The 115,343-nt window shown below is 39.8% G+C and carries 84 protein-coding genes (1 of these 84 only partly in view); 28 read left to right on the forward strand and 56 right to left on the reverse strand.

The window, feature by feature from the left end:
• Nucleotides 1-29 precede the first annotated feature (29 nt).
• Together IPJ16_12460 and IPJ16_12465 are read left to right on the forward strand one after the other, a co-directional pair.
• Entirely contained in the window at nucleotides 30-1,088 is a 1,059-nt protein-coding gene (locus IPJ16_12460; protein MBK7627982.1) for a LacI family DNA-binding transcriptional regulator, read from the forward strand.
• 16 nt (nucleotides 1,089-1,104) lie between these two features.
• Nucleotides 1,105-2,358 (forward strand): hypothetical protein, encoded by a 1,254-nt coding sequence (locus IPJ16_12465; protein MBK7627983.1) that lies wholly within the window; start codon nucleotides 1,105-1,107, stop codon nucleotides 2,356-2,358.
• A gap of 26 nt (nucleotides 2,359-2,384) precedes the next feature.
• Here IPJ16_12465 and IPJ16_12470 read toward each other — a convergent pair whose 3' ends face one another.
• The 6 genes from IPJ16_12470 to purB all read right to left on the reverse strand — a co-directional run bounded on the left by IPJ16_12470 (nucleotide 2,385) and on the right by purB (nucleotide 13,873).
• Nucleotides 2,385-3,749 (reverse strand): Gfo/Idh/MocA family oxidoreductase, encoded by a 1,365-nt coding sequence (locus IPJ16_12470; protein ID MBK7627984.1) that lies wholly within the window; start codon nucleotides 3,747-3,749, stop codon nucleotides 2,385-2,387.
• Between the two features lie 54 nt (nucleotides 3,750-3,803).
• Nucleotides 3,804-4,982: a glycoside hydrolase family 88 protein gene (locus tag IPJ16_12475; protein ID MBK7627985.1), complete on the reverse strand. Its 1,179-nt coding sequence runs from the start codon at nucleotides 4,980-4,982 to the stop codon at nucleotides 3,804-3,806.
• A gap of 90 nt (nucleotides 4,983-5,072) precedes the next feature.
• Nucleotides 5,073-6,917 (reverse strand): beta-galactosidase, encoded by a 1,845-nt coding sequence (locus IPJ16_12480; protein MBK7627986.1) that lies wholly within the window; start codon nucleotides 6,915-6,917, stop codon nucleotides 5,073-5,075.
• A gap of 363 nt (nucleotides 6,918-7,280) precedes the next feature.
• Nucleotides 7,281-10,691 carry a CotH kinase family protein gene (locus tag IPJ16_12485; GenBank protein MBK7627987.1) on the reverse strand — a complete coding sequence of 1,137 codons (3,411 nt, stop codon included), beginning with the start codon at nucleotides 10,689-10,691 and terminating at the stop codon, nucleotides 7,281-7,283.
• A 3-nt stretch (nucleotides 10,692-10,694) separates the two neighbouring features.
• Nucleotides 10,695-12,515 carry an ABC transporter ATP-binding protein gene (locus IPJ16_12490; GenBank protein MBK7627988.1) on the reverse strand — a complete coding sequence of 607 codons (1,821 nt, stop codon included), beginning with the start codon at nucleotides 12,513-12,515 and terminating at the stop codon, nucleotides 10,695-10,697.
• Nucleotides 12,516-12,529: 14 nt separating this feature from the next.
• Nucleotides 12,530-13,873 (reverse strand): adenylosuccinate lyase, encoded by a 1,344-nt coding sequence (purB, locus tag IPJ16_12495; protein ID MBK7627989.1) that lies wholly within the window; start codon nucleotides 13,871-13,873, stop codon nucleotides 12,530-12,532.
• A 76-nt stretch (nucleotides 13,874-13,949) separates the two neighbouring features.
• Between purB and IPJ16_12500 the strand changes: the two genes are divergently transcribed.
• The 12 genes from IPJ16_12500 to metA all read left to right on the forward strand — a co-directional run bounded on the left by IPJ16_12500 (nucleotide 13,950) and on the right by metA (nucleotide 25,183).
• A complete protein-coding gene (locus IPJ16_12500; protein MBK7627990.1) occupies nucleotides 13,950-14,705 on the forward strand; it encodes a menaquinone biosynthesis protein in 756 nt (251 codons plus the stop codon).
• An 88-nt stretch (nucleotides 14,706-14,793) separates the two neighbouring features.
• Complete coding sequence (locus IPJ16_12505) at nucleotides 14,794-15,039, forward strand: DNA-binding protein (GenBank protein ID MBK7627991.1); 246 nt, start codon at nucleotides 14,794-14,796, stop codon at nucleotides 15,037-15,039.
• A 63-nt stretch (nucleotides 15,040-15,102) separates the two neighbouring features.
• On the forward strand, nucleotides 15,103-15,942 hold the full coding sequence (locus IPJ16_12510) for an HD domain-containing protein (protein ID MBK7627992.1): 840 nt from the start codon (nucleotides 15,103-15,105) through the stop codon (nucleotides 15,940-15,942).
• 208 nt (nucleotides 15,943-16,150) lie between these two features.
• Nucleotides 16,151-17,605 (forward strand): aminotransferase class V-fold PLP-dependent enzyme, encoded by a 1,455-nt coding sequence (locus tag IPJ16_12515; protein MBK7627993.1) that lies wholly within the window; start codon nucleotides 16,151-16,153, stop codon nucleotides 17,603-17,605.
• Nucleotides 17,606-17,968: 363 nt separating this feature from the next.
• Nucleotides 17,969-18,307, forward strand: coding sequence for a DUF2061 domain-containing protein (locus IPJ16_12520; GenBank protein MBK7627994.1), 339 nt, complete (start codon nucleotides 17,969-17,971; stop codon nucleotides 18,305-18,307).
• On the forward strand, nucleotides 18,270-18,965 hold the full coding sequence (locus IPJ16_12525; GenBank protein ID MBK7627995.1) for a phosphoadenylyl-sulfate reductase: 696 nt from the start codon (nucleotides 18,270-18,272) through the stop codon (nucleotides 18,963-18,965). The genes IPJ16_12520 and IPJ16_12525 overlap by 38 nt, the downstream gene beginning before the upstream one ends.
• 6 nt (nucleotides 18,966-18,971) lie before the next feature.
• Nucleotides 18,972-19,886, forward strand: coding sequence for a sulfate adenylyltransferase subunit CysD (gene cysD / locus IPJ16_12530; protein MBK7627996.1), 915 nt, complete (start codon nucleotides 18,972-18,974; stop codon nucleotides 19,884-19,886).
• A gap of 129 nt (nucleotides 19,887-20,015) precedes the next feature.
• The gene (locus IPJ16_12535; GenBank protein MBK7627997.1) at nucleotides 20,016-21,284 is read left to right on the forward strand and encodes a GTP-binding protein; all 1,269 of its coding nucleotides are present in this window, start codon (nucleotides 20,016-20,018) and stop codon (nucleotides 21,282-21,284) included.
• A 98-nt stretch (nucleotides 21,285-21,382) separates the two neighbouring features.
• Complete coding sequence (locus IPJ16_12540) at nucleotides 21,383-22,522, forward strand: cystathionine gamma-synthase (GenBank protein ID MBK7627998.1); 1,140 nt, start codon at nucleotides 21,383-21,385, stop codon at nucleotides 22,520-22,522.
• Nucleotides 22,494-23,291: a serine acetyltransferase gene (locus tag IPJ16_12545; protein MBK7627999.1), complete on the forward strand. Its 798-nt coding sequence runs from the start codon at nucleotides 22,494-22,496 to the stop codon at nucleotides 23,289-23,291. Before IPJ16_12540 ends, IPJ16_12545 begins: the two co-directional genes overlap by 29 nt.
• Before the next feature lie 20 nt (nucleotides 23,292-23,311).
• Nucleotides 23,312-24,223 (forward strand): cysteine synthase A, encoded by a 912-nt coding sequence (gene cysK / locus IPJ16_12550; protein ID MBK7628000.1) that lies wholly within the window; start codon nucleotides 23,312-23,314, stop codon nucleotides 24,221-24,223.
• A 51-nt stretch (nucleotides 24,224-24,274) separates the two neighbouring features.
• Nucleotides 24,275-25,183, forward strand: coding sequence for a homoserine O-succinyltransferase (gene metA / locus IPJ16_12555; protein ID MBK7628001.1), 909 nt, complete (start codon nucleotides 24,275-24,277; stop codon nucleotides 25,181-25,183).
• On the opposite strand, the gene dinB is transcribed toward metA, so the two are convergent.
• Nucleotides 25,180-26,220: a DNA polymerase IV gene (gene dinB / locus IPJ16_12560; GenBank protein MBK7628002.1), complete on the reverse strand. Its 1,041-nt coding sequence runs from the start codon at nucleotides 26,218-26,220 to the stop codon at nucleotides 25,180-25,182. The genes metA and dinB overlap by 4 nt on opposite strands.
• Before the next feature lie 105 nt (nucleotides 26,221-26,325).
• On the opposite strand from dinB, the gene IPJ16_12565 reads away from it, so the two are divergent.
• Nucleotides 26,326-29,259, forward strand: a complete 2,934-nt coding sequence (locus tag IPJ16_12565) for a DEAD/DEAH box helicase (GenBank protein MBK7628003.1) — start codon at nucleotides 26,326-26,328, stop codon at nucleotides 29,257-29,259.
• 60 nt (nucleotides 29,260-29,319) lie between these two features.
• Nucleotides 29,320-29,892 carry a flavodoxin family protein gene (locus IPJ16_12570; GenBank protein MBK7628004.1) on the forward strand — a complete coding sequence of 191 codons (573 nt, stop codon included), beginning with the start codon at nucleotides 29,320-29,322 and terminating at the stop codon, nucleotides 29,890-29,892.
• Between the two features lie 253 nt (nucleotides 29,893-30,145).
• Here IPJ16_12570 and IPJ16_12575 read toward each other — a convergent pair whose 3' ends face one another.
• The 4 genes from IPJ16_12575 to IPJ16_12590 all read right to left on the reverse strand — a co-directional run bounded on the left by IPJ16_12575 (nucleotide 30,146) and on the right by IPJ16_12590 (nucleotide 35,239).
• Nucleotides 30,146-31,927: an iron hydrogenase small subunit gene (locus tag IPJ16_12575; GenBank protein ID MBK7628005.1), complete on the reverse strand. Its 1,782-nt coding sequence runs from the start codon at nucleotides 31,925-31,927 to the stop codon at nucleotides 30,146-30,148.
• Nucleotides 31,928-31,951: 24 nt separating this feature from the next.
• Nucleotides 31,952-33,112 (reverse strand): NADH-quinone oxidoreductase subunit E, encoded by a 1,161-nt coding sequence (locus IPJ16_12580; protein MBK7628006.1) that lies wholly within the window; start codon nucleotides 33,110-33,112, stop codon nucleotides 31,952-31,954.
• 15 nt (nucleotides 33,113-33,127) lie between these two features.
• A complete protein-coding gene (locus tag IPJ16_12585; GenBank protein MBK7628007.1) occupies nucleotides 33,128-33,592 on the reverse strand; it encodes an NAD(P)H-dependent oxidoreductase subunit E in 465 nt (154 codons plus the stop codon).
• Nucleotides 33,593-33,961: 369 nt separating this feature from the next.
• Entirely contained in the window at nucleotides 33,962-35,239 is a 1,278-nt protein-coding gene (locus IPJ16_12590; GenBank protein ID MBK7628008.1) for a hypothetical protein, read from the reverse strand.
• Between the two features lie 73 nt (nucleotides 35,240-35,312).
• Here IPJ16_12590 and IPJ16_12595 point away from each other — a divergent pair, with 73 nt between their 5' ends.
• A complete protein-coding gene (locus IPJ16_12595; protein MBK7628009.1) occupies nucleotides 35,313-36,041 on the forward strand; it encodes a hypothetical protein in 729 nt (242 codons plus the stop codon).
• A 2-nt stretch (nucleotides 36,042-36,043) separates the two neighbouring features.
• Nucleotides 36,044-36,919: an HAD hydrolase-like protein gene (locus IPJ16_12600; protein MBK7628010.1), complete on the forward strand. Its 876-nt coding sequence runs from the start codon at nucleotides 36,044-36,046 to the stop codon at nucleotides 36,917-36,919.
• A 9-nt stretch (nucleotides 36,920-36,928) separates the two neighbouring features.
• On the opposite strand, the gene IPJ16_12605 is transcribed toward IPJ16_12600, so the two are convergent.
• Complete coding sequence (locus IPJ16_12605; GenBank protein MBK7628011.1) at nucleotides 36,929-37,672, reverse strand: methyltransferase domain-containing protein; 744 nt, start codon at nucleotides 37,670-37,672, stop codon at nucleotides 36,929-36,931.
• Between the two features lie 259 nt (nucleotides 37,673-37,931).
• Between IPJ16_12605 and IPJ16_12610 the strand changes: the two genes are divergently transcribed.
• A complete protein-coding gene (locus IPJ16_12610) occupies nucleotides 37,932-38,345 on the forward strand; it encodes a hypothetical protein (protein MBK7628012.1) in 414 nt (137 codons plus the stop codon).
• Nucleotides 38,346-38,355: 10 nt separating this feature from the next.
• Here the strand turns inward: IPJ16_12610 and IPJ16_12615 are convergent, their stop codons facing one another.
• The 4 genes from IPJ16_12615 to IPJ16_12630 form a co-directional block, all read right to left on the reverse strand.
• Nucleotides 38,356-39,807 carry a histidine kinase gene (locus IPJ16_12615; protein MBK7628013.1) on the reverse strand — a complete coding sequence of 484 codons (1,452 nt, stop codon included), beginning with the start codon at nucleotides 39,805-39,807 and terminating at the stop codon, nucleotides 38,356-38,358.
• Nucleotides 39,808-39,848: 41 nt separating this feature from the next.
• Nucleotides 39,849-40,313: a hypothetical protein gene (locus IPJ16_12620; protein MBK7628014.1), complete on the reverse strand. Its 465-nt coding sequence runs from the start codon at nucleotides 40,311-40,313 to the stop codon at nucleotides 39,849-39,851.
• A gap of 144 nt (nucleotides 40,314-40,457) precedes the next feature.
• Entirely contained in the window at nucleotides 40,458-42,536 is a 2,079-nt protein-coding gene (locus IPJ16_12625; GenBank protein MBK7628015.1) for a histidine kinase, read from the reverse strand.
• Nucleotides 42,537-42,538: 2 nt separating this feature from the next.
• A complete protein-coding gene (locus IPJ16_12630; GenBank protein ID MBK7628016.1) occupies nucleotides 42,539-43,282 on the reverse strand; it encodes a response regulator transcription factor in 744 nt (247 codons plus the stop codon).
• A 156-nt stretch (nucleotides 43,283-43,438) separates the two neighbouring features.
• Here IPJ16_12630 and IPJ16_12635 point away from each other — a divergent pair, with 156 nt between their 5' ends.
• Nucleotides 43,439-45,475: a transketolase gene (locus tag IPJ16_12635; protein MBK7628017.1), complete on the forward strand. Its 2,037-nt coding sequence runs from the start codon at nucleotides 43,439-43,441 to the stop codon at nucleotides 45,473-45,475.
• A gap of 139 nt (nucleotides 45,476-45,614) precedes the next feature.
• Here IPJ16_12635 and IPJ16_12640 read toward each other — a convergent pair whose 3' ends face one another.
• Together IPJ16_12640 and IPJ16_12645 are read right to left on the reverse strand one after the other, a co-directional pair.
• Complete coding sequence (locus tag IPJ16_12640; GenBank protein ID MBK7628018.1) at nucleotides 45,615-49,868, reverse strand: PAS domain S-box protein; 4,254 nt, start codon at nucleotides 49,866-49,868, stop codon at nucleotides 45,615-45,617.
• A complete protein-coding gene (locus IPJ16_12645; GenBank protein ID MBK7628019.1) occupies nucleotides 49,865-51,943 on the reverse strand; it encodes a PAS domain S-box protein in 2,079 nt (692 codons plus the stop codon). Before IPJ16_12645 ends, IPJ16_12640 begins: the two co-directional genes overlap by 4 nt.
• Nucleotides 51,944-52,108: 165 nt before the next feature.
• Here IPJ16_12645 and IPJ16_12650 point away from each other — a divergent pair, with 165 nt between their 5' ends.
• Entirely contained in the window at nucleotides 52,109-52,708 is a 600-nt protein-coding gene (locus IPJ16_12650; GenBank protein MBK7628020.1) for an HAD-IA family hydrolase, read from the forward strand.
• 131 nt (nucleotides 52,709-52,839) lie between these two features.
• Here IPJ16_12650 and hemH read toward each other — a convergent pair whose 3' ends face one another.
• The 24 genes from hemH to IPJ16_12770 all read right to left on the reverse strand — a co-directional run bounded on the left by hemH (nucleotide 52,840) and on the right by IPJ16_12770 (nucleotide 85,938).
• Nucleotides 52,840-53,844 carry a ferrochelatase gene (gene hemH / locus IPJ16_12655; protein MBK7628021.1) on the reverse strand — a complete coding sequence of 335 codons (1,005 nt, stop codon included), beginning with the start codon at nucleotides 53,842-53,844 and terminating at the stop codon, nucleotides 52,840-52,842.
• Entirely contained in the window at nucleotides 53,834-55,216 is a 1,383-nt protein-coding gene (hemG, locus tag IPJ16_12660; GenBank protein ID MBK7628022.1) for a protoporphyrinogen oxidase, read from the reverse strand. The genes hemH and hemG overlap by 11 nt, the downstream gene beginning before the upstream one ends.
• A gap of 4 nt (nucleotides 55,217-55,220) precedes the next feature.
• Nucleotides 55,221-56,600, reverse strand: coding sequence for an oxygen-independent coproporphyrinogen III oxidase (gene hemN, locus IPJ16_12665; protein ID MBK7628023.1), 1,380 nt, complete (start codon nucleotides 56,598-56,600; stop codon nucleotides 55,221-55,223).
• Complete coding sequence (locus IPJ16_12670; GenBank protein MBK7628024.1) at nucleotides 56,587-57,801, reverse strand: MFS transporter; 1,215 nt, start codon at nucleotides 57,799-57,801, stop codon at nucleotides 56,587-56,589. Before IPJ16_12670 ends, hemN begins: the two co-directional genes overlap by 14 nt.
• Nucleotides 57,802-57,804: 3 nt before the next feature.
• On the reverse strand, nucleotides 57,805-59,898 hold the full coding sequence (locus IPJ16_12675; GenBank protein ID MBK7628025.1) for a TonB-dependent receptor: 2,094 nt from the start codon (nucleotides 59,896-59,898) through the stop codon (nucleotides 57,805-57,807).
• Nucleotides 59,899-60,020: 122 nt separating this feature from the next.
• Nucleotides 60,021-60,368, reverse strand: a complete 348-nt coding sequence (locus tag IPJ16_12680) for a hypothetical protein (protein MBK7628026.1) — start codon at nucleotides 60,366-60,368, stop codon at nucleotides 60,021-60,023.
• 146 nt (nucleotides 60,369-60,514) lie between these two features.
• Entirely contained in the window at nucleotides 60,515-61,243 is a 729-nt protein-coding gene (locus IPJ16_12685) for a hypothetical protein (protein MBK7628027.1), read from the reverse strand.
• 194 nt (nucleotides 61,244-61,437) lie between these two features.
• The gene (locus IPJ16_12690; GenBank protein MBK7628028.1) at nucleotides 61,438-62,064 is read right to left on the reverse strand and encodes a cation transporter; all 627 of its coding nucleotides are present in this window, start codon (nucleotides 62,062-62,064) and stop codon (nucleotides 61,438-61,440) included.
• A gap of 64 nt (nucleotides 62,065-62,128) precedes the next feature.
• Nucleotides 62,129-63,172: a serine hydrolase gene (locus IPJ16_12695; GenBank protein ID MBK7628029.1), complete on the reverse strand. Its 1,044-nt coding sequence runs from the start codon at nucleotides 63,170-63,172 to the stop codon at nucleotides 62,129-62,131.
• A 221-nt stretch (nucleotides 63,173-63,393) separates the two neighbouring features.
• A complete protein-coding gene (locus IPJ16_12700; GenBank protein MBK7628030.1) occupies nucleotides 63,394-64,926 on the reverse strand; it encodes an efflux RND transporter periplasmic adaptor subunit in 1,533 nt (510 codons plus the stop codon).
• Between the two features lie 59 nt (nucleotides 64,927-64,985).
• Nucleotides 64,986-66,527, reverse strand: a complete 1,542-nt coding sequence (locus IPJ16_12705; GenBank protein ID MBK7628031.1) for a TolC family protein — start codon at nucleotides 66,525-66,527, stop codon at nucleotides 64,986-64,988.
• 1 nt (nucleotide 66,528) lies between these two features.
• A complete protein-coding gene (locus IPJ16_12710) occupies nucleotides 66,529-70,254 on the reverse strand; it encodes an efflux RND transporter permease subunit (GenBank protein ID MBK7628032.1) in 3,726 nt (1,241 codons plus the stop codon).
• A gap of 102 nt (nucleotides 70,255-70,356) precedes the next feature.
• Nucleotides 70,357-70,713: a heavy-metal-associated domain-containing protein gene (locus IPJ16_12715; GenBank protein MBK7628033.1), complete on the reverse strand. Its 357-nt coding sequence runs from the start codon at nucleotides 70,711-70,713 to the stop codon at nucleotides 70,357-70,359.
• Between the two features lie 131 nt (nucleotides 70,714-70,844).
• Entirely contained in the window at nucleotides 70,845-71,264 is a 420-nt protein-coding gene (locus IPJ16_12720) for a hypothetical protein (GenBank protein ID MBK7628034.1), read from the reverse strand.
• A 230-nt stretch (nucleotides 71,265-71,494) separates the two neighbouring features.
• On the reverse strand, nucleotides 71,495-73,687 hold the full coding sequence (locus tag IPJ16_12725) for a PAS domain S-box protein (protein MBK7628035.1): 2,193 nt from the start codon (nucleotides 73,685-73,687) through the stop codon (nucleotides 71,495-71,497).
• A gap of 22 nt (nucleotides 73,688-73,709) precedes the next feature.
• Nucleotides 73,710-74,075: a response regulator gene (locus IPJ16_12730; GenBank protein ID MBK7628036.1), complete on the reverse strand. Its 366-nt coding sequence runs from the start codon at nucleotides 74,073-74,075 to the stop codon at nucleotides 73,710-73,712.
• Between the two features lie 12 nt (nucleotides 74,076-74,087).
• Nucleotides 74,088-76,052 carry a response regulator gene (locus tag IPJ16_12735; GenBank protein MBK7628037.1) on the reverse strand — a complete coding sequence of 655 codons (1,965 nt, stop codon included), beginning with the start codon at nucleotides 76,050-76,052 and terminating at the stop codon, nucleotides 74,088-74,090.
• Between the two features lie 28 nt (nucleotides 76,053-76,080).
• Entirely contained in the window at nucleotides 76,081-76,986 is a 906-nt protein-coding gene (locus IPJ16_12740; GenBank protein MBK7628038.1) for a class I SAM-dependent methyltransferase, read from the reverse strand.
• Between the two features lie 119 nt (nucleotides 76,987-77,105).
• Entirely contained in the window at nucleotides 77,106-77,705 is a 600-nt protein-coding gene (locus IPJ16_12745) for an aminotransferase class IV (GenBank protein ID MBK7628039.1), read from the reverse strand.
• Entirely contained in the window at nucleotides 77,689-78,630 is a 942-nt protein-coding gene (locus IPJ16_12750; GenBank protein MBK7628040.1) for an aminodeoxychorismate synthase component I, read from the reverse strand. The genes IPJ16_12745 and IPJ16_12750 overlap by 17 nt, the downstream gene beginning before the upstream one ends.
• A 147-nt stretch (nucleotides 78,631-78,777) precedes the next feature.
• Nucleotides 78,778-79,962 (reverse strand): efflux RND transporter periplasmic adaptor subunit, encoded by a 1,185-nt coding sequence (locus IPJ16_12755; GenBank protein ID MBK7628041.1) that lies wholly within the window; start codon nucleotides 79,960-79,962, stop codon nucleotides 78,778-78,780.
• Nucleotides 79,963-79,975: 13 nt separating this feature from the next.
• A complete protein-coding gene (locus IPJ16_12760; GenBank protein MBK7628042.1) occupies nucleotides 79,976-84,367 on the reverse strand; it encodes a CusA/CzcA family heavy metal efflux RND transporter in 4,392 nt (1,463 codons plus the stop codon).
• A gap of 128 nt (nucleotides 84,368-84,495) precedes the next feature.
• The gene (locus tag IPJ16_12765; protein ID MBK7628043.1) at nucleotides 84,496-84,885 is read right to left on the reverse strand and encodes a hypothetical protein; all 390 of its coding nucleotides are present in this window, start codon (nucleotides 84,883-84,885) and stop codon (nucleotides 84,496-84,498) included.
• 111 nt (nucleotides 84,886-84,996) lie between these two features.
• The gene (locus IPJ16_12770) at nucleotides 84,997-85,938 is read right to left on the reverse strand and encodes a sugar phosphate isomerase/epimerase (GenBank protein MBK7628044.1); all 942 of its coding nucleotides are present in this window, start codon (nucleotides 85,936-85,938) and stop codon (nucleotides 84,997-84,999) included.
• Nucleotides 85,939-86,149: 211 nt separating this feature from the next.
• Here IPJ16_12770 and mnmD point away from each other — a divergent pair, with 211 nt between their 5' ends.
• The 6 genes from mnmD (at nucleotide 86,150) to IPJ16_12800 (ending at nucleotide 93,231) form a co-directional block, all read left to right on the forward strand.
• Nucleotides 86,150-86,806 carry a tRNA (5-methylaminomethyl-2-thiouridine)(34)-methyltransferase MnmD gene (mnmD, locus tag IPJ16_12775; GenBank protein ID MBK7628045.1) on the forward strand — a complete coding sequence of 219 codons (657 nt, stop codon included), beginning with the start codon at nucleotides 86,150-86,152 and terminating at the stop codon, nucleotides 86,804-86,806.
• Nucleotides 86,807-86,885: 79 nt separating this feature from the next.
• Nucleotides 86,886-87,599, forward strand: a complete 714-nt coding sequence (locus IPJ16_12780; GenBank protein ID MBK7628046.1) for an FKBP-type peptidyl-prolyl cis-trans isomerase — start codon at nucleotides 86,886-86,888, stop codon at nucleotides 87,597-87,599.
• Nucleotide 87,600: 1 nt separating this feature from the next.
• Nucleotides 87,601-88,059: a peptidylprolyl isomerase gene (locus tag IPJ16_12785; protein MBK7628047.1), complete on the forward strand. Its 459-nt coding sequence runs from the start codon at nucleotides 87,601-87,603 to the stop codon at nucleotides 88,057-88,059.
• Nucleotides 88,060-88,065: 6 nt separating this feature from the next.
• Complete coding sequence (locus tag IPJ16_12790) at nucleotides 88,066-88,446, forward strand: DUF3127 domain-containing protein (GenBank protein MBK7628048.1); 381 nt, start codon at nucleotides 88,066-88,068, stop codon at nucleotides 88,444-88,446.
• Between the two features lie 120 nt (nucleotides 88,447-88,566).
• A complete protein-coding gene (locus IPJ16_12795) occupies nucleotides 88,567-91,179 on the forward strand; it encodes a bifunctional YncE family protein/alkaline phosphatase family protein (GenBank protein MBK7628049.1) in 2,613 nt (870 codons plus the stop codon).
• Between the two features lie 9 nt (nucleotides 91,180-91,188).
• Nucleotides 91,189-93,231, forward strand: a complete 2,043-nt coding sequence (locus IPJ16_12800) for a M3 family metallopeptidase (GenBank protein MBK7628050.1) — start codon at nucleotides 91,189-91,191, stop codon at nucleotides 93,229-93,231.
• A gap of 1 nt (nucleotide 93,232) precedes the next feature.
• Here IPJ16_12800 and IPJ16_12805 read toward each other — a convergent pair whose 3' ends face one another.
• Nucleotides 93,233-95,692, reverse strand: coding sequence for a fibrobacter succinogenes major paralogous domain-containing protein (locus IPJ16_12805; GenBank protein MBK7628051.1), 2,460 nt, complete (start codon nucleotides 95,690-95,692; stop codon nucleotides 93,233-93,235).
• 206 nt (nucleotides 95,693-95,898) lie between these two features.
• On the opposite strand from IPJ16_12805, the gene purL reads away from it, so the two are divergent.
• Complete coding sequence (gene purL / locus IPJ16_12810; GenBank protein MBK7628052.1) at nucleotides 95,899-99,591, forward strand: phosphoribosylformylglycinamidine synthase; 3,693 nt, start codon at nucleotides 95,899-95,901, stop codon at nucleotides 99,589-99,591.
• A gap of 5 nt (nucleotides 99,592-99,596) precedes the next feature.
• Here the strand turns inward: purL and IPJ16_12815 are convergent, their stop codons facing one another.
• From IPJ16_12815 to IPJ16_12875, 13 genes are all read right to left on the reverse strand, one after another.
• On the reverse strand, nucleotides 99,597-100,196 hold the full coding sequence (locus tag IPJ16_12815; protein ID MBK7628053.1) for a hypothetical protein: 600 nt from the start codon (nucleotides 100,194-100,196) through the stop codon (nucleotides 99,597-99,599).
• A 94-nt stretch (nucleotides 100,197-100,290) separates the two neighbouring features.
• On the reverse strand, nucleotides 100,291-102,192 hold the full coding sequence (locus IPJ16_12820) for a (Fe-S)-binding protein (GenBank protein MBK7628054.1): 1,902 nt from the start codon (nucleotides 102,190-102,192) through the stop codon (nucleotides 100,291-100,293).
• Complete coding sequence (locus IPJ16_12825; protein MBK7628055.1) at nucleotides 102,182-102,526, reverse strand: 4Fe-4S dicluster domain-containing protein; 345 nt, start codon at nucleotides 102,524-102,526, stop codon at nucleotides 102,182-102,184. Before IPJ16_12825 ends, IPJ16_12820 begins: the two co-directional genes overlap by 11 nt.
• A gap of 1 nt (nucleotide 102,527) precedes the next feature.
• Entirely contained in the window at nucleotides 102,528-103,556 is a 1,029-nt protein-coding gene (locus IPJ16_12830; GenBank protein ID MBK7628056.1) for a CoB--CoM heterodisulfide reductase iron-sulfur subunit A family protein, read from the reverse strand.
• A gap of 2 nt (nucleotides 103,557-103,558) precedes the next feature.
• The gene (locus IPJ16_12835; GenBank protein ID MBK7628057.1) at nucleotides 103,559-104,620 is read right to left on the reverse strand and encodes a heterodisulfide reductase subunit B; all 1,062 of its coding nucleotides are present in this window, start codon (nucleotides 104,618-104,620) and stop codon (nucleotides 103,559-103,561) included.
• Nucleotides 104,621-104,629: 9 nt separating this feature from the next.
• Nucleotides 104,630-105,349, reverse strand: coding sequence for a 4Fe-4S dicluster domain-containing protein (locus tag IPJ16_12840; protein MBK7628058.1), 720 nt, complete (start codon nucleotides 105,347-105,349; stop codon nucleotides 104,630-104,632).
• Between the two features lie 249 nt (nucleotides 105,350-105,598).
• Entirely contained in the window at nucleotides 105,599-106,246 is a 648-nt protein-coding gene (locus tag IPJ16_12845) for an ABC transporter ATP-binding protein (protein MBK7628059.1), read from the reverse strand.
• A 7-nt stretch (nucleotides 106,247-106,253) separates the two neighbouring features.
• Nucleotides 106,254-107,420, reverse strand: coding sequence for an FtsX-like permease family protein (locus IPJ16_12850; protein MBK7628060.1), 1,167 nt, complete (start codon nucleotides 107,418-107,420; stop codon nucleotides 106,254-106,256).
• The gene (locus IPJ16_12855) at nucleotides 107,417-107,635 is read right to left on the reverse strand and encodes a hypothetical protein (protein MBK7628061.1); all 219 of its coding nucleotides are present in this window, start codon (nucleotides 107,633-107,635) and stop codon (nucleotides 107,417-107,419) included. The genes IPJ16_12850 and IPJ16_12855 overlap by 4 nt, the downstream gene beginning before the upstream one ends.
• Nucleotides 107,636-108,418, reverse strand: coding sequence for a hypothetical protein (locus IPJ16_12860; protein ID MBK7628062.1), 783 nt, complete (start codon nucleotides 108,416-108,418; stop codon nucleotides 107,636-107,638). It abuts the gene before it with no gap.
• On the reverse strand, nucleotides 108,415-112,137 hold the full coding sequence (locus IPJ16_12865) for a PQQ-binding-like beta-propeller repeat protein (protein ID MBK7628063.1): 3,723 nt from the start codon (nucleotides 112,135-112,137) through the stop codon (nucleotides 108,415-108,417). The genes IPJ16_12860 and IPJ16_12865 overlap by 4 nt, the downstream gene beginning before the upstream one ends.
• A gap of 162 nt (nucleotides 112,138-112,299) precedes the next feature.
• Nucleotides 112,300-114,003 carry a RagB/SusD family nutrient uptake outer membrane protein gene (locus IPJ16_12870; GenBank protein MBK7628064.1) on the reverse strand — a complete coding sequence of 568 codons (1,704 nt, stop codon included), beginning with the start codon at nucleotides 114,001-114,003 and terminating at the stop codon, nucleotides 112,300-112,302.
• Nucleotides 114,004-114,023: 20 nt separating this feature from the next.
• Nucleotides 114,024-115,343, reverse strand: the final stretch of a protein-coding gene (locus tag IPJ16_12875; GenBank protein MBK7628065.1) for a TonB-dependent receptor. 1,917 nt of this gene lie beyond the right edge of the window; only the last 1,320 of its 3,237 coding nucleotides appear in the window; its start codon lies beyond the right edge, outside the window; the stop codon is at nucleotides 114,024-114,026.

Here is a 115,343-nt window from a genome sequence, read left to right on the forward strand (position 1 = left end):
GGTCTACTGACTCCTTTATAAATTTTTCCATGCCACCAAAAAAAGCCCGTATAAAAGACATTGCAAAGCTTGCAGGTGTCTCAATTGGCACTGTCGACAGAGTATTGCATGACAGAGGCGAAGTAGCAGAAGAAACCAGGCAGAAGGTTCAGAGGATCCTTAAGGAGACAAACTATTCTCCGAATGTTATGGCACAGGTTCTGAAATCAAGGAAAAGATTCCATCTGGTATCCCTCCTGCCGGAACCAACAGAAATTAACTCATATTGGCAAAAACACCCGGTAGGTATGGCTAGGGCTCTGGAGGAACTTAATCCGTTCCCTCTTGTCCTGTCTGTAATAAACTTTGATATGCAGAGTGAAGAGGATTTCCAGAAAAAGACTGCAACTGTGCTTGATCTGAAACCCGACGGAGTTCTTCTAGCTCCCATCTTCAAATCAGAATCAATAACATTCTGCAAAAAACTCTTCAATGATAAAATCCCATTCGTATTTATTGACGGATATATTGAAGACACTGATTTTCTTGCATATATCGGCGAGGATATATTTCAGAGCGGCAGGGTGGCAGGCCAGCTGATTGACATGGTAACTGCGACAAAAAAAGATATCCTTGTCGTAAACATAGCAAAAAACATTCAGAATGTCCATCACTTAAATAACCGTGCACTTGGCTTTCTGAGTTATTTTGACAAATCAGGATTAAATAAGGGTAATAAGATAAACATAAGTATTCCTGATCCATCAAATAAAACGCTTTATGCCGAGATGGATAGAATATTATCTCAAAATCCCGATGTAGGGTCAATCTTTATCACAGGATCAAAATCTTACCTGATTGCCAGGTATCTGGCAAAAAGAAAAATAAACACTATAAACCTTATAGGGTACGACCTTCTTGATGAAAATGTAAAATTTCTCAAAACAGGTGTTACTAAATTCCTGTTGGGACAAAGGCCTGAGGAACAAACTTATAAAGGTATAAAGAAACTATTTGAGTATCTCTCCGTGCACAAAGCTCCTGATAAAATTGAATACCTTCCTGTCGATATTGTAACATCAGAAAATGTGGATTTCTTTTTAATTTAAATGAAAAACGAACACAATGAAGAAACTAGGTAAATATTCGATTGGCTTGGGTGACAGGTTTGGTCACCAGGGTTCTGCTCAGCTAAAAGCCATTATTACAGCCTCAGCAAAAGGTATAGATATAACACCTGTCTGGAATAAATCGAACAGGGAGCATACTACAATCGGAACACAGCCTGGCGATGTGAGAATTGAAGCTGATGCTGTAACGAAAAGTGCCTCCTTTAAGAACCCGTACTTCGTTGATGCTGATCATATTAATATTGATACAGTAGAAAGATTTATTGAGAGTTCAGATTTTTTTACAATTGATGTGGCCTCATATATCGGGAAAAAAGCAGAACATCACGAAATTGATGAATTTGTAAAAAGTGTTGGGAAATATATCGGGGAACTTGAAATACCGGGGACTGATTTATTATTTAAAACGACAAAAGCACAGGTAACTAAAATTGCAGAAAAGTATCTTTTTGCGGCTATAAAAGCATTCGAGATCTACAGGAAGATAGAAAAGGGTAAGGGCAAAGGAAATTTTGTAACAGAAGTTTCGATGGATGAAGTACCTGATCCACAGACACCTGTTGAATTATTTTTCATACTTAAGATGCTTGCGTCTGAAAATATTCCGCTCCAGACAATTGCTCCCAAGTTTTCAGGAAGATTCAATAAAGGTGTTGATTATGTTGGTGATCCCGATAAGTTTGCGGAGGAGTTTGAGTCCGACCTGATGGTGATTGATTTTGCTATCAGGGAATTTGGACTCCCTGAGAACCTTAAAATGAGTATACATTCAGGCTCTGATAAGTTCGCAATATATCCATACATAGGTTCAATTATAAGGAAATACGATAAAGGTATTCACCTCAAAACTGCGGGTACAACATGGCTTGAAGAGGTTATCGGTCTGGCGGAATCCGGAGGGGAGTCACTCGATTTTGTAAAAGAGATTTATGCAAAATCGCTGGAAAAAATTGAAGAACTATGTGCACCCTATGCTGATGTTATTGACATAAAAATATCTTCACTCCCATCGAAAACAGATGTTTCAAAATGGAACAGCAAAAAATTTGCTGCATCACTCAGGCATGTTCCCGGTAATAAAGATTATAATGCAAATATGAGACAGCTGATTCATGTAGCTTATAAGCTTGCTGCCCTTCAGATGGACAAATATTACAAACTTCTTGAAGCAAATGAATCAACTGTCTCGCAATGTGTCTATGAGAACATGTATAACAGACATATCTGCAGGCTGTTCGACATAGACTAATACTATATTTTCAGATCACTGAATATTTAAACTACTTCAGGAAGGATATACGGAGCACGATATTCTCTCTTAAGCATTGCATTGGCTTCATTCTCCCCTTCGCCTATAAACCTTTCTGCAACCGGATCAAACTCAAGCTGACGGCCTAATCTGTAGGAGATATTGCCAAGATGAGCCAGAGCTGAAGCCAAATGGCCTGTCTGCACTGGTCCGTTCTGTATACTCATATCACGTGCACGGATAGCATCAAACCAGTTCTGGAAATGTAGTGTTAGTTCGCCGCTTTCTGAACGGGATGGTCCTTTTTCACGTTTTTCGCCAAGATATGATTCATATGTTCCGTATCCCTTAACAACCAGATACCCTTTATCACCGTAGAAAATATTACCTACACCTGCACCATCTTCAAGGTTAGTGCACCAGTTACGCACTTCGAACTGAATAATTTTCTTTTCTTTCGAATAGTGATATATAGAAGTCTGTATTTCAGGAACTTCCTTGCAATCATCCCATAGGAACTTTCCTCCCATAGAAGTTATGCGCTCAGGCAGTGAGTCAACTCCTAATCCCCACATGCAGAGATCAGTCTCATGTATACCCTGATTGCCAACGTCACCGTTTCCATAATTCCAGTGCCAGTGCCAGTTGTAATGAACAAGGTTTTTGGTAAACGGACGCATTGGAGCCGGTCCGCACCACAGATCATAATTGAGTCCGGCCGGTGTTGGAGAAATGCCTTTATCACCTATATCTGGCCTCCAGCGGTACACAAGGCCCCGTGACATATAAACTCGGCCAATCAGTCCATCCTCAAGATGTTTTACTGCTTCCCGTATTGCCACGGAACTGCGCAGCTGAACACCATGCTGAACGATTCTGTTGTATTTATATGCAGCCTCTATCATCTTTTTACCTTCATAGACATTATGGGTAGCAGGTTTTTCCACATAAACATCTTTTCCTGCCTGACATGCCCATATAACCTGAAGAGCGTGCCAGTGATTAGGTGTTGCGCAGGTAATTGCATGAATTGTCTTGTCTTCAAGAGTCCTTCTGAAATCCTGCTCAATCATCACTTTCTTTCCATATGTTTTCTCAAATTCAGCAGCGCGTGGCTGAAGGAGATTCATGTCAGGGTCGCATAACACAGCTACTTCAACATTCGCCTTTTGCGAGAGACCCATAATCTCTTCAATATGTGATTTTCCACGTCCGTTTATTCCTAAAACGGCAATGCGCAGACGGTCGTTGGCGCCTTTTGCCTGCTGAGGTATCACTTCAGGCATTCTTATTTCACCTCCAAGAACTGATGGTGCAACGGCAGCAACCATAGCTCCCTGTGCTGCAGTTTTAAGGAATCTTCTCCTTGAATTGGTCATTCTGTTTTCCATTGATGCTAAGGGTTAGATTGTTAATTTGTCCTCCAATATAATAATTTTTTTACACTATCTGTCCAATTCTATGGCAGCCAAAATAAAAGGAGCCACACCTTTGATATCATTATCAAAACGCTTTTCATTTACATAATACTCATATGATCCGTCCCTGTAAGGATTGCCGCCCAGGCCGCAGCCTCCACAGATATCGTGTATCGTGACTAATCCTTTTTCGTCGACAGTAACAAGTGTTTTGATTATGCCATCAAATGCACTGTTTGCAATATCCCTGTATTTTTTATCAAGATATCCGAGCCTTGCGCCTTTTGCATAGACATAAGTATACATTGCTGATCCTGAACCTTCCAAATAGTTTCCTTCTCTCCCACCCTGATTTAAAACCTGATACCAGATGCCAGATTTCTGATCACGTACTTTTAACAGTGCATCACAGGTCTTTTGAAGAATCGAAATCAGATCGTCTCTATCGGGATGATCAGCAGGCAGGTAATCAAGAATATCCAGAATAGCCATTGTATACCAGCCCATTGCCCTGCTCCATGGATAATGAGACTGGCCTGTTACCGGATCGCACCATTTCTGCGAACGGCTCTCATCCCATGCGTGCAAAAGCAAACCGGTTCCAGGATCGAGGGTCTTATCATATATCATTTTTGTTTGAGCTGTAGCTACATCAAACCACTGTGGCTGATTAAATTCCTTTGCATAGTTTGCCATATAGGTCGAAGCCATGAAAATCCCATCGAGCCACATCTGGGAGGGGTAAATGTTTTTGTGCCAGTATCCTCCCAGATTGGTTTTCGGATGTGTCTTTAACTGCTCAATAAAATTATCAAGTGCTATTTTGTACTTCTGCTCAGGATTCCTTTTATACAAAGTAATGACATTCCTCCCGGGAAATATCCTGTCAAGATTATACTCCTTCGGTCTGTAGTCGGTGACAGATCCATCCGGTTTCACAAACCATTTCACCCAATCCTCCATATATTTTGAGTATTTGGGATCTACACTTCCCAGTTTATCGATAGCCATACCGAGAAATGCAACGTCATAAGCCCATTTTGGCTTATTATCAACATAATAGATAAGGCTGTCGGATTTTGCCATTACGGTGTTAGCCATTCTTACAGACCACTTTGAATTATTTTCTTCCTGCTTTCCGGATGAATTTTGTCCGGAACAGGCAGATAACAGAACAAGTAATAAAAGTGAAGCTCTTATTCTCATATTCCTGAATATTTGTTGATGCTATTTAATTCCGTTAAGCCTTTGTACCTTTGTGCCGTTATGCCGCTAAGCCATTATGCCTTTTTCTTATTATTCCATAGTCATCATACCACCGACTGAAGCTCCGCTCATCTGATGAAGATCAAATATAATTATCTCATTAAGACCAAGTTTAAGCCATGATGCAGGACAGTAAAGCCTTTTCTGCGGACCAATATCCCAGAAGCGGCCAAGATTGTGGCCATTAACCCAAACAATCCCTTTTTTATAGTTAGAGACATCTATAAAAGTATCACCGGTTGAATTAAGCGGGAAGTTGCCTTTATAAAAGATTCCCGGTTTATTAACAGTTCTGGAAGAAGATCTCAGATCATAGATAAACTTTTTATCCATTGGAAGGTTATAAACCTGCCAGTTCATCAGTGTCATACCGTTGAGAGTCACCCTGTCTGTTATTCCTTTCCTGTCGATAAGGTGCTGGGCAAAATTTATGCGGCCCATTGCCTCAACCAAGATCTCAAGAACCGGTTTCTCAACATCTGAAGCCGGAAGATCAATTGTGTTTATGCCTGCCCTCCTGTCGAGACTTCCTATATAAGTGCCATTCAGAAAGACAGTTGCATAATCATGAAGATCCGTTACTGTAAGTTTTCCTTTTTTATGTCCGATAAGTTCAGTCTTATATAGGATGAATCCATAATCCTGCCCATATGATTCAAATGGTTTTGGCTGGACTGAATTAACAGCAGCCGGAAGATTGTCCCATACTGAAGTAAATGGTTTCAGAACAAACTGAGGGATCTCAATTGCAGGTATCCCATCAGGAATTGAAGGAAGCTTTTGACCTTTCGGAAGATAGGATCCTAAAAGATCTCTGAGAGCTTTATATTTCGGTGTTGCCTTGCCCTGTTCATTTATTGGTGCATCATAATCATAACTTGTGACATCCGGTTCATATCCTTTGCCACCTGAGTTTGCGCCGGCAGTATAACCAAAGTTAGTTCCACCGTGGATAACATAGAAATTAAATGATTTTTTATTATCCATAAGAAATCTTACCTCTTTAAGCAGATCAGCTGTATCAGGTCTCACCCATTTCTCTCCCCAGTGTGTAAGCCAGCCGGGGTAGGTTTCGCTGCTGAAAACAGGAACCCCGGGATTCATTTTATTTGCCAGATCCCAGTGCGCAGGTGAACTACCTGAATCAAGTCCGACTGCGCTGCCGGGAAGCGATCCGGCTTCAAGCATATATGTTGTGGGACCGTCGCCGGTAAAAGTTGGAATATCAATGCCATTCATTTTCCACACTTCCCTGAGTCTGAATAAGTAGTTTCTGTCATTTCCGAAACTACCGTACTCATTTTCAATCTGGAGAAGTAAAAGATTTCCTCCGTTTGTAATCATAAATGGTTTTATCTCTTCAGCTAGCTTGCCGATATAACGCTCGGCTGCTGTCATATATCTCGGATCCATACATCTTAGCTTAATGTCAGGGATGCGCAGCAGATAAGGCGGAATCCCGCCAAGTTCCCATTCTGCACACACATAAGGGCCTGGTCTGACTATCAGCCACATATCTTCTTCCTGAACAATCCTGAAAAACTCTTTAAGGTTATGATTGCCGGTTTCAAAATCATATACCCCCTCCTCCGACTCATGATAGTTCCAGAAGATGTAAACTGAAATAGTGTTACATCCCATTGCTTTGGCCATCTGTATCCTCTGTCGCCAGTATTCGGCAGGAATTCTGGCAGGATGCATCTCGCCTGCAATTATCTGATATGGCTGATCATCAAGTAAAAAGTCTGATGTACCCAGGGTAAATGTATGCTTTCCACCGGTTCTGGGATTCTGTTTTTGATTCTGCCTCTGGGCATTTGCGTTTACTGTTAATAATATAACAGTAAATAATAGGAGTATTAATCGTCTGTACATAGTATGAATTATAGCGTATAATCAGGTAATAACATGATCCAAATATACATTTTTTCTACTAATCCTTTTGGAGAATCTTTGGTTGTTTGGATTAACACAGGACTTGGGACTGGGATTGCGATTTTATGACAATTGGGAAAGATAAGGGTTAGTTGAATTCCTGCTCACGCTATGAGATCCCTCGCTGTCGCTCGGGATGACAAACGAATCTGTAGATGTGGGGGAAAGAAGTGGCGATTCGTTGAAGATTCATCATATGAAAATTACAATACGAATCGCCACTTCTTTCCCCTTTCTGATCCCCTAATGTCCTGTCATCCCGAGCAATAGCGAGGGATCCCCGGGATTCAGCAGGTACACTATTCAATTAACAAATACGATCCTAATCCAGCCTATCTGCTTTCCAGAGCTGACTTTCAAAGTATAAATTCCGGGTCTGACTCCTGTATTTTTCAGATCCAGGGAAGCCTGATTTCCGGCAACGACCTGATATACAACCCTTCCGGTAAGATCTGTCAGAACCATATCATATGCCCTTGTCTCCTCAGTTGCGACCACCGAAACATTAATAGTACCTCTGGTTGGATTTGGATATGCTTCTATATGAAGAAGGTTTTTATCTGAACCTGTATCCGGATCATCAATCATATTGTCAGCAAATGGATTTCCGCCTTTATCTGACGAGTTCCTCCAGTAAAAATAGTCATTTGGATTTCCATCAGGATTATTCTCAGCTGCGACCATCGAGTAACCGTCTCCGTCAGCAGATCCGGGCCATGGAGATGAATCTACGTATGTGAAATCAATTATAGGTTTCCCCTCAGAATCTTTTAATAATATGTACTCACCGGCATTAGACAGATTGCCCTGATAGTTGCCAGATGCTATTAATCCATAATACTCATAAAAAGCTGCGGGTTTTGATGTAATTACATAAAAATTTCCGGGAGGAAGAAGAGTATTGACAGGAAACCTGTAACGGACAGCACTGTCAAGTTCAAGGCCGGAGAGGTTAATTGAATGATCACCGGTATTTTTGAATTCAATAAACTCAAAGTCTTTACCTGAAAGAGTATCTGAACCTGTAATAATATCTTCAGGATGATAATGTACCTCTGTTACTTTCAGATCAGAATAATCATTTTCTTTCTTCAGGAATCTGATCTCTTCCGGGGCACTCCACCTTCCATTATCGAAAATCCGTGCGATCAAAACTGTTGACTCACTTATATTCAAAATAACTTTTGTGTTACTGAATATTGTACCGGTACTGAATCCGCCTCCGGTTTTCCTTGGATCGCTTCCGTTAAGCGTATAGTATATATTTCCTGATGGATTTGGATTTGTGATTTCGACCGGCAATGCAGAGGTGAGAGGTAGCTTTTCAACAATGATCTCTTCACCATATTTTGTGATAACCGGAGCCTCAATACCGGGATAAAGTCCGCTATTCTTAAGCTGTGCAATAACCATTGCAGACCTTGCCGGTACAAACTTTGTCCTCAACCTGTTTATTTCAGGAATCCACTGATCATTCCTTGTATAAGAACTTGCAGTGCCCCTTTTCGCATTACCCCAGCGTGCCGATTCGGCGATTACAGCTAAATCAACTTCTTCAACACGTCTATTTAGCCTGAAGAGCACACTATCAGGAGAAAATACTCCTTCCTTTTGAAAATGCTTGTAAGCCCTGTCGGCAAAACGCAGACGATACTCTGAATTGTCAGTGAGTTTAAAATGAAGCCATTGCGGGTTGAATCCGGAAAAATCCTTTATCTCCATTCTCAATTCGTCGGTTAGGGAGCCAATATTAACGCGGTTCTCGGTTATTCCTGTCCCCGGAGGATGAGGTTCATCAAAGAGTGTATGTTCATTATCGTGGGCATAAAAAGTGAATCCTTTTGACTTATCTTCCCTGTCGTCAATGGCATAGAAATTATTAGGCACCTTGTTCTTAAGAAATTTCGATATAGGGCCGTCAAAATTTCCGGAATAAAAAATTACAAGCATATAGTCAATAAGGTTATCAATATCTAACATAACCTCACCACCCTTAACCGGCTTTCCGTCCTGATCCTTACCCTCAAGTGCATAGTAGTTACTTCCTGAAGCAAATCCGGCATTTCCCATATTCCAGATTTTCTGCCATGAGTTAAGATTTCCGTCAGATGCTTCTATTTTGTACTGATAGTTTTCTCCATTTACCTTAATAACATCATAATCTTCATCGTCGCCTCCAAAATATGATTCTGCAAACCGCGCCTCTGAACGCTCCTGTGTCTGATACATTCCCCAGTACATGCCGTTAAGATACAGGTGATAGTATCTGCTTCTGGTATAAGGCTGCCCCATGTCGTGCTGGGTATCACGCGAAAAGACATCTCTCACAAAACTATTGTTTATGTTTCCGTTATTCCAGGCATAGTTCTGTTCCGATCTGAGATCTATCTTATCAAACTGACTGACTCCCTCATCTCCAAACAGCGGATAATTGAGTTTGTCGGTTCCGTATATCTCCCTGAAGAAAAGCCTGAATGCATGTTTCGGGAAATCGTCTCTCCTGCTGTAACCTCCCCTGATCCTCAATCCGGCATTTATCTTAAAACCCTCATTATCATCAGGATAAATCATTTCAACACTACACTCTTTTTCCCAGTTTAGTCCATGCCCTTCAGCATTGACATAAATTCCGGTAGCCGGATCAAAAAGGTTATCCAGGTCTGTAATCAGAGAAATAGTCGGAATATCCTTTAGCGAAGTATTAAACAAAGTGGAATAAGCCGGGTTTTTGACGACCAGAGTATCAATCTCCAGATCTATTAACTGTCCGTTGACACTTGCTGACGGCCACTCTCCTCCGGGGTATTTCTGTTTCTTGACTTTTTCTAAAAATATATATGTAGCGGAAACAGGTTTCGCAGGTTTGAATCCGGGATCAGCAACTGAAGCCCTCAGTACAACAGCAGGTGTTACCGGCCTGCCCGCGGAACTGGATGGGTTGATATTCACAAGGGCCGGAGAAGATGAAACAAAGCCTGTAACAGAAGTCTGCGGATTACTGCCGTCCAGTGTGTATACTATTTGTCTGCCCGGATCAGGAGACGAAAGTTCCAAAACAAATGGAGAATCATAAAAACCAGATCTCACACTAAAACTTACGCCGGTTGAATCAATTGTTTCCGGGATATCCTTCTCTGCACTGAAGGCAAGATCAAAATAGAAATCAGTGCTGTTCAGGCTTACATTGAAACACATTACAGATATGCTATTAACTCCTTCAAGCAGATTCATTGTTGCTGCATCAATTGTAATAGTCTCTCCTGTCCCCGACTCATGATTTGCCGGAGCCAGCGAATTAAAAGTCAGACTTGCCGGGGCATTTCTGGCAAGTGCCATAATACCGTTTATCCAGATCACAAAACCGTCATCATAATCAACTGTAAACTTCACCTGTTTAAGCAATGCAATATTTGAAGCCTGAAAGGAGGATTTAAGGTAAAGTGTTGAATACCCGTTCATCATATCGGTAAGTTCAACACCTGATGCACCATCACCATAACGAAAGGGGGCATTTCCTGCCGCCCAGCCTGAATAATCAAAGCCGGAAGTTATCCATGATGATGGTAGAGAAGCAGCATCCTTTCCTTTAAGATAGGAAAATGGCGAATGGTATGTAAAGTTTATCTGCGATTGTGCCCTGGAAGAGAGAGCCAGAATGGCAATAACAGTTATTACAACACGGAAATAAACTCTTAAACAGTTAGTTAGATTCATTTATCAGATTGCCTGAAAGCTATGCAGCTTACTATAAAATCCATCCCTTTTACTCATAAGTTCAGAGTGGGTTCCGGTTTCCACAATTCTGCCTTCATCAAGCACTACAATCATATCTGCATGCTGTATAGTTGAAAGTCTGTGAGCTATTACTATTGATGTTCTGTTCTTCATAAGTTTAAGCATGGCATCCTGAACAAGGCGCTCAGATTCAGTATCAAGTGCAGAAGTAGCTTCGTCAAGGATGAGAATAGGAGGATTAGCCATAATAGCCCTGGCAATGCTGATCCTTTGTCGCTGGCCACCGCTTAACTTATTTCCTGATTCACCCACAAGGTTCTCATATCCGGTTTCTGTCTCAAGAATGAAATCATGTGCATTAGCGATACGGGCCGCATTCTCAACAAGTTCCATCTCAGAAGTATCAACACCAAAAGCAATATTCTCTCTGAAAGAGGTATTAAACAAAATTGGCTGCTGACTTACTATCCCCATAAGATAACGCAGATCCTTGATCTTAAGATCGCGCACATCAACTCCATCGATCAGAATACTTCCCTTATCAGCATCTATGAATCTGGGAAGAAGATCGGCAAGTGTTGATTTGCCTGCCCCTGACTTACCAACAATAGCAACAGTCTGACCTTTTTTGATTTTAAGATTGATATCTTTAAGAACAGGCTCGCTGTTGTATGCATACCAGCATCCTCTGAACTCGATTGAATCATTAAATGAAGTAACAGGAATTGCATTCTCCTTTTCCGCTATCTTTTCCTCAGCATCAAGTATCTGGTCTATTCTGTCAATTGAACCCATCCCTTTCTGAATACTGAACCATGCTGTAGTAATATTCTTTGCCGGCTGGATTATTTGAGAAAATACAATCAGGAAAGTCATCAGTTTTTCAGGATTCATATTACCGGATCCGCTAAGAGCCAGATTTCCTCCGACATACATAAGGATCATTACTACGATTGTGGCAAGGAACTCACTCACCGGCGAAGCCAGGTAAGCCTTCCGGGTGACCCTCTTAAATACCTTTGCATATCTCTCGTTCGACTCTGCAAACTGCCGCTTCATCTTCTCCTCAGCATTAAATCCCTTTACGATTCTAAGACCAGTAAGTGTCTCTTCCACAACTGATAGAAGACGTCCCAGATGCTCCTGTCCCAGAAGTGAAGATGATCTGAGAGTACGACTTGTTCTTCCGATAAGCCAGCCGCTTATTGGAAGTAGTATTAAAGCAAACAGAGTCAGTTCAACACTGCTTATAAAAAGGAATGCCACAAATATCAGAATATACATTGGGTCTCTGAAAAGCATTGTGAGTGAAGACATTACAGAAACCTCTATCTCCTGCACATCATTTGAGATCCTGGTCATAACATCACCTTTTCTGGCATCTGTAAAAAAGGAAAGAGGAAGCCTGAGGACTTTATTATACATTTTTCTTCTCAGATCGCGCACAGTGCTTGCACGGATAAAGGCCATACTGTTATTAGCCATGAAAATAAATCCGTTTTTGAATAAACTGGCCACAATAACTATAATTACCACAAGCATCAGAGCACCAGCCTGACCGTGTTCCTGTATGAATGTTGAAAGATAATACTTACTGAATGCACCTATATAGTCTGTTGTAAACTGGAATGCTCCCGGATCGACAGGAGGAGGTATCCTGCTAAAAAGGATCTCGAGGAATGGCATAACCAGAGTATATGTGCCGAGTGCAAAAAAAGCACTCAGTATATTATACAGAATGCTGCGGAATGCCGACCATTTATAGGGAGTAAAATATTTGAGTAGTAACCTTACGTTTTTCATCTGTATTCTGATTATTAAAAGCCGGTATAATTAAAGGGGGTTATTGCCATCAGTTCGGCTTTTATTTCATCACTCAGATCAAGGTTTTCAATAAAGTTAGTTATTGATGCATGTGTTATTTTCTCATTTGTACGGGTAAGTTCCAGAAGAGCCTCATATGGTTTCGGATATCCTTCACGGCGCAGAATTGTCTGGATGGCTTCAGCAACAACCGCCCAGTTATTATCAAGATCAAACCTTATCTTTTCTTTATTCACAATAAGCTTATTGAGCCCTTTCTGCAGGGAATTCAAGGCAAGAACAGAGTGTCCGACAGGCACACCTATATTTCTGGAAACAGTTGAATCTGTTAAATCGCGTTGTAGCCTAGATATCGGCAATTTCATTGAAAGATGTTCAAAAATGGCATTTGCGTATCCGAAGTTCCCTTCAGCATTTTCAAAATCTATCGGATTAACCTTATGCGGCATTGCAGATGAACCGATCTCTCCTTTCTTTATTTTTTGGGTAAAGTAATCCATTGATATATAAGTCCATATATCACGGCACAGATCAATCATAATGACATTAATACGTCTCATATTGTCGAAGAGCGCGGCAAGATTATCGTAGTGCTCGATCTGGGTGGTAGGATGTGAACGGACTAATCCCAGTTCTTCATTAACAAAATTGTTGGCAAAAGAGATCCAGTCTACATCGGGATAAGCTGCCTTATGAGCATTGAAGTTGCCGGTTGCACCCCCGAATTTTGCTGAATACGGAATCTGTCCGAAATACTTTGTCTGACCGTCTATTCTTGCTATGAATACTTCGATCTCTTTTCCAAGTCTTGTCGGAGAAGCAGGTTGTCCGTGTGTACGTGCCAGCATCGGAATCTCTTTCCATTCATCAGCATAAGCGGCAAGTGTCTCCCTTAATTCATATAAAACCGGAAAATAAACATTTATAAGAGCGTCTTTGATAGAAAGCGGGATAGCAGTATTGTTTATATCCTGTGATGTCAGACCGAAATGTATAAATTCACTCCATTTTCCCCAACCCGATTGAAAAAACCTCTCTTTGAGGAAATACTCAATCGCTTTTATATCGTGATTAGTAATCTTCTCCCTTTCTTTTATCTTCTCAGCATCGCTAAGATCAAAGTCATCATATATAGACCGAAGCAATTTAAAATTCTCTTTTGGAAAGTCAGCCAGCTGTGGAAGAGGTATGTCGCAGAGAGCTATGAAATATTCAACTTCTACCATCAGTCGGTACCTGATAAGCCCGAATTCTGAAAAATACAGATCAAGTTCATCAACTTTTTGTCTGTATCTTCCATCAAGGGGAGATATGGCAGTAAGAAAATTTAATTCCATTATTAATCAGATTGAGTTTTCAGTTGTTATAACTATGTACACAAAAGTAGTAATTTAGACGTTGTAAAAAAAAGGTATGGATAAAATCAGAATATCGGCTGTAAAATATGCAAATACATATCCATTTATATATGGATTAACTGAAAGCGGTTTTGATAAGAAAGTAACGCTCGAAACAGATCATCCTGCTGAATGCGCGGCAAAACTTATTTCCCGAAAGGTCGATATCGGACTTATCCCTGTAGCCTCACTCCCGCTGCTAAAGGAATATCATATTATAAGTGAGTATTGTATTGGGGCAAACGGGAATGTTAGAACAGTAATGCTCCTAAGTAACTGCCCGTTTAATAATATTGATACGGTTTTTCTCGATTACCGGTCAAGGTCATCGGTCAACCTGACGAAAGTCCTTGCCAGAAACTTCTGGAATAGCGAGTTCCGGTGGATGAATACTTCAAAAGGATTCGACTTCAGGAATATTGGCCGGAATCAAGCAGTTGTACTTATCGGCGACCAGTGTTTCGAATATGAGAAAAGCTTCAGTCACAGAATCGATCTGGCTCTCGAGTGGAGGAACTTCACAGGGCTTCCTTTCGTATTTGCCTGCTGGACAGCCAATAAAATACTTGAAAAAGAGTTTATTGATGAATTCAATAAAGCCCTCTCCCTGGGAGTTAAAAACATCGATGCTGTAGTACAAAAATATGGCGATGCAGGAGTTATTTCAGGTAACGACCTGAGGGTGTATCTAAAGGAAAACATTGATTATGACTTAAATGATGATAAAAAGAAGGCGCTCAAATTATTCCTTGAATTAATGGGAGAACTTTAAAATCGTTTTGCCTTTCATGTTTCCTATTTATTGTTTAACTTTGGGTCTCATGTTGACTTATAATTATAAACGGATAAATTTAAATATCATGGCAAAGACAATCACCTTTAATGAACTCCGGAAGATTAAAGACCAGTTACCCTCCGGTAGTATGAGGAACATTGCAGATAAACTGGATCTTAATGAGGAAACAGTTAGAAACTACTTCGGAGGGAGAAATTTTGACAAGGGCCAAAGTGTTGGAATTCATTTTGAGCAGGGACCAGACGGAGGAATCGTCACTTTCGACGACACCACCATACTCGATCTGGCAAAGAAAATGATTAATTCTTAATTAGTTTTCAGACAGCCTGTTCAAAAGCAAAAGGCTCGGTCTTTTGCTTTTTTTTTCATCGTTATGAATCTTACCGGTCGCATTGAATCTGCAGAACTTCAGTTTAAACAGATCCTTGAAGATTTTTTTATGTCTGTCTACGATGATGAATCACTCCCTTCACACGGACTGGCTCATCACAGAAGGGTATGGAATTATGCCAAAGAGCTACTAGCCTCTATAGATCAACAGAATAGTATTACAGATACGGCATTACCCGAAAATCTAATAATTGCATGCTACCTGCATGATATAGGAATGTCGGTTGATCCGGGTATAAAGCACGGACACCATAGCAAAGATCTGTGCATAAAATTCCTGAAGAGTAATAATCTTGATGCCGGCAATTATCCTGATCTTCTTACAGCGATTGAAAACCACGACAACAAAGATTATAAAACTACATCCGGCAAATTTGATCTGCTGACAATTCTGTCTGTCGCGGATGATCTGGACGCATTCGGATTCGTTGGAATATACAGGTATACAGAAATATACCTCACCAGAGGAATTGGGCTGAAGGAGATTGGATCACTAATCTTAAAAAATGCAGAACAGCGTTTTGACAATTTCACCAGGACATTCGGAATAATAGAACCGGTTTTTCTTAAACAAAGTGAACGGTTTAAAATTCTCAAAGAGTTTTTTGAAAAGTACAATTCCGGGGTTAAAACATATAATTTTGAGGGCACTGATCCGTCCGGATATTGCGGAGTAATTGAAATGCTGTCAGAAATGATTAAGGAAAGAAAAGGTTTAGATGAGTTATTTCTGGATGTTGAACAATACTCTGAGGATAAGATAATAAATTGGTTCTTTACCAATCTAAAGTCAGAATCAAAATATAAGGAGATCCCTCGCTAGCGCTTCGGGATGACATCTGGTTTGTTGTTTGTATGGGGAAAGCAGTGGCGATTCGTCTAGAAAATACATAAAAAATGACTACTCCTCCCGAATCGCCACTGCTTTCCACCTATGACCCCAAAACTCCTGTCATTCCGAGCGATAGCGAGGAATCTCATTCAGTTAAAGCAGGATTAATTATGATACCAAAAACTCTTGAAATTAAAATATGAAAAATAGCAATTTGAATATACCCTCCCCCTTCGATCCTGAAGAATTCAGAAAGAACGGACACACATTGGTTGATACTCTGGCTGATTATCTGAAGGATGCCTTATCAGGAAAAGATATGCCTGTTTTGCCATGGAATGAACCGGATAAACTTGCCAGACTGTTTTCTTTTGATTCAGGAGGTGGTGAAAAAGAACCTTTTGATTCATTTATCAGGCGGATTATCAATCATTCAATACATATTCATCATCCTCATTACATTGGCCACCAGGTGACCTCCCCTCTGCCAGCCGCTGTCCTTGCCCAGTTCTGCACAACACTTCTCAACAACGGTGCCGCGATATATGAAATGGGACCTGTTAATATGGCAATGGAGAGGAATGTAATTGACAGGTTCGGTGCCATGATTGGCTATCCGGCAGGGTTTGACGGCATTTTTACACATGGTGGAACGGCAGGCAACCTGACAGCAATGCTGGCAGCCCGGCAGGCAAAAACGGATTATAACATCTGGGAGGAAGGTGTGAAAAGCGAATTCAGACCTGGTTATATGATGTCGGAACAATCGCACTACAGCCTTGGCAGGAATGTTAAGATAATGGGACTTGGTGAAGAGTCTATTGTTAAAGTTCCGTTCGACTCAGGATACAGAATGAGAACTGATCTCCTTGAAGAGTATAAGAAAAGAGCCGAGGATAAAGGAATAAAAATAATATCAGTAGCTGCCAACTCATGCTCTACTGCAACAGGTACATATGACAACCTTAATGCAATCGCCGATTTTTGTGAAAAACATGGGTTGTGGCTGCATGTTGATGGTGCTCACGGAATGGGAGCTCTTTTTTCAGAAAAATACAGAAACAGGGTGAGTGGAATTGAAAGAGCCGATTCAGTAGTGATCGACTTTCATAAGATGTTACTGGTGCCTGCTCTCAATACCCTGGTGATGTTCAGAAACGGGGAAAGATCTTTTGAAACATTTGCTCAGAAAGCCTCTTATCTTTTTCAGAAATCACAGAATAATGTATGGTACAACAGCGCAACCCGCACAATTGAATGCACAAAAAGTGCTCTTGGCATAATTGCCTACACAGCAATGAAATATTATGGAGAAAGATATTACCAGGAGTATATCGACAGCAGGTATGATCTGGCAGTCGGATTCGCAGCAAAAATAAATGAAGATCCTGAACTGGAGCTGGCTATAATGCCCGATTGTAATATTGTATGTTTCAGATATGCCCCAGAGGGTGTCAGTGATGATTCCCTTAACAGGATTAATGCTTCAATCAGGGATAAAATAATTAAAAACGGGTCATTTTATGTAGTACAGGCTGAGCTTGGCGGAAAGGTCTGGATAAGACTCACAATTATAAATCCGGTTACTTCATACACTGATCTGAAAGAATTGACTGAATTAATCAAAACTATGGGTGCAGATGAATCTGTTTGACAATTTAACGTTCTTTTGTTAAATATTTCACAGATACTGTTACAAGAATAACAATAAAAGCGATACTTATTTATTCCGTTAATTCAATCATAAGGGTAATTGTATACAAATAAAATTTTCTGACATATACGCTAAAGTCTTCTGCTGATGGATGATTTAGCACAACTAAATTTCCTTCTCAGGTTAGCATCTGCGGCTTTTTAATGCAGAAACCAATGCTGAAAACCACTTAAATTACCCCTAATATGGGGCTATTTGCACATATGGCGATGTGTATTTATACCAATATGAATATCGCATAATTGCCATTGAATCATCCGGTTCCATTAAATATATTTGATCAAAACTTATAAAGGGGAATTTATGCTCGATGTTTTGATAAACAAGTCGGATGAGAAAGCTGAATCTTCGAAGGCTCTGAGAGTAAGCGACAGAGCAGATAAGCCTATAAAAAGTCTCATGAAATCTGTCTCATGGCGCATAGTGGGAACTCTTGATACCATGATCATCAGTTACTTTATCACAGGGAAAATTACTCTTGCTCTGTCTATCGGAAGTGTTGAGGTTCTTACGAAGACGATACTTTACTACTTCCATGAAAGAATATGGGCGCATATTCATAAAATCAGACTTATCAAATTAATAAAATCAAACAGGAAAAAATATGAAGTTAAACGATCTGAGGCAGCAGTTGTCAGGTAAATCTATTGAAGAACGCCTCGAAATAATCGTAAATTCATTTCCGGGAAAAACAATTTTCACAACAAGTTTCGGAATTGAGGATCAGGTAATTACACAGAAAATATTCACAAATAACCTGCCCATTAAAGTCGCTACACTCGACACTGGCAGGTTATTCCCCGAGACTTATGAAGTATTCTCCCAGACAGTTATCAGGTATAATAAGAATATCGATGTCTATTTTCCCGATTATCAGGCAGTTGAAACAATGGTATCACAAAAGGGACCATTAAGTTTTTATAAGTCTGTTGAAAACAGGAAAGAGTGCTGTACAATCAGAAAGGTGATACCGCTTAACAGAGCCCTTTCAGGTATGGAGTGCTGGATATCGGGGATAAGGGCAAGCCAGTCTGATAACAGGAGCAATATGAGTGACCTGGAATTTGATGAGGACAAAAAACTATTCAAGTTTCACCCACTCTTCGACTGGTCATTCGAGGATGTTGAAAAGTATATAAAAGAAAATTATATACCATACAACTCACTGCACGACAAAGGATATCTCAGCATAGGCTGCGAACCTTGTACAAGGGCAATTAAACCGGGAGAAGATTTTCGTGCTGGCAGATGGTGGTGGGAAAATGAAGGACCAAAAGAATGCGGGTGTCATGTAAAATAAATCTAAATGAAAAATCATATACAAATCAGCGATGAACATCTGAAGGAACTCGAGAATGAAGCCATTTTCGTTATGAGGGAGGTCGCTGCACAATTCGAGAACAAAGTGCTTCTTTTCTCAGGCGGAAAAGACTCGATCGTACTTGTTCATCTGGCAAGGAAAGCTTTCTGGCCTGCAAAAATTCCATTCAGTCTGATGCATATCGATACAGGTCATAATTTTGAGGAAACATTAAAATTCCGCGATGACCTTGCAGCTGAGTTCGGCGCTGAACTCATTGTTAAGAAAGTTCAGGATTCCATTGATAATGGCAGAGTTACTGAAGAACAGGGCATAAATGCAAGCCGTAATAAAGCACAATCAGTTACTCTGCTTGATGCTATTGAAGAGCTTAAAATCGACGTTGCAATTGGCGGAGGCCGTCGTGATGAAGAAAAAGCAAGGGCAAAAGAACGTTTCTTTTCACACAGAAACGAGTTTGGCCAGTGGGACCCGAAAAATCAGCGTCCCGAATTATGGAATATCTTCAACGGAAGAAAACATATGGGAGAACACTTCAGGGTGTTCCCTATAAGCAACTGGACAGAACTTGACGTATGGCAATATATTCTGAATGAGAACATTAAACTTCCTGAACTTTACTACACTCATAAACGCAAGATCTTCGAACGCAACGGGACATATCTTGCCTGGGCGCCTTTTATGCAGCTCAAACCAAACGAAAAAGTCTTTGAGACAGATGTAAGGTGCCGTACTATCGGTGACATAACCTGTACTGGCGTAACTCTTTCTAAAGCAGACACTCTTGAAGAGATCATTGCGGAGATAGCTGCCACCAGGGTAACAGAAAGAGGCGGCAGATATGACGATAAAAGGTCGGAGGCTGCTATGGAGGATAGGAAGAAGGAAGGGTACTTTTAAAAACGGCAAACGACAAACGACACACGACAAACGGTACAAGCCATTTCAATGTCAAACATTTTTCCATGCGTCGTTAGTCGTGAGTCGTGCGTCCTAAGTAATTTTAAATAAATAGTAAGATTTTTGATTATGACAATCAACGGTAAAAGCAAATATAAAAGTCTTCTGAGGTTTACAACTGCAGGCAGCGTGGATGACGGGAAGAGTACACTCATTGGAAGATTACTCTACGACAGCAAATCGATATTTGAAGATCAGATGGAGCACATTGTTGCTTCGGGAAAGAGACTTGGCAGGGAAGAGCTTGATTTGTCGCTGCTAACCGACGGACTAAGGGCTGAACGTGAACAGGGCATAACAATAGATGTAGCCTACAGATATTTTGCAACACCTGTCAGAAAGTTCATTATTGCCGATACTCCGGGTCACATTCAGTATACACGTAACATGGTAACCGGGGCAAGTACTGCAGATCTTGCGGTCCTTTTGATTGATGCCAGAAAGGGTGTTCTTGAACAGACTATCAGACATTCATACATTGCCTCTCTGCTTGATATCAGGCACATAATTTTCTGTATCAACAAGATGGACATGGTAAACTGGTCAGAGGAAGTTTTTTCCGGCATACAGAAAGAACTATCACATCTTGTCAGAAAACTAAACATCCACGACGCACATTATATTCCGATAAGTGCAAAATATGGCGATAATGTTGTTGACAGATCAGAAAACCTTACTTGGTACAAGGGAAAGACTTTTCTCAATCTGATAGAAACAATCGAAATAGAAAAAGACAAGAACTCTGATACCCCAAGATTCCCTGTGCAGACTATAATTCGTCCGCATACAGCTGAATTTCATGACTACAGAGGTTATGCAGGACGTGTTGCAGGCGGAGTATTCAGACCTGGAGATGAAGTAACAGTATTACCATCGATGCATAAATCAAAAATAAAAAGTATTGATGTGCTCGGGAAAACACTCTCCGAGAGTATTGCCGGCGATTCAATTGCGATTTCACTCGAAGATCAGATCGATATCAGTCGTGGCGACATGCTCGTTTCAAATAATGATATACCAGTGATCAGTCAGGATATTAATCTGATGATATGCTGGTTTAATGAGCGTCCGATGAAAGTCGGAGGCAAATACCTCGTACGGATCAACAGCAACGAGGCCGGATGTATTATTAAATCCGTCAGCTACAGAATGAATATTAATACACTTGAGCAGGATATCGAAAACCGATGTGTCAACATGAACGATATTGCACAGATTACAATAAGAACTTCAAAACCACTCTTTTTTGACAGTTACCGTAAAAACAATATCACCGGCAGTATGATATTTGTTGATGAAGGAACAAATGAAACTGTTGCCGCAGGTATGATTGTCTGAATATTCTTAAGCTTATCTCAGGTTATTGTTAAAAATTGAACAATTAGTGTAATACAAATGTTTAAATTTGTGTTACACTAATCAATATTATTTAACAGATGAAATTTGAGACTAAAGCTATCTGGATCGGACAGGAAGCTGATGAAGCTACAGGGGCAACAATAGTTCCTATCTATCAGACATCAACTTTTACACAGGAGGAGGTAAACAAGCACAAAGGATATGAGTATTCACGGGTTGCAAATCCGACCCGGTCTGCCCTCGATAAGTGCATTGCAGCACTTGAGGAAGGCAAATATGGACTGACTTTTTCATCCGGACTGGCAGCGGAGCATGCGATATTCACAATACTCCGACCCGGTGATCATGTAATTGTTCCTGAAGACATGTACGGGGGGACATACAGATTGATTAAAGAATTTCTGGAACCAATAAACATAACCTTCACATTTACTGATTTTACTGATCTGAAAGCAATTAAAGCTGCTTTTCAGCCTTCAACAAAAATGGTCTGGATCGAAACACCTACAAACCCTACTCTGAAGATCTTTGATATTAAGGAGATTTCATTGCTCAGCCATAAGAATAAGGCAATTTCTGTTGTTGACAATACGTTTGCTTCACCATATTTTCAGAAGCCGCTGCTTCTCGGTGCAGATATTGTTGTTCACAGTACAACCAAATATATAAACGGTCATTCTGATATCATAGGAGGAGCAGTAATATTGAATAATGAAGAGCTTTACAAAAAGATACTTCTGGCTCAGAAATCAATCGGTGCAGTTCCCTCGCCTTTCGATTCCTGGCTTATTCTCAGAGGATTGAAAACGCTTGCAATAAGGATGCAGCAGCATGAGAAGAATGCTTTTGAGGTGGCAAAGTATCTTGAAAAACACCCTAATGTTGAAAAAGTATTTTTCCCGGGTTTTGAAAGCCATCCCGGTCATGATATAGCGAAGAAGCAGATGTCGGGCTATGGAGGAGTTGTCTCGTTCAGGATCAAAGGCGGACTTAAGGAAGCCAACGCTTTTTTCAGAAAACTGAAAATATTTCAGCTTGCCGATAGTCTGGGAGGTGTTGAATCACTGGCGAACTATTCTGCCATGATGACCCACGATTATTTCCCGGCTGAGCTAAGAAAAAAGATAGGGGTCACTGATAACCTGATTCGTCTTTCTGTCGGGATTGAACATATTGACGACTTACTTGATGACCTTAAAAAAGCACTTAAAGTATAAGAAAGTGAATATACCGGATAAAAAAGGTGTAGAGATTGCTGTCAAAAAGGTCTTTAAAATATTGTTCCCGAATAATGAAAAACTTACAGGTAACGAGTTAGATCTTTCAGGCAGCTCTGTAAGAGAACAACTTAATAATGTATTTAATACAGTTACTCCTCAGAACGAAGATCTCACTCAAAACTTTATTGACAGACTTCCTTCAATTAAGAGATTGCTTATCGAAGATGCACGTTTCATTCTGGAATCAGATCCTGCAGCTAAAAGTCTGATTGAAGTAATTGCTATATATCCGGGATTCTTCGCAATATACTGTTACCGCATAGCCCATTCAATTGATCAGCTTTCAGTTCCGCTCCTGCCCAGGATGATAACAGAATATGCCCATAAAACAACGGGCATTGACATTCACCCGGGAGCAACGATTGGAAGCCCTTTTTCAATCGACCATGGAACCGGCATAGTTATCGGTGAGACGGCAATCATTGGCAACTATGTGAAACTCTACCAGGGAGTTACGCTTGGTGCACTTAGCGTAGATAAAAGTAAAGCATCGAAGAAGAGGCATCCGACAATTGAAGACAATGTAATTCTGTATGCCGGCTGCACAATACTTGGAGGGACAACCACTGTTGGCAGAAACAGCATTATAGGAGGCAATGTGTGGCTTACAGAAAGCATTGCTCCCTTCTCAGTTGTTTATCATAAAAGTGAAATAGTTGTGAGGGATCAGAATAATTACCACGAGCCCCTGAATTTTATAATTTAAGTCAATAATTAAATATTATCATGAGAGCAAACTCAATTCTTGAGACTATAGGAAATACACCGCATTTGAAAATAAACAGGTTGTTTGGAAGTGAACATTCTGTATGGATCAAACTTGAAAAGATAAACCCCGGGGCCAGTATTAAAGACCGTATTGCACTCTCAATGATTGATGATGCAGAAAAAAGAGGTATCCTCAAACCAACGAGTGTAATAATTGAACCGACCTCCGGCAACACCGGAATAGGCCTTGCAATAGTTGCAGCAGTAAAAGGCTACAAACTTATCCTCGTTATGCCTGAATCGATGTCGCTTGAGCGCAGGAAAATAATGAGCTCCTACGGAGCTGAATTTGTACTTACTCCGAGGGAAAAAGGAATGAAAGGTGCTATAGAAAGAGCCCGTGAACTTGTTAATGAAACACCTGATTCATGGATGCCTATGCAGTTTGATAATCCGGCAAATGCCGAAATTCACAGGAAAACCACTGCCCTTGAAATAATAAATGATTTCCCTGACGGTATTGATTATCTGATAACCGGAGTTGGAACGGGCGGACACATAACAGGTTGTGCTGAAGCTCTTAAGAAACAGTTCCCGAAACTCAGGGTATTTGCAGTAGAGCCCGAATTATCTCCTGTGCTAAGCGGGGGAGCTCCGGGTCCTCATCCTATTCAGGGAATCGGAGCCGGATTCGTGCCATCAATACTGAATACAAAAATTCTCGATGGTATTATAAAGGTAAGCAAAGAAGAGGCTTATAATTTTGCCAGGAGAGCTGCTAAAGAAGAGGGACTCTTCATCGGAATATCCTCAGGGGCATCGCTTGCAGCAGTAGATCAGAAACTTAAAGAGATACCAAAGGGATCAACAATACTCACGTTCGCATACGATACAGGAGAGAGATATTTATCCACGGAAGGGCTTTTCTGAGTTTTTTTTACAGATTTTTAAGTTTAAATTAGTGCCCTTAAAATAGCATCTATGCCAATTACAATTCCTGATAATCTGCCTGCAATCACAATACTCAAAAATGAGAATATTTTCATAATGGGTGAGCAGCGTGCTGCACATCAGGATATCAGGCCTCTGCGAATTGCCCTCTGTAATCTTATGCCGCTTAAAATAGTTACGGAGACTGACTTCATAAGAGTTCTCTCAAATAGTCCGCTTCAGATTGAGCTCGACTTTTTCTATATGGATAAGCACGACTCAAAGAATACATCAAAAGAACATCTTAATATTTTCTATAAGACCTTCGATCAGATAAAAACGAACCGGTATGATGGGTTAATCATAACAGGGGCTCCTGTGGAAAACCTTGAATTTGAAGAAGTTGATTATTGGGAAGATCTGACAAAAGTGCTTGACTGGAGTAAAATAAATGTAACAAATACACTTCATATCTGCTGGGGAGCACAGGCCGGACTTTACCATCATTATGGCATAAGAAAATTCCCCTTGCAACAAAAACTTTTTGGTGTATTTGATCATAATATTTCAGATCACAAAATGCCCCTGTTCAGAGGATTTGATGACACTTTTGCAACTCCGCACTCACGCTATACTGAGAACAGAGTTGAAGATATAAGGAATCATTCTGATTTAGTGCTGGCTGCATGGTCGGAAAAAGCAGGAGTTCATGTTGTTATCTCAAAAAACAACAGACAGATTTTCGTTACCGGTCATTTTGAGTATAATCTAAATACTCTAAAAGATGAATTTGAACGGGACCGGAAAAAGGGATTAATAATTGATCTTCCTGAGAATTACTACCCTGAAAACAATCCCGATAACAAACCACTTGTCAAGTGGAGGGCCAATGCCAACCTGTTCTTCCTTAACTGGCTTAACTATTACGTCTACCAGGAAACACCATACGACTGGATTTAATCTTCAAACAGATAAAGCTGCCTCTCTTCAGTGTCATCTGTCTCAAGATTAGAGACAGTCACACCCAGAAGCCTTATTCTCACCCCTTCCAGTTTAAGAGTCTTTCGCAATGCCGATACTTCCCTGTGAAGAGAATCAAAGTCGCGGATATAGTGCTGAAGTGTTCTGCTTCTGGTAAGCTGGGTAAAATCAGCAAATTTAACTTTCAGAGTGATAGTTCTGCCTGATGTCCCTGCATGTTCCAGCCTCTCCATTAGTTCCTTTTCGACCTTATATAGTTCCGCAATTATTTCAAAGCTGGTTGTCAGATCTTTCTCATATGTAAGTTCTGTTCCAACCGATTTCCTCTCCTGATCAGGTTCCACGGGCCGGTCGTCCTTACCCCTAACAATATCATAGAAAAAGACACCTGCCTTTCCAAAGTTCCTCACAAGTGAAACCATATCCCATTTCTTAAGGTCTGATCCCTTGTGGATACCAAGCTGATGCATCTTCTGGGCAGTTACCTTGCCAATCCCAAAAAATTTCTCAACAGGCAGCTCTTCTATGAATTTTTCTGCTTCCTCCGGTTTTATTACAAATAGACCATCAGGCTTGTTTATGTCGGAGGCGATTTTTGCAAGGAACTTATTCACTGAAATTCCTGCTGACGCTGTTAGTCCGGTTTTTCGTGTTATTTCACATCGTATCTTCTTGGCAATAAGTGTGGCAGATCCTATGTTCTGCTTATCATTTGTAACATCGAGAAAAGCTTCATCGAGTGAAAGCGGCTCAATAATGTCGGTATACTCCCGGAAAATCTCCATCACATTGGAGGAGACTTCATTATACCGTTCAAAATTATGTTTCACAAAGATCAGATCGGGACAGAGTCGCTTCGCAATAACGGACGGCATAGCTGACCTGACTCCGAACTTACGGGCTTCGTAACTGGCTGCAGCTACAACACTCCTCTCTCCGCTTCCGCCTACTGCTACCGGCTTACCTTTTAGCTCCGGATTATCGAGTTGTTCAACAGATGCGAAGAAGGCATCCATGTCTATATGTATGATCTTTCTCACTTATTGGCAAAACTATAAAGAAAATCCTTTGATTATTGATCAACAATGACCATCATTGCAGGATAATTAAAAACAGGCATTTTGGAAACGGGGTCGGGGAAAAAAAAGAAGCTCTTTACATTAATACTCACAACCAACAGGCAGTGGGGTTCTATACTGGTGCCATATATTATAATTGATGAATCGAACCGGGGTTATTACAAATTATCGGAATGTCTCTCTCCGTTTCCAAACATCGATACACTTGGAACTCTGACTTCAGAAGAGAGAGAGGTAGTAAAAATCATTAATGAGTACTCAGACCGTAATCTTTTTAAGCTTTTTTCCAAAGATAAAACTGTAAAGGATTTCATTGAAAAGGTTACTCCTGAAAAAATTGAGTCGTTTATCAGGCCATATATTGAAAGAAGGATTTATAAATGTCTTACTATTTCGCGCGATGAAAATATACCGGTCTGTTATCAAAAGACAAAAACAGCAACACTTCATACCGAGGACAGGCTCGTTCTGAGTGCTGACTTTGCTTCACCGGTATTCAGATTCACAAGGGACGAGGAACAGACTACATACAATCTCAGCCTCGATGCCGGGGGAAAAAAGCTGGATATGAAAAAATGCCAGATCGACATATTATGCATGTCGCCATGCCTTATAAGAGAAGATCACCGCATATTTTTTGTCGCAGATGTTGATGGTTCCAAAATAAAACCATTTCTGCTAAAGGACAATATTATTATACCGAGGAAAACTGAAGCAAAATACTTTGGCACCTTTGTTCTTAATGCTGTCAATAATTTTAAAGTAGAAGGATCAGGGTTTGAAATAATCCGGATTTCACCTGTTAAAGAGGCTGTTATTAACATCGAAACCGGACTCAGGGGCTTCCCTGTACTGATTCTGCAATATAACTATCAGGGAAATAAGATTTATGCAAACGAATCACAGGTAAACTTTACAATTTTCGAAAAAAAAGGAGATAATTACATTTTCAGCAAATACCAGAGAGATTTTGAATGGGAAAAAAGATGCAGGGAGTCACTTGGAGAACTTGGATTTTTCTCGGATGATGATATACACTTTGTACCATTAACCCAAGGCAATAAAATCAAAGATGACATCTATTCGCTGATTGAAATTGTGAACATTAGTTATCCTGAATTTATCGAATCAGGGTTTACTATTAATTCCAGACTTGATCATAATTACAACCTGAAGCCTGTAACAATCGAAATCAGCAGCAAGATGGAAAACGACTGGTTTGATCTTAAGGCAGTTGTAAAGATTGGCGAGTGGGAAATTCCTTTTATCCGATTCAGAAAGAATATACTGGATGGAATTCGGGAATATATACTTCCCGACGGATCAATATTAATATTACCTGAAACCTGGTTTACCAAATACAAGAACATTTTCGAGTTTGGCAAGAGTTCAGAAGATTCTCTCAAGATCCACAAGCAGCATTTCTCACTGCTTGCTGATTCGCTGGCTGACGAGAGTAGAATGGGAGCTGAAAAGCTTGAAAGACTTCTTATTCCTGATCAGATCCCTGAAATAGATCCTCCCCCCGGACTTGAGTGCAACATGAGACAATATCAGCTTGAGGGTCTGAACTGGCTCAACTTCCTGCAGACGGCAGGACTGGGCGGTTGTCTGGCTGATGATATGGGGCTTGGAAAAACCATTCAGACACTTGCACTACTGCAGTATAATAAGGAGAATATGATCCCTCCTGCGAAAAACAATATTTCAGGTGACCTAACTCTTTTTATAAATACCGAGAACCGGCTTACCTCACTGATAATTGTACCCGCTTCGCTCATTTATAACTGGGAGAATGAAATTAAAAGATTCGCTCCCGGCATGAAGATAATCAGCTACAAAGGAAATCAGAGAAAAAAGGCCACATCATATTTCAATAGTTTTGATATAATACTTTCCAGCTATCATACTATAAGACAGGACATTGATCTGATAAGTAATTTTAAGTTTCATTATATTATTCTTGATGAGAGCCAGGTAATTAAGAATCCTGCTTCAATGCTCTATAAAACAGTTTCGAGGCTCAAATCAGATTTTAAGCTTGTACTCACTGGTACCCCGGTCGAAAACTCACTGACTGACCTCTGGACTCAGCTGAATTTTGTAAATCCCGGACTTTTAGGAGATCTCTCATTTTTCAGAAGAGAATTTGCCAAACCAATAGAAAAACTCGGGGACGATGAAAAAGAGATGAAACTGAGGAAGATCATTAAACCATTTATACTCAGACGCACAAAGGATATGGTTGCCCGGGATCTTCCGCCTGTAACTGAACAGACTGTCTTCTGCGATATGACTGATGAGCAGAATAAACTTTATGATGAGGAAAAATCATCTGTAAGGAACAGCATCCTTAAGAGCATTGCTTCTACCAGCATCGAGAAGTCGGCAATAGTTGTGCTTCAGGGACTGATGAAACTCAGGCAGTTATCAAACCATCCGGTATTGGCATATGATGACTATGCATCAGGGTCAGGAAAATTTGAGACAGTTCTTCAGGATATGGAAAGTGTAATATCAGAAGGTCATAAGATCCTTGTCTTCTCCTCTTTTGTAAAGCATCTTGATTTATACGCCAATGAACTCAGGAACAAGCGAATACGTTTTGCTATGCTTACCGGTGCCAGCACAAACAGGGAGAAAATTGTAAACAGTTTCCAGAATGATCCTGAAAACAAGATCTTCCTTATCTCTCTTAAAGCCGGAGGTGTAGGACTTAATTTAACTGCTGCTGACTATGTATTCATTCTTGATCCATGGTGGAATCCGGCATCTGAGATGCAGGCACTGAACCGTGCCCACAGGATTGGTCAGGATAAGAGTGTATTTGTATACAGGTACATCACAAGTAATAGCATCGAAGAAAAAATTACAAGACTCCAGGAGAAAAAATCGAAGTTAGCTGATACGTTTATCTCAAGTAATAATCCGTTAAAGGATATCGATATTGAACAGATACTTAATATTATTGGATAACATTTTCACCTCCCACATGTTTCTTGGATAGGAAGTAAAAATTTAAGAAATTTCTTCATTATGAAAGTACTAGGAATTAACTGCAGCCCGAGAAAGGGCGGCAACACAGAACTTCTTATAAAACAAGTCTTTAAATCTCTTGAAAAGGAAGGTATAAAGACAGAATTATTTCAGATCGGTGGTAAAAAAGTGAGCGGTTGTGTGGCGTGTATGAAGTGTAAAAAGAAGGGTGATGCAAAGTGCCATCAGAAAAATGATGTCATAAATGAATGCATGAAAAAAATGCTGAAGGCAGATGCAATAATTATCGGTTCGCCTGTTTACAACGCTGATATCACGGCAGATGCAAAAGCACTTTTAGAAGTTGCGAGCTATGCATTCAGGGCTTCAGGAAGCCCCCTTAAGCATAAAGTCGGAGCTGCTGTTATAGCTGTACGGCGTGCCGGTGCCGTTCATTCATTTGACAGTATCAACCATTTCTTTCTCATAAATGAAATGATAGTACCCGGTTCATCATACTGGAATATAGGAATTGGCAGGGAAAAAGGAGAAGTGCTGAAAGACGAAGAGGGAATGAAGACAATGAAGGATCTGGGCGAGAATATGGCATGGCTCCTCAAGAAGCTGAAATAGGCACAGGGCGCGGGGCAAAGGGCATGGGGCGCAGAGCACTGGGCAAGGGGCAAAAATGAATCAGAATAAGGTGCACTAGGCTCGGCGAAGTCTCTGACTTCGTCGAAACAAAAATGTAATCTTCAGACTACAATCTAAAAAAGCGAAGTCAGGAGACTTCGCTTAGCATTTAATGCGAGACTATAATATAAAAAAAGACCGGCTATATTCAGCCGGTCTTTCCAATCAAGGTTAGTTAGTTAGATAGTTGGTATTAGTAATTATCACGCTCTACATAGTGCGTGTGAAGGAGTTCATGCGATTTATGGCTGTTAGGCTGATCGAGGAATTCTTTATAGATAGCAATCACATCGGGATTCAGATGTGATTTCCTCAACACCATATGCTCATCTTCAGAGTAGATTGCTTTCATACGTTTGGTTCTGATAGCAAGACTTGTGGGAATTGGTTGTCCGCCGCCGCCGATGCAGCCACCGGGGCACCCCATTATCTCAACAAAATGATAAGGAGCTTTGCCTTCCCTTGTCAGTTTCATTATTTTATTAGCATTTACAAGTCCGTGTCCGATAGCCACTTTAAGTTCAACACCTTCCAGGAATTTCCAGGAATCAAGACATCCTTCAATTTTTACTGATGCCTCTTTAACTCCTTCCATACCTCTTACAGGAGTGATATTAAGTTTTTCGAATGGAACCTCACGACCAGTAACAATTTCATAGGCTGTACGTAAAGCAGCCTCCATAACACCACCCGTTGCACCGAAAATGACAGCAGCTCCGGTTGAATCGCCCATAATTGAGTCATACTTGGCTTCATCAAGATTTCTGAAATCAATTCCGGCCTGCTTTATCATCACAGCAAGTTCTCTTGTTGTAAGTACATAATCAACATCCTTGTAACCGCTGGCGCGCATCTCGGGTCTGTCAGCTTCAAATTTCTTGGCTGTACATGGCATAATTGAAACAGAAACTATTTTAGAAGGATCGAGACTTCTTTTCTTTGCATAGTAAGTTTTTGCAAGTGCCCCGAACATCTGCTGCGGAGATTTACATGTTGAAAGGTTTGGAAGGAATTCAGGGTATTTATGTTCAATGAATTTAATCCAACCCGGCGAACATGATGTGAACATCGGGAGCGATACTTTCTTATCTCCGTCAACAAGAGCTTTTTTGAGTCTGACAAGCAGTTCCGTTCCCTCTTCCATTATAGTAAGGTCGGCACTGAAATCTGTATCAAGAACAGAGTCAAAACCAAGCTGTTTAAGGGCATTGACCATTTTTCCGGTCACTCTTTCACCCGGGTCATAACCAAGGTCTTCGCCAAGGGCAACTCTTACCGCAGGAGCTGTCTGAACTACAACATGTTTCTCTGGGTCATAAATTGCATCCCAAACCTGATCGATATATGTTTTTTCAACAAGAGCACCTGTGGGGCAGCGGTTAACACACTGGCCGCAGTTTGTACAAACAACATGGCTCATTGGTTTATCGTGGAAAGATGAGATTTTCTGATGAGCACCCTTGTTTGCCACTGCAATTGCAGATACAGACTGCAGTTCTGTACATGTTCTTACGCAGCGCTGGCATCTGATACATTTACTGTCATCCTTAATGAACGACGGGGAGGATCTGTCGATAGTATAATTATGATCTTCAACCAGATCGAGCAAAATATGGTCTCCGAATGCAAATTCATTTGCCAGTGTCTGAAGCTCGCAGTTCTGGTTCTTGTAACATTTTGTGCAGTCTGCCCTGTGTTCTGAAAGAAGCAATTCCACAATATGCTTGCGAGCATTTCTAACCTTAAGTGTATTGGTATGAATATCCATACCCTCTGAAACAGGGGTTGCACATGATGCAACAAGCGTTCTTGCACCTTTCTGTTCAACAACGCATACACGGCAGTTTCCGGCAACACACAAGTCATCATGATTACATAAGGTGGGGATGTTGATTTTCAGTTTCTTGGCTGCAGCAAGCACAGTAGTCCCCTCCTGCACTGCTACTTTCTGGTCATTTATAGTTAAGTTTATCATGTCTCTTAGATTTTGAATGAATAATTAATAGATGATCTCCTCCTTGAAGTTGCCAACTATTGATTTAAATGCATTTCCTACGGACTGTCCAAGACCACATTTTGCAGCAATCTTCATTGTATCAGCCAGTTTCATCAGTTCAGTGAGGTATGTTGATTTTGCTTCACCTTTCTTTACTTTCTCCACACCTTTCAGCAGCTGCTGGCAGCCTACGCGGCATGGGGTACACTGTCCGCATGATTCTTCGGCAAAGAAGTCGAGGTAGTTATGAAGGACATTATACATTGATCTTGAGCTGTTGAATAATTTCATAGATCCGCCGGTAGGAACACCTTCGAAACCGATAATCGTCTCAGCAAATTTCTTCCTTGGAACACAGAATCCTGATGCTCCACCAACCTGAACAGCTTTTGTATCGCCGTCGCCAAACTCGTTAACAAACTGCAGAACAGTCATTCCAAGCTCCAGCTCAAAAATCCCCGGGGTTGGAGTGTCTCCGGATATTGAGAACACTTTTGAACCTCTTGAATCTTTAGTTCCGTATTGAGTGAAGTTTTTAGAACCATGATTAACAATCATCATGGCAGTTACGAGAGTTTCAACATTATTTATAGAAGTTGGTTTTTCGAATACACCTGATACTGTAGGATAGGGAGGTTTATTTCTTGGTTCTCCCCTCTTTCCCTCTATTGACTCGAAAAGAGCGCTCTCTTCACCACATATATATGCTCCGCTGCCCATTCTGTATTCGATGGAAAAATCGAATCCAATCTCTCTGATCATTTTATGAAAAGCTTCAAGCTCAATCATAAGTTTGGGCAACAGGTATCTATATTCGCCTCTGAGGTATACAATACCTTTTTTTGCACCAATAGCTTTACCGGCGATTACCATACCGCCGTGTACTTTATTTGATACTCTCTCAAGGATCTCACGGTCTTTAAATGTTCCGGGTTCACCTTCGTCCGCGTTACATACAACATATTTATCGGGACTCTTCTCGGCTGCAGTATATTTCCATTTCAGACCGGTTGGGAATCCGGCACCGCCACGTCCTTTCAATCCTGATTCGAGTACCTCCTGGATAATCTCTTCTCTGCTCATTTTGAATGCTTTATTAAGCACTTCACGGTTGTCTATTTTCTCAAATATGAGGTCAACCTTATTTAATCCTTTGTTTTCCATGATTCAGGCAGATATTTATTTTTGCATATAATCTTTAATAATCTCAGTCACTTTTTCAGGGGTAAGCTCTGTGTAAGGCATCTCATTAATCAGAATAGCCGGGGCTTTATGGCACCATCCTATACAGTTTGTTTCAACAAGACTAAATTGATTGTCAGCAGTAGTCTCACCCACTTTTATCTTAAGCATATCCTCAAGAGTGTGAATAATATCCCCCTTACCCTTCATTGAGCATGTAATTGTTTTACATACCCTTATTACATATTTTCCTTTCAGCTGAGTGTCGAGAAAGGTGTAAAAAGAAGCTGTCCCGTAAACCTCAGCAGCTGAGATATCGAGCTCCCTGGCAACTTCAACCATAGCTTCATCTGTGAGGTAGTTGTGTTTCTGCACAATACCCTGAAGAATTGGCATAAGGCTCTCCCGCTCGCGACCGTGTTTGTCGGACAATTCCTTAACTAGATTTCCTACTTGATACATTTTAGATTGATTTTTAGGTAATTAACTAATTTTATTTTGGTTTTTCTTTGGATTTAAATAGTGCTGTTAATTTATTAACAATACTTTTATAAAAAAGCATGCATTAGTCATTTTTTCTAATTTAGAATGAAAATAAACAAAGGCAGGAATGGCATAAAGGCTTAACAGAGAATAAGCTCAATGGTAGTAGGCAGATAGCAATAATAGTATACCAAAAGTTCATTTAACCGCAGAGAACCGCGGAGGAAAATAGTGAGAGCCGCAGAGGAAGACTGTTTAAGAAGTCATCTCTGCGGCTCTCTGCATCAGTTATTATTTCAAATGTTCAATGAAGCGGCATCTCTGCGTTCCTCTGCGGTAAAAAAAGTCTTAATCCTTCACAGCAAGTATCGAACTAAGCAAGCTTATATTCTGGATATTCGAATAACTGTACTGATATAATCCGTCATCGCCTATCAGAACCAGAATCTCACCGAGAGGTATTACATCGTAAGCCTGGATATTCGGGTATGTATATATAAGGTGACTGGTGATGGTTTTCGGATCAGCTGCATCATAAACTTTTAGTCCGGCTGAGCCATCACATATAAACAGAAGGTCTCCGTCTTTACCAAGTCCATGGGGATTAATAAGACCATATGACATCACAACCTTGGGCTGGGTAATATTTTTTACATTAACAACATCAAGGGTATTAAGGTTCCCGCCACATGTTGTACCTGTCCGCAAGGTTACATATGCAAGAGTATCATCAACGATTACCGGATCACAGCTTCTTGCATGCCTGAAAAAAGACTTTGTTACCGGAGATGTAGGATTTGTAATATCGATAATAACCATTCCGGTGGTTGTCCCAAGGAACATATTCTGTTCGGTCAGAAACATTGTTTCGATATTCCATCCCGGATTAAAGTCATTTATCTTTATTGGTGTAACCTTACTGGTAATATCAAAAACCTGCACAATATTACTTCCGGCTACATATAAAACCTTATCCCTAATCCCGAACCTGGCCATTGAACCGCCAATACCAACGCCACTACCGCTTACTCCTGATGAAGCATCCACAGAAGAATTCAGTGACATATATTTGATCCCCCCGCCAAAGAATATCGGATATGGATTTTCAATATGATTTACTTTTTCACGGATTGTCCCTAATTCCCAATCTGTTACAACTCCCTTTTCTTTGTCGACACTTCCCATCGGAAAGTCAGTTCCTGAAGGAGGAACTGTATATGGTAGAATTTCTTTTACCCGCCCAACCTCATGAATATTATTTATATCCTGAAGGTCGAGAACCACGATATCCACAAAGCTGTCGACGTACATAATATTGCCGGAAATAGACATATCAACAACACCCGGAACTTTAATAAACACTTTTTTTACAGGGGAAGCAGGATCAGTGTTATCAAAAACATGAATTCCCTTAAGCTCTTCTATAATAAATATGTAGTTATCCTTATAATAGATCTTCCCCGGATTTTTAAGATCTACATTCTGTTCCTCAGATACCGCAGATCTCAAATCGTCATAAGACATATACACCGGTGCATATCCTTTATATTCCCTGTAAGTAGTATCTTCACATGAAGTGAATAAAATCAGAATAAGGGAAATAATTGGAATGATTTTTGCTTTCATGAGGATTAGATTTAGTTTCAGATAACCAAAACAAAAATCATGCTAAACTACTAACCAGCTAACCTAAAAAATCATGAAAAAACTCCTTTCAGTCATTATTTTGCTGATAATCATCTCCTTCACTGTATCAGCCCAAAAAACAAAAGATGTCCTCTATTTGAAAAACGGAAGTGTAATCTTCGGAAAACTTCTTGAAATAAAAGAGGGACAATATAAAATGCAGACCGCAGATGGAAGCACGTTTATGTATAAAGCGGAGGAGGTGGATAAGTTTTCAAAAGAGTCACCGCAGTTTGACGGAAGGAAAACGGAAGGATTCAGTTTTGCAATGGAAGCCGGATTACTTGCTGGTGCTCAGCATACTGATTACACTGCTCCTTTCAGTTTTAATTTTCTGATGGGCGTAACCAGCAAAACAAATAATGTATTCAGTTTTGGCTCCGGGGTGGAATTTCTTGGAATGCCATATACTCCTCTCTTTTTCGAATACAAGCGATTGATATATAATAAAAAAACAACTCCGTTCCTGTTCTTCAGGGGAGGAGCCCTTACCCAGTTAGGAGGAAATGATTCAGACACTCCTCCTGCAAACAATAGTTATGATGCATACAACTACAAAGGCGGTGGCTCTTTTGCATTCGGATCGGGCATATCATGGGCTAAAACTGATTATGAGTCTTATCTTAGTTTTGCCTACAGATATGCTCATACGAGTTATCAGAAGAAGGAGTATAACAATATAACCAGCACATACGAGAATTCACTTAACAGGCTTGAAATAAAATTTGGATTCAGATTCTGATGATAACTGATTTCCGGAAAGAACTCATAGACTTAATTCCTTCACATGATTATTTTATCGGTATTGATTCCGATGGATGTGTATTTGACACAATGGAGGTTAAGCAAAAAAAATTCTTCATACCAAACGCTTTAAAGCACTTCGGTCTCAATTCAATAGAAAAACCTTTACGTACAACATGGGAATTTGTAAATCTGTACTCACTTTACAGAGGTGGCAACAGGTTTATTTCTTTAATAAAAGTATTTGAACTCCTGGGCGAAAACCCGGAAGTAAGAGCCTCAGGATGCTCCTTACCCGATATGACCTCTTTAAAAAACTGGATTAAGACTGAAACCCGACTGGGCAATTCAACACTCAGGAAGTACTTCGAATCCAATTATAATCCCGATCTGGAGAAGGTTGTCAGCTGGTCTGAAGCAATTAATGAAGAAATTGCTCTTCACCTGGGAAACATCCCTCCTTTTCCGAATGCCCTCAGCGGTATTAAAAAGGCTCATGTTCATGCCGATCTTGTTATTGTTTCTCAAACGCCACTGGAGGCCCTTCAGCGTGAATGGGAAGAAAACAATCTCCGGAAGTATGTTAAGCTTATTGCTGCGCAGGAACATGGAACAAAGAGCGAGCATCTGGCATATGCTGCAAAAGGCAAATACAACGACAATAAGATACTCATGATTGGAGATGCTAAAGGAGATCTGGATGCTGCTAAAGCTAACGGGATCCATTTCTTCCCGGTCATTCCGGGGAGAGAGGACAAATCATGGGAGGTTTTTAATAATGTAGCGCTAAACAGGTTTCTCACCGATACCTACTGCGGTAAATTTGAAGATGACCTGATAAAGGAATTTATGAAAGCGTTACCTGATAAACTTTAATGATTTTTTTTACAATCCGGCTAAAGGCTTTTGCATGATAAAACTAAAGTAGATCATGTTTCCGCTTTCAAACTGCTTATAGACTACCGAGTTTTTAACGCCGGCAAATTCACGGAACTGCTTGATAAAAGGCTTTGGAACATTTTCCGATATTGTTTTCATACGGCGGTCATGATCCTCATCCAGTGCCTTTATTACATTTTGTGTGATATCTCTTTTCCTTATTACATTAAGCCCCGATTCAGATAATTGCTTCTCAAGTTCAGGAATTTCATACGGCTCCCTGAAATCAGTATATAAAAAATGGCCGCCGGGTTTGAGAACCTTGTTTACACCAGCCAGAAACTTCTCCATAGAATCATAACAGTGTGATGATTCTACATTTATAACAGCATCGAATGAACCAGATCCGAATGGAAGGTTCTCAGCATCACCCTCAACAAATTTGAGACCTTCAGTATGATGGTTCTTTTTGCAAAGTTTTACAGCTGCACTTGAATAATCCAATCCAACCATCTGATCAGGCTTGTGATACTTCTTAATCATAGAAGCGCCTCCTCCACGTCCGCTTCCAACTTCCAGGATAGTCTTGTTTTCAAGTTCGATTTCAGCTGCCAGGTGATTATAAAGCTGGTAAGAGAGACGCTGTACCTCGTCAATTGAATCAAGATCTGCAAACCTGTCTTCTCCGTTGATGTGAGCATATCCGTAATTCATATATGTCCACTGCTCCTGCTTAATAAAGCGCCCCATGGCCTGATACATCCACTTTCGGGTAATTTTCCTAAAACCCGGGACAGCAGAACACAACTTAAGATAAATTTTTATTAGTATGGATGTCATTTGAATTCCCCTTGATTTATTAAAGAACGTAAAAGTATCTTAAAATGTTTAAAAAAAAAGCTGGTATGACAGATATGATCAAAAAAATTGATTTTGACCGTTTTCTTTCGTATATTAGAGGTGTATTATTGAGAGATTCTGAAACTACTAAACTAACTGGAGGTTCATTATGGCTGCGGAATATTTATGCAAAATTTGCAAAGGACATCTGAAAGTTAAAACTTCAATTGTCCTGGCCGCTTCAAAAACAAACAGTACGGAAAGGGGCCTGATCTTCTTAAATCCAGAGATAGGAAACTACACAACAACCACACATCATTCATTCAAGATTGAAAAAGGGGCTAAATATATCTATACATGCCCCATCTGTCATTCTCAGCTTAACAGTGCCAGATATAACCATCTTGTTAGAATAATTATGGTTGATGAAGCGGGTAAGGAATACGATATCTATTTCTCAGATATTGCGGGAGAAAAATGTACATATAAAATCAGGGGTTCGAAAATCGAGAAGAAAGGTCCCGATGCCAGGAAATATGATAAGTATTTTGAGGTCCCGGAGGAAGACAGAAAGTATCTTTAAGATCCTGATACTATTTTTTTATTAAAGGATCAACAGGAACCATTACATCCACTCTTGTACCTGCAGTTTCACCTTTGTCGTTATGTAAATCAGTAAAATGAAGAGATATTGCTCTGCTGTTCATTTGATTCAGGATCTCATAAAATTCACTTGTTAGTTTTAAGCCTTTACCCGTTGAAGTGCTTCTTCCGGAAGCCTTTTCACGCCCAATACCATTATCCTCAACTGAAAGTTTAAGATAATCATTTTCCCGCAAGACTGTTATTTTCAGAATTCCTCCTTCTGAACATGGCATTAAACCATGTTTTATAGCATTTTCAGCGAATGTCTGAAGAACAAGTTTCGGAACCTGCTCTTTTTGGGTAACTCCTTCCTTTATGTCGATATAATAATTGAATTTTTCACCGAATCTTAATTTCTCGAGTTCAAGATAGGTATTAACAAATTCTATTTCTTCGCCCAGACTTCTGTATAATCTCTCAGCATCATTAAGCATCACCCTGAGTAATTGTGTGAACTTATTCATATAATCATAAGCTGCCTGCCGGTCTTCAAGATAAATCAGTGAAGCTATTGAGTTAAGAGTATTAAAAGTAAAATGAGGATCGAGTTGTGATTTTATCCCCTGAAGCTGTAATGATGCAAGCCTTTGCTTAAGACTCTCCTTTTCGACGACCTGAAATGTATTAAACCGCTTTATCAGAAGAATGAAAAGATAGAAAAGGAAGTAGATGCCAGGAAAAGAAAGATACATCAAATAATAATCCCTGTTTTTCTCAAGACTAATAAATAAACCGGAGCTAGCTGCCTCGAGGTATGTTTTAACCCTATTATCAGATGAGGTATATTTACAGAAGGTCCATCTTTCCGAAGATATATTTATTTCAGTATTTATTATTTCCTGAAGAGCTGTGTTATAGATTATGATCCTATCCTCATCATAAAAGTGAAGAATAATCTCAACAACGCCATCATAGTTGAGATCATATAAATATGAAAAATATCTGGAATCAAATGGCAAATCTGTTTTGTTTATAACATGAAGATTATCAGATATCTCCAGAATTTTGTCGCCGAGAAGATAAATCCTGTCAGAATTTGCATTTTCAATCACAACAGGTCTGATGACTGATTTAAAGCCATACTCACTGGTCAAACGGCTTCTTAGCAAATTTCCCTCAGTATCGTAAATCAAAATATGTGAATCCATAACTGTAGTATCTGTTCCACCAGCCCAAAGCGACAGAATAAAACCATAGTTGTTGAAGCTCTTATAACTCTTGGTCTCAACACTATTGGCAAAACCAGAAAACTCAACTGGTTTAAACTTGAAGTCCAGATGATCATTAAAAACCATGAACCAGGCACTGCTGTCAGTATATTGAACATTCCTCCTGTAATTGCCTGAAGCACTTGAAAGTCCGAATATTTCCGGCCTTTTATCACCATCAACATCTCTCATTTCGGGATACAGGCAAATTGAGGCTGAATTCTGGCTGTATGCTAACCTTGCGTTAAACAGATCGTAGTAAAATATCTTTCTTGGTTGTTTTGTAAATGCCGTTGCAATTGAAAAATATATTTCTTTATACCCGTCACCGTTCTCATCAAAAAACCAATAGGTTCAAGAAATGAAGTTACTTCACCATTAACAACACCTATTTTTGTGATGTATTGTCTTTCCAGTTTAGTTCCGGATGGCTGAAGTAATTCATTAACATTAAGGAATAGTGAATCTTCTTCTCTGGTGAAAATATATATTTCTTCAATACTGTCATTATCATAATCCCCGGTAAACATTCCGGAAAGTATTGGATCAACTATTCCGGGAAGATTCCATTGATCAAATATTTGATTATCTGAATTATAAACAGATATATAATAATATGGAATACCTTTCCCCTGGCTTAATCTCTCTGAGTTTCCATCAGAATTCAGGTCAGAATAAATAAGATTATCACCAGGCACTTCAACTGATTCAAAATCAACATTATACCTTGATCCAAGTGAAGGCAGAAAAATAAATATAATTATAGCAGGAACTGCAGCCTGAAACCAGGAGGTGAAAACTATTTTTCGGAGCAGTGATGCTTTTTCATATTAACCTGTTAATCATACATTAAGCGGGACCCAGACATCCACCCTGGTACCAGCCGGTAATCCATTGGCATCATAAAGGTCAGTGAGAGTATGTATTATTGCTTGTTTGTTCAACTGATTCAAGATATCATAAAATTCACCTGTAAGCTTAAGCCCCTTTCCTGTTGATGTGCTTTTACCTGACGATTTTTCGCGGCCTACACCATTATCTTCTATTGTAAGTTTAAGATAATTATCTTCCCTGGCTGCAACAATTTTCAGAATGCCGCCTTCAGTACAAGGCATTAATCCATGCTTGATTGCATTCTCTGCAAAGGTCTGCAGTACAAGCTTAGGAACCTGTTCTTTCTGACTAACCTCATCGCTGATTTCAATTATGAAGTTGAATTTATCTCCAAAACGCAGTTTTTCAAGTTCAAGGTATGTTGTTACAAAATCTAACTCTTCACCAAGACTTCTGTATATTCTGTCAGCATCATTCAGCATTGATCGGAGAAGCATGGTAAATTTATTCATATTATCGTATGCCGACTGCCTGTCATCAAGATAGATGAGTGAGGCAATTGAATTTAAGGCATTAAAAGTAAAATGCGGGTCGAGCTGCGATTTAATTCCTTGTAGCTGAAGGGTTAACAGCCTCTGCTTCAGACTCTCTTTCTGCCTTATTTTATATGTGTTTATTCTGTTTATTCCGTCTATAAACAATACAAGTAACATGTAAATTCCAGGATATGCGAGATATCCCAAATAGAATAAATTATTATTCTTCATTTCAATTAACCATGAATTGTCGGAAGAGGTAACAAATAGTTTGTTTCTGTTACCGGATGAAATTGAATGTGAAAATTTTAACTCAGAAGCAGACGATTTAAGATTTGCCTCTGCCAGTATATGCAAAGATGTGTTAAGCACAATCAATTTCTCCTCTCCGGCAGAGAAAAGAATAATTTCTTTGATGCCGTTCAGGTCAATATCTTCAACATATGAAAAATATACCTGATTCAGAGGTGATTTAATTTTGTTTACAACTTCCAAACGATCATTTAGTTCAATTACTTCTTTTTCAAATAAGAATATTCTGTCACCCTGCCCGGAGGTAACAAGATGTAACGCGACAAAACCATCCAGACCCAGTTTGCTGTACACTTTTTCTTTAACAAAATTACCATCTCCCGAGTAAATTAATAATCTTGGTTCAGATACTGATGTATCGGCAGTTGCAGTATTATGACTCATGATAAAACCTTTGAAGTCTCCCGATGAATAAGGGTAAATCTCAAGATTATTTGTAAGTCCCGGAAATTCAGCCGGAGTAAACTCCAGGTTAAGTTCTTCATCGAAAACCATTAGCCATGTACTCATGTCGGTGAATGGAGTCGGTACTTTGTAATTCCCAGAGGCACTCATCCTTCCAAAAATCTCGGGTTTATTGTCTCCGTCGGCATCAGAAAACCTTGGAAACTGACAATTTACACCCAGAAACTGACTTGATTTCAATACTTTTGTAAAAACATCAAAGTAATAGACCAGCCGTGGCTCAAGTCCGAATCCGGTCGCAATAGTAAAATACAGTTCCTTGTTTCCATCTCCTGACACATCATAGAAACCTGCAGGATAGACGTTCGAAGTAACAGTATTATTGACTGGTTTCATTTTGGAGATAAACTGGCCCTCCATCCTTATACCTTCTGAATCAAAGAATTCGTTTATGTTCAGAAATAAGGAATCGTTTTTATATGAAAAAATATAAATCTCTTTAAAATTGTCATTATCGATGTTTCCAAAGAATGGGAAAGACAATGCGGCATCCAGTGAATCCTTAAAATTCAACTGATCATAGATCCTGTAATTATTATCCAGTATTAGCAGATGATAATATGGGAAGCCTTTACCTAACCTTACTATTTCAGTTACAGAATCTGCATTAAGGTCAACGTAAGTTTCATTCGAAAAAAGCTTTCCTTTCTCCTCAATATTTAAAGTGTAATGTAATCCGAGAGGAGGAAGGAAAAGCATAATAACAACTGCTGGCAGGGCTGCCAGCAACCATGGAGAGTAAACTAACTTTTTAAAAAGAGCACCCCTTCTCATTACTATGTCATTTCAAGATCCTTGAGATGGTGTCTGGGCAGTTTTATTGTAACAGATTCATCATCCCTTACAAGCGTTACTGTACTATCTTTTCTGTCAAGCATAGTGATATACTCAAAGTTCACAATATGCGATCTTCCAACCCTTATAAATCCATTACCGGGAAGCATTTCTTTTACCTTTCCAATATTCAGAGAACAGAGATGCTGCTTGCTGCCGGTACAAATAGATGTATAATTTCCGTCTGCTTTACAATAGAGAATTGATGACGGATTTATAAAGAGAGTACCTGTTCGGGTGTTAACACGGATTCTGGCTATAGCATCTTTTGGGAAATGGGAAGCAGCCGATTGTTTCTCTTTCGGGGCTGAAGAATTTACCTGTTCAACAAATCGTGTAACACACTGCTTTAGTTCCTTGCGGTTAACTGGTTTAAGAAGATAATCAAACGCCTGATTTCTAAGGGCTTTTATAGCATAATGGTCATATGCTGTTACAAATACGATTTCAGGATTCCGAAAATTCTGTTTTAGATCGTTTATAAAACTAAAACCATCCTTGCCAGGCATCTTGATGTCGAGAAAAACAAGATCGGGATCAAACTGAGACATTTCAGAATTTGCATTATTAACAGATGAAGCGGTCCTGATTTCTTTAAAACAGGCTGTCTCCTCCAAAAGTTTTTTCAATAATTTTCTGGCACTCTCTTCATCATCTACGACCAGGGCAGTCAGATGTTGTTCCATATGTCAGGCAAAATTAAGTACTAACAATAATTGTACTTAAAGATAATAAATTTCAGTTATTGTATCTTTTTTTTAATGTCTATTACTAAACACTATCAGCGAATAATCTTATTTTTGACAACAATAAACTAATCAAATACTTTTAGCTGTATGAAAATTGATGTAAACCAGAGAGCCGCAGATAATATTAGGATACTGTCTATGGCAATGGTAGAAAAATCCAAATCCGGACATCCCGGGGGAGCAATGGGCGGTGCAGATTTTATTCATATACTCTTTTCTGAGTTCCTGAGCTTTGATCCTGCAGATCCGGAATGGATAAACCGTGACAGATTCTTTCTCGATCCTGGCCATATGTCGCCAATGCTTTACTCAATTCTTACACTCACCGGCCATTTTACAACTGAAGAGCTAAAAAGTTTCCGACAGTGGGGAAGTCCAACACCGGGGCACCCTGAACTTGACGTAATGAGGGGTATTGAGAACACATCAGGTCCGCTGGGACAGGGACATACAATGGCTGTTGGTGCAGCTATTGCAGAGAGATTTCTTGCAGAAAGATTCGGAGAACTGTTTGCTCATAAAATATATACATTCATCTCCGACGGTGGTGTTCAGGAGGAGATATCGCAGGGTGCGGGCAGGCTGGCCGGATTCCTCGGGCTAAGCAACCTTATCATGTTTTACGATTCAAATGACATACAGCTCTCAACCGAAACAAAAGCAGTTACAATTGAAGACACTGCAATGAAATATACTGCCTGGGGATGGAATGTTATTAAAATTGATGGCAATGACCATAACCAGGTAAGAAAAGCACTTGTATCAGCTAATTCAGAAAAGTCGAAACCAACTATTATTATTGGTAAAACGATAATGGGCAAAGGGCTTTTGGATGCTGAAGGAAAGAGCTTCGAAAGAAAAACCTCAACTCATGGAATGCCTGTAAGCGAAGCCGGCGGTTCATACGAAAAATCACTTGTTAACCTTGGAGGCAGTGCATCAGATCCATTCATAGTATTTGATGAAGTAAAGGAGTTGTACAGAAATATCCTTGCAGAAAAGAGTAAAGCAGCTTCAGACTGGAAGAAAAGTAAAGCCCTGTGGGCATCGAAAAATACTGAGATGAATAAAAAGCTTAACGACTTTTTCGAATCCAATATTCCTGAAATAGATTACAAATCCGTGAGCCAGAAAGAAGGATCAGCTACAAGAGCTGCTTCTGCTGCAATGCTTAGCATATATGCAACCAAAATAGAAAATATGATTGTGGCATCTGCCGACCTTGCCAATTCAGACAAGACAGACGGATTCCTTAAAAACACCCATCCGTTTGTTAAGGGTGATTTCAGCGGAGCATTTCTTCATGCAGGTGTCTCCGAACTTACTATGGCTTCAGTTATGAACGGCATGGCTCTTCACGGAGGTGTAATTCCAGCCTGCGGTACATTTTTTGTTTTCTCAGATTATATGAAACCTGCAGTAAGACTTGCATGTCTTATGCGTCTGCCTGTAAAATATATCTGGACCCATGATGCATTCCGTGTAGGCGAAGATGGCCCGACACACCAGCCAGTAGAACAGGAAGCCCAGCTAAGGCTTATGGAACATCTTAAAAATCACCATGGAGAAAACAGCATGGTGGTACTCAGGCCTGCCGATGGTACTGAAACGACTGTTGCATGGAAAATGGCACTTGAGAATAAAAAGACACCTACAGCATTAATACTTTCAAGACAAAATATAAAAGATCTTCCTTCCGATAATGGAAACAGATATGCGGATGCACTGAAGTCATACAACGGAGCCTATATAGTCCAGGATTGTCAGGGGAAACCTGATATTATCCTGATTGCAAGCGGATCGGAAGTTGCAACTCTTGTCGAAGGAGCGCCACTGTTGCGTAAAGACAATCTGAAAGTGAGGATAGTATCAGCTCCTTCTGAAGGATTATACAGAAATCAGCCTGATGAATACCATAAACAGATCATACCTGAGAATGTACCAGTTTTCGGTTTAACAGCGGGACTCTCAGTAACACTGCAGGGACTTGTTGGGCCGAAAGGAAAGGTTTGGGGAATGAATAGTTTTGGTTATTCTGCTCCATACAAAGTACTTGATGAAAAATTCGGGTTTACAGCAGAAAATGTTTATAAACAGGTTACTAAGTACCTAAAAGAATATACCAGGTAAGAAGTCAGATGGATAATTTCTCTCTGTGTGACTCTGTGATTCCTCTGTGTAACTCTGTGTAAGTTCTTATTCTTTTATTACACAGAGAAAATCCGGAGGAGACACAGAGAACCACAGAGAAATCATCAGCAGGCAAAATTCAGATTTTTACGAACTCTGCGATTTTTCTTAACAGTTTTTCTTTGCTGATAGGTTTGCTGAGATAGCCATCGCAGCCTGCAGCCAGAACCCGTTCCTCATCGCCTGACATTGCGTATGCTGTTATAGCAATAACAGGAACTTCTGACCGAATAGTTTTTATCTGTCTTGTAGCTTCAATTCCATCAACTTCCGGCATTTTAATATCCATCAGTACCAGTCTGATATCAGGGTTAGAACTGAATAAATCAATTGCTTCCCGGCCATTCTCAGCATGTAATATTTTTGAACCAAACTCTCTTGAAATAATAGCATTCAGATAGAAAAAGTTTGTATCATCATCTTCTGCTATTAGGATTGTATCGTTACCTGATTTTTTATGAGTATGCTTTCTGGAAGTACTCCCGGAAGTTGTAGAATTACCGGAATTCGACGGAAAAGTCAGACTAAAGCAAGATCCGGTGCCGGGTTCTGATTCAACGGAAATTCTCCCACCAAGTATTTCAGTCAATCCCCTGGCTATTGATAATCCCAGTCCGCTCCCCTCAGAAATTCTTTGTGGTCCTCTGTCTTCTTTTGAAAACTTGTCGAAGATATGACCTAAGGACTCCTTCTGAATGCCTATACCAGTGTCGCTGACGTAAAAGATGATTTCGGAGATAGTATTTGTAAATCCAAAATGTATGTTTCCCTTTTCTGTAAACTTAATCGCATTATCCAGAAGATGGCTAAATATTTTTCTTAATACTTCCGGATCAGAATTCACTGATAATGTCTCCCCTCCTGATGGAATATCTAGGAAAAGTTGCAACTTTTTCTGAGAACATAGTGGTTGATGCAATTTATAAAGACTGCTCAGCAACTGCACCGGGGATATCTCTTTTAAATTTACCGACATCGCACCTGAAGTCAGCAAAGAGATATCCATATAACTTGTAATAGTATTAAGTAATCTCTCGCTGCTCTGATGGAGCATTGACATTGATTCTTTCTTTTCCTCATCAGATAATCCGGTCTGATTCATTATCTCAGCAAATCCAAGAATTCCGTTGAGAGGTGTGCGTACTTCATGAGAAATATTATTCAGGAAAGTAGTTTTGATTCTGTCGCTGGCTTCTGCTTTTTCTTTTGCCAGAGTCATCTGTTGAGCTGCTTTTAATCGTTCAGTTATATCAGTAACTGTAACCAGTCTGGTTCTTCTTCCATTCTTTTCAGGAAGTGAATGAGAAGTTATTTCAACCGGGAATACTGTACCATCTTTCTTCACGTGCCGCATGCTTGTGGAATAAAAGGTTTTATGCCCAATATTCTTTAAAGAATCCAGAAGTTCCGGTATCTCTTCCATAATCCTTAGGTCCCTTAGTGTCATGGATGAGAATTCCTCCTTGCTGTACCCATAACTTTCTATAGCGGCCTCATTTACCTCAACAAATTCGAGTGTTGATTCATCAAAAATATATGTCGGAATCGGGTTATTTAGAAAAAGTTCCCGATACCTCTTTTCGCTCTCCCTTGTAGATGCCTCGAGGGCTTTCCTTAAAGAAATATCCTCCTTAATACCAAGAAAATGAGTAACTTCCTCCTTTTCGTTTTTAATAGGAGATATTAAAGCGCTCTCCCAATAGAGTTCCCCGTTTTTTCTTTTGTTAAGAAACTCTCCTTTCCAGTCATCTCCTCTTTTTATTGTATCCCACAATTCCCTGTATTCCTCCTGTGATTTTCTTTTGGAACTGAGCACACTCGGATTTTTCCCTATAAGTTCATCGATTGAATAACCGGTAACTTCACACATTTTCTGATTCGCATATTCAATAATTCCATTGGTATCGGTTATTACTATTGAAACCGGGTTCTGTTCAACTGCTCTTGACAATTTCCTCAGATCATTTTCCCTCTTCACTTTTTCTGAAATATCGCGGAGAAGTCCAAGAACACCTCTTACTTCATTTCCTGCATAGAAAACTGAACCCGAAAGTTCAGCAAAGAATGAACTGCCGTCTTTCCGCTTAAACAGTAGTTGAACGGTAGTAGTAAGATTTATTGAATTTAACGCATTAGTAAAAAACGACATGCCTTTTTCGAGCTCACCCTCAACCAGGAAGTCTCCAAAAAATTTTCCGGGGAACTCATCTGCAGAATAACCAAGCACTTCCACTGATGGAGAAACATAAGCAAGGGTTCCTTTAGTATCGGTGAGGAAGATAATATCAGAAAGGTTTTCTGCTATGGATCTGAATTTCTCTTCACTTTCACGAAGAGCTACCTCAACTTTTTTCCTTTCGGTAATATCCAGAACGGTGAAAGTGACTCCTTTCGAATGATCGCTTCGGTCAAGGGGAGTTGAGCTAAGAATAACATTTAATAACCTGCCATCCCTGCATTTAAAAACTGTCTCGACTGATCCTGTCCCTTTTGATGCAATCTGATCATATTTTTCCTTTCCTACCCGTTCATACTCCTCCCTTGCTGGATAAAGAATCTCTGACAATTTTCCGATCAGTTCTTCCCTCTCATATCCTATCAGCTTGCACAGGGTATCATTTACCTCCATCAGAACCCTGTTTACAACGAGTCCTATCCCCACAGGTGCAACATGTATTATACTCTGAAGCTTAGTCTCACTTGATCTGAGAGCTAAATCACCCTGTCGGCGCTCCTCTTCTATCCCTATTGCTGAGGCTATTATCTCCAGAAATCTTATCTCATTCTGATCAGGGTTAAAATCCTTCTGAAATACAAGACACAGAGAACCAACGTTTTCATTTTCAAATTTTATTGATTTACCTACATAGGTATGAAGGTTATACTTCAAAACATTTGGATCGGTAGTTGCATATGATGTCTCCTGAAGATTTCTGATTATTACAGTTTTTTCACTGGATGATTTAATAACATCATTGCAAATGTGACCTTCAGGATTGTCTACCGAAATGTAATCTGAAGGTGCATTCCATTGTCCGAGTGAGCAGAGCATATTGCCCTCTAACCGGTTATACAGCGAACAGGTTGCACCAACAAGCTCACCGCAGATTGCTACCAGATGATTAATATTTACCAGAGGATCGCTTACAAAACTCAAAAAGCACTCATTAAGTTTAACAAGTCTCTCTTCCGACTTCCTCCTTTCACTAATATCCTGATAAATAGACTGATAGGTTCCATCCGGCATCATCTTTGTATGCATCTCAACCGGAATAGTACTGCCGTCCTTACGTAATAAACGCCGCTCATTTATAACAGTTTCTCCTTTCTGAAGAAGATCAAATCGCAAAGGAGATTTTACCAGATCTTCAGGAATGAATAGATCACTTATATGTGTACCTATGAGCTCATCACGCTTCCTTCCGGTCAGTACCAGTATATATGAATTTGCTTCAATTATCCTGCCGTCATGCGATCCAAGCAGTATCCCGTCAACAGCCAGTTCGACCAATTCTCTGTACCTAGTTTCACTCTCAATCAGAGCAATTTCTGCACGCTTCCTATCAGATATATCACGTGTAATACTCAGAATATGAGTAACTCCATCAATTTCAATAACAGAGGCAGACATAATACCGGTAAGGAGCTTTCCGTCCTTCATCCTGAATTGTGTCTCGAGATTCTCATATCTTCCCTTTTCTTTAAGACCCTGAACAAGCTTATTCCGGTCAGATGGTACTGCCCAGATATCAAGTTCCATTGAAGTTTTCCCGATAGTCTCTTCTGCTGTATAGCCCGTTATTTTTGTAAATCCATCGTTTATTGATACATACATGCCATCTGAGAGACGGTTGATATTTATTGAGTCGGGGCTTGTATAAAAAGCCCTTCTGAATTTATCCTCACTTTTCTTTAACGACTCAAGAGTATTTATTTTTTCTGATACATCGAATGCGAAAGCTGTTGCACCAACTATTTCCTGTTTTTCATTAAATATGGGATTGTACCTTGTTTCATAATAATTCCGTTTCAGTTCACCGTACTCTTCGACAGTTATATGGCTTTGCCCGGTTAAGGCTTTTCCATAGTTTAATTTCGCTTTTGAGACGTCATCCTCACTTGTCATACACTCAAGAATATTCATTCCCGGCTTTATGTCAATACCATAGGCAATTTTCATGATCCTTTCATGAAATGTATTAAATGCCAGATAGTTAAATTGCCTATCAATAGCCAAAATAATCATATCCTGCGGACTATCAATACAAGCCTTAAGCAGAATCTTATCAAGCGTGTTTTCCATATCAGCTATTAATTGTCTGTTTAGGTTCATGATTTTTGAGCGCCTGCTAATGAAAAAGTGAATATACTCCCTTTTCCGGCTTCGCTGGTCACCCAAATTTTACCTCCATGCTTTTCAATAAATTCTTTACATAACAATAAACCTAATCCGGTACTTGGCTCGCCATCCGTTCCCGGACGGCTGGTTTTTTCATCAATTCTGAAGAGTTTATTAATTAATTCAGTTGTCATTCCTATCCCTGAATCGGATATTTTAATTTCAACAAAATCATGCCGGGCATAAATAGCTGAAATACTGACTATTCCTCCCTGCTTTGTGAATTTAAGTGCATTTGATATCAGGTTCCTTACTATTGTATCAAACATATGCTTATCAGCGTTTATCTCCAGAGTTTCATCCATAGAAGTTTCAATTACAATTCCTTTCTTCTTTGCAGACTCAGATAATACATTGACACAATCGATTATTCTTTGTTTAATGTTTATTTTTTCAGGAATAAAATTCATTACACCCCGCTGCAAACGCGACCACTCAAGAAGGTTCTCAAGCAGGCTGTAGATTCCAGTTGCAGACTGAGTCATGCTGAGAGTAATCTCTTTGATCTCATCAATCGACATCGTATGGACCTCCTCAGTAATAATCTTTGTGGCCTCTACAAATGCACTTAACGGACCACGCAGGTCGTGAGCAAGGATTGAAAAGAATTTATCTTTTTCTGAATTTACTGTCTGAAGGAGTTCATTCTTTAACTTAATTTCTAATTCCGCCAGTTTCCTTTCAATTGCAAATGCTATCTGTCCCCCGATGGAGACAAGAAATCTCATATCCTCTTCAGAATACACATTTTCCTTTTCATAATGCTGAAGCACCATTACTCCTAGAACTCCAGAAGGTGTTTGTAATGGAATCCCTATCCATGACGGAGAGGGTGATCCTACCAGTTCTACTTCATTTAGTTTTTCCAGTATCTCGAATTCCTTCTGGCTAAACAGAAATGGTTTAACAGTTCTGAAAACGTAAGAACTGCAACTTTTGCCCATCGATGTGGGAAGTGGTGTAGTATCATATTTATCGACGAAATACGGAAAACTGAAAAGTCCTGATTTTTCATTCATCAGTGCAACAAAAAAGTTTTCTGCATAAACCACTTTACCGAGGGATAAATGTATCAGTTTCAGTAACTCATCGAGATTTGAGGTTAAAGTAATTCCCCTGTTAATCTCATAAAGGATCTGGTTCTCAAGTTCAATCCTCTTACTTTGTGTTATATCGCTTGCAATGCCAATAAGCGCAATCGACTTACCATTTTCATCTTTCACAACTCCTGTTGACAGAGAAATCAGAAAATCAGTTCCGTCTTTCTTCCTGTTATATATTTCTCCATGCCATCCGCCGCGGAGGGTTGCAGGTAGTATTTCGTTTACTATTTCAGGAGGATTATTCGGGGACCGGATTATACTAATAGATTCATCTTTAAGATCTTCTTCATTAAAACCATATGTTTCCAGAAATGCACGGTTTAAAAAAAGTACATTGTCATTCATATCGGTTATACTGACGCACTCCTTTGATCCCTTAAGAGCATTAGCAAGGAGAAAGAATTGATCTTCAATTTGTTTTCTGCCGGTTATGTCCTTTGTTATGTTTATACTATGCGGAACACCGTCAAGATCGAGTATTGACGCTGACATCAGTCCTATAATTATTCTACCGTCTTTATGTCTGAATAGTGCTTCAAAGTTTTCTATCCTGCCATCCTTCTGAAGTCTGGAAACAAGATCTTTACGATTATCAGGGTCAGCCCAGATATTAAGTTCTAAAGATGTTTTACCGATAACCTCCCCCTCCGAGAAACCAAGCATCTTTACAAATCCTTCATTTACCGACACATACATTCCATCCGAAAGCCTGTTGATATTAACTGAATCAGGACTTGTCATAAAGGCTTTCATGAACTTCTCTTCGCTCATTTTGGCTTTTGCTTCAGCGTCGCGCAGAACAGACATCCCACTCTCACATTGACTCTTTAGCAATTCATATGCAAGTCTTAAATCGTTAAGCTCCGACTGCAGTTCCTGGTTAGATTTGTCGCTAAAATTATTCAATTCTCAAAGTTGTTATAAGAATCCACAATATAAGAAATTTCAGTCAGACTAACTATCCGCTGCACATCTCCTTCATAAGTTGGCAATTAAGTAATAATTTGATTAATATATGTTTCTTTCCTCTTTCATTTTTCTTTCTACCTTTGCGCCACAACAATAAAAATTATGCAATACGATATAAAACCAGGCATTAAAGGATTGATCTTTGATCTCGACGGGACTCTCGCTGATACAATGCCATTTCACTTTAAAGGCTGGAGAGTGGCTTGTCAGAAATATGGAGCAAAAATAGATACTGCTTTTCTCAGGAAGCATACCGGCAGCCCGGGATGGCTGATAGCAACAGAGATAATTAAAGATAATAACCTCAACGGAACCGTTACAATTGAACAGATAATTGAAGTAAAACTCAACGAATTTTACAAGGACCAGCATAAAGTAAAACCAATCATTCCTGTAGTGGAAATAGTTAAAAAGTATCATGGCTTAATTCCGATGTCTGTTGGAACAGGAGGTCACAGGGAAGCTGTTGAACGCACACTTGAGATCACTGGTTTAAGGAAATACTTTGACATTATTATTACGGCAAATGATGTGGAAAACTTTAAGCCGCATCCCGAAACATTCCTTAAATGTGCTGAACAGATGAAAATTGCACCTGAATTTATCGAAGTATTCGAAGATGGCGACCTCGGATTAGAGGCTGCAATTACAGCCGGTATGCATGCCACTGATGTAAGGTCGTGGTATGATTCGAGCTGGTGATGCTTCGGCTTCGCTCAGCATCCGTCGGCTTCGCTCAGCATCCGTCGGCTTCGCTCAGCATAAAGGGCACGGAGCGTAAAGCGTAAAGCGTAGAGCGTAAAGCGTAAAGCGTAGAGCGTAGAGCAAGAAACTTAAATATCAGCAATATCGATCAGAGTTTTAGCCCACTCATCTGACCCATTAAGGCTTTCAACCACGGTAAGTTCCTGACCGCCTTCACTTTTAAAAAGATTCAAATACTCTTCCTTAATCTCAATTGTGGTTTCGAGACAGTCAGCAACAAACGAAGGTGCGATTACGAGGACTCTTTTTCTGCCTGACCGGGCAAGTTTAATTAATGTTTCATCGGTAAAGGGACTCAACCATTTCTTAGTAAGCCTCGACTGGAAAGAGGTTGATGCTTTATCAGAAGGCAATTTTAATTTTGCTGATAATAACCTTGTAGTTTCATAACAGGTCGCTTTATAACAAAAAGCACCATCGTCAGGAAATTTTTCTCCGCAGTTACAGTCTCTGCAATCTCTTTCGGGATGCACGGAATGTATATGGCTAAGAGGCAGTCCATGGTACGAAAATAAGATATGATCATACTTATCCGTCTCATACCTAATGATATGATCTGCCATTGTATCCAGATATTCCGGACGGGAATAAAACTGACCAACAAACCGTAATTCAGGAATTACATTCCAGTTTTTAACAATACCTGCTGTTAATTCAATAACAGAACCTGTTGTTGAAGATGCATAATGAGGAAATAACGGAAATACTACCAGCTCTTCAGGCGGGTTATTCTTCATTAAATTCAGTGTTTCTCTCAATGAAGGAGTTCCGTATCGCATCACTCCCATCACATTGTATCTGTTTTTTAATCTTAACTGAACTCCGGTTTCAAGCTTTTTCAGGTTATAAAGCAAGGGAGAACCCTCTCCGGTCCATAACCGTTTATATAATTTTGTGGATTTTGGTGCCCTGAACGGGACAATAATCAGGTTAACAAGAATTTTTCTGAGTAACCAGGGGAGGTCAATAACCCGTTTATCATTCAGGAATTCAGACAGAAATCTCCTTACTTCCTTTACTTCAGGCTTATCCGGTGTTCCGGTGTTTACTATCAGAAGTACTTTATTTGCCATTAAACTGCTGTATCAGTATTTCAGAAATTGCTTTACCCTGTTTGACCCTGTCGGCCATACCTATTCCGTCTCTGATATTGCCGGCAAGTATTAGACCCGGATACTGGTCCTGAATCTTCCTGATGCATTCAAGCCTTTCGCCGGATGATATTTCATACTGAGGGATGGCATGTGTATATCTGAAAATCTCAAAAAGGTCAGGCTCGCTATTTTCAAGTAGCGTTTCGCGAATCTCCTTCATCACTATTTCTTTGATCTCCTGATCTGTTTTTGATATAATATCCGGTTTCTTTATTCCCCCGAGAAAAACAGAGATCAATGCCCCGTTTTCAGGAGCCCTCCCTTTAAAAATCGCTGAGGGAAACAGTATCCCAAGAACTCCACGGTTCTCAAGTGTGGGTATAAGTCCTCCAAAAGCGTCGAGCGGCATACCTTTCCATGTCTTGTATCCTGCTGCAACCTGAACAACAGCAGCATATTTGGTCTTAAGAACCGTATTGAGTTCTTGTTCCTGTATAAACGGGAGTATATTTTTTAAAGAAATGCCTCCAAAGGTAGTAACTACATATGACGCAGCTATCTCTTCAACCGTATCATCTGTATTCCTGAAAGTGACAGTATATTCGGAGTCACGTGGCTCAACAGTAAGGTTTTTCACATTAAAAATCAGACTCTTCTCCGTTAACTCATTTACAAGTGCACTGATCAATTTCTCAAGACCCCCTTTAACTGAGAAGACTTCTCCCGTTGCCCGTTTCTGATCCTCTGATTTTGGTTCCCTGGCTTTTTTTATTGCCCCCCCGATAAAACTGCCATATTTCTGTTCGAGAGCATAAAGCTTTGGCATTGCATAGCGGGTTACAAGTGATGCGGGATCACCTGCATAAATGCCTGAAATAAAAGGATCAACAGCATAGTGGAGATAGCTCTTCCCCATTCTTCTTTTAACTAACTGAGCAAGAGTCTCATCCGGATCATCTCCGCGTCTTCTGAACGGCTCAGCCAGAATTCTGAACTTATCCTTAAGAGTAAAGAGAGGAGTTGTTACAGCTGAAAATAATCCTGAAGGCAAAGGCTGCCATTTACCTTTCTTGAGAATATATCTTTTCTTTGATTTTGGATTTGCCGTATCAAGATCACAATTACCGTTTAAGTCTTTAAAAAGCCTTGCAATCTCAGGTGTGGAAAGAACTCCGGTATTCGGCCCGGTTTCATAAATGAATCCATCAGCCGAAATGGTATTTATTACACCACCAGCCCTGCTCTCTTTTTCAATAACAATAACATTCCTGCCGCTTTTCTTCAGATAGTATGCCATCGTTAATCCTGTTAACCCGGCACCTAATATGATTATGTCTGTTTTTATTTTCATTATGCTAAACTGTTTTGGAATAAGTCTGTACTTTTTCCTGATACTCTTTATCGAGCGATGCTGCAATATTCCTGATGAATAGAGTGCCGAGCTCAGTTACCTCAATCAGATCAGATGTAAATCTGATAAGACCATCCTTTTCAAACTCCTTTAAAATTGCATCATCTCTTTTAATCGCATTTTTCAGATCACTAACCGGCATATTTTTCGCTTCAGAGAAACCTGAAAGACTTATCTTTTTATTACACATGATTTCAGTAATTACTTCACGTGTAATGATCTGATCATCAGACAAAACATATCCTCTTTCAACAGGCAGTTTACCCTGTTCAATATCCGATATATAATCCTTTATTTCTTTCCTGTTTTGTGAATATCCCTGTTCGAGCTGACTGATGGCTGTTACGCCAAAAGCATAAACCTGACCTGTTGTGAGCCTGGTACAGTATCCCTGAAAATTCCGGTGAAGGGTTCCATCATTTTCAGCTTTATACAGGTCGTCTGTCGGAAGTACAAAGTGGTCGAGTCCGATTGGCATATAACCCGAATCCTTAAGAAGACTGTAAGCGGCCAGGAACATATTCATTTTTTCGCCGGGAGCAGGAAGTCCTTTTTTCTCGAGAATCACCTGGTGTTTTTTAATCCAGGGGACATGAGCATATGAGAAGGTTACCAGCCTGTCGGGCTTAATCGTAATGGCTTTCTGTATTGTGTCTGAAAAAGAGTCAACAGTCTGACCCGGAAGTCCGTAAATAAAGTCAAAATTCACATTTATATTTTTACCCGATGATTTCAGATAAGTGAAAAGCTGACCGGGAGGAATAGCAGAAGGCAACCGGTTCACCTGTTTTAGTATCTCGTTGTTAAAATCCTGAATACCAAGACTAAAACGGTTGAATCCGGCAGAAATAAGATCATCTACGTATTTATAATCGAGATAGGCCGGATTACATTCGATTGCAATTTCAGGATTGTCGGTAAAAGTGAAGTGTTTAAAGAAGTACTCATTAATCCTGGCGATTGCCTTCACATCCAGGGAATTAGGAGTTCCTCCGCCATAATGAATCTGTGATACAAGCCTGTTCTTATCAATGTGTTTCGTTACAAGCTCAATCTCCTTCATCAGAGCATCCATATAAGGAGCCACCAGATTTCCATTTCCGATAGAACATGCATTGCAACCGCAGTAATAGCATATTTTCTGACAGAAAGGAATATGTATATAAAAAGCAATTTTTTCCGGTTTCCTGTTATTCGACTCCTTCAGTATAGTAAGGTAATCACCTTCGGAAAAAGTATCCTTAAAGTGATTGGCCGGAGGATAACTTGTGTATCTCGGTACCGGAACATTATATTTAATCAGAAGCACTTCAGAAACCTGCATTTTCATTTTCTTTTGGTAGTGAGTAAAATAGGATTCCAAGTGTCAGCAGACAAAGGAGTACCTCAATAGAGAAAAGACCATTATATCCGATCAGATCACCTATTTTCCCGCTGAATACAGCGATAATAAGGCTGCTGAGATGTGTAATAACGATCTGTATAGTAAAATCAGTTCCTTCGCGACCTTTTCGAACTATATCCATCGATGTTGTATAAATTGCCACTGTAGATAAGCCATACGTTCCCCACAACAGGCCGATTGCCACATATATTATTGCAAGTGAAGGGACAGATTTTGTCATGAACCAGAACAATACAGCAGTTATCAGACTTAATCCGGAGAAGATATACATCGACAATTTTCTTCCGGTTTTCTTAACAATGAAACCGCCTGCAAGGGCAGAGAGTGCTCCTACAGAAGTTCCAAAGATCCCCGACATAAAACCGATCTGCTTAACATTATAACCAAGGTCGACCAGATATGGTTTAAGCATTGTGAGGATACCGATAATACCTGAATAGTAAAAGATTAAAATAAGCACCCTTTTGTGCTTGCCTTTTTCTGCAAAAAAGCGGTAAATGTCAATCAGGGAAACACCTTGTTTATTCTCATTCTGAAACTGATTTGCCGAGGGTTTACGATAAATGAGCAGCGGAACAACAGCAAAAATCACAAAGGCCGCGAGTAGAACAAGCAGGTTTGTCCATCCAAAATAATAGTAGGCTATCAGAAGCACCCCTGTGCCAAAGAGGGAACCGACAAAACTACCGGCAGACTGCATACTATTTCCGAGGCTCCGTTCGGAAGGTTTTAACTGCAGAATTGCAAATATATCGACTGCAATATCCTGTGTGGCAGATGCAATGAAAGCGACAACCATAAGAATCACTATCAGTTTAAAGTCGGTCTGCAGGTTGAACATTGCAATACTCAGAATGACAACAGCATAGAACAATTCGGAAAATATAATTACCCTCCTGAGCTGTTTATCAGTGCGGGCATTATTGTCAATTAACGGGGCCCAGAGAAATTTGAATATCCATGGCAGTTTTACAAGCTGAAGCAATCCTATCGATTCAAGTGAATACTTCTCCTGCCGCATTATTACCGGAATTACCGTTGAGAAAAAACTCATAGGTATTGACTGGGCAATATAAAGGCTGAACAGAACAGGAAATTTGGGCCAGGTTCTCTCTTTCATCATTTAAAATTTTACTGATAAGTTAATTCCCACCTGGGCAGGTTTCCCGGTCTGGACATATTTGTTTCCCAGAGCCTCGAAGTAAAATGCTTCATAGTAAGTATTCAGAATGTTTTTAGCCCAAATATCGAACTGCATTGATTTTTTTACAAATGATACTTTCCCATCTATCAGGCCATAAAAGGGCTGACTCACAGAGTTCTTCTCATCCCAGTAAATATTGCCTGCTCCTCGATAAAGAAGGTTTACCCTTATATTATCGAGCATGGATGAGTTGTTAACCTTTATGGATTTTGTTGTCTGTAAAGAGAGTGTATGACGCGGTACATATGGCAGATAATTACCATTATAGTTAGTTGTCGCATTAACCTCATATGATATGAATGTAGCATTCGTATATCCATAAGAGATATTGAATTCAAAACCTTTTACAGGAATCGTTTTTATTGATAGTTCTCCTCCTTTGCTCACAGAATGACCTGCGTTCTTAAGCATTGAGCCCCTGCCGCTTGGAACAGTCTGATAGATCTGCTGGTTTTTCCAGTCAATATAAAAGAGTGCAACATCGGCATAGATATAATTATTCAACATTGGTGTTTTAACCCCAATCTCATAATTCCAGCTATATTCAGGATTGAAGGTAAGGTCTTCAGGACGCTCGAATGTTGAGTTGAATCCGCCGGTTTTATATCCTCTTGCAATTACCACATAAAGGTTACTTTTCAGAATCTTATAATTAATTGCCATTCTTGGAATTATCTCGAGAGATTCAAGTGCAGGGTAGAGTGTATCGGCCAGATTTGCCTGTACTCCTTTCAGATTCCGATCGTAAGTATAATCCAGCTGGTCTTTTTCAGAATCGATCCTGATACCACCAGTAACAGTTAGATCTTTAATTAAAAAATCATTTAGTGATGACTGATGGAAAAATGCATATCCGTCAATCTTATGATCATATGTTTTAAGATAGCTGAGGCTGGCAGCATATGAATCTACATTTACTGCATTATCAAAGGCCTGGTAGAATCCGTATCCTCCTAACAACCAGTTGTATTTATGCTTTCCATTTGATCTAATCACAACCTCCTGAGAAACCATATTCTGTTTTTGCTTCTGTGATATAAAAAACAGTGAAGAGGGTGTAAAATCCTGATCAATATCCTGAAGATCATCAAGGTACTGGTATGAGGTTGTAGCTGTAAGATCAAAACCTGAGGTTGTATACTTAATCAGTAATGCATCAGAAAAGAGAGCTCTGTTATATGAACTGTACTGGTTATAGTTTATCTTTTCGGCAAGCATAGTTGAATCATTGTAAAGAGCATAGGGATACCCGCCCTGTTTGCTAAGTTCAAATCCGATAATATTTTCAACAGTCAGTTTTTTTGAAACTTCATAGATCAGTCTGTTTCTTAAGCCGTATGAATTAAGCTTATCAACCTGATTTCCGGTAAACTGATTGGTAAAAAAGCCATCATTATGCACATAATTAAGAGCTAATGAGTATCCGAATCTGTTCCCTAGCTTGCCGTAATGACCACCATTTACTGAGTAGGTGCCGTAATTACCGGCAGAAAGGTTCAAGTGAGTACCGGTATAATCCATTGGAGAGGTTGTAACAATATTCACTATGCCTCCCATGGTATTTCTTCCAAACAAAGTTCCCTGAGGTCCGCGAAGAACTTCTATCCGCTTTATGTCGAAGAAATCGAAATCGAAGGCTGCTTTTTCAAAATACGGAACATAGTCAACATATAGGCCAACTGACGGAGAATTAATCCTCGATCCAATACCTCTTATATATACTGGTGATGTCAGTTTGGAACCATAATCGGGCATAAAGAAATTTGGTGCAGATGATGATATTTCATTCAGCGACTGAATCTGGTTGTCGCTTATACTGGCTGCAGATATAACTGACACTGAAGCCGGTATTGATTTGAAAGTGACGTTATCTTTTGAAGCTTTAATCACAATCTCCCCGAGCTTCACCATCTTCATAAGAGCACTGTCGATAGAGTTTGCTGACTCCTGAGCCTTAAGCCCGGATGCAGACGCCATGAGTATTATAAATATATATTTGATATGATTTTTCATTGAATATTTAAGTTAATCTATCACGTATCAGAAAATTCTGAAAACGTTGAAACGATAACAACCAGATCCTTTGGGATCTGTTGATTTAATAATAAACAACTGGTATAATTCAGTTCCGGAGTTTATCCTGCAATGGGAGGAGGACGGGAAAAAAGAGAATAAGATGTGAAACATGAACAGATGTCTCTGTCAGGATCAAAATAATGATAAGTAATATCAGGTCTGAAGAAAGTAACAGCTCTTTTTGCTGGTTCAGATGCGTACTGTGTACTTTCAGAAGTCGTGCCAAAGTAAAAGGTATCTGCCTTTGAAACCTGATTAATAATTACAGACTGCTCTTTGGATTCAGGTTGATCTTCAGTAATTATCTCCTTTGATTTACCAACAGCATATGCCCCGAAATAGAGCATATATGCGGCTGCCAGAATGATTAAAGGCACTTGTGTAAGAAGAGAACTGAAAGGAAACATTTATATTACTTTGCCGCAAATTAAAGTAATAAATCAATACAAATAACATTATATGATATTTATGTTATTTTATTAACAGTAGAATTTAGGAAACTTTTAAATAAGATTTTTATTAACCACGGAGTTACACAGAGAAAATGGCTGAATTAGTCGAAGTATTCGTATTTCAGGATGTAGCTCATAGCTGAACTATAGCCCTGAAGTTCTTTTGATTCGTAGATCCGTAATCTGTTTAAAGAGTCAAATGTGCGTTTAATTTCTCGCATATGTGCTTTAGCAGAATAAACATCCGATTTTATCTGCAGCTGGCCATTATACGAATGGACTGTACTTGAAATAAAGTGATCATCTGCACCAAAATAAGTAGTTTCCCTGATCAGCCTGTCCAAATGATCGTATTCATTCACGATATAGGTCTCCAGCACATTTTTCTTATCATATTTTTTTATAACGTCCAGCTGATTATTCTTATATTCATATATATAATAGTCATCAGTACCAACCATTGGATATTCAATAGTTTCTTTAATTTTCAGTCCTGCTGAGGAGTATTCATAAATATAGTTTATGAGATTTATATAGCCTGAAGGAGCATTAAGATTAGCATTATAGTTTTCTTTCCTGACCAGCCGGTCAGAAATATCATAGAAGTACAAATCGTATGAAATGGTGCCGACAATAACTCCATCCTGGTACATTGGAGAAGTTGACTTACTTATCCTGCCAAACTCATCATACTCGAATTCTTCAACAATACTGCTTGGCTTCTCCTCATCCAGAGAAAAAAAGAGAAGTATACGCTTCACCTTTGCATTTTCCTGATCTACTGTAAAATCTTTATTTTCCAGACAACCGGTAAATGTTAGGATGGACATTAAAACCATTATGAACGCCAATCTGAGTCTCTTCATTATCATCAGAAATTTTATGTAAAATTAATCTAATGGGATTCTTATAGCAAATTTAAATTGAAATTCTGAGAACTCCTGCTTTAGTTTATTTCCAGCAAGATCTAAAACCCATAATATCCTTTGTTATGGCAATAATTATATGATCTATTTATAAAGAATTAAATATCAAGTAAATCCTTCCCGGAATCCTTGAGCAATCTCACCGACCACCTGATTATAACAAATGAACTGATAATTGCACTAATAGCATCGAACCACAATATATTCCATATCATAGCTGCTGTTAATCCGATAATTGCAGTGATACTTGTTAAGGCATCAGCCATTACATGCAGATAAGCTGCCCTGATGTTATGATCGGAATGTTCATGTTCGTGATGCAGGATAAAGGCTGAAGCAACATTTACTGCAAGTCCGATTAATGCAACCAGTATAGCTTCTTTAAAATGAATGTCTCCCGGATTCCAGAGCCTCTGAACAGCCTGAAAAAGGATACCAAAAGCGAATATTAAAAGCATCAAACCGCTGCTATAACCTGAAAGCGATAAAATCTTATCGGAACTCCCCCTGAATTCTTCTTTTTTTGATACTCTTCTGACTATAATGTATGCGATCCAGCTCATTCCTATTGCAAATACATGAGAACCCATATGTATTCCATCGGCGAGTAAGGCCATCGACCTTGTAGATAATCCAAATACAATTTCGACAACCATTGTAATTGCTGTCAGTACAACAACATAAAGAGTCTTTGACTCGAATTTTTGCCGGATTTCGGAGGACATAATTAAAATTTCTGTTCTGCACAATTTACATATTAAAACTTTCAGATCAAATATTAATTCTGCCTCATCGGAGAATTGGAAGCACCGATTCCTGTATGAACAATGGGCTTACCTGAGGAGTTGTGAAGTTTCGTTCTGTAAATGCAATAACAAGTCTGTAATCGCTAAATATATAAAGTTTCTGTCCCCCGGCACCTTCAGCTGTGATAACTTTAGTCGTTAAACCTTCGCCGACCGGCATGTACCTGATCCACCAGAAATAGCCATATCCGCTTATATCAAACCCGGATGAGAGGTAAGATTGTGTTGATTTTAAAATCCAGTTTTCAGAAATGATCTTCTTATTCTCCCATCTCCCCTTATTCAGCACCATAATACCAATTTTTACAATATCGTTCGGTTTCAGAAAGAGCCCACCCCCTGCATGGCAGAATCCCTTTGAGTCTTTGATCCAGTAGTAATCATTAATTCCCAATGGTTTAAACAGGTACTTATCTGCAAATTCCGATAGCGACATTTTTGATGACCTCTCAATTATTCCTGCAATAATCATCGGGCAACCACTATTATATTCAAATTCTGTCAGGGGAGGTTTAACAACCGGTTTTGACAGTGCATACTGCAGATAATTACCACTGTTAAACATTTTAATATTATCATTTCCCGGATCATTCAGGGGGAGCATTTCCTCCCAGTCAAAACCTGCAGACATTGTAAGAAGATCTTTAATTTTCAGATTTGATCTTAAACTTTCACCGGGATTGAAATACTCAGGAAAATATCTGTTAACGCTTTCATTTTCGTCAGCGATAAATCCTTTATCAATTGCTATTCCGAGTAATAATGAAACTATGCTTTTGGTCTGGGATTGAATCTGATGCAATGAATCTTCTTCAGCACCATTGTAATATTTTTCAAATCTTATTTTCCCATCGTACCAGACTATAAAACTTTCCACATTTTTAAAGAAAACACGTGGATTTGTCTCTATTAATCTGTCTGCTGTAAGGATAACCGAATCAATATCAGTTACTTTAATGTATTGTGAGTTTAAATTTACTGAAATTGAAATCAGTACTATTAGAGAATAGAATCCGCTTTTTTTCATAATACTTGGTTTTATCCGAATATGATTTATCTTTTTTCGAAAAGATAAATAAAACTGACTACCTGGGATCAGATAATATACAATTGACATTATTGGATCAACGGATGGAGATGTGGATGTGGGATCTCCTGAAATTCGAAGTTTTTATTCAACCCCTTCAGGGCAGGCTCTTCGGGGTAACTCTTTATCAATCATAAATTTGTTATTTATGAACTAATCATCTATTTCCTGTAAAGACAACATTCAGGAAGTGCAGAATAAGTAACATCATCGGCTTTAAAAAGTTCAGTATCATGGCCAGAATCCGCTATCACCTTATGGATTGTTTTCAGATCAGTTTTTGCCTGATCAAACTCTACTGTAACTTCCTTGTTCTCTATGCTCCAAACTGCCCTGTAAACACCATTTACCTGCATAGCAGCCTTCTCTATCCGTTCTTTACACATTTCACAATTACCTGATACTTTAAAAGTCTCCTGATCGCGTATAACTGACAGTTTACCTGCACCTTTTTCACTTCCAGCTGAATTACTCATCATACTTGGTTTTCCTTCAAGCTGTGCTGCTGCATCTACACTGAAAGTGCCGCTGGTAACTATTTCCTCACCTTCAGATAATCCGTCAGTAACAACATAACTATCACCCAACATCTGACCCAGGCCTATTTCGCGCAACTTAAATATTGATTCGCCGGAGTCTTTCTGTTTTACGTACACTATTGAGCGTTTTCCTGTCCACAGAATTGATGACCGCGGAATTACAATCTGATTTGACTCATTACTTAAGCCTGACATAATAACTCCGGAAACAAACATTTCAGGTTTAAGCATTCCTGATCTGTTATCAGCCTCAACCCTGACTTTTGCAACACGTGTAACAGGATCAATTACAGGATCAACAAACACAATCTGTCCGGAATATTCATTACCTGGCAAAGCCCGAATAGTAAATAAGACCTTTTCTCCTTTTCTTAAAAACATAAGATCGCTTTCATAGGCCTCGAACATTATCCAGACCTTTGACAGATCAGCAATATTAAACAGAATTGTTCCTCTGTCAACATAATCACCAGTTCGTACATTCAGAGTAATTACTATTCCATTTGAATTTGAAACAACATCAATAGTATTCTTAATTACCCCTGATGATTCAACAGCTGAAATCTGTGTATCTGTTAGTTTCCATTGAAGTAGTTTCTCTTTTGCAGCATTGTATAACTCCGGTTGTGACTCTTTTGTTTTTGAGGCTTCAAGCAATTCCTGTTGAGCATTAATAAGCTCCGGAGAGTAGATCTTTGCAAGTACCTGATTCATCTTAAATCTCTCTCCGGTAAAGTTTACAGAGAGAGTTTCAATCCGGCCTGAAACATGTGCCACCTGGCTCTGGAACATTCTTTCGTCAGCCTGAACCTTACCATATAGACGAATCTCTTTAATCGGTTTCTGCATTGTAACAATTGTGGTGGAGACGTCTGCAAGTGCGGCTGCTTCTTTGCTCAGATGAATCACTCCCGGATCAACTGAAACTGAAGAGCTCTGAGCAAGTGGTATAAGATCCATTCCACATATAGGACACTTCCCCGGCTGTTCCATTCTTATATGAGGATGCATTGAGCATGTCCAAATACTAACCTTTTCTGTTTCTGAAGAATGATCATGCTGCTCTTCGCTTCCGCGGGAAGGATGAAAAACAAGCCATCCAGTAAAAATCCCTACTGCCAGTGTAATGACAATTATTAAAAAATTCCGTTTCATGTTTATATTTTTATTTCAACATTTAAACCTAATTCTAACCTTTTTCAACTCTCTTCAACCTACTCTCCGCTTCTAAGATTTCCCAGTCGTCTTAGCCAGGCAACAGCCACGTTGAAATCAGCAGCTGCTTCAGTTTTTTTAAGCTCATAATCAAGTAACTGTTGCCGTACCCTCAAAACTTCAGACAGATCGGATGACGATGTTGAGAAACTTCTCAGTACAAGGTCGAAAGATTTTGATGCCAGCTGATACTGATTTTCATATAATATTTCTCTACGGTGAGCGTCATTATATAACTGAAGAGCCTGATAATATTCTGTATTTAATGTATTTACTGTAGCCTGATAATTATGTTCAGCTGCAGTTTTAAGGAGCTCTGTTTCAGATCGCATTGCGTTGTACTTTTTACGGTATACAGGGAGAGTTATTGTGACCATAGGCATTATCATGTCTGAACCATTCATTGAAGATGTTGACATTTCATTCCTGTTAACGAGTGAATAATTCAATCCAAGTCCAACCATTGGATAACCCATGGCTGTAACCATATTTTTACGGGCATCTAATGATCTCCTTTCAGAATCAAGCATTCCAAGCATCGGATTATTTGCCAAAATGGAGTCAGAAACAGCCTGAATAGGAAGATTTAAAGAATCCCTGATCAGTATATCTGCTGTAAAAACCTTTGTTGCCGGAGGCCTGTTCAGAAAACTGTTAATCTGTGCCTGAAGAACCAGTTCCTGACTTCTCAGATATGCAATATTGTTTTCAAGTTCACCACTCTCTATCCTGATCCTGTAGATATCAGAAAGACCTGCGCCACCCGATGTTGAGCCCATAGAACCACCCTGCATTGAAGAAGAAGACTGAGATGCTGGGGAGTTACCCAAGGCAGACTGAGAGCCCCCCATCGAGTTCATTCCTGATCCGCCAGCAGGATTATTACCGGAGGAAGAGACGGAAGGTGACGAAAAGGTTAACGAGTTTGAATTACTGCTTCCTGACGGCCCGGCTTTAAACCTCACAAGAGCCAGTCTTTCAATTGTACTGAGGATTTCAATATTTTTTTCAGACACGGTAATATTCTTCTGAATCTTGTATAACTCATACCATATACGCTGAACCTCATAGATCACCTGAAGTTTTGAATCACGGAAAATTTCAAATTTGGCATTAGCCATCAGGCTCATTTCGTCTTTTGCATACCGGAGGGTTCCAAACCAGGGAAACATCTGCATCAGCGAAATATCAGCAATCTGGTTCCCTCCAATAAGTTCCATTGGTTTCAGAAAAACTCCAAGGCTCAGCTGCGGATCTGACAGACTGCCAACCTGAGGTATTTTCTGAAGGGAAGCCTGGTATTCAGCGAATTTCTGAAGTACCATGGGATTATTCTTAACAGCAAGTTCAAGATATTTTATCAGAGAATCTGATTGGGAATATGCCGGAATTATCCTGAAAAGATTAATAACTACAATTAGAAAGAAAAATCTTATGATCTTTTTTTGCCACAAAGGCACGAAGGCACTAAGATTGTCCTTTGCGCCTCTGCGTCTTTGCGAGAAAATCAATATTCTGTTAAAAATTATACTTTTTTTCACCTTATTCTGATTTAATTGGATTTTGCTTTACAGCATTTTCCCTCCATATTGCCTGAAAGAGAGGAACTACGAATATTGTCATAATCTGAATAATCATACCACCGAATGCAGGAATAGCCATGGGGACCATAATATCGGCGCCTTTTCCTGTTGACGAAAGCACTGGTAACAAGGCAATAACAGCAACTGCGGTTGTCATAAGAGCAGGACGTACCCTTTTTTTACCGGCCATGACAACAGCTTCCCTGACTTCATCTACAGTAGAGGGCTTTTTATCCTCAAACACCTGGTGAATATATGTCCCCATAATTACTCCGTCGTTAGTTGCAATGCCAAACAGGGCAATGAATCCCACCCAAACAGCAACACTGAGATTAATTGTGTGCATTGAAAACATATCACGCAGATTAATATCTGCCACTGAGAAATTCAGAAACCAGTCTTGTCCGTATAACCACAACATTATAAATCCTCCGGAGAAAGCAACGAACACCCCTGAAAAATGTATTAGTGAAGCTGTTTTTGTGCGGAACTGGAAATACAACAGAAGCAGGATTAATACCAAACTTAAAGGTATCACTATAGACAATCGCCTGGTGGCTCTTAACTGGTTTTCATAATTACCTGCAAATTTATAAGTTACTCCGGCTGGCAGGGAGATTTCACCTGATTCAATTTTTGATTTTATTACAGCATCTGCCTGTTCAACCACATCTACTTCGGCTTCTCCTTCAAGCTTATCAAATATTACATAACCGACAAGGAAAGTATTTTCACTTCTGATCATCTGGGCACCTCTGGCATAGTCTATATCAGCAATTTCCCCAAGTGGTATCTGAACACCATTCATTGCAGGAACAAGAATTTTTTTCAAATCCTCAGGATTATCCCTGAGCTCCCTGGCATATCTAACACGAAGAGGAAATCTTTCACGGCCTTCAACTGATGTTGTAAGTGTCATACCCCCAACAGCTACCTGAAGAATCTCCTGGACATCCCCGACAGTCATTCCATACCGGGCCATAGCTTCCCTGTTAAGCTTTATTTCAAGGTAAGGGGCACCTACTGCACGATCATAAAATACCGCTGAAGATTTAACTGAAGGGACTTCCTTCAAGGCTTTTTCAAAAATCAAACCGGCTTCTTCAATAGCGTCAAGATCCGGACCATATACTTTAAGCCCCATTGGTGCACGCATACCTGTCGAAAGCATTACAAGTCTTGTTTCTATAGGCTGCAGCTTAGGAGCCGATGTCAGACCAGGAATATTGGTGACTTTTACAATCTCTTTCCAGATATCATCCGGATTTTTAATGAAGGGCCTCCATTGACGGAAATATTCACCGTTTTTATCGGGAATAAGACTATCTGACGGAATTATTCTGAATGGGTCATTTTGAGGATTGTAGTGTGAATTATTTAACAGCACAAATCCATTATCCTTATCCGACTTAAATTGCATCCTGTGTCCATTTTCATCAAGAATATACTCCGATCTGTAGTTGATCGTGTTTTCGAACATCTGAACTGGTGCCGGATCGAGTGCAGAATTTACCCTTCCCCATTTACCAACAGCAACTTCTACCTCAGGTATAGCAGACAAGCGTCTGTCAAGTATTTCAACATACTCAAGGTTCTTTTCAATACCGGTATGCGGCATGCTTGTGGGCATGAGCAGAAAAGATCCCTCATTAAGCGATGGCATAAACTCTTTTCCCAGACTTTTCCATGCTAACACACCAAAAACTATCGTAAAGGAGGGTATCAACAGGAACTTCCACTTATTACGCAGTGCCCAACGGAGTATATTCTCGTAGAAGTAAACCATCGACATCAACACCAGCAGGATAACAGTGACTAGACCCCCAACAAAAAGAAAATTGATCAGTTCGCTGTTGTGTGCACCTAGGGGCAGCCATTCGATTGAAAGATACCATGTTGCAACAAGTACGGTAATACCAATATTAATATAGTTTGGATACTCTTTTCGGTTCTCAATCCATTTATGGCCAAACAGATTATTAATCCCGATTGCAGTTAATGCAAGGACAGGCCAGGTTTGCCATAATAATGTCAATGCTATACCAGCCACAACAAGGGAAGCATTCCAGAATCTCCTGATTTTTTTTGAGTCGAAACTGATATTGAAGAAAATATGAACCAGTGTGGGAAGAACAACAATTCCCAGTATAAATGCGGAAATCAGAGCAAATGTTTTTGTCCAGGCGAGAGGATGAAACAGCTTTCCTTCCTGAGCCTGCATGGCAAATACAGGAAGGAAGCTCACAATAGTTGTTGCGATTGATGTCACAACTGCAGCTCTTACCTCAGTTGTCGCCTGGTAAATAACATCGAGTAGTTTCCTGCCGCGTATGCCTTTGTTCTCAGGCATTTCAAGGTGCCGAAGAATATTTTCCACATCAACAATTCCGATATCTACCATAACACCAATAGCTATAGCGATACCTGATAATGCAACAATATTAGCATCGACGCCAAAAAACCTCATTAATATAAAAGTCATTAAAACGCCTATAGGAAGCAATCCCGCTACTATCAAAGAAGCCCTGAGGTTAAGAACCAGTACAATAATCACTATAATGCTAATCAGTATCTCATGCGAAAGAGCTGATTCGAGTGTGCCGATTGTCTCTTTGATCAGGCTGGTTCTGTCATAAAACGGGACGATGGTCACTTTTGAGACAGATCCGTCGGGTAATGTTTTTTCCGGCAAACCGGCTTCAATTTCTTTGATTTTATTTTTGACATTGTTAATAACTTCCATTGGATTAGAGCCATATCGTGCAACCACTACTGCTCCAACAGCCTCAGACCCATCTTTGTCGAGGCCACCTCTTCTTGGGGCAGGTCCAAAAGCTACATTTGCAACATCCTTAATTCGTACCGGAACATTGTTACGAACCGTGATGACTGACAATTCAAGATCCTGAAGGCTCTTTACATATCCCAGTCCTCTTATAATATATTCGACATTATTTAATTCAATTGTTTCAGCACCAATATCAAGATTGCTCTTACGGACACCATTCATGACATCCATAACAGAAACATTAAAAGCCTTTAGAGCATCAGGATTAATATCCACCTGATACTCTTTTAAAAAACCACCGACAGAACCTACCTCTGATACCCCTTCAGCTGATGAAAGGCTGTATTTTACGTAAAAATCCTGAATAGTCTTAAGTTCCTGAGGATCCCATCCTCCATTAGGATTGCCGGTTTTCGGGTCGCGTCCTTCGAGGGTATACCAGAAAATCTGCCCCAGAGCCGTAGCATCAGGACCCAATGAAGGCTGTACCCCCTCAGGCAACGTACCCGAAGGAAGTGAATTCAGCTTTTCAAGTATCCGCGACCTGCTCCAGTAAAACTCAATCTTGTCTTTGAAAATGATATAGATAAATGACATCCCGAACATTGATGTACTTCTGATAGTTTCAACACCGGGTATTCCTAGCAAAGCAGTAGTAAGAGGATAAGAGATCTGATCCTGAATATCTTTTGGTGATCGTCCCATCCACTCAGTTGCTACAATCTGCTGATTCTCTCCAATATCAGGAATAGCATCAACCGGAACCGGATCGCGGGGAAACAGACCCTGTTTCAGATTAAATGGCATGGTAACCAGACCCATTATAACAAATACAATAAGGAAAATGAAGGTTATAAGCCTGTTTTCGAGGAAGTACTTTACCAGTTTGTTAAATATCATATCGCTAAGAGTATTTTCCCCGAAGATCTCGCTGAATAACACAAATCAGATCAGCGTTATCTGCGAAATCCGCGGGAAAATTAAAAATAAACATATTGATTACTTGCTCCGATCATAATGGCAGCAACCTGGTAATGATTCATATACCTTATCATCTGCCTTGTACTTTTCAGTATCGTGACCAACAGAGGCAAATTTCTTACTTAGTGCATCCACGCTTGTTTTTGAAGGATCGAATGTAACAGTGATCATCTTGGTCTTAACATCCCATGAAGCAGTTGTTGCACCCTCTTCTTTTGCACTCTTTTCGATTCGTGATTTGCACATTCCGCATTCACCCGAAACTTTAAATGTTTCAGTCTTTGGACCTGCTGTTTTAGCTGTTGTCTGAGCTGACACACCTGCGCCGATGGTCAACATCAGCATAGTGATGAGAAAAAGTCTAATAGTTTTCATAATCTTAAGTATTAAAATGTTAATAATAGAAATAAGCAAATAGATTTAAAGTTGAAAAATCTGAATTGATACAAACAGGATAATTACAAATGATGAAAATGCTCATTTGCAATAAAGACATAAAATCAGGATCAGATACGGAATACACAAATGTCGGAAAGGTCCACATCGGTGGACAACAACCAGTCCGGGGGACTGACATCTGTGTAAAGAAGTGATGAAAAAGTATTTAAGCTAAAACTTAAATCAGCAACAATAAAAAGAATATTTATGTTATAATTAACTGATTCCGGGAAGAATGAAAATGAGGGAGTATAATTATTATCTATATTGTAAGAGGTAACTACATCTTCACAACAATGTGTTCTGACCAGAGTTCCTGTTCCTGCATAAACCTCCTCAAAGGCTTCCATTCCGCATGAAGCCAGTCTGCCGGTAACAGAGATTTCAGAAGCAGCAACATGTCCACCGCAATAATGAGTTGCAATAGTGAGGTGAAACATAGCTGTAAGCACCAGAAAGACCATTAATATTGAAAAAACCTTTTTCACTATATATAAAACAGAGATTGTATGAAAATGTTTTGCAAATAAAGTACTTTTTTATTTTATCCCATTTATTTCACTCCTTCTCTCAAGCAGCATATAATCGCGCAAGACTCCATTCATTTTTCCGCTTCCCGACACAGGCGATAGTGCTGCCCATCCAATACCGAAACTGATTTCCAGTCGTCAGCAGTCATTGATCTGAATAATACATTCAACATGTAGTTATAAAAATATCAACAAGGCAAATTAAGAAAAAAAGTTGAACCTTTTCCTGCTTCAGATTCTACCCATAATTTACCACCCAAAAATTCTATATAAGCTTTTGAGAGGGAAAGACCAAGTCCGGTACCTTCATATTGCCGGTCCTCACCACTATCTACCTGGTAAAATCTTTCAAAGATCTTAGTCTGCTGGTCTTCAGAAATCCCTATACCTGTATCAGATACATAAAACTGAATATAATCGGGCTGGAAGGTATAACCCATCTTAACAAAACCCTCCCGGGTAAACTTGCACGCATTGGCAAGAAGGTTTGACAGCACCTGGAATAGTTTGGTAGAATCGGTGTAAAAATGTCTATCCGGATCATGTTCCGGCTGTTCATAGAATAAGTCCAGTCCTTTAGATGTTGCTGACAGACTAAACTGTTTATGGAGCTTTTCCATAACGGAATGTACAACAACCTTGTTCATATTAAGCTTCAGTTTCCCGGCTTCTATATTCGAGACTTCGATTATATCTGTTACAATAGAAAGCAGATGATTACTGCTCTGAGTAATGATTTCAAGATATGACCGATGATTTTCAGGTGAAAGGTCAGGTTCACTCAGCAGTGTTGTGAATCCGACAATTGCATTCATGGGTGTTCTAATCTCATGAGATACATTATGAAGAAAAGCAGTCTTCAGCCTGTCGCTCTCTTCTGCCTTTTCCTTTGATTGAGTAAGTTCATCTTCAATTATCTTACGTTCCGTTATATCATGAAATATCTCCAGCATTGCTTTTTTGCCCTGATAGTTCATTCCTGTGTGATAAACATCAAATATTCTGCCTCCGTTCACACCATGTGATTCATACTTTTCAGTTTTACCGATCACGATCCCCCTGGTTAGGGGGCAATCCTGGCACTGTTTCTTATCGTCCCTGTAAATATCCCAGCATTTACTACCAATGGCATCAGATCCGAAGATTTTTTTAAAGTTATCGCTCTGGAATAGGATCGTACCTTCTGAATCTACAATATCCATCCCGAATGGAATAGTCTTAAGTAGAGATCTGTTGAATTCAGCACTTTCGCGATGAGCATCCTCAGCTCTTTTTCTGTCAGTTATGTTATGACTTATTGTTACCAGTTGTGTAGCCACTCCTTCGGAATCAAGGATAGGGATCCGGCTTGTAAGCAGAGAATGATTGAAACCAGTTTCAATGTTCAACCTGTTCTCCACTTTATCCAACATCATCTTACCTGTATGAAGAACCAGTTTATCATCATCATCAGACGCAACGGCCTCTCCTTCAGGCAAAAAATCATAAATAGTCTTGCCTATCGCCTCTTCCTGATTCTCGGCTCCAATTACTTCGAGATGAGCACTATTATTAAGTAGGTATCTTCCCTTCCTGTCTTTAATTGAAATCGGATCAGGTATATTATCAATCAAAGCTCTCAGAAGATTGCGTTCGACACGGATAATTTCATTGTACTTATTCTGCTCACTTATTTTCTCAAGGCTTGCTCTGGATGATTTTTCCTCTTCGGCCTTCATGTCAAGTAACAGATTTTTACTGAACATCAATGCCAGGCTGAATGTAAGAAGTATCACCAGCATGTGATAAATAATGATCATAAGTGCATCAAAACTGCCGGCATCGAAATAGTCTGCAGGCATCATCTTTCCTCCAAGCAAAAATTTAAGGATATTAGCCAGACTAACCAGTCCGAATGCTGCGTAAATGATACCTATCGGATGTGTGAGACTTACTTCTTTTCGAGGTACTCTGTATAACATTAACCATGCACCCTGAAGGAAAATCAGTAAAGAAGCAACGGAGATATTCAGGTTTCGTGCGGTAAGGTCAGGATCAATCAGAGTTAACCAGGTATGCACGATGGCAAAAATGGCAAGAATGATATAATTATGGATCTGGTTTGACTTTTTGCCGGTATAAGCTTCCAGTCCCATATAACCCAGAAGAATACCTGCAATCATTACAGTATTTGCCAGATCAACAGAGATCCACTCAGGAATTTTACCTCTCAGAACTATCAATAACAGTCCGAGAGTCTGTAAGGCAAAATTCAGTACGAGATAAGTAGTTCCCTTGTAACGGGTATGATACTGTATCCATAGAATATAAATAATTACCGTGCTTACTAAATATGTCAGCAGGAAACTGATCATTATTGTACGCATGTCGAATGAAATCATACTTCTCCCCCCTCCGTTAAAATCAGCTTAATAGTTCAGTAATACTATTCATAAGTTCTTTCAGGTCCAGAGGTTTCTGGTATACCTTGTTAGCTCCCAAATGTTTAGCACTGTTCAGATACCCCTCGTACTGAAAACGTCCACCACCGGAAATTGCAATTATTTTTAGAACAGGATTCTTTCTCCTGAGGTCAAATATCAGTTCAAGTCCCTCTTTATCCGGCATCACTATGTCGGTTATAAGAAGATCGGGATGAAATGAATCAAACATAGTCAACCCTTCATTTCCGTTAGAGGCTGTTTTTGCTTCATGCCCGGCTTTTTCAACCATTTTTTTTAACATTATCGCGATTGCAGTCTCATCGTCGATTATTAATATCTTAGCCATAATCTGAATATTTTAATTTGCGTCGAGTACCTTCCTTATAACTTTGCTGAAATCGCTTAAAATCAGGGGTTTCATAATAATCTCCGAAATACCGGATTCATTTATAAGGTCTTCAGACAATTTATCTATATATCCTGTGATAATAATAACCTTTAGTTCGGGACGGATCTCTTTCATTTTGGAGGCAAGTTCAGTACCGAACATCCGTGGCATGGTCTGATCAGTAACAAGTAATGAATATTTATTCGGATTTGACTTGAACTCTTCGAGTGCAGATAAAGAATCAGTCTTGATAGTAACCTTATATCCAAGATTTTCGAGCATTTTCTTACCCATGAAAGTTATCTCCTGTTCATCATCTACAAACAGGATAAACTCATCCCCTTTTGTAATAGTCTTGTTCAAGTCATCTGTACTTACAGGGCTCGTTCCATACTGTGGAAGGTAAATTGTAAAAGTGGTCCCTACGCCTACTGTACTGTCAACAGTAATGGCTCCACCATAGTTGTTTACGATACCGTGTACCACCGAGAGACCGAGTCCGGAACCCGATCCAACCTCTTTTCTTGTGAAGAAGGGTTCAAAAATCCGCTCTTTGGTCTTGCTATCCATCCCATGTCCGGTATCAGAAAGAGTAAGTCTGACATATTTCCCCTTCTTAAGATTCGGCACCTGCTTCATTAGAGTCCTGTCTGCAGAAATAACATCAAGATTAACCTCAAGAATACCACCTGAGTTCATCATGGCATAACTGGCATTAGTGCACAGGTTCATAATTATCTGATGCATATGAGTCGCATCGGCAAGTATAGTCCCGATATCTGGTTTGAGATTCTGTCTGATCTCAATACCCGTTGGGAAAGAGGCTTTCAGCAGGTTAAGGACTTCAACGACAACGAGGTTCAGCTGAATCGGTTTCTTGTCAAAGTTAACTTCCCGGCTGAATGTCAGGATTTGCTGAACAAGGTCTTTTCCTCTTGTTGCGGCATTATTAATCTGCTCAATATCGAAACGAAGAGTACTTTCATCGGGAAGTTCTTCCAGTGCCATATCTGTGTAACCAAGAATCGGAGTAAGTATATTGTTAAAATCATGTGCTATACCTCCGGCCAAGGTCCCGATTGTCTCCATCTTTTTCAGCTGAAACAACTGAGTCTCAAGTTCTCCCCTCTCCTTCTCAAACTTTTTCCGTGTTTCTATCTCCTTTTTCAGGTTCTGATAGGCATCGGTAAGCTGGGCTGTTCTTTCCCTTACCCTTTTCTCAAGAGCATTATTGGCAGCCTGTACATTTTCCTGTTCCCGCTGTAATAACTTTCTCATATAAAAATCATTACGGGAGGAGAGCTCAAGGAAATAACTGATGAACATTCCTATAACGTTTGCACTTATAAAGAAATAATTGTTGTTAATAAGAATCTCTATTGGTGTATCTGATATCCAGATGGCTGAGATCTCGTAGGCTACAACAATTACCCATCCTGCAATTGATGCGTAAATAAACCTGGCCCTTATAAAGGTGTAACCGAAAATAAAAATAAGTATCAGTCCTGCATAGTAATTATAATTTGAAACCTGGGCAGCATAAATGATCATCACAATAATTCCGAATCCTGTCAGGAACATTATAAATGAGATGACAAACTGCATATACTTTTTAAAAGTCTTTGAGAAAGAGAATGCAAATACTCCGATAAGAACCGGAAAAACTACCCCAAAACGGATAAACCAGAAGATCTCTTTTAGTTTCGGAACCGAAGAGGCATCGAGGAATGCAAATGCACCGTAGAAGATCATTGCCAATACCAGTGAAAACCTGAAAGGGACCAGTGATTTTAAAAAGTAATCTTCAAGGTAATCTTTTTCATAAGCAGCCATACTGCCTGAAAATGATAATGTCATTCTGTCAAATGTCCATGAACCCTGGAATGCGGACGGAAGACCGAGAAGATTTGCAGAGGTACCCTTAAAAAAATTCATTAGGCAGATTTTGAGGATAAATAATTTTTCAGTAAGCCGACTTTCTGATCTTAAGGAACAGGTTTACTCCAAGAGGTTCAGTGTCAATCTTCACATACTTTTCGTCGATACAGGCCCGTGCTGCAATATTCAAAAGATCATCCTTACTCCTGTGATTCAGAAACCAGTCAGATAATACTTCCATTAACCTTCTTGTTGGATTCTCTGTGCTGAAATTGCTGATAATATATTCACCGTCTTCTTTCAGATAGTTAATATATTTCTGAATCAGGAACACAAAGTGCTTATCCTTGAAATAATCAAAAAGCCCTGCACTCCATATCAGATCATATGTTTTGAATGGTTTGTAACGAAGTACATTTATCCGGTTATACGAGATTGCACCATTGAAAATCTCATTTTGCTTCCTCGAAAAATCTATTGCATTCTGATCAAAATCAATAAGATCGAAAGTTATTCTTCTGCCCGGATTTGTAACCATAAATTCGTTGACATCTGTTGCCGGACCGGAACCTAGAATAAGGACTTTTATCTCCCTCTCCCCGGAAGAAGTAAGCTGTTTGCACTTATTGATGAAATAATCCTTGCGGTTTCTTACAGCAATGGCACCTGGTTGATTCTGGAAAAAAACATCCCAGTTTTTGTATCTAACATCTTCATTTATATGGAAACTGTAAATAGAGTTAATAAGGCTGAAGTCGCCCGGATATCCAAATGGCTTTTTAAAACCATAGCCTATTAATGTATTCTCATTAAGTACAGGGGCCAGCAACAACCTGAAATCATCAACCTGAGAAGGGCTAAGGCTGTTAATCACTGATGTGAACTTGTTATAATCATGAAGTTCGGGTCCTCCGGATTCTATCAGATCTTTTAGATATAGTTTTTTCTCAGTATCAGACATACTGAAAGACAAGACTGAATTATTGAACATTGGTCAGTTACAAATTGAAGTATAACACTTAAAATTCCCCTTAATAAATTCCCAAAAAATAAAAAACTAAATGTAGTTTTTATTTTGACACTTCAAATTTGTTATAATAAAAATCATAATCACAATAATTCACTAACAGGAATGCTCTTTGAATCGTCTATTCCTATCATTGCATTTATTATTCGTAACTCAGAATATTTATTCAGGTGGCCGACAGAAATATCAGCCTCCGAAATGATTTTGTCATTTAGCAGTTTAGACCGTCGAGTACCCTTAAGCAGGCAGGATGAAGGGGTGAACCAGCTTCCATTTTTATCCTTCAGTATCACATTCGCATAAGAGGTGTCTGTAACCAATCCATTTTTGATTATAAGAATATCATCACATTCTCCCCTGAGTCCGTAGAGTCTGATTAAGTCGGACCTCTCAGCAAACTTATAGGAATAACTTATTTCATCATCATAAACAATACGCAGTGATCTGACCTCATGTATAATATATGGTATGAATTCAGCTTCAGTACTTATATCATCATAAACCACTCTGCATTTATAGATTCCTTTTCGGGCTGATGCTGGTACATCAATGATTTTTTCCAGGTAAACTGTACTCTTCTTTCCGAACAAATCAAACAGAGAACGCTCCATACGTTCATTATGCTGATTGATATTCAACAACTTACCATCCTGTACTTTTATTGATTCAACCAATAGGGACATATACTTTGGATATTAATTCTTCATATTCCTTCAATGGATCGCTCATGAATGTAATTCCGCCGCCACTCTTGAAGTAAAACTTATTGTCTGTTCTTTCAATAAACCGTATCATTACCCCGCTGTCGAGCTTTGTACCGTCAAAAACTCCGAATACACCTGTATACCAGCCCCTGTTGTATTTTTCACTTTTCCGTATTATATCGATTGTCGCTTTCTTGGGAGCACCTGTTACTGATCCGGCAGGCAACAAACCGGTTATTATTTCCCCCAGTTTTTTTTCATAACCACTCATAAGATGGCCGGTAATTTCGGAGCTCATCTGCAACAATTCACCTCTTCCTGTTTTAATCCTGTCGATATATTTATACCTTGTTACACTTACCTTATCGGCCACTCTGCTCATGTCGTTTCTGATCAGGTCAACGATTGTATTATGTTCAGCCTCCTCTTTTTTATCCTCAAGAAGAATCATTTCCGCATTTGGAAAAGATGCCTCAATTGTCCCTTTCATCGGATAGGATTTGATTAATCCATTACTTATCCTGACAAATATTTCCGGAGAAAAAACTACAAAATCATTATGATACAATAGTTTATATTTTGCAGTACCTGACTGAAATAGTTCTCCCAGTGTCAAATCGGTCTCTATTTCGGTCGGAAATGTAAGGTTGAGCAAGTATGTGTTACCCAGTTCAATGTTTTTTCTGACATATGAGAAAGCTTCTGAATACCTGGAAAAAGAGACAGGATGCTTCTTCATTAAAATCTCTCCTGTGCTTATCTGACCTCTAAGGGAATTTGAATAAAGCGGTGTTGAAAATTTGATACCTGTCGGCAGAGATTTTAGTTTATAGATCTCCGGTGACTTCATTTCATAATCAATAATAAATACAAACGGCTCTTTATCAGCACCATACTGATTCATTAAACCTATAAAATGATCTATTGAGGTCACAGATATAACAGTTTAATTAATAGATGATACATGAAATATGCAGTACCATTGACCCATACTCGCCCAGATGAATATCACTTTTACTGAATGACTATGGTTATTAATCACTTGTACCTTTTAACAAGCCATTTCTCCGGCGTTCTTCTTGGCAGACATAAGATTATAAGCTCCCTTTATGACTATCTTAGCATTATTGATATCAAATCCTTCAGGCAGAGTGATCCCTGTAAATCCTGAAGATGTTATACCCTTTTTAACTTCGAAGATCCGGTATTCGGTCATAGCATTACCCTCCTCCATCTTTTCTTTTTCATAGACAAAGATATAATCCTTATCATCAAAACTTACAATTGCCTCTGAGGGAAGTGCTGTTACTTTAATGTCTGATTCTTCGATCAATGCATTCACATACATGCCCGGGAGTAAATTCTTACAGGAACTTGTAACAGTTCCATAAACCCTGAATGTCTTGTCGTCGCTTACCGATTTCCCTGTCTGAGAGATAATTGCTTCGTGTGCTTCTGATTCGTTGTTAATGTAAAACTTAATTTTCTGTCCGGCAACCACCCGATCTGCATCCTTTTCAAAGAGAGTCAGTTCAAGAAACAGCTTATCACTGTTTACAATCTCGAAAAGGATATCAGTTGGTGAAACATACTGCCCAATATTCACATTAACAGCTTTCAGAAAACCTCTGATTGGCGATAAAAGGTTGACGCTGTTACTAATATTATCTTCATTAAGTTTATCCGGGTTTATTCCTATAAGAAAAAGCTTTTGTTCAAGTGATCTTACCAGAGCTTTCAGGTTTTTATATTCAACAGTTACCTGCTGTACGTTTTTTTCAGAATAGACATCGTCTTTATATAATTCAGTATGACGCGTATATTCAGCTTCAGCATAAACAAGACGGTTCTTTGCTTCAAGATAATTTTGCTGAATATCAATGAAATCCTGATTTTCGATCACAGCCAATACCTGCCCTTTACTTACAGCGTTACCGGGCAAAAGAGTTGTATTCTTAACAAAACCGCCCAGCGGCATACAAACTGTTGCCTGATTTTGCGGAGCAACTGAAACAATACCATTTACTTTAATGGTATTACTGACAGAACGCATCTCAACCGGACCTAACTGTATACCGGCAAGTTTAATCTGATCGTCGCGTAGTTCAACTATATCCTCAGGTAATACCTCCATTATGACTGTTTCTGTTGCAGGTTTGTCACCACTGCTGCACGATACTCCTGAAAACATTAATCCCAGGAGAACGATGAAAATTTTATAATTAAGTTTTATCATGTTTTTATGAATTTTAAAATATTTTTCCTGTAACATATTCTATTGCTATTATTGTCTGGTTAAAACTATTGAGTGCATCAAGATAGTTCTGTCTGATTGTAAGCGCCCTGTTCAGAGTGAGCACATAATCGAGGTAGTCCAAAGCACCGGCTTTATAACTTCTTGTTGCCTGATCAATTATTATTTCAGCCTCCGGGACAGCTTGCTTCTCATAATAGTCAACGCTATTGGAGTACTTATTATACTCATCTATAAGTGATTGAATATTACCTGAAATTGATTTTGAATAATTCTCCGCGTTTGTACGTGCTATTTCTTCTGAAATTTTTGCAGCTTTTATTCTGGAAGTGTAGGGTGCAAACCACAATGGGACAGATATACCAGCCTGAACTCCGTTAAACCGAAAGTCATTTCCAAAAGTGCGCGGAGCTCCATTAACATCCTGGGTACCAATAATAGTCTGACTAAAATAACCGACATTGAAATCAGGCAACATTTTACTCCGTTCAAGTTTTTTCTCCATTTGTGAAATTTCAACCAGCTGTTTAATATACCTGAGTGAAGGATTATCTTCAAATGAAACAGTGTCAATAATATGGGAAGATCCGATTCTGATGACATTTTTCACTGAAGGGATCATGGGAATCGTGCTGTTTAACAATGTCATAAGTTTGTTGCTGCTAATGGAAATATCGGAAGTAACCTGAAACAATTGATTTCTTATTTCAAGACTCTGTGAACGGGCAGTAATCATTTCTAACCTGTTTGTCTCACCTGTTTTTGCTCTTAGTTCAGCAGCGCGTAAGAATCCAGAGTAAAGACTATCCTGATAAACCAGCAATTTTTGCTTTGATGTGAGGAATACAAAATGCCAGTAAACCTGTTTTACCTGGGTTGCAATCTCGAGCTGAGTCATAACATATTGAAGTTCACTGCTTTTAATACTTGCATTGGCAAGTTTATACTTATTAAAATATACAGCAGGAAATTCAAATGTCTGGGAAATTGCAACACTGTTATCAGCAGTATATGAGTTGAACTGTCCGTACTGTCCGTCAATAATAGTTTTGGGAATATCCACTGATGCTCCTTTTAACGCTCTCTGAACATCTACTGATAATGATGCACTCTTAATAGAAAGATTACTATCAAGTGCTATCTTAATTGCCTCATGGAGATCTATAACTTTTGGTTGCTGAGCAGAAATACTATTTAATAATGATGTTGCTCCAAAAAGCAAAAATATCGTTAGAGCTTTTTGAGCAGACTCTTTCTTAATCCTGAAATTAAACCTGGCTGAAGAAAAGAAAATATAAAAAACAGGAAGAACAATAAGAGTAAGTAAGGTTGCGGTTATTAATCCGCCAATTACTACAGTAGCCAGAGGCTTCTGCACCTCAGCGCCTGCAGAGGTTGATAATGCCATTGGCAGAAATCCCAGGGATGCTACTGCGGCAGTCATTATTACCGGACGCAGACGTATATTAAGACCTTTAATAACCCTTTCCTTAATATCTGTTATACCTTCTTTCTCGAGTCTGTTGAACTCAGCAATAAGTACAATACCATTTAGTACAGCAACTCCAAATAATGCTATGAAACCCACGCCTGCTGATATAGAAAAATTCATTCCGCGTACCCACAAAGCAAAAACGCCACCTATTGCTGCCATCGGAACGGCAGAGAAGATAAGAAGTGATTGTTTTGCCGAACCGAAAGCAAAGTAAAGAAGTACAAAAATAAGGAGAAGAGAGACCGGTACTGCAATGGAGAGCCTCTTCTGAGCAGCCTCAAGATTCCTGAACTGACCACCATATGAGATATAGTAACCGACAGGCAGCTGAATTGACTGATCAATCTTAAGTGTTACGTCTTCAATGACACTTTTTATGTCACGATTCCTTACATTAAATCCTATTGTAATGCGCCTTTTAGTATTCTCCCTTGAAACCTGTGCGGGCCCTGACTTAATATATATGTCAGCAACCTGATCAAAAGGAATCTGATGTCCATCCGGAAGAGCAACTGAAAGGTTTTTAACATCGTCGAGGCTCTGTCTGTAGTCCTTATCGAGACGGACAACCAGACCAAATCGTTTCTCCTCATCATATACAACACCAGCCTGACTGCCGGCAAATGCTGCGCGTAATACCTGATTTACATCCACAACTGAGAGGCCATACTGCGCCAGACGATCGCGATTGTACTCAACCTGTATCTGGGCAAGACCAGTTACTTTTTCTACATTTATATCTTCTACCCCGGGAATTGTCATAATTATCTTTTCAACTTCAGCTGCTTTCTCTGCAAGGATTGTAAGATCATCTCCGAATACTTTTATACCTATATCCTGTTTTGATCCCGACATAAGTTCATTGAACCTCATCTGAATTGGCTGCTGAAATTCAAATTTAACACCGGCAAGAACAATCAGTTTCTCTTCCATTTTTGCAATAAGCTCTTCTCTTGTTTCCGCTGACACCCATTCTTCTTTATCTTTCAATGTAATGATATAATCACCTGTCTCCATTGGTGTTGGATCTGTAGGTATCTCACCTGCCCCAATTTTGCAAACAGCGTGCTTTATTTCCGGAAAATTTTCAAGAAGTATTTTGTTCGCCATTATAACCTTATCTACAGTATTTGTAAGTGATCCTCCCTGAAGAGTCATAACTCCTGCTGCGAGATCTCCTTCTTCAAGTTGAGGAATGAACTCACCACCTAACCGATTGAATAACATTAAGCTGAACAGGAAAAGAACAACCGATGAAACAGTTACAAGTAATTTTCTCTTTAATGCAAACATAATCAGCGGATTGAAAATCTTATGGAACCATACCATTAAAGCGTCGGAGAAATTTGGCTTATGACTTGTATTCTTACTAAGGAATAACGCAGATGCCATAGGAACATATGTAAGTGATAAGATTGCAGAGCCTAAAAGGGCAAAAGTAACTACCTGAGCCATTGGCCTGAACATTTTACCTTCAATACCTATGAGTGCCATAATCGGGAGATAGACTATAAGAATTATAATCTGTCCGAAAGTTGCCGAACTCATCATTCTTTTTGCCGAATCATAAACGTTCTCATCCATCTGGGCCTGATTTAATCTGGTTACTGCAGGGTCGTGATGCTTAATCATTGAGATCCGGAAAACAACGCTCTCAACAATTATCACAGCCCCGTCCACAATTAAGCCGAAGTCAATGGCGCCAAGACTCATCAGGTTTCCCGATACACCGAACAGGTTCATCATTGAGACAGCAAACAGCATAGCAAGCGGTATAACCGAAGCCACAATCAGGCCTGCCCTCATGTTTCCGAGCAACAAGACCAGTATAAAAATAACAATAAGTGCACCTTCTATGAGGTTCCGTGAGACAGTCCCGATTGACCGTCCTACCAGGTCAGAGCGGTTAAGAAATGGTTCTATCTTTACCTGACTGGGAAGCGATTTCTGTATAGACTCAATCCGTTCTGCAACATTGTCTATTACCTGATGCGCATTTGCACCTTTCAGCATCATTACAACACCACCAACTGCTTCTGTAGTATCGACAACAAAAGCGCCATATCTTGTCGCACTGCCAAACTGCACCGTAGCAATATCACGTATAAGAACAGGTACTCCGGAATCAGTTGTTTTAACTACTATCCTTTCAATGTCTTCCAGAGTCTTTACAAGTCCTATACCTCTTATAAAATAAGCATTTGGATTCTTGTCTATATAAGCACTGCCGGTATTTTCATTATTTTTCTCAAGAGATGTAAAAATATCCTGAAGAGTCAGACTCATTCCTTTAAGCCTCTCGGGATTAACAGCTATTTCATACTGCTTTACAAATCCTCCATAACTATTAATATCAGCAACACCAGGTGTTCCAAGCATTTCACGACGCACTATCCAGTCCTGAATTGTCCTGAGTTCCATTGGATTGAATTCTTTTTCATATCCTCTCTCAACTGCAAGCCGATACTGAAATATTTCACCCAAACCTGATGAAATCGGGGCCAGGGAAATTTCAGCCAAACCCTGAGGAATTGACTCTTCAGCTTCCTTCAGCCTCTCAGTTAATTGCTGCCGGGCCCAGTATAAATCAACATCATCTTCGAATACCACGGTAACTACCGATAGCCCAAGACGTGAAATTGACCGGAGTTCGATTATATCAGGGATATTGGCAACAGCAACTTCAATAGGTGCTGTAATGAAACTCTCAACTTCCTGTACAGCCAGCGAGGGAGCAAGAGAGATAATCTGAACCTGGTTATTGGTAATGTCCGGGATGGCATCAACCGGCATCCTTGTTAAAGAATATGATCCCCATCCAATCAATGCCAATACGAATAATCCAATAATGAACTTGTTCTTTATTGAGAATGAGATTATTCTGTTTATCATTTTATAAATGTTTAATTATTATCGACAACTTACAGATAATGAAAGAAATAACTTCTGTAACTTTTACAATACAGAAAGACAAATAACAGGATCCTTAAATCCGGTTAAATGTTAAATTGTTAAGAGTATTAAGCTAAGGATGGAGGACCTCTGAAAAAAGAGGACCTGCTAAAAGATGAGTCGTGAAATGATCCCGGTACCTCTTTGAAATGGAAAGATGAAAATGGCAATACCAGAGAAGAATCTGTTTGAATACTGATTTTCAAGAAGTTAAAATGATTAATTTCAGATACCAGAGGAGATCTAAGCTTTTCAGAAGTAAGATCATTAAATGCATGACAATGCAGTGGTAAACCTGAATGATGGTTTGGTCCATGATCTGAGACAGGACAATCTTTATCCTGATTTGAAAAAGAATCAGCTGAATGATGATCATGTGGAATTATCAGATGAGCAGTTACCATAATAGCTGCAATCCACAAAAAACAAACAGATATTTTTCTGAGAAGTTTTTTCACTTTCTGATATTCTCCATTATTCTGACAGGGTACAAATATACAATTTATTAGTTATCCAAAAATAAACCCGGCCAATAATAGCCGGGTTTCAATTTTCAATACAATAGATTATTAAACCAGTATTTTTGTTTTAAGATTATTAAGACTGATTGTAATATCAGCAAACGGATCGCCATCCCTTGACTGATCCTGCTCAACAACAAGGTACTTAAGGCCTGCGGTTTCCCTGGCTTCAAGAATAGGTTTGAAGTTGAGTACTCCAGCTCCAACCGGTGCGAAATCCTTAACGCCGTCAGTTGTAAAGAACGGAGGCTCGTTGGTCCACATATCTTTCATATGGAACAGCTGGAATCTGCCGGGATATTTATTAAAGATATCTACAGGATTCTGACCGGCCTTTGTTGTCCAGAACAGGTCTAGCTCCATTGTAACTAGCTCTTTGTCAAGCTCTACCATGAACACATCATAGAAAGGTACCTTGCCTTCTACATTTGCAAACTCAAAGTTATGGTTGTGATAACCAAACTGGATTCCGTTCTCTTTCATAATTCCACCTACCTTATTCCAGTCAGCACACATCTTCTGATAACCGGAAATCGTGTTCCTTGCTTCCGGAACCACCCATGGCTGCAGGCAATACTTAACACCCAGTTTTGCATGGTCTTCTGCCATGAATTTGGCATTATCAAGAGTTATACCTTCAGCTTCAACCTGTGTATGACTGCTGAGGATTTCCATACCCATTTCGTTCACAAGCTTCTTAAATTCTGCAGGCTCATATCCATAAAACTTACGGTCAGCATAACCTGCAAGTTCAAGATATTTGTAGCCTATTTCTGCAACCCTCTTAAGTGAACCCAGTGCATCAGCAGCCATTGCATCGCGGATAGTATATAACTGCAGTCCAATACCACCTGCGGCTATCTCTGCTAATGTCTTCACCTGGGAAGGTTTCGTGCCTGTCTTGCAACCATACTGTGAAAGAACGATTGCACCCAGAGCTCCTGCGGCGGAGACTCTTAAAAAATCACGTCTTGATTGTTTTGCTTTCATTGCTCTGATTATAAATAGATTATATAAATATTTGTTAAAAATAAAACATCCTGATTCAGAGAATAAATATAATACAATACCTTTAAAGAAAAAATAAGACAAAAAGAAAATGAAATGTACTATGTATTATAGACGATAGATGATAGAAAGTGCAAAGGGAAAAGTGCAAAATGCAAAGTGAAAAGGGAAATGATAAAAGAGAGGGGGAATAGTGAACAGACTAATTAAAACATCCGATGGGTCACATACAATATATGTACCTGAACTTGATGAACACTATCATTCAATTCATGGTGCTGTTCAGGAATCAGAACATGTATTTATAAAGAGCGGGTATGATTCATGTAAAGCAAATCCTGTCAATATATTTGAGGTTGGTTTCGGGACCGGACTGAATGCTCTGTTAACAGCCATAAGATGCAGTAATGGGGATAAACAGGTAAATTATACGGCAATAGAAAAATATCCTGTTCATGAGGATATAATCTGGTCGCTGAACCATAATGAGTTTACAGGAAAAGAAGGGAAAAAGATCTTTAACATGATACATTTTTCTTCGTGGAATCAGACAACAGCAATAAGTAAAAACTTCAGCCTCAAAAAAATTAAGGGTGATTTCACTTCCGGTGCACATTCAGGGGCTTACGATCTCATCTATTTTGATGCCTTCGGGCCGGACAAACAACCTGAAATGTGGACAAAAGAGGTTTTTGACTCAATCTCTGCAATAACTGTAAAAGGAGGAATTTTTGTAACCTATTCAGCCAAAGGAGAAGTAAAACGGAACCTCAGGGCCAATGGATTTGATGTGGAGCTCCTGCCCGGTCCTCCCGGCAAAAGACAAATAATCAGAGCAGTTAAAATTTGAAATTAATTTCTCAGGCAGGCTTTTTTGCTTTCCCCAAAGTATTATCTTAGCGGAAATTTTAAAATTAAAAACATAAAGTATGAAAATCAGGGGAATAATTGTTATGACCGCTGTAATAGCTTTAATGCTTGGCTCTTGCGGTAATAGTGCTCTTAAAAATGCAAAACTCAAAACCAATGAAGATTCACTATCCTATGCTTTCGGTATTGTTAATTATAACGCCCTTACGCAAGATAGTCTGATGCTTAATCCTGTTCTCGTTGCAAAAGCTATGATGGACGGAAAAGATGGGAAACCACTTATGGAAGATGAGATTGCCCGTTCTTTTATCATGGCTTTCATTAACAAGCGCGAAACTGCCAAAGCTGAAGAGAAAGCACTTCTTGATAAAGAAGTATACAAAGAATATATTGCACAAAACGAGGCATTCCTTGCTCAAAACAAGGCAAAAGAAGGAGTTACAACAACAGCAAGCGGACTTCAGTATGAAGTTGTAAAAATGGGTACAGGACCAAAACCTACAGTTGAAAGTACAGTAAAAGTTCATTACGTAGGAACACTTATCGATGGAACAGAATTTGATTCATCAATAAAAAGAAATGAACCTGCTCAGTTCCCTGTTTCAGGTGTTATTGCAGGATGGACAGAAGCTCTTCAGCTGATGCCGGTTGGTTCAAAATTCAAACTAGTTCTTCCTGAATCAGTTGCTTATGGTGCAAATGGCGCCGGTGAAGTTATCAAACCATTCTCTACACTTGTTTTTGAAGTTGAGCTTCTCGAAATCGTTCAGTAATATGACAACAGCAGAAATCCAGACTCCAAAAGGAACTATGAAGGTCAGCTTCTTTGAAGAGGACACTCCGGGTACCGTGGAGAACTTTATAACTCTGGCTAAAAAAGGTTTTTACGACGGACTGGCATTTCACAGGGTAATTCCTGATTTTGTCATCCAGGGTGGTTGCCCGCTTTCAAAAGATATGAGCGACCCGCGAGTAGGAACAGGTGGTCCGGGTTATAAAATAAAATGTGAACTCACAGGTGGTAATCAATACCACGACAAAGGAGTTCTGTCTATGGCTCATGCCGGCAGAAATACAGGGGGCTCGCAGTTTTTTATCTGCCATAGCCGCACTAATACCAAACACCTTGACAGACAACATACCTGCTTTGGCAAAGTATTTGAAGGACTGGATGTTATCGATAAAATCCGTCAGGGTGATAAAATTGAAAAAATAATTATTCACGAAGAATAAAGAGAAATGGCATTCGAGATTACCGGTAAAGTAATAGATATCTCTCCTGTAAATCAGGTAAGTGACAAATTCAAAAAACGGGAATTTGTTATTGAAAAAAAGGAGACAGGTGGTTCTGCTGTATTCATAGATTATATAAAGTTTCAGCTTGTACAGGATAAATGCGACCTTATAAATGAATCATTTCTTAACGAGGATGTTAAAATCTGGTTTAATCTTAAAGGTAACAAGTGGGAGAAAGAGGGTAAGATAAACTATTTCACCAACCTTGACGCATGGAAACTGGAAAAGACTTCTTCTGCCGGAAGGGAACAGAATGTATCTTCACACACAACTCTTGAAGACATTCCACCTGAAAATGATGAATTAAGCGATCTGCCGTTCTGACAAATCATAATAAAAGGCTGTCCCTGTTCAGGACAGCCTTTTTAAATTAATGAGACCAATGAACCAGATCAGTGTAATTAATGTTATCTTTTGAAATAACTCCTGCCAGAACATATTAATATGAAAAAACTTCTTTCAGTAATCCTGATTTTCACAGGAATCTGCTCTCATGCCCAGATTCAACTTCCATACAACAGGATGATACAGCCAGCCGGGATGCAGATATATTTCGGCGATACAGAACTTGAAAACCATGCACTTGATGCTGCGATATCCCCCGATGGCAAATGGCTTGCCGTTGAGGAGAGGTACAGCATCGTTTTTATAAGCACATCAGATAACAAAGTAAAATTCACCCTCGACAACATCAGGCATCCTAAACTGCGAAGGGGTATGAATACCTACTCCGGTATAACCTGGAGGAAAGATGCAGCTATTCCGGAAGTATTCTGGAGCACAACAGGCGACAGCTCCAAATGCTATGTTGCGTCAGCAACGTGGAATGGCGTAACAGCAAAATTTTCAGGAATAATTGAATTCAAACCGGTTCCTCCGGCAAAACTATCACTGCCAAATGAAATCCTCACTATTAAAGAAGGTGATAAGGAGTATTTGTATACTGTTCTGAATGGAAACGACCAGGTAGTAAAACGGGAACTTGAAAGCAGAAAAATAATATGGGAAGTTAAAACAGGAGTTGCTCCGTACGGAATAACTTTAGCTGCAGGAAAACTCTACATTACAAACTGGGCCGGCAGAACACCGGAATCAGACGACAAAGATGTTGCAGGAGTACCCTGGAGTCTTGCCAGAGTAGATAACAGTAAGGCAGGCGGGGCAACCAGGGAAGGAAGTGTAACAGTTCTTAATCCGGCTGACGGCACAGTGCTTAAGCAAATAATTGTTGGTCTTCACCCTAATGAAATAATCAGCGACCGGAGTGGAAAATATGTCTACCTGACAAATTCCAATAGCGACAATATAAGCGTTATCAGCACTTTAAACGATGAAATAACAGAAACAATAAGTGTCAGATTACAGCCTGAGATTAATCCGTATTTTGGAGATTCTCCAAATGGATTAGCTCTGTCTGAAGATGAAAAGACATTATATATTGCCAATGGAATGGATAATGCCCTCGCAGTTATCAGTCTCGGAAAGAAAGCTTCACTAAAAGGCAAAAGAAGTACAAGTAGTGTTACAGGCTTCATTCCTACAGGAGCATATCCGTCGGCAATCGCAATTCATAATCCGGGTAAACTATATGTCTGTAATCTGGAAGGTGAAGGAGTCAGGCTTGGACTAAAAGATACCAACACATTCAACCCGGTTTACAATACCCATCATATGCTGGCATCCGTATCAGTAATCCCTTTTCCGGGGAAACGCAAACTTAAAGCCTATACTGATACCGTTATTGCTGTGAATGACCTTTCAAGAGCTGTGATGGCGAGAGATAAACCAAGGGCAAATGCCATTCCCAAACCTCTGCCCGACAGGATAGGTGAGCCTTCTGTATTTAAACACGTCATCTATATTATAAAGGAGAACAGGACATACGATCAGTTACTTGGTGATATGAAACAGGGGAATGGCGATCCCGGACTTTGCATATTCGGAGAAGAAATAACACCAAATACTCATAAACTTGCAGAGGAATTTATTCTGCTTGATAACTTCAACGTATCGGGTAAATGTTCAGCAGAGGGCCATCAATGGACTGACGCCTCGATAGTTACCGATTACATAGAAAAGAATATGAGGGCCTGGTTCAGAAGTTATCCTCATGTTCAGGAAGATGCACTTGTTTATTCTCCTACCGGATTTCTATGGGATAATGCCATGAAATATGGAAAGAGCGTAAAAATCTATGGAGAGGCATCAATACCGCTATTTCCAAAGAAAACAACATGGTCAGATGTTTATAATGCCTACCTGAAAGGTGAGTCTGTGGAATTCACTAATCATACTACAATAGAGCCTGTTAAGAAGATCCTGAGCCAGACCTTTCCTTCATATGGCAGTCACGAGTTTCCTGATGTGGTAAGGGCTGATGTATTTATTAAGGAACTGAAAGAATATGAGGCTATGGAAGGAGACCAGCTTCCGGAACTTATGATAATGGCACTCCCTAATGATCATACCGGAGGTACAAGGCCAGGGTTGCCCACTCCCCGTGCAATGGTAGCAGATAATGATCTGGCACTCGGACAGATTGTTGAGGCTGTTTCCAAAAGCCGGTTTTGGGAAAACACTGTGATCTTTGTAGTTGAAGATGATTCCCAGAACGGTTGGGATCATGTATCAGCATACCGTACAGTCGGACTGGTTTTGAGTCCGTATTCCAGACTTAAAACAACAAACAGCACCTACTATGCACAGCCCTCTGTTGTTAGAACTATTGAGCAGATTCTTGGTTTGCCGCCAATGAACATTCAGGATGCTATTGCAAATCCCATGACAGATTGCTTCAGCACAAAACCGGATCTAACTCCTTATGCAGCAGTTAAAAACAATATTCCGCTCGATGAGATGAATCCGGGGTTAACTGCATTGTCAGGTAAGGCTCTCCATTATGCAAAAAAGAGTCTGCTGCCTGTATTCGACAAGATTGATTCGGGTGAGGATGATCTGCTTAACAGAATAATATGGCACTCTGCAAAAGGGAATATTCCATATCCTGTGAAATTTGCAGGTTCAGGTGATGAAGATGATGATGAAGATGATGAATAATAGAATTATATGAGTTCCGAAATAATAAATAATCCGCTCCTGGCAGAATGGAATACGCCATTCAATACTCCTCCTTTTAATCTGATAGAAACATCGCATTACTATCCCGCTGTTGAAGAAGCCATAAAACTTGCCGAAAAAGAGATTCAGATAATCACTGATAACTCTGACAATCCTACATTTAAAAATACTATAGCTGCCCTTGACAATGCGGGAGAAAAACTAGGACGGATCGCATCAGTATTGTTTAATCTCAATAGTGCAGAAACCAATAAACAACTGCAGGAAGCTGCTCAGATGGTATCCCCTGTTCTTACCCGCTTCTCAAACGATATAACTCTGAATACCAGACTTTTCGAACGTATTGTTAATATATTCGAAAAGAAAAATACAGCTGGATATACAACTGAAGAGAAGATCCTTATTGAAAGAAAATACCGGAACTTCATGCTTGGAGGTGCAGGACTTAAGGAGTATGAGAGGGAAAGATTCAGGACGATATCTGAAGAACTTTCAACACTTGCGTTGAAATTTGATGAAAATGTTCTCGAAGAAACAAACTCGTGGGTGCTTCACCTTACAGACAGATCGGATCTTGCAGGATTACCTGAAAACCTTACTGAGACTGCAGCAAAAGAAGCAGTAAGCAGGGACAAAGATGGATGGATATTTACTCTTCATTATCCAAGCTATGTTCCTTTTATGCAATATTCAGAAAAACGGCATCTGAGAGAGAAGATGTTCAGGGCATACTCATCAAGGGCTTTCAGGGAAAATGAATTCGACAACAGGAATATTGTAATTAAAATAGTAAACCTGCGTCTTGAGATTGCTAAAATGCTGGGGTTCAGGAACTATGCCGAAATGGTACTTGGCGATCGCATGGCAGACACCCCTGAAAAAGTTGAAAAATTTCTTGAAGATCTTTATACAGCATCAAAACCGGCGGCTTTCAGGGACCTGAACACAATTAAAAAGTTTGCTGCTGAGGAGGGACTGAAAGAGCCACTGGAACGATGGGACTGGGCATACTACTCAGAAAAGCTGAAGAAAAAACTCTATGATATTGATGATGAGACACTCAAACCATATTTCAGTCTCGAAAAAGTTGAAACTGCAATCTTTGGGCTAGCGACAAAACTATATGGAATTAGGTTCTCTGCCAATAAAAATATTCCGGTCTACCACCCTGATGTAAAGACCTATGAGGTTTATGATAATGATGATACTTTCCTTGCAATCCTGTATGTTGATTATCATCCCCGGACTGGGAAGAGCGGCGGTGCATGGATGACCAGTTACAGAGATCAGAGAAAGAAAAACAAAATGGATATTCGTCCATTTATCTCAATAGTATCCAATTTCACAAGATCATCAGAATCAAGGCCTTCGCTCCTTTCATTCAATGAACTAACAACTTTTCTGCACGAGTTTGGCCATGCCCTTCATGGCATGCTTACAAAATGTACTTATGAGAGCCTTTCAGGGACAAATGTAGCGCGCGACTTCGTTGAATTACCTTCTCAGTTCATGGAGAATTATGCATTTGAAAAAGAGTGGCTCGACACGTTTGCAGTTCATTACAAGACAGGAGAAAAACTCCCTGCGGAACTAATAGCTAAAATTAAGGAAGCAGCCTCGTATAATGAGGGATATGCATGTTACAGACAGTTAAGCTTCGGATTTCTCGATATGGCATGGCATTCACTGGAGGATCATCCGGAGATCGATATCTCTGACTTTGAGAATAGAATAATGTCAAAAACGGAACTCTTTCCTCCTGTTGAAGGACTGAATATGAGTGCTGCTTTCGGACATATTTTCGGAGGCGGATATGCTGCAGGCTATTATGGTTACAAGTGGGCCGAAGTTCTTGATGCTGATGCATTTCAATACTTTCAGGAAACCGGAATATTCAATAACAAAACAGCAGAATCGTTTCGAAAAAACATTCTCGAAAAAGGAGGAACAGAGAATCCTGCCTCTTTATATAAGAATTTCAGAGGCAGGGAACCTTCGATAGATGCTTTGCTAAAGCGAAGCGGCCTGTAAGCTAGTTATTCTTCATACACCGCACATACATACCAGACTTATCGAACATCATCTGAAGCATTATTTCAGCGCTGTTTGCGTCGAGGGAGAAGAATGTCGGATCTACTGATATCAGAGATGATGTCCACCAGCTGGAGTTTAATCCGATATTCATGAACATACCCATATAGTTACGGAAACCACCAGGCAGAGCTGTAAAACCAACCTCATCAGTTGCGCCTGTATTAGGAGCACTCCAATGAGTTGTACCTACCTCTTTCAGTTTGCCTCCGGCAACCAGCGCTCCACCAAGTGCGCTTTCCAGAGTAAACATGTCGCTTTCAGTAGGCACCTGCCAGCCGGCCGGACATAGCAGACCGGTACTTACAGTTTGCCAGTTATACAGAATGCCATATAATCCATTTGCAGCATTATCATTATTATACCATGCATATGCCGGAGTACTCAGCAGAGACCATGCGGTTCCGTCAGTAACATTTGCTATTGCAGTTCCATCATTTAGCCTTGTTGTTTTAAGGTTTGAAGCAAACCATATCTGAGATCCTATTACAATTGTGTTGTAAGAATTTCCATCGATATCATTAACAGCAACAGGAGCAAGAGGTGTTGTGAAGCTCACTTCATTTCCGTATGCAGTACCAGCAACACTTGTTGCATATGCTCTCACATAATAGGTTGTGTTTTCAGTCAAACCTGTCATTGTACTTGCAAATATATTCTGCGGATACGGCAGAGTTGTATGACTGTCAGTTACCAATGGACCAGAAGTTGTGCTCCAGCATATTCCGCCGACTGTGATCTGCGCACCGCCATTATCCATTATATCACCACCGCTGACTGCAGAAATATGTGTTATTGAACCAGGTGTAGCTGTTGTAAGTGTAGCAAGCACCGGAGAGACACTATTTGTAGTAAATACTACTTCCTCTCCATAGCCTGTGCCAACTGAGTTTGTTGCATAAGCCCTTACATAATAAGTTGTTGCAGCAGTCAAACCAGTAATTGATGAGGTAAATGAACCAGTCGATGATCCGTTAGTCGTTTTAGTGCCGAGAGAAACCGTTGGTGATGGTGAAGTGTTCCAACAAACACCACTTGTAATTACAGCGGCTCCACCATTGCTGGTAATAGTACCTCCAGCCAAACCTGATGTCTGAGTAACACTAATGACTTGAGCACTTGTTAAGACAGGAACATCAATCGGAGCTACAGTTCCGGCATAACCGATATCACCAGCTACACTGATATTATTCTGCACATTAAGTACACTTGTCATAGCAATAGTATCTGGGTCAGCGCTCAATAACGGATTTTGAATAAGATTCTCGTTTACTGAAAGGATATTGAATGTTGATAAAGTACTACCTCCAAGTGAGCGTACATAGAAATTTGTACTGTCGGGATTGATCAGTACATAATCACTTTCAATTCCCTTTGCACCGCCAAAACCACCGATTGCAAAACCGCCTTTTGGCGCCTTAGCAGGGGTATTATTAATATAAACCCTTGTGCTGTCGCGTGTTACTCGAAGATATTCCTCCACTGGTCCTTTCGCACTCCCAAATCCTCCGATTGCAAACCCTCCCTTTGAACCTTTACCGGTATTTGTATCAATATAAGCTCTTATGCTGTCGGAGCTGACAACAAGCAGATCCTGGGGGAGTGCTTTTGCACTGCCGAATCCGCCTATAGCAAATCCTCCTTTTGCTCCTTTTGCCGGTGTATCAGCAACATACATCCTTATCGAGTCGGGATTAACGACAAAATAGTCCTGAGAACCAGCCTTTGAACCAAACCCTCCAATAGCAAATCCTCCTTTTGCACCTTTGGCTGAACCATTATCAACATAGATCCTTACACCTTCATTATAGACGGCAAATACAGTCTGGCCATTCTTATTTTTAACTTCAAACAGTGCTTCTTCCATGTCAGAGGTTTCGCTTGTAACCGTAAGTTTTTTTACAGCACCTACTGTCAGATCAGGTTTATTGACAAGGTCAGTATAACTGCCGCTCGAAGCAACAGTAGCTAAAGCAGGTTTGTTTGTGAGATCTGCATAGTTACCGCTGAATCCGTTCCCAGCTTTTGCAGAATATAATGCATATGGCACGCTTAATAACTGACTGGTTCCCATAACGGTACCATCAATCGTAATCTTCAGAAAATATGTTCCTGTCCCCCAGTTAATTACTGTCAGTGATCCGTCGGAAGTGGTACCTGTACCAAGATCAAGATCAATTAGTCCGGTACTTGTTGTAGTAACATTATGTGTTTCTGTATATACTGCAGTTCCCGATGAGCTTCCCGACAGTATCTCGAATTTGACTGTTACAGCTTTGTTTGCCTTCAATACTCCTTCAGTATCCCTGAGCACTGCCTGATAATTAAAACTGGCTGGTGCCTGCCCTTTTACCACGATGGCAATAAATAAAAATGTAATAAGTGCGTAAAGTTTTTTCATAAAGTAAAAATTAGTAACCTCATCAAAATGTTTATTCACTATAAAAATATTGAATGCTTTTAAAGTTACCAAGACATCTCCAAATTCTTTTTTAAAAAGATTTGAAACAAGGATATTCTTAAAACTTGAATTATATTTACATGGGTATAAAAAAGATTGCATTCTGTTTGCAATATATTATTAATCAAAATATTAACAACTATAACATGATCCTCTTCTTTGAAGGTAATTCCAAAAACCTGTTTGCAGTAGAGACTTCCGAAAAACTTCCGGGAAAAGAGATTGAAAAACTATCCTGGCTTTTTGGTGAGGCAAACCTGATTAGCAAGGATAGTATCGAAGGACTCTTTACAGGGCCCAGAAAAGAGATGGTAACGCCCTGGAGCACCAATGCGGTAGAGATAACTCAGAATATGGGAATATCAGGTATCAGAAGGATAGAAGAATTTCATACCGAAGAGTCTGACAGACCTGCAATTGATCCGATGCTTCAGGCTTTATATAAAGGACTTGATCAGAAAATATTTACAATTGACAAATTACCAGATCCTGTATTTTATATTGACGATATTAAACAATACAATCTAAAGGAGGGTCTGGCTCTCAACGAAGAAGAGATAAGTTATCTGAACAAACTAAGTGAATCGATTGGCCGCAAACTTACCGATAGCGAGGTATTTGGTTTTTCACAGGTTAATTCCGAGCACTGCCGTCACAAAATATTCAACGGAACATTCATCCTCTCTGGAGAGAAAAAAACTGAGACACTGTTTCAGATGATCAAGGCGACTACCAAAACAAATCCTAACAAGGTAGTCTCGGCATATAAGGACAATTGTGCATTCGTTCAGGGACCGGTAGTTGAGCAGTTTGCACCTGTAACACAGGACAAACCTGACTATTTTGCTGTAGCTGATTATGAATCTGTACTTTCAATAAAAGCTGAAACCCACAACTTTCCCACAACAGTCGAACCATTCAATGGTGCTGCAACCGGGACGGGAGGTGAGATAAGAGACCGTATAGCAGGAGGTAAAGGAGCATTTCCTATTGCCGGCACAGCTGTTTACATGACATCCTACCCAAGGCCCGACGGACCAAGATCATGGGAGAAGGCAACAGAAGAAAGGCCATGGCTCTATCAGACACCTGAAGATATACTGATTAAAGCTTCCAACGGAGCAAGCGATTTCGGAAATAAATTCGGACAACCTCTTATCTGTGGCTCGGTATTTACTTTTGAACACTTTGAAAACCTGAAAAAATTCGGATACGACAAGGTAATTATGCTTGCCGGCGGAATTGGAATAGGGAAAAAGAAAGACAGTGAAAAAGATATTCCGGAGAAAGGAGATATCATAGTACTCCTTGGTGGTGATAACTACAGGATAGGAATGGGCGGAGGAGCTGTTTCATCTGTCGACACTGGGGAATTCCATAGTTCAATAGAACTTAATGCTGTTCAGCGGGCAAATCCGGAAATGCAGAAAAGGGTATATAATGCCATAAGAGCTTTAAGTGAATCGGCAAACAATCCCATAGTATCGATCCACGACCACGGTGCCGGAGGACATCTGAACTGTCTTTCGGAACTCGTTGAAGCAACCGGAGGAAAGATCGATATCAGCAAACTGCCTGTTGGTGACCCTACTCTTTCTGCCAAAGAGATAATAGGGAACGAATCACAGGAACGTATGGGTCTGATAATGAGAAAGACCGACGTTGACACACTGAGACATATAGCAGAAAGGGAAAGAGCACCTATATACTTTATAGGAGAAGTGACAGGAGACATGCAGTTTACTCTCGAAAATCCTGTTACCAGTGAAAAACCGATAGATCTGGCCCTCACATCGTTTTTCGGTGATCCCCCCAGAACTGTTATGACTGATGAAACTATTGAAAATGGCTATAAGAAACTGGAATACAGTCAGGAAAAGATAAATGAATATATTGAAAAGGTTCTTCAGATTGAAGAGGTCGCATGTAAAGACTGGCTTACGAATAAGGTAGACCGTTCAGTCACAGGCAGGCTTGCCAAACAACAGTGTGCCGGTTCGTTGCAGCTGCCGCTTAATAACCTGGGAGCTATTGCTCTTGATTACAGGGGTAAAAGAGGTATGGCTACATCAATAGGACATGCACCTGCAGCAGGACTCATCGATGCTGCTTCAGGATCAGTACTCTCTATAGCAGAATCACTTACGAACATTATCTGGGCACCACTAGCTGACAGACTCACTGGCGTTTCTCTTTCCGCTAACTGGATGTGGCCATGTAAAAATGCAGGTGAGGATGCAAGGCTTTACGAAGCTGTGGAAGCTGCCAGCAAATTTTCAATCGCTCTGGGGATCAATATTCCTACCGGGAAGGATAGTCTTTCAATGACACAGAAATATAATGATCAGGTTGTATTTTCTCCGGGAACAGTTATTATATCAGCTTCAGCTGAGATAAGTGACATTAGAAAAATAGTTGAACCTGTAATTGTTAATGATCCGTATACAAGCCTGTTATATATCGATATGAGCAGGGATGAATTAAAATGCGGAGGAAGCAGTTTTGCACAGATTCTTAACAGATTAGGCGATAAAGCTCCAACAGTTAAAGATCCGGCATACTTTAAAGAAGTATTCGATACAATACAGGATCTGATTGTCAGGGGCAAGATACTGGCCGGACATGATATCTCTGCCGGAGGAATGGTTACCACACTACTTGAAATGTGTTTCTCAAACACATCTGGTGGTATTACTGTTAATCTTTCTGCAATGGATGAAAGTGACACGGTAAAAATTCTCTTCAGTCAGAACCCCGGGATTATAATACAGGTAAAGGATGAAGATGAAATCGCAGAGATTCTTCTTGAAAACGGAATATCTTATTTCTCTATCGGACACCCTGTTGATGAAAGAACACTATTCATTACAAATAATAATACCAGGATTTCTTTAGACATTGACAGGCTGCGCGATAAATGGTTCAGCACATCGTGGTTGCTCGATCGCAGGCAGAGCGGAACCGAGCTGGCACTTGAGCGGTTTACTAACTATAAGAAACATGAACTAAACTTCACCCTTAATGGATTTGAAGGTACTTTTAAGTCGCTGGGAATTATACCAGAGAGAAGAAAGAAAACCGGTATCAGAGCTGCAATAATAAGGGAAAAAGGAGTGAACGGTGACAGGGAGATGGCATATGCTCTCTATCTGGCCGGCTTTGATGTCAAGGATGTTCACATGACTGACCTCATATCTGGAAGGGAAAATCTTGAAGATCTGAATATGATTGTATTTGTCGGTGGATTCTCAAATTCCGATGTTCTAGGCTCTGCAAAGGGCTGGGCAGGAGCTTTCAAATACAACGAAAAGGCAAGAGTCTCACTCGAAAATTTCTACAAAAGAGATGATACTTTGTCCCTGGGTGTTTGTAATGGCTGCCAGCTTATGATTGAGTTGGAACTTCTTTATCAGGACCATGTTAAGAAACCCCATCTGAAACTAAACAAATCGCATAAATTCGAATCAGGTTTCCTCGGAGTAAAAGTAACTGAGAACAACTCTGTGATGCTTAAAGATCTGACTGATATGGAGCTAGGAATATGGGTAGCTCATGGCGAAGGCTGCTTCACCCTCCCCTATCCTGAGAATAAGTACAGGATAGCATTAAAATTCAGCAGACATACCTATCCTGCCAATCCGAATGGTTCAGATTATGATGTTGCCGGGCTGTGCTCTGAGGATGGAAGACATCTGGTTATGATGCCGCACCTTGAACGCGCATTCTACCCATGGCAATGCGGTTATTATCCTGCAGACAGGAAAAATGATGAAGTTACACCATGGATTAAGGCCTTTACAAATGCAAGGGATTGGATAAAAGCGAGAAAGACCAGATAAGATCCTCAGCGGGTAATCGGTGTAAGGAATACAGATAATAACCTGGAATCATAAGCACCTTCTGTCTCTGCATTAGGGTAATTTTTCGGTACTAACTTTTCGCTAATCAACTGTATATTATATAGTCCTGTATCCTGAATATACAGAGCCCCCATAAATGAATCGGCTCTGAAATAAGGTAATGATACATCAGTTGAATTAAGATATATCTTATCACATTTCGGATGCGCCTCAAGTCTGTTATCCAGAATGCTCAGCATCACTTTATTATTATACTTCAGATTGGTGGTATCTTTTGTAGAACTGGAAAGCCACACATTAAAACGGCCGGATTTGGAAACCACTACATTCCATTCTGCCGTATTTGTTGAAGGATTGCCCATATCGTGATAACACTCAGCTTTCTCAACTTTTAAAGAGATTGTTCCGTCATCCTGCTGCAAAACCCTGTTCTCAATAACTTCACTGTTACTTACATCCTGTACACCATTATTTCTGCATGCAGAAAATAAGGTGAACGCTGCCACAATCAACAACACAATTATACTTCTTCCCATTATACGAATATTGCTTAAAATATTATTTGCAATTATAACGAACTTCATACAATTTAAGTATGCTATTTGTAAAAATTAATAAGAACCTCTCCCTAAATCCCTCTTCTCAATTGGAGGGCCTTTGTAAATCAATCAATTGCGTTTAAGAAATATTTACAACGTGTTTTATAATATGGGATTTCTTATTACTGTTTTTTTTTACTTCATTCAACGACAGTGCTTCAGCAACTATCTCTGAAATGTCTGCAACTTTTGTTTCCGAAGCTGAAGAAAAGGTCTTTTTACATAACGGGCAGGCTGTTGCAAGAATATCGGGATTATCTTTTGTCAGTAAGGAAGCAGCATCACGCGCAATCTTATGTTTATCCCCCGAACTGATTTTCATATTGCCAAGAGATCCGCCGCAACAGAGCGAATCGGCATCGCTGAATTTTGTTTCCTGAAGTCTTGTAACATGACGAAGAACTTCCTTTGGCTCATCATATACACCTGATCCTCTTCCAAGATCGCAGGGTGAATGATATGCAACCTTCTTGCGCAGAAATTTCAGTTTTATATCTCCTTCATCAATCAGCATCTTAATAAACTGGGTATGATGAAGTACCTCTACATCGAGATAATAACTCTCTTTAAAAACTTTATAGCAAATCGGACATGAAGTCACCAGAGTGTGTGCGCCAGATTTCCATATCATCTCCGAATTAAAGTTAATCAGTTCTCTTGCTTCCTTATCCTGACCTGCAAGCATAAGTGGTCTGCCACAGCAAACACCTCCATGTTCATCAATAAAACTATAGCTGACACCTGATGCATCCAGAATTTTCAACATCGAATTCTTTATTGCCGGTGTGAGATGAGTCATGCATCCTGCAAAAAACACTACATCAACTTTTTCCGGATCAGTTTTTTTCAGAAAGTCATAATTCTGTGTTACAGGTGACTTTTCAGCTGCAACACTTTCTCTTTTGCGAAAATAGCCCCTGTAGGTATTCCTGTAATCGTTTTCTCCTTCCGCTCCCCTTCTCTGAATCATCCTTATCGGAGACAGTTCAATTCCCACCGGGCATTTCTGGTCACAACGTCCGCACATCAGACAATTAAAAGCTATATCTGATACATCTTCATCGTTACGGATGGCTTTCATCATGTAAGCCGGCTGAATTGTGTTGATACCTGCAGAAAAATTAAGCTGACAGGCATCAATACATATACCGCAAGATGAGCAGGAGAATGCCTGTACTTCAGTGTAAGCCCCTGCTTTATTTCCTGTCCTTATTCCTGAATTTCTCATAAAGATCAGAAACAGTTCTGCTGGGATATGCATATACCTCGTAACAGGAAGAAGAATAAAAAAAGTACCTAACGATAATGAATATAACCACCAGAAGGGATAGGCAAATTGCTGGGCAGGAAGGAATGATGCCAACACAGAACCAAGAGAGCCTGTAAGAAAGCTCCCTGTTCCGGCTGCACCACATGTGAAGCTCTCAGCCAGAAGACGGCTTGGAAAGATAAGCCAGAGTGATGTAAGTGCAATTTTATCAGTCAGCCTGAGTTTCGTGGTTTTCTTCATTCCCACAACCCTGGAAAAAAATCTCTTTGAAACAGCCAAAAGCAGTCCCGAAAGTACAAATGCCAGAATAAGATCCATCAGAAATCCGTATGCTGCTTCAAACCCCATTCTGCCATGCTCAGGATTAAAAAACCTGAAGAAAATAGCCTTATAAGGTGCGTTAAGGTGCTTTGCTCCGAAAATATCTGCCTCAAGTGTTCCGAAGAAAATCAGAAGAAACCAGCCAAAGGCCAGACTCATATGCATATAGCCCAGCCTGAAATTTGTTTTGAGAATTTTTCTGTGAATAAGACTTTCGAGAAAGATCTCTTTAATACTCAGGGCAAATGCTGATCCGAAGAATCCACGCTGCAGTCTTAGTTTATCCTGACGGGAAAGTTCGCGGAACCATATAACACTCCTGACTACAACATAAATAAGTATGAAGTATAATCCTAGATTAAATGGTATAACAAACGGATCAAACTGCATGTTTATCAAATATTTGGAATGCCTGCTTGGCAAGAACTACAATATTCCTGGTGTTTACGCCCCGCGGACAAACAAGAGTGCATTTTCCGCAGAGCATGCATTTTTTCATTGTCTGTCTCGCCAGATCATTCTCACCCCGCTTAATCAAAATATGGAGTTCCCTCAGACTGAATTTAGTGTGATTACCGGTGGTACATGTCGCTGCGCAGCCGCCGCATTCAATACATGATCTGAAACTTGACTCACGTGCAAAAATATAATCAGCCACGCTCCTGTCGTTGGCTTCATAGTCGATCTGCCGACCTTTAGATATGGAAAAACCGAACTTCTCCATACTATTTATTTTTAGTTTTGAGGTAATCGAGTACATCAGCTACAGCAGCCCTCGCATGTGAGATAGTTTCAGTAATATTCATAGGAGCAGTGCAGGTGCCTGCATAGAATACTCCATCTACATTACTGAGATTACTTCCGAAATGACTGTCACGGCCATGAAAAAACCTGTTTTCGCCTGTTTTAAGTCCAAGTGATGATGCAATTAGTTTGCTTCCTTCTGATATCTCCATACCAGCCATAAGTACAAGCATATCGAGCTCCATCTTCAAAGGTCTTCCAGCGAGAGTATCTTCCACTTTTATAACCAGGCTATTACTTATCGATTCTCCCACCTCCGAAACTTTTCCTCTGATAAAACTAATACCGTATTTTTCCTGCGCCTCCATATAGAGTTCCTCATACATGGCGCCTCCCATCCTCATATCCATATAAAAGCAGAAAACCCTCGATTCATTGAGAAGTTCCTTGATTTCTATAGCCTGTTTTACAGCAGTAACACAACATAATTTTGAGCAATACAGGTTGCCCACTTTTTCATCTCGTGATCCAACGCAATGAACAATGCCTATTCTTGCAGGAACCTCTCCATTGGTTTTTTTCAGGGCTCCGCTTCGAAATTTCATTTCAAGATCAGCAGAGGTTATTACATTATCATAAATACCATATCCATATTCTTCTTTCCTCTCACTTCTGAACAGGTCGAAACCTGTAGCAATAACTATTGCATCTGCTATTATTTCAGAGCCTTTATCTGTTTTTACAATAAAGCCTTTTCTGTTCTTTTCGATATTGTCGATTCTCGTCTCTTTAAGCAAAGTCAAATCGCTGCTACCTGCTTTATCATTGAGATAATTAATTACCTCCTGCCCATCTCTTCTGTCAGGAAATAAATGGTACCAGTTTCTGACATGACCACCGGTGGAAGCATCTTTTTCAACAAGGGTTACTCTGCAACCTGATTTAGCCAGCTGTCCGGCTGCCTCCATTCCTGCAGTACCACCTCCTACTACTACAACTTCACCATTCATTGTTAAACGTTTATAAGGTTTTGAGGAAGAGGCATTTGTTTACCATCTTTGGTTTTATACTTATCAGATGCATCGAAATCTATACCCAGTTTTCTAAGCAGCGGTTCAGACTGCACCATGTGGTACTGAAGTCCGAGATCCCATGGATTAAATCCGAGTACCAGTCCTGTAAGTTCCTCATAAGTAAGAACAGGAATAGAATCACCATTCTCACCATATGTAGCACCATTAATCTCTTTTATTGTGTATTGCCATTTATCCATAAACATATTGCAGCCCGGGCAATTAGTAAGAACAAAATCAGGCTTATAAGGCTTCATTGATGAAAATTTCTTTACTGTGTTTGAAACAGAGTATCCGCGATTAGCCTGAACAAGATATTGTCTGAAACCAAAACCACAGCAATGACGTCTCTCGGGATAATCAATCACTTCACCTCCCCAAGCCTCTGCCATACCACTAAGTACGTTAGGAAACTCTGCGCCTCCCTGACCTGATTTTGGAAACATTTTTGCGTAATGGCAGCCTATATGTTCAACAACTCTGAGTGGCTCACCGGTTTCCCTGTTAATCAGAGGAATCTTAGCTTTCTGTGCAATTTGGTCCCTGAATTTATATACGATATCGCTTGTATGGGCGACATTTTCCGGTATATCAAATTCCCTTCCTGTTGCCTTATAAAGGTACTCCCTGGTTTTAGCAAGCTCCTCCGGAAAATGCTTCCATGTTTCAAGTATCTCTGTGTAGAGGCCAAATGAGGTAACACATGAAACGGCAATATTCTTATATCCTGATTCTTTCATAAGAGCAAAATGCCGGGCAATAACTGTCATAATTGTTGCGGAAGGAACTATATCGCTGTGATAGCCTATTCCGGTGCATGTAGTATGAGCTGGATTCTCATAAACATCCTTCCCGAGAATATTCCTCATAAGGTTTAGAAAAAACTGTTCTGAACCAGGAAAAAAACTTTGTCTGATACACGATCTTACATAGAAAAAATGATCATCTGCTATCTCTTTCTGATAGTCTGACCATATTCGCTTTTTCCCTTCTGCATTCATATTCTGAGGTTAGATATCGTGAGAATTATGGGACCCGCTGTTCGCAGTATAAACTTCAACAAAATAATCATTATCAGTACCTTCGCTGCTGAACTGCAACCCCATCTCAGCTGCTTTTGCTTTCGAATGTTTTTCAATTGTTTCGAAGAACTCTGTGCCACCTGTTACATCAAATATCTTTTTAAGCTCATCTAATGCATCCTGTGGAATTTTCCTCAATGGACCGGTGCCAATACCATTTATCTGACCTCCTAGCCTTTCAAAAACATCATCAGTATTCTCAAGAATATATTCCCATATTGGTCCCTGCTCCGGATGCATTTTAGGATTGACAGCATAAGTTGCTGCACAGTATCCGTATTTGAAGATATTCTCGCCAACAGTTCTCTTAATGGCAAGCTGCTGCCGACCCTTTTCAGATTCAGTAAAATATCCTAGTTTCTGAGACATGGTTCTCAGTGCCATTATAATAAATCCCGGAGTATTTCCACGTGGACATCTTGTCTTGCATGACATACATTCGCCACAGTACCAGATGGTTTCAGACTTCAGAAGTCTGATTATTTCATCATCGTCCCTTAGTTGAACAGCATCAACAACTTTGCGCGGATCATAATCATAAAACTCAGCAGCCGGACAAATAGCTGTACAGACGCCACAATTCATACAGGCCTTCAATCCTTCTTCAAACCGGACATCTTTCATCAGCTCGTTATAAAGATTTTCCATCAGCCTGTAGATTGTTTATCTGTTAATTAATTAACACAAAAATAGCTTTTATGGAAACCGGCAGAAATAGGGTTAAAGCCTATTTATTGGGAGGTATAAAGACGTAGGAGGGAAAGGCGAAAAGGCTCAAAGGCGTAAAGGCGTAAAGGCGCAACGGCGTAAGGGTTGAAAAGAAAGGGAGAAAGGGTGAATGGGTGAAGATGATACTCCGTGATACTCTGTGGTCTTCGTGTCTCCGTGGTTAAGTAGTTATTGTTTTAACTTTCCTTTGTTAAGTACGATTGACCGGTTAGCATATTGGGCAGTTAAAGGATCATGTGACACCAGAATGACTGTTCCTCCTCCTCTATGATGATCTTCGACAAGCGACATCAGAATTCTGCTGTTCTCAGGGTCGAGGTTACCGGTTGGCTCGTCGGCCAGCAGTATTTCGGGATTTGTTATTATTGCCCTGACAAAAGCTGTTCTCTGTTTTTCTCCCACACTCAGCTCGTCGGGATACTTATTCTTCAGAGTAGAGAGGGAGCATTTCTCAAGGAAACTCTCAATGTTATGAAGCTGGTCCTTTTCAAAGCAAGCCAGCTTAATATTCTCAAGAACTGTAAGATATGGCATAAGGTGAAACTGCTGAAACATAAAACCAACATTCTTTTTTCTATATGCATCTGTAGCTCCCGTACTCTGGCTATATATATTATGACCATTGAACAATACTGACCCCGAATCAGGTAAGATCAATCCGCCAATTATATTTAACAATGTTGATTTCCCTGCGCCGCTGGCGCCTGAAACAGCAATGAATTCACCTTTTTCAATCTTAATGCTTACATCCTGAAGTGCAATGAATTCCTCAGTGCCTTTGCGGTAGACTTTTGTTATGTTGTTGAGTTCTATCATAAATGACCTATTCTTTACTTAGTGTCTTAGCCGCATCAATCCTGGTTGCTATTAATGCAGGGATCCAGCTGCTCAGCATCCACAACACCGGGAATAGCAATATCGTGTAATAAAAGACCGGCCAAACAGTTTTAATATTTGCTGCCGTGAAGCTGAAAATCTCCTTTCCGAAATATTCTGCTATCAGATCTCCAAGGAAGAATCCGATTACACCTCCGGCCAGTCCCAATAAGAAAGCTTTAAAAAGAAACAGAAACAGAATTGTGTATGAACTGTTTCCCATTGCTTTTAACAGTCCGACTTCCCGGCTCCTTACATTTACATTCTGATAGAACAGAAGGGCAGTAATAAGCAGACACGATATCACTACAAAGGGGATTATAAAGGCACCATATTTATTCATCATAACCCTTTGGTTCTCACGGGCGTCGGCAATGCTGCTGATTTCAGTTACCTCAAGATCAGAGAATATAGACTGAACCTGCTTTCTGGCATTCTTAATCCGGCCATCTTTACATACACAACCCAAGGCTTCAATTTTGTTTATCTTACCTTCCATTCCCAATACCTGCTGCAGGTCCTCCAGATTAAAAGAGACACCCTGATCCATCATTCCCCTGCCCTCTTCAAGTCTTTTTTCAATTGTAAAACTGTATTCTTTCCCATCAATACCCATTATCACAAATGGCTCTGAGGGTTTAATGTTTTTTGCCACAAGTGCTCCAACCTGAACTGTTCCCTTCTTAACGTCAAAGCCCATTATCTCCTGGGCCGGAAGGTATTTCTGCTGAGCCTCATCTTTATATCCGAAAAGTACTATCTGATGTGTTGATCCGTTGGAGTCTTTCCAGTCAGGATATTTGATCTGCAGAATACCTGTCAGATGCCTCACTGCATCAAATGTCTCAGACTCAGCAAGCACATCAACATATTTGTCGGGGAAAGTGCCGGTATTATTAACCGAATAGAAATCAATAAGGTTGGTACCTTTCGGAAAAATATAGAGGTTCAATCCCTGTTCGCGCATTATCTTCCTGGTCTCATCTTCACTTGCCTTACTAAGTGTATAGATAGCCACAGTTACTGAACTTGCTACGATAACTGTAAGTAATATGACAGCAGACGTTAACCTTCTGTACCACATCTCTTTAAAGACCATGTGTACTATATTCATTTTCCTTTCTCCCTTTTAATTATAAAAACTGTGATGATAATAATTGTTAACAGGATAAAAACGGACGTTGCAATAAATGAAATCTTTAATGAATTGTCCTCCTTCATTTCGATTTTCGGAGGCTGAATAGTTGTAAGTCCCTCCTTCTGATCTGTAAGCCATTTAGGTAAAGGCCTTTTACTGATCGAATCGTATGAAATGGTATCTGTTTGCATTTAGTTCCCCAGCAAAGGATTGGCATCAATTATTTTATTAAGAAGAGCTGGCTGCGGATTATCCCAGTTATTTGTGTAAAGAATATCAGTACCCGGAAGATCATCTTTGATGAGACAACTGCACTCTGCTGTAAGATAATCTATCAATAGATTAATGTTTTCTTCGGTGATACCATTGCCCAGCAGTGGTTCCAGTGCCTTAAACCTCCCAAAAACTCCAAACAACATGGGCTCCGGGATTCTCTTCAGATCGTCTTCAACATTAAGAAGCAGTGAAGCAAAATGAGCCTCTTCTTTACTGTTTCTGCTAATCTCAACAACCTCAATTATTTCACCGAAAGGAGAGGAAGTCAAAGCTTTCTTAAGAACGCCCAGACCCTTGTCATCTTTCTCCCTGTTGTCAGTTTTAAGATAAACAAGTACGCACAGTTTGCCGGCCATAAGTTCAGAGGCCACCTTTTGCCGGAGAGGTGACGATGTAAGATTTCTTATCGCCGCCGGAGTTTCATATTTTGAGAATAACCGGTTTTCATAATACAGTCCATACCATGGAGTACTGACATCCTCACGAGTAGCGGTTCTGAACTGAATATTTGCGTCTTTAATACTTTCAGTCACTTCAAGGTTTTCCTTTTTCTGAGCTTCTGTTAACTGACCTTTATGAAAATAAACAAGCGTGTACTGATTTGGCAATGCATTCAGCAGCACCCATTCAGATACCCTGGTGGTACAAGCAAGACTTAGCAGTCCGGCTAAAATGAGTATTTTGGAATATTGATTCATCTTGCACTTATCGGAATTACTGCTGCTTTTTCCTCAACAAGTTCAATCCCCGAAAGAATTGTATTTCCCTTAACCGGCTCCATCTCAATTTTAAGTGTGCTGCCTGCCTGTATTCCGGTGAATTTTCTTACTATTTCCCTGTTCATTTTGCCTGTCTGGGAAATAATATCGAAGTTCTCAAGAACCTTATTTCCCTGAATTGCAACGTTAAACACCCTCTCGCCTTCCTTCTTCTCTTCAAGCTCCGAAAAATACAGATTAATTCTGTATGTCGTCTGTGGGGTATCTTTTTCTTTCGAAAGAGTGATTTCCATCGACCTGACTCCGCCAATAGCACTGGCACTAATCCATGGTGTGGATTCAGAATATACTGAGACAGGTTCTTTTCTTATTGTGAAATAATTAACAGTATCGAGTTTAACCGGGATCTCAGGCGAGGCACCTGCAACAAAAGGGTATTCAATCCAAAGGACTTTACTGTCGGAGGTACGGTCACCTGGTGCATTCATGTTCAATCCCAGCTTTTTAATCTGTTTGCCGCTCCATTTATAATTACTGTTGGCCCAGTATGTCATCCATGGCATATTAACGAGTGCCAGTGAGGTCTGGTTCTGATACGGGCACTGGCAGGTACGGGTATAATCAGGAGAGTTGAGAACTCCGTCGGCTACAATAAGGTTTGTAGAACAACTCGCCTTCCAGCCGCCAAGACTTCCGGTGCCTTCCATCGTTTCAAGGTTGATAAATCCTGCAGAAGCCGACCTGAATGTCAGAAGATATTCGCTGGCAACAACTATCCCGCAGCCATACTCACGCTTATAACTCCACTTTTTCTCTTCACCTGTCAGAAGATCCTTCTCAAATATCGGATCGCCGGTAAGGAGGCTGAATCCTTCACCTTCTGTATAGATATTATCATTATGGAGAATTGGCGGATTTGCATATTTAATAGGCTTATCCCAGACTTTCTTCATAGTTCCGGCTTCATAGACAATCATCCTGTTACCCGTCTCTCCGGTAAGCATATCGCGCGAAGGACGTGTAGCCTGGAGAAGATACTTATGCTGAGAAGAGTAGCCCAGCCATGTTCCGAAAATATCAGTTGTCTCCTCTTTTATAATTTTGCCTGTTTTAATATCTACAGCCACAAGTCTCGAGCCTGCCGGAATTATCTCTCCTCTTCTTTTAAGCTTGGTCTCAAGGTTCTGGGGTAATTTATCCAGACAGAAAAGCATGTCATCGCCACAAATAACAGAATTGTGAATAAAGCCATGATTAGCCTTGATATTCCATAGTTTCTCACCTGTGAATCTATTGAGGATGATAAGCTCGTTACTGGCTGTGACATCAAAATTGCTCATTCTCTTATCAGCGGTCTTTTCGTCGGGATCACGTATTTCAGGGAAGTCAGTAAAGTTGTTCCCAAGGATAAGATAATCATTGTAAACTCCTATATATCCCAGCTTCTGAGTACCTGCATCACCGGTTGTAAAGTCTTTTACCAGTGCACCGGTCTTAATATCAATAAGATGACACACTGCACCTTCAATAACATAGACATACTCCTTTGTTGCAATGAAGTTTGTTCCACGGGCATTTGAACCTGCCAGATGTTCCTGGTTATATTTCGGGTCGAGAGGATTCTCCTCATCATAGGATTCATCATAATATACCAGCCAGGTATCGTCCATTAGTTTTTCAAATTCACGTTCCCAGAAGACCCTTCCTGTATAAACATCCCTGGCACTTATACTATTCATTCCCTGTATAATGAGACGGCCATCAATAACCTGTTCACCGGGACCATGACCATGCCGTGGAAGAACATCCATATTTGAATTGCCTCCAAACCAGAGTATTCCGAGAGGTGCCTTAACTCGTTCATCATCTGATTTAAGAGTATTGGAAATATCTCCATAGTTATGTGTCCACTCATCCACGCCTTCAAGTGAGCCGGTTCTTGTTATAAGCGAGTATCCGCTTCCACTGGTTTGTTCGGCACCATAAAGATCAAGTTGAGATAATCTGGCAGTTAGCTGTTTCTGGGAACGACGGTTGGTTTTCATCCAGATCTTGCCATCGTATGGTCTTGTGCATTCATAAACACTCTTAAGTACATCGGTGTCGAAATCATTAAGATAGCTCAGATCATTTATTATTGTGAGAGATGAAAAGTATTTTGGAAGAAGTGGAAAACTCCCGTCTGACAAAAGGAAGCTCAGCCTGTCGGCTTTAACACCCATGTTATCAAAGTACTCCCTCAGGTAGGTTATCCTTTCAGGATCGTTATCATAGGCTATTATTGTAAGTGAAGTAGAAGATAGCAGTCCTTTAAGCAATTCAAGATCCCTGGTTCCGAATAGTACTGAATATCCTGTTGTTACCCCTGCTGAGCTTACAATATTCTCAGCTACAGATTGTTTAACAGTCAATTCCTGAACCGGTTTCATAATTGTCGTTACTTCTGAAACAGGGGTGCTTCCATATACCAGTATATCACCCTGTTCCGAAACAGCAATAAGTTTACCGTTTGCAGCAACAAGCCGTTCAATTTTCATGCTGGTTGGGATACTCCAAAGTTTTGCGGGCTTATTATCAGAAATTTTAATTGCGGTAATACCAGTGCTATCGGCTGCATAAAGGCAATCACCAGCCTTGATGAGATCATTTGCTGCCGAATAATCGCTTTTCCAGATAGTCTCGAGTTTGTTCTTACTATCGAGCAGAGATGCAGTGACTTTTTTACCGGAGAAATAGATGTTATTGCCATCGAGAACGGGATATTCACCGGCATCAGATTTAAGTTTATTACCTGTGTTGGAATCGTACATGTAAGTCATACGTTCCCTGTGATGATTAAAAAACACCTTCTCATTACCGCATGTAAAAGCTCCGCCTGTCTTTCCACTTTCAGCAAGCTGGTAATAGAGTTCTTCTCCCGTCTTAAGGTCAAAAGCAGCGGGAACTGACCGTCCGCCGGCAACAAGCAATCTGTTACCGCTTATTGTGAAAACTCCCTGAGGTGCCACATTGGCAAAGGCCGGAGATTTATGAGGCTGAAGAGTATAACTGCTGCCGGTACCTTCATTCTTCCAGACAATAGCACCTGTTTCTGTGTCAATTGCATAAATAAAAGTTCCCATTAAAGGGAAGATACTTGCTGCGGTATAGAGAATGTTATCTTTAATTACAATGCCTCCGCGGGCAGGCCACATAGATATAAGTCTCTTATTTCCAAGAAGTTTATTAACACCTGGGGCAAGAGATAATTTCCAGATGAGTGAGCCGCTGTTCCCGTCGACACAATAGCAATTTCCATCATCACTTGTAAAATAGATCTTTCCCTTATTTGCAGCCAATGGCATTCTTACTGGTCCGTCGGCATAATAATGCCAGATCTCCTTTCCGGTATTTATATCGAGGGCAATTATCTTATCCTGATCGTTGAAACCAAGGAATATCTTATTATCAGCCACAATGGGTTCAAATATCCTGTCGAACTGCATCAGGTTCTGATTAAGCGGATCGTCCCACACGGGAACACGCGGAGAATACTTAACCTGCCACTGAAGGTATAGTTTATCAGCCAGCTGTTCAGGAGTTGAAGCCGTACGTCCTGCATCGTATCTCCACATCGGCCAGTCGCTTTGCTGGGCAGATGATAATTGAATAGTTAAAATGAAAACTAAAATCGAAAGAATCTGCTTAGTATTTTGCATATTTTTCTTCAAATTAATAGGTTAAAAATAACCATTTTTTTCAATTTCATAAATGTACAATATGATACCCAAAAAAGAGGGGATAAAAACCAAAATTATCCCCACTTTTTAACTAACAAACCATACTAACTAATATGAATAATCTATTTTCATAAAAATCGATTAATTAAAACCTGGATTCTGAGGCATTACGCCGGTAAGGTTAGCATCGATAACTTCCTGAGGGATAGGATAAAGCTGATCCCTTTCTGTTATTAGTTGGCCACCATTGAAATTATACTTTCTGGCCCTTTCAATCAGTTTCCCTGTCCTTATCAGCGTATATCTCCGATGTTCTTCAGCTACCAATTCTCTTGATCTTTCATCAAGAATAAAATCGATATTAACCTGTGCAGCCGTAATAGGAGTCGCTTTCGATCGAGTTCTAATAGCATTAAGGGTTACTGCGGCTCCAGGTAAATCACCAAGAAGGAACTGAGCTTCCGCTTTAAGGAGATATGTTTCTGCTAAGCGAAGATAAACCTGATCATTGAACTGTCCTCCATCTGAATCAGGATTATTAGGGTCAGCCCCTTCTACTTTTCTCATAAATGGACGGCGGACATTTATCCTGTTAGTTGGAGAAATCTCGTTTACTCCAACTGTTTTACCCCAATCACACCAGATAGTGTCTCCATAATTATAACCTGCAGGTAGTCTGTCAGCAGGATACGGAGCATTTTTTGTTGCATCATTAAGTATAAAATACTTTCTCATAGCATATGGGGAAGCACGTTCATCTTGAGGTTCGTATATACTTATTGCCCAATTTGTTAGTGACATTCTTGTTGCGCCTCTACCACCCCTCTCATAAGTATTTCTAAGTGGTCTGACTCCTTTGACCACCATATCAGCATATCTACTCGCATGAATACGCCTCCAACCACCGCTTGAACTTCCTCCGCCAAGAGTATTTAGTGCAAACTGGAAAACCCATAAAGCTTCAGTATTTCCCTGATCCCTGTTTTCATTTCCTTCAATCCACATGTCATGGACAGCCACCCCTGGCAGGCTTTTTTTAACACCATACCTTGCAGTAATAAGCTTATATTGTGGAGTACTAATTACCTTATCTGCCCAATAGAGAGCACTGTCCGGTTTATTAAAATAAAGATACATTTCAGATACATAATGCTGAACAGCACCCTTAGTAAGTCGTCCCCTCCAAGTGCGTTCCACAGGTATATGTTTCTCAGCGAAAAGCAGATCTGAAAGAATTTGTCTTCTAACTTCCTCTACTGGTGTTCTTACCCAGTCTGTCTTTATGGTTGAACCTTTTGCTTCTTCAAGACTTAGAGGAACATCTCCCCATGATCCGCTTAAATGCCTATAAGCCCAAGCTCTTATTGCTCTTGCTTCAGCAATAATTCTGTTTTTATTCTCTTCAGCAGTACCACCAGTTCCTATCCAGTTAACATCTTTTCTTTCTGCCTGGGTTATAATTGTGTTAGCGGCATTCACAACAGAGTATAGCCACCTGAAATGATTTCTTACTGCCACATCCTGAGCGTTCAGTCGGTCTCCCCAAAATCTTGGAATTTCACCCCAGTTACCAATATCTTTTGAATCGGAATTTGGAGTTAGATTATCGGTACCATTCATAAAAATCTCAAGCCTTGCACCATTTCCTCCCTCCCGTTCCATTCTCACAAGCGAATAAAGTCCATTTAATCCTGCATCAAAACCTGCTACACTAGTATATAAAGTCTCAGTTGTAATAAGATGAGGTGGGTTTTCATCAAGTATGTCCTTTTGGCAACCAATTACTCCTAAAGAAAAAATAATTAAGGAGAAAGCTGCAATCTTATATATTGATTTAATTTTCATATCAGCAAATTTTTATGTTATTAAAAACCAAAACTTAAACCAAAAACATATTCTTTTTGCAAAGGAATAGCCTCCTGGTTACTTAACTCAGGATCCAGTCCACGCCATTCAGTGAAGGTAAGCAGGTTTCTTCCCGTAAAATATACTTTCAGTTTGGACAAACCAGCTTTTTCAGTAATTTTTGTGGGGAAATCATAAGAAACAGAAACATCTTTTAACCTAATAAAGCTTGCCGGATCATAAACATATCCTCTAATCCCTGCCATGTATTCTGCCTGCAAATTGTTCATGACAAATTCGTTGGTAGGATTATCAGGTGTCCACCAGTCTTTTTTGGTAGTATTTCTTCTGATTACTGAGAATGTTTCAAGGTCAGTCATTAGCGGGAAGAGATTCTTGGTAATACCCTGTACGCCATGAATAAATATATCAAATTTGAATTGCTTGTATGTAAAGGAGTTGGTCAAGCCCCAAAGTAATTTTGGATCCTGCTGGCCAATAATCTGTTTATCATCAGCAGTAAGTTTACCATCACCGTTAACATCCTTTAGTTTAACAAATCCCGGCTGTGAGCCCCATGCTGCAGCCTCTGCTGATTCTTCAGTTTGCCATGTTCCAACCCATTCAAAATCATATATAACTCTGATAGGTTTACCAATAAACCAGCTATTTACAATATCATCCACTTCTTTGCCATTCTCGTCTACAATTCCATAAAGTGAGATAATTTTATTTCTCAGATAGGCAATATTTCCAGATGTAACCCATTGAAAACCACCTCTATCAATATTTTTTGAATTGATTGAAAATTCGAATCCCAAGTTCTGTGTTTTACCAATGTTCTGAGTTATTGAGTTTATTCCATGAACAGGAGATATTGTCCTGTTCAGAAGAAGATCTGAAGTGGTGGTATTATAGAAGTTTATTTCTCCTGAGATACGATCTTTAAGTATTCCAAAGTCAATTCCTCCGTTTAGGGTACTAGATGTTTCCCATCCAAGTTCATCCTGACCCAACCTGCTGGGTACGTATCCTGCTGCCGTGGCTTTGCCATCCACCATGTCTTCTGAACCTAATCTTGAAATAGATTCGTAAGCACCTACTGCCTGGTTACCATTTAACCCCCAGGAGGCTCTGATTTTTACTTTGTTAAACAGGTCCTTCCAGGGAAAAAATGGTTCACTTGAAAGATTCCAACCCATAGCAACGGATGGAAAGAAACCCCATTTCTTCTGTGCTCCGAATCCAGAATATCCATCTCTCCTCCCAGTCACTGTAAGAAGATAACGACTACTATAGGAATAATTCAGGCGGACCATCTGTGAAATCAATTTGGTGTC

It is taken from the genome of Bacteroidales bacterium (assembly GCA_016709865.1).
Lineage (GTDB): Bacteria > Bacteroidota > Bacteroidia > Bacteroidales > VadinHA17 > LD21.

What these genes read in the sequence shown, in the direction of transcription:
- IPJ16_12870 (MBK7628064.1), bottom strand. Translation starts at nt 114,003, where the DNA reads ATGAAAATTAAATCAATATATAAGATTGCAGCTTTCTCCTTAATTATT.
- IPJ16_12800 (MBK7628050.1), top strand. Translation starts at nt 91,189, where the DNA reads ATGAGTTCCGAAATAATAAATAATCCGCTCCTGGCAGAATGGAATACG.
- IPJ16_12840 (MBK7628058.1), bottom strand. Translation starts at nt 105,349, where the DNA reads ATGGAAAATCTTTATAACGAGCTGATGAAAGATGTCCGGTTTGAAGAA.
- IPJ16_12625 (MBK7628015.1), bottom strand. Translation starts at nt 42,536, where the DNA reads ATGAGAAGGGGTGCTCTTTTTAAAAAGTTAGTTTACTCTCCATGGTTG.
- IPJ16_12540 (MBK7627998.1), top strand. Translation starts at nt 21,383, where the DNA reads ATGAAATTTGAGACTAAAGCTATCTGGATCGGACAGGAAGCTGATGAA.
- IPJ16_12460 (MBK7627982.1), top strand. Translation starts at nt 30, where the DNA reads ATGCCACCAAAAAAAGCCCGTATAAAAGACATTGCAAAGCTTGCAGGT.
- IPJ16_12780 (MBK7628046.1), top strand. Translation starts at nt 86,886, where the DNA reads ATGAAAATCAGGGGAATAATTGTTATGACCGCTGTAATAGCTTTAATG.
- hemH (MBK7628021.1), bottom strand. Translation starts at nt 53,844, where the DNA reads ATGGCAAATAAAGTACTTCTGATAGTAAACACCGGAACACCGGATAAG.
- purB (MBK7627989.1), bottom strand. Translation starts at nt 13,873, where the DNA reads ATGGAATTAAATTTTCTTACTGCCATATCTCCCCTTGATGGAAGATAC.
- IPJ16_12500 (MBK7627990.1), top strand. Translation starts at nt 13,950, where the DNA reads ATGGATAAAATCAGAATATCGGCTGTAAAATATGCAAATACATATCCA.
- IPJ16_12580 (MBK7628006.1), bottom strand. Translation starts at nt 33,112, where the DNA reads ATGGAAAACAAAGGATTAAATAAGGTTGACCTCATATTTGAGAAAATA.
- IPJ16_12605 (MBK7628011.1), bottom strand. Translation starts at nt 37,672, where the DNA reads ATGGGGCGCTTTATTAAGCAGGAGCAGTGGACATATATGAATTACGGA.
- IPJ16_12715 (MBK7628033.1), bottom strand. Translation starts at nt 70,713, where the DNA reads ATGAAAACTATTAGACTTTTTCTCATCACTATGCTGATGTTGACCATC.
- IPJ16_12515 (MBK7627993.1), top strand. Translation starts at nt 16,151, where the DNA reads ATGAAAAATAGCAATTTGAATATACCCTCCCCCTTCGATCCTGAAGAA.
- IPJ16_12585 (MBK7628007.1), bottom strand. Translation starts at nt 33,592, where the DNA reads ATGTATCAAGTAGGAAATCTAGTTAAGGAATTGTCCGACAAACACGGT.
- metA (MBK7628001.1), top strand. Translation starts at nt 24,275, where the DNA reads ATGCCAATTACAATTCCTGATAATCTGCCTGCAATCACAATACTCAAA.
- hemN (MBK7628023.1), bottom strand. Translation starts at nt 56,600, where the DNA reads ATGCAGGTTTCTGAAGTGCTTCTGATTAAATATAATGTTCCGGTACCG.
- IPJ16_12855 (MBK7628061.1), bottom strand. Translation starts at nt 107,635, where the DNA reads ATGCAAACAGATACCATTTCATACGATTCGATCAGTAAAAGGCCTTTA.
- IPJ16_12570 (MBK7628004.1), top strand. Translation starts at nt 29,320, where the DNA reads ATGAAAGTACTAGGAATTAACTGCAGCCCGAGAAAGGGCGGCAACACA.
- IPJ16_12755 (MBK7628041.1), bottom strand. Translation starts at nt 79,962, where the DNA reads ATGATAAAACTTAATTATAAAATTTTCATCGTTCTCCTGGGATTAATG.
- hemG (MBK7628022.1), bottom strand. Translation starts at nt 55,216, where the DNA reads ATGAAAATAAAAACAGACATAATCATATTAGGTGCCGGGTTAACAGGA.
- IPJ16_12595 (MBK7628009.1), top strand. Translation starts at nt 35,313, where the DNA reads ATGAAAAAACTCCTTTCAGTCATTATTTTGCTGATAATCATCTCCTTC.
- IPJ16_12630 (MBK7628016.1), bottom strand. Translation starts at nt 43,282, where the DNA reads ATGGAACAACATCTGACTGCCCTGGTCGTAGATGATGAAGAGAGTGCC.
- IPJ16_12475 (MBK7627985.1), bottom strand. Translation starts at nt 4,982, where the DNA reads ATGAGAATAAGAGCTTCACTTTTATTACTTGTTCTGTTATCTGCCTGT.
- purL (MBK7628052.1), top strand. Translation starts at nt 95,899, where the DNA reads ATGATCCTCTTCTTTGAAGGTAATTCCAAAAACCTGTTTGCAGTAGAG.
- IPJ16_12830 (MBK7628056.1), bottom strand. Translation starts at nt 103,556, where the DNA reads ATGAATGGTGAAGTTGTAGTAGTAGGAGGTGGTACTGCAGGAATGGAG.
- IPJ16_12860 (MBK7628062.1), bottom strand. Translation starts at nt 108,418, where the DNA reads ATGAATCAATATTCCAAAATACTCATTTTAGCCGGACTGCTAAGTCTT.
- IPJ16_12675 (MBK7628025.1), bottom strand. Translation starts at nt 59,898, where the DNA reads ATGAAAAATCATATCAAATATATATTTATAATACTCATGGCGTCTGCA.
- IPJ16_12690 (MBK7628028.1), bottom strand. Translation starts at nt 62,064, where the DNA reads ATGTCCTCCGAAATCCGGCAAAAATTCGAGTCAAAGACTCTTTATGTT.
- IPJ16_12615 (MBK7628013.1), bottom strand. Translation starts at nt 39,807, where the DNA reads ATGAGAGATGTTGATGGTGATAAAAGGCCGGAAATATTCGGACTTTCA.
- IPJ16_12845 (MBK7628059.1), bottom strand. Translation starts at nt 106,246, where the DNA reads ATGATAGAACTCAACAACATAACAAAAGTCTACCGCAAAGGCACTGAG.
- IPJ16_12670 (MBK7628024.1), bottom strand. Translation starts at nt 57,801, where the DNA reads ATGAAAGAGAGAACCTGGCCCAAATTTCCTGTTCTGTTCAGCCTTTAT.
- IPJ16_12785 (MBK7628047.1), top strand. Translation starts at nt 87,601, where the DNA reads ATGACAACAGCAGAAATCCAGACTCCAAAAGGAACTATGAAGGTCAGC.
- IPJ16_12485 (MBK7627987.1), bottom strand. Translation starts at nt 10,691, where the DNA reads ATGAATCTAACTAACTGTTTAAGAGTTTATTTCCGTGTTGTAATAACT.
- IPJ16_12825 (MBK7628055.1), bottom strand. Translation starts at nt 102,526, where the DNA reads ATGGAGAAGTTCGGTTTTTCCATATCTAAAGGTCGGCAGATCGACTAT.
- IPJ16_12745 (MBK7628039.1), bottom strand. Translation starts at nt 77,705, where the DNA reads ATGTCCCTATTGGTTGAATCAATAAAAGTACAGGATGGTAAGTTGTTG.
- IPJ16_12610 (MBK7628012.1), top strand. Translation starts at nt 37,932, where the DNA reads ATGGCTGCGGAATATTTATGCAAAATTTGCAAAGGACATCTGAAAGTT.
- cysD (MBK7627996.1), top strand. Translation starts at nt 18,972, where the DNA reads ATGAAAAATCATATACAAATCAGCGATGAACATCTGAAGGAACTCGAG.
- IPJ16_12740 (MBK7628038.1), bottom strand. Translation starts at nt 76,986, where the DNA reads ATGTTCAATAATTCAGTCTTGTCTTTCAGTATGTCTGATACTGAGAAA.
- cysK (MBK7628000.1), top strand. Translation starts at nt 23,312, where the DNA reads ATGAGAGCAAACTCAATTCTTGAGACTATAGGAAATACACCGCATTTG.
- IPJ16_12520 (MBK7627994.1), top strand. Translation starts at nt 17,969, where the DNA reads ATGCTCGATGTTTTGATAAACAAGTCGGATGAGAAAGCTGAATCTTCG.
- IPJ16_12680 (MBK7628026.1), bottom strand. Translation starts at nt 60,368, where the DNA reads ATGTTTCCTTTCAGTTCTCTTCTTACACAAGTGCCTTTAATCATTCTG.
- IPJ16_12470 (MBK7627984.1), bottom strand. Translation starts at nt 3,749, where the DNA reads ATGGAAAACAGAATGACCAATTCAAGGAGAAGATTCCTTAAAACTGCA.
- IPJ16_12820 (MBK7628054.1), bottom strand. Translation starts at nt 102,192, where the DNA reads ATGCAGTTTGATCCGTTTGTTATACCATTTAATCTAGGATTATACTTC.
- IPJ16_12835 (MBK7628057.1), bottom strand. Translation starts at nt 104,620, where the DNA reads ATGAATGCAGAAGGGAAAAAGCGAATATGGTCAGACTATCAGAAAGAG.
- IPJ16_12510 (MBK7627992.1), top strand. Translation starts at nt 15,103, where the DNA reads ATGAATCTTACCGGTCGCATTGAATCTGCAGAACTTCAGTTTAAACAG.
- IPJ16_12730 (MBK7628036.1), bottom strand. Translation starts at nt 74,075, where the DNA reads ATGGCTAAGATATTAATAATCGACGATGAGACTGCAATCGCGATAATG.
- IPJ16_12465 (MBK7627983.1), top strand. Translation starts at nt 1,105, where the DNA reads ATGAAGAAACTAGGTAAATATTCGATTGGCTTGGGTGACAGGTTTGGT.
- IPJ16_12525 (MBK7627995.1), top strand. Translation starts at nt 18,270, where the DNA reads ATGAAGTTAAACGATCTGAGGCAGCAGTTGTCAGGTAAATCTATTGAA.
- dinB (MBK7628002.1), bottom strand. Translation starts at nt 26,220, where the DNA reads ATGGATGCCTTCTTCGCATCTGTTGAACAACTCGATAATCCGGAGCTA.
- IPJ16_12750 (MBK7628040.1), bottom strand. Translation starts at nt 78,630, where the DNA reads ATGAATCAGTATGGTGCTGATAAAGAGCCGTTTGTATTTATTATTGAT.
- IPJ16_12590 (MBK7628008.1), bottom strand. Translation starts at nt 35,239, where the DNA reads ATGAAAGCAAAAATCATTCCAATTATTTCCCTTATTCTGATTTTATTC.
- IPJ16_12480 (MBK7627986.1), bottom strand. Translation starts at nt 6,917, where the DNA reads ATGTACAGACGATTAATACTCCTATTATTTACTGTTATATTATTAACA.
- IPJ16_12725 (MBK7628035.1), bottom strand. Translation starts at nt 73,687, where the DNA reads ATGATTTCATTCGACATGCGTACAATAATGATCAGTTTCCTGCTGACA.
- IPJ16_12865 (MBK7628063.1), bottom strand. Translation starts at nt 112,137, where the DNA reads ATGCAAAATACTAAGCAGATTCTTTCGATTTTAGTTTTCATTTTAACT.
- IPJ16_12640 (MBK7628018.1), bottom strand. Translation starts at nt 49,868, where the DNA reads ATGAACCTAAACAGACAATTAATAGCTGATATGGAAAACACGCTTGAT.
- IPJ16_12545 (MBK7627999.1), top strand. Translation starts at nt 22,494, where the DNA reads ATGACCTTAAAAAAGCACTTAAAGTATAAGAAAGTGAATATACCGGAT.
- IPJ16_12535 (MBK7627997.1), top strand. Translation starts at nt 20,016, where the DNA reads ATGACAATCAACGGTAAAAGCAAATATAAAAGTCTTCTGAGGTTTACA.
- IPJ16_12505 (MBK7627991.1), top strand. Translation starts at nt 14,794, where the DNA reads ATGGCAAAGACAATCACCTTTAATGAACTCCGGAAGATTAAAGACCAG.
- IPJ16_12685 (MBK7628027.1), bottom strand. Translation starts at nt 61,243, where the DNA reads ATGTCCATCCTAACATTTACCGGTTGTCTGGAAAATAAAGATTTTACA.
- IPJ16_12795 (MBK7628049.1), top strand. Translation starts at nt 88,567, where the DNA reads ATGAAAAAACTTCTTTCAGTAATCCTGATTTTCACAGGAATCTGCTCT.
- IPJ16_12695 (MBK7628029.1), bottom strand. Translation starts at nt 63,172, where the DNA reads ATGAAAAAAAGCGGATTCTATTCTCTAATAGTACTGATTTCAATTTCA.
- IPJ16_12650 (MBK7628020.1), top strand. Translation starts at nt 52,109, where the DNA reads ATGCAATACGATATAAAACCAGGCATTAAAGGATTGATCTTTGATCTC.
- IPJ16_12490 (MBK7627988.1), bottom strand. Translation starts at nt 12,515, where the DNA reads ATGAAAAACGTAAGGTTACTACTCAAATATTTTACTCCCTATAAATGG.
- IPJ16_12815 (MBK7628053.1), bottom strand. Translation starts at nt 100,196, where the DNA reads ATGAAGTTCGTTATAATTGCAAATAATATTTTAAGCAATATTCGTATA.
- IPJ16_12770 (MBK7628044.1), bottom strand. Translation starts at nt 85,938, where the DNA reads ATGAAAGCAAAACAATCAAGACGTGATTTTTTAAGAGTCTCCGCCGCA.
- IPJ16_12735 (MBK7628037.1), bottom strand. Translation starts at nt 76,052, where the DNA reads ATGAATTTTTTTAAGGGTACCTCTGCAAATCTTCTCGGTCTTCCGTCC.
- IPJ16_12850 (MBK7628060.1), bottom strand. Translation starts at nt 107,420, where the DNA reads ATGAATATAGTACACATGGTCTTTAAAGAGATGTGGTACAGAAGGTTA.
- IPJ16_12575 (MBK7628005.1), bottom strand. Translation starts at nt 31,927, where the DNA reads ATGATAAACTTAACTATAAATGACCAGAAAGTAGCAGTGCAGGAGGGG.
- IPJ16_12790 (MBK7628048.1), top strand. Translation starts at nt 88,066, where the DNA reads ATGGCATTCGAGATTACCGGTAAAGTAATAGATATCTCTCCTGTAAAT.
- IPJ16_12700 (MBK7628030.1), bottom strand. Translation starts at nt 64,926, where the DNA reads ATGAAACGGAATTTTTTAATAATTGTCATTACACTGGCAGTAGGGATT.
- IPJ16_12805 (MBK7628051.1), bottom strand. Translation starts at nt 95,692, where the DNA reads ATGAAAAAACTTTACGCACTTATTACATTTTTATTTATTGCCATCGTG.
- IPJ16_12760 (MBK7628042.1), bottom strand. Translation starts at nt 84,367, where the DNA reads ATGATAAACAGAATAATCTCATTCTCAATAAAGAACAAGTTCATTATT.